The following is a 115343-nucleotide window of genomic DNA, read 5'->3' as shown; positions in this document are numbered from 1 at the left end:
TAGTAGAGAGAACAGCGTCACTAAAACACTAGCTTTAATAGCCGCAGAATCACTGGTGTAGAGGTAACTTAGTGGTGTTCCGAGAGCATAGATACTAAGCGTCAAGGGCAACATGAGAAAGAGGGATAGCCAAAAAGTTTGCCTACTGAGCTTGTCCACCCTTGCCCAATCATTCTCCCCTACTGCTCGTGCCACCTGCATAACTGTTGCCGTAGCGACACCAAAAGCAGGCATGTAGTTAAATTGAGTCAAGACTTCACCAATCGCGTTTCCCGCGACAGCCTCTGTCCCAAAGGAAACAACTAGGGCAATAATAACCACATCTCCAGCTCGCATCATGAGACGCTCTCCCGCTGCAGGTAAAGCTAAGGTCAGCAAGTCTTTGTCCAGTCCAAACCTTGGCCTCGTATATGGAAGTTTTAATTGTGACCATAAAATCACAACCCCAACCAAACGAGATAGGATGGTTCCCCAGGCTACCCCAGCTATTCCCATATCAAAAATAAAAATGGCAACACTTGAGAAAAGGATATTTAAAGCATTGGATAAAAAACTAACATATAGCGGCAGTCGAGGATTGTGGGTAGCGCGAATCAAAGCCCCCAAACTAGTCATCAAGCCCAAGAGAACAATTGAACCACCCACCAATGATAGGTAAAGTCCACCACTCTCAGCTACAGACGCTTCTGTCCCCAAAAGACCGATCATCTCTTGACCTGCAAAGATGGATAAGGCCCCTAAAATTAAACTCAGTAGCAGAGTGATCTTGAGTGCTTCTGTTACGTGGTAGGCTAGCCTAGATTGGTTCTTCTGCCCCAAACTTTTGGAAATGACACTAGAAATTGCTGCTCCCAAGGCAATAAAAATAGCCTGATAAATAGTGATAATATTTCCAGCTATAGACACACCCGAAATAGCGATCAAACCCAAGTGTGCCACCAAGTAGCTATCTACCATCCCCATGAGCATCTGCAAGAAATTTTCACCCATGGCTGGCAGAGCAACGTTGAGAATATCCTTATTTTTCTTAAACAATCCTTCCTCCTGATGAAAAGAAACTCAGTTAGTTTCCCAACCGAGTTTACTTCCTCTCTTTTAAAGTCCTAGATAAGTTTCTACTGCAGTCTGCATCTCTGCCGCCGCAACCGTTGTCTTGTGACGAACGGGAGCTGTTTCGACGCCATCAACTGCAGGTGGCACTGCTACTCCTGAAATTTCATGTAGTTGAGCCAAGGCTTCAAAATCGCTCAAACCTGATTGCCCAGTTACAGCTTCTACTGCAACCACTGGGAACTTGTATGGACTAGCAGTTGATGCAATCACGGTCTTAGTCACATCACCTGTAGCAGCTTGGTGTTTTTTATAAACAGCTGAGGCAACCGCTGTATGTGGATCCTCAATGTAGGCATCTGTTTGATAAACACGCTTGATTTCTGCTGCTGTTTCCGCTTCAGTCGCATACTCTGCTGCAAAGAGATCCAGAATCTCTGCATCAAAATCTGTCAATTCATACTGACCTTGGTTATTCAAAGCATTCATGAGTTCAGCTGTCTTAACCGCATCATTACCTAAAAGGTGGAAAATCAAGCGCTCCAAGTTTGAAGAGACCAAGATATCCATAGATGGGCTAGTGGTTACCTTAAACTCACGCTTCTTGTCATAAACACGAGTTTTGAAGAAGTCTGTCAAAACATTGTTGTCATTTGAAGCACAGATCAATTTACCAACTGGTAGACCGATTTGCTTGGCATAAAAGGCAGCCAAGATATTCCCAAAGTTTCCTGTCGGTACGGTGAAGTTAACCTTGTCACCAGCCTTAATCTCACCAGTTTTAACAAGCTGAGCGTAGGCATACACATAATAGACAATCTGTGGTACCAAACGACCGATATTCATAGAGTTAGCAGATGAGAACTGGAGCTTGTTAGCAGCCAATTTTTCACGAAGTTCTACATCGTTGAACATGTGCTTAACGTTGGTTTGAGCATCGTCAAAGTTTCCATCGATGGCTATAACATGAGTATTGTCCCCTGTTTGAGTGGTCATTTGCAACTCTTGCACCTTGCTGACACCGTCTTTTGGATAAAAGACGATAATTTCAGTACCTGGAACATCTGCAAAACCTGCCATAGCAGCTTTCCCAGTATCTCCAGATGTTGCTGTCAAGATGACAATCTTGTTTTCCAAACCGTGTTTCTTAGCAGCTGTTGTCATAAAGTATGGCAAGATGGACAGGGCCATATCCTTGAAGGCAATGGTTGAACCATGGAAAAGTTCCAAGTTGTATTGGCCATCAAGTTTGACAAGAGGGGCAATTGCTGGTGTATCAAACTTGCTGTCATAGGCGTTGGTGATACAGTAGTCCAACTCTTCTGCTGTAAAGTCATCCAAGAAAGCTGACAAGACAAGCTTAGCTACTTCTTGGTAAGAAGCGTCTTTTAATGTGTCAAAATCCAAGTCCACCTTTGGATAGCTCACTGGAGTAAACAAGCCTCCATCTGTAGCCAAACCTTGCAAAATCGCCTGGCTGGCTGTTACTGTATTTTTCGCATCACGCGTTGATTGATAAACTAATGTCATAAATCTCTATCCTTTATCTATAGTCTCATCCATTATATCATGATTTTTCAGAAAATTCTTCCGTTATGAGAAAATTATACGTCCAATTCTTCTTTCAAAGGCTCTAAATAAGCCATTTCACTCTGACCTCTCACCTCAAGTCCTTGCTCTGCTATCGCTAGTAAGTCTTTAGAGAACTGGACAATACCAGTTTTTTCCTCATTTGTGAGTTTTTTCTTAGAAAACTGTCTTCTCAAAGACTTGTAGTCACGTCCAAATCTCTCAAAGAAAGGTGCTGTTTCTAGGTAAGTTTCAAACTTGTCTAGATTCACCAACAAACCTAGATGAAAGGCTGCTGAAGCAAAGGTGCGGTCCAGCGGTTGCGTACAAACACTACGAAATTCAACCGTCCCTCGTGTTGTTAAGTCCTGAAATTGATAGCTACGGTGCGTTTGAAAATCCTTCTCTTGAGGAACAAGAAGAATTTCTTTGCCATTCAGAGTATAGGCAGGAATGTCATCAGTATCCAAATAATCTCTAGCCCGAATCGGAGAAAAATAGTAAGTTTCCCCATCACGTTCTGCTGTAAAAATTGCAGAGCGGTCTAGATAATCAAAGAAATCATCCTCATTTTGAAATAGTTTTGCATTGACACCAACATTTTCTGGATAAATCCCATGCATAGATTCTTCCCAAAAAATATCTCGTGAAATCTTGGTGTCCCAGTCTGCTCCAGAAAACTCAGAATTGGCAAACAGGTAAGCTTTGGCTGCCTCAATCTGGGTGAAAGCATTGATAACACGCAGGTAGTTAGATGTTGAAACATCCAACTGAACTTGACTCCCACAGATAAAAGCTCCATATTGCGGAAAATCATGCAAATCAGCTCTTTCTTGACGACTTCCCATATGCAGATAATCCATCAGCATCTGGTAGCGTGGATAGGCCACAGGTCGATTGTCATTTTGATCCCAGTTCGGGTGAATCCCCCAACCCTGGATAGCATGGTCCTTTTCTCCTAATTTTTCTTGGATTACCTTCATATAGGCCTCAAAACGTCCTTCAACCTCTTGGATAGTCTGGGCTCTGCCAAAGGCAAATTCCAAGGTTGTATAAGAAACTTCAAACAAAATCCGATCTTGACTCAACGGTTCTACAAGTTGAATCGGATTGCCCTCCTGGTCTACCTTTTCGACTTCCAGACTGAGAGCATCGACCAAAAAATGCATCAAGTCCTTGCTGACTTCAATATCTGTAGGTTGGCCTTTCGTATGGACGATAGGAAACTCCAACTCAATACCGATGTAGAGATCTGGATTATCTTTGATATTTTTTAAATAGCGGTCTTTTAATAACTGAATTGAAGGGGACATACATACCTCTCACTCTAACTTCTTATACTAGAAAATAAATTACTCTCTATTATACCAAAAACTCCTAGAGATGAATCTTAGAAAATCTGTTTGTAAGCTCACTCCCTATATTTGAGACCAAATAAGTTCCTCTTTATATGAAATTTTACATGAATACGTTAGATATTATTGTGCAAATTTCACAGTATCATCAACCAGTTAAGCGATTTCATATATTTTTGCATAAATCTCCTTGCATTATATTAAATATAGTGATATAATTCACATATAAACAAAAAAAGAGGGCAGTTCAAATTTGACTTCACTTGAATCATGATTTAAGGCAAGCCCCTTTTCCTCTGCACCTCAACTACTAATCAAGGAGGATAGCTATGAAAGCTGTTGTTGTAAATCCAGAAAGCACTGGTGTTGCTATTGAAGAAAAAGTGCTCCGTCCGCTCGAAACTGGGGAAGCACTTGTTGAAGTTGAGTACTGTGGTGTTTGCCATACAGACCTCCACGTTGCCCATGGTGACTTTGGAAAAGTTCCAGGACGTATTCTCGGTCACGAAGGGATCGGTATCGTAAAAGAAATCGCTCCTGATGTTAAGAGTCTAAAAGTTGGTGACCGTGTCAGCGTAGCTTGGTTCTTTGAAGGCTGTGGTATGTGTGAATATTGTACAACTGGGCGTGAGACTCTTTGCCGTACAGTTAAAAATGCTGGCTACTCAGTTGATGGTGGTATGGCAGAACAATGTATCGTAACTGCAGATTATGCTGTTAAAGTTCCAGAAGGTCTCGATCCAGCCCAAGCTTCTTCAATCACTTGTGCCGGTGTTACTACCTACAAGGCTATCAAAGAAGCAAAAGTTGAGCCAGGCCAATGGGTTGTACTCTATGGTGCTGGAGGACTTGGTAACTTAGCTGTTCAATACGCTAAAAAAGTATTCAACGCTCACGTTATCGCAGTAGATATTAACAACGATAAACTTGCTCTAGCTAAAGAAGTCGGTGCTGATATCGTGATTAATGGTCTTGAAGTCGAAGATGTTCCAGGCCTTATCAAGGAAAAAACAAACGGTGGTGCTCACTCAGCTGTCGTAACAGCTGTATCAAAAGTTGCCTTCAACCAAGCAGTTGACTCTGTTCGTGCAGGCGGTCGTGTAGTAGCTGTCGGTCTCCCATCTGAAATGATGGACCTTAGCATCGTCAAAACAGTTCTTGACGGTATTCAGGTCATCGGTTCCCTTGTTGGTACACGTAAAGATTTGGAAGAAGCTTTCCAATTTGGTGCTGAAGGTCTCGTTGTTCCAGTTGTTCAAAAACGGCCTGTCGAAGATGCCATTGCTGTCTTTGATGAAATGGCTGCTGGTACCATCCAAGGTCGCATGGTTCTAGACTTTACTCATTAAGATAGATAATAAATTCCAAAACGAGGTAGGGACAAAAGACCCCACCTCGTTTTTTAGCAATAAAATTTTGATATAGCAATTTATTGAACTTAAAGTTCTTTTTTTTTTACGCTCAAGAACACTATTGACAAAACGTCATTTTACTATCCACATTCTTTAAGCATCCAACGGTTGAAGTATAGGGCTAGAAATAAGATACCGATTTGCTTCGTCGATTTCTGTACTATGACTTTTTTATATTAAATTTCCCATACTTACCTTCAAAATCTTATCTAAAGATATTGATATATCAATGTTTGGAATGACAGGTTTGTTACGCTGCTTTTTAGGATTTATTATAAGTAGTTGATTTTTTGCTGAAAACGGTTTATACTTAAAGTTTTCTTAAACTACAAGTCAAACATTTTATAAGGAGGAATGACAATAATGAGTATCGGAATCATTATTGCGAGTCACGGTGAATTTGCCGCGGGTATTCATCAGTCAGGATCTATGATCTTTGGTGAACAAGAAAAGGTTCAAGTTGTAACCTTTATGCCAAACGAAGGTCCAGATGATTTATACGCAAAATTCAACAATGCTGTGGCTGCATTTGACGCAGAAGATGAGGTTCTAGTCTTGGCTGACCTTTGGAGTGGTTCTCCATTTAACCAAGCTAGCCGCATAATGGGAGAAAATCCTGAGCGTAAATTTGCCATCATCACAGGACTTAACTTGCCGATGTTAATCCAAGCCTACACCGAACGCCTGATGGACGCTAATGCCGGAGTGGCTAAAGTTGCTGCAAACATCATTAAAGAATCCAAGGATGGCATCAAGGCTCTTCCAGAAGAGCTAAACCCAGCTGAGGAAGTTGCAACTGCTGCAGCTGCTCCAGTTGCCCAAGCTGCTATTCCAGAAGGAACTGTTATCGGAGACGGTAAATTGAAAATCAACCTTGCACGTCTTGACACACGTCTCCTTCACGGACAAGTCGCAACTGCTTGGACACCAGATTCAAAAGCAGACCGTATCATCGTTGCTTCAGATAACGTTGCAAACGACGAATTGCGTAAAGAGTTGATCAAACAAGCTGCTCCTAACGGAGTAAAAGCTAACGTTGTGCCAATCAAAAAATTGATTGAGGTTGCAAAAGACCCTCGTTTTGGTGAAACACATGCCCTTATCTTGTTTGAAACACCACAAGATGCCCTTCGTGCCATCGAAGGCGGTGTGCCAATCAAGACTCTTAACGTTGGATCTATGGCTCACTCAACTGGTAAAACAATGGTCAACAACGTATTGTCAATGGACAAAGACGACGTTGCTACATTTGAAAAAATGCGTGACCTTGGTGTTGAATTTGACGTACGTAAAGTACCAAACGACACGAAAAAAGATTTGTTTGACTTGATTAACAAAGCTAACGTTCAATAATTTACATTAAATAGAAAAGGAATAAAACCATGTCAGATATTTCAATCATTTCTGCTATCTTGGTTGTAGTTGTTGCCTTCTTCGCAGGTCTTGAAGGTATCCTCGACCAATTCCAATTCCATCAACCAATCGTAGCATGTACCCTTATCGGTCTTGTAACTGGTAACCTCGAAGCAGGGGTTATGCTTGGTGGATCACTTCAAATGATCGCCCTTGGTTGGGCTAACATCGGAGCTGCCGTAGCTCCTGACGCTGCCCTTGCCTCTGTTGCCGCTGCAATCATCATGATTAAAGGTGGTAACTTTACTACTGAAGGTATCGCAGTCGCAACTGCTACTGCAATACCTCTTGCCGTAGCTGGACTTTTCTTGACTATGATTGTTCGTACAATCTCAGTTGGTTTGGTTCACACTGCTGACGCTGCTGCTAAAGAAGGAAACATTACAGCTGTTGAACGCGCTCACTACTTTGCCCTCGCTCTTCAAGGTCTACGTATTGCTATCCCAGCTGCACTCTTGCTTGCAATGCCAACTGAAGCCGTTCAAAGCGTATTGAACCTTATGCCAGAATGGCTTAAAGGTGGTATGGCTGTCGGTGGTGCTATGGTCGTTGCCGTTGGTTACGCATTGGTTATCAACATGATGGCTACTCGTGAAGTATGGCCATTCTTCGCTATCGGTTTTGCTCTTGCAGCAATCTCTCAATTGACTTTGATTGCCCTTGGTGTCATCGGTGTTGCCCTTGCCTTCATCTACCTCAACCTTTCTAAACAAGGTGGAAACGGCGGAGGAGGAGCTGCAACTTCTAACGATCCAATCGGTGATATCCTAGAAGACTACTAGAAAGGGGAACAATCATGGCTGAAAAAATTCAATTATCAAAATCAGATCGCCAAAAAGTTTGGTGGCGTTCACAATTCCTTCAAGGTTCTTGGAACTACGAACGTATGCAAAACTTGGGTTGGGCTTACTCTTTGATCCCAGCTATCAAGAAACTTTACACTAAAAAAGAAGACCAAGCTGCTGCTCTTGAGCGTCACCTCGAGTTCTTCAACACTCACCCATACGTAGCTGCCCCAATCATGGGGGTTACTCTTGCACTTGAAGAAGAACGCGCAAACGGTACTGAAATCGATGACGCTGCTATCCAAGGTGTTAAGATCGGTATGATGGGACCTCTTGCTGGTATCGGTGACCCAGTCTTCTGGTTTACAGTTCGTCCTATCCTTGGTGCCCTTGGTGCATCACTTGCTGCAACTGGTAACATCGTTGGTCCACTTCTCTTCTTCTTTGGATGGAATGCAATCCGTATGTCTTTCCTATGGTATACACAAGAGTTTGGTTACAAGGCTGGATCTGAAATCACTAAAGATATGTCAGGTGGTATCTTGAAAGACATCACTAAAGGAGCTTCTATCCTTGGTATGTTCATCCTTGCCGTTCTTGTACAACGTTGGGTATCAATCAACTTCACTATCAACCTTCCAGGTAAACAATTGTCAGAAGGTGCCTACATCGTCTTCCCAGAAGGTCCTGTTACAGGTGGAGAATTGAAGGGAATCCTCGGCCAAGCACTTAGCGGATTGAGCTTGGATAGCGTTCAACCACAAACCCTTCAAGGACAGTTGAACTCATTGATCCCAGGATTGATGGGACTTCTCCTTACTTTCCTTTGCATGTGGTTGCTTAAGAAAAAAGTATCTCCAATCACAATCATTCTTGCCCTCTTTGTAGTTGGTATCGCAGCTCGTTTCTTCGGTATCATGTAATCTCGGTGAGAATTTACAAACAAAAAAAGAATCAGGTTTATCACCTGATTCTTTTGGCTCTTTGTCAAATAGTGTTGATGAAGAACCTAATGAAAAAAGAATCCAACAAAAATTGGACTACCTGTCTCCGGTTGGATACCGAAGACGGTAGCCCTAGGGTGTTTTTATTAAATTCTCACTTTTTGGGGTCAGTCCCTAAGCCTGATAGTAATTTTTTGTTCGTACTATTCCCCTTTAGTCATTTACTACTTTAAGTTGCATTGCTTTAGCTACTTCTTCTGCCTTTGATCCCTTAGGTGTATGGATTTCTACATCTGGGTTACAGTTATCCACAAAATAGAAGTATTCTGTAATTTCTGTTACACTTGCTGGAATTGTAATAGATTTAATTGATGATGTCCCCCAGAATACTAATGTTCCAATACTCTTTGTTCCTTCTGGGAATACAACTGATTCTAATGAACTGTCAGAGTTGAAAACATCATCTTCTACTGTTTCTATTGACTTACCAAAGTGGACATACTTTAACTTATTGTCAATCGTAAACGCACCTTTTCCAATATATCGTACTGTATCTGGTAAAACGATTGCCTCACAATGTTTCAAGTTCGCAAGACCACGTTCTCCAATTGCGATAACAGGTTTACCTTTAATTTCCTTTGGTACACGAACAACCTTATCGTCAGAAGTACAACTATAGATGACATAACCTTCTTCCCACAAATATACGCATGTTAATATATTGATATCTTTAAGGATTTATAACTATAGTTCCTTAATTTTCCCAGTAAAAAAACGAAAGGCACCACAAGTTATTTATGTGTTTTCTTTAAACGATTCATGTACTTCTGTCGCAACTTCTCACCCGCCTTTAATTGCGGTTGCGATAGATTGAGGACCTAAATATGCATCCCCTGTTATTAGTTCATTTCTATTGTATTCTGATGTTGACCGAAAGTCAAATTTTTACCTTTCATCTAGAACACTAAAGTCTACTTTTGTTCAATTGCTGCAACGACAAGATCACATGGAATAATATGTTCACTACCTGCCACTTCATGCGTTAATCTTCTTCCACTTTCATCTGATTCACCAAGTTCCATTGTAATAACCTTTACACCAGTTACTTTCCCACTCTCATCACGCAATACTTCTTTAATATTCTCTAAGAAATGGAATGTAACACCTTCATTGTGTGCATCTTTGATTTGTAGTATAGCTTCTAGTATATTGTTCATATGGTCATCATCCTTTTGTTTTAGGTTTAGGCGCTTTTAATATAATGGATGTTGGCCTTTTTGTATACACTAAAATAGGGTTGGTGGAAAATTTCCATCAACCCTAAAAATTATAGAACCACACAAAACCCTGACCAGAGATGGTCAGGGTTTTGTATTTCAAAAATTATTCTGTAAATTCTATAGTTACTTTTACTTCAGAATCCATTGAAGAAAATATTGTTTTATAATAATTGATTGCAGATTCTTTAATTTCACTCTTAAATTTATCTAAATACTCTGCTTGTTTATCACTAGAAAGTTGGTTTGTGACCAATTTCCCAGTATCAACATCTTCTGTAGTCCCACTTAATAACTCTCCATGACTATCATATAAATCATAAGGATCATCTTTTGAAAGTTCAACACCAATTACTTCCAATTTTGGAACAATAACCTTATATTCTTTTTCGCTTATTTGTTCAACCTTTACACTACTTTTAATTCCAAATTTAGCGTTATAATTTAAAATTACTAATGCTGCTTTTTTAGAGAACGGCACATCAAACCCAAAAACTTGAGTTGTTTTTGTTTCAGAAATAATTTCATTAATTCCCGCATTCAAAAATACAACTTCATTCACTTTTTCAATACTTTCGATATTAATTGACGATTTGACTTCTGATTTATGTTCCTTAGGTAAGAAAAATAGCACTCCAATAGCTATAATAGCTATTAATACCAGATTCAATAGAACACTAAACTTATTAAATTTCTTCTTTAATATAGACAAGATAAAAAAACCTCACTTTAAATAATCTATCTAAATTTTACACATTCTAAAGAAAACAGTCAATATTTTTTCGTACTATCTTCTAAAATTAATTGTGCCTATTAAAAATGAAATTAGTTTGTTGCATTTGATTATATTTTTTGAACACCAAATCCATTTAAAATTGAGTGCTATTTTGAGCACTAAAAAAGGGCTCTTTGTCAAATAGTGTTGATGAAGAAATTTAGGAAGGGATTAAGCAACTAATTGTTGCTTAATTCCTTTTTGTTTTGGGCCAAACATTTTTGTTATTAAAATAATCCTGTTTCTAAAATGGTAATAGTTTCTAAAGCCGTAGGCATTTCTTTTAAGCACTTTTATTTTATTGTTTATTCCTTCAATAGGGCCATTTGTTCTAGTTGGATACTCACAAGTATTTTGAATATATGGCAAGTAAGTCATAAGAGTCTTTAATACTCTTTTTAAACCAGGAGATAGGTCTAATTGCGTAGCTGCTTCAATCGTTTCCTTGAATTCTATATAATCTCTATCCTGTATACATTCACGAGGTGAATGTACAACCTCATAATCATTTTTTAGAGATGGATTGTTTTCTAAGATATAATCTACGATTCCTTTACTTGTTATGAAGCTTTCAAAAAGCTTATAACGATTATATTTATAGTTCTGAAGTTCATTAGGGTTCTTTAAAATTAACTTCCAATAATGTTTTAACTTTCGATATAATTTAGGATTTTTATAACGATGCTGATTCATGATACGTACCCGAGTTCGATTTAGTTCTCTATTCAAGGCTTGTACAATGTGAAAAGGATCAATGATAATTTTTGCGTTAAGAAACATTTCTTTTATTAATTGAATGTATGGCAAGTACATATCGATGGAGATAGTTTTCACCTTTAATCTAGTCTTAGGCTCAAAACGATAAAAATATTGTTTCAAACTGTAAGATTTTCTATCTCGTACAACATCGACCAACTTGTGTGTAGTGCTATCACAAATAATGAAGCTCATATTACTATCGGAAGATTTAACAGATTTAAATTCATCAAAACACAAATGCTCGGGTAAATCATGTAATGGTTTAATCGTTAATAATCGTGCTGTATCATCTATGATACGTCTAACGGTATGAATTGAAACATTTGTTTCTTTGGCAATATATGTTTCAGATACTGTTTCACTTATTTTTGCCTTAATTTCATTTTTTAATCGTTTCGAGATATGACAGTATTTTTCTACAATTCGACTAGTATCTGCAGTAAATGAAGAACCACATTCTCTACAGAGAAATCTCTGATTTCGTAGATTTAAGTAGGCTGGAAGGCCTGAAACAGAACAGAGAGTGATACGAGAAGTTTTCGTCCCGTTTTTAACTATATTGTTATTTTGGCTAACGCACCCACAAACGGCACAAAATTCTGGTTTATGCGTATATGTAGCTGAATAAAATAAAGATTTTCTATTTTTTAATATCTTCTCTTGAACATTATTATCCCAAATAATGTTTTTATCTTTGATTTGTAGTGTAGCTTCTAGTATATTGTTCATATGGTCATCATTCTTTTGTTTTAGGTTTAGGCGCTTTTAATATAATGGATGTTGGCCTTTTTGTATACACTAAAATAGGGTTGGTGGAAAATTTCCACCAACCCTAAAAATTATAGAAACATTCTTTTTATATCTCATTTATTCTGCCAAGGCACCCATTGGATCCCATGGTGCAAGAACGATTGGTTCTGCTTCATAGGCAGCTTGTTCTTCTGCTGTCAGCAATTCTTTACGGACAACGATTTGATATGTATATTCGTCCATCCAAGCATCTGAAGCAACAAAGTAACCATCGGTACCAACCTTGTCTCCCCATGAGTTTTCAACTTTCCACTTGACTGATTTACCGTTTTCGTCCACATCAACACCTGTCAAGACCATGGCGTGAGTCATCAAGCTTTCGCTGTAATCCAAACGTCCAGCCTTGTCTTGAGTGAGTTTAATGTCCATGCTTGATTCAAAGTCATAAACATCTGTCGCAAGGATTCCTGCTTTACGGTTGCTGAGCTGACCGACATCTGAACCAAACCAAACAGTTTCACCTGTTTGCATTTGAGCAATCGCTAATTCTTTCAAGCGCTCCATCGGTACGTTAATGTAACGAACTGCACGGCTACCAACGACATTTCCCAACATCTCAACTGTGTAGGATTTGCCATATGGTTTATCTGCAGTTGGAGCATTGATCACAGAAACGTAGTCTTCTAGTGGAAGGTCAACATATTTCTTGTAAAACTCTTGTGGAGTGATGCCTTTTTCGCTTTGGTAGTTGTTATCCTTATCGCGATAAGCAAAGTCAAATTGACGTGGTGGGAGACCTAGTGACATGGCAAGGAAATTAAAGATTTCTTGCAAGAGGTCTTCTTTCTTAGCTTGAACAGTCGCTTGGTCTGCGCCAGAAGCCAAGAGGTCACGCAAGATTTGAGCATCTTGACGAAGCAATTTGTTAAGGATTGCATTGAGCTCACGGCTACTGCTAGATGAGATAGATTCAGGATACACTGATTTAGGTACGACACCATATTTCTCAAAAAGAGAAACTACCATATCCCATTGTCCACCATCTTGTTGTGGAGTTTGGAGTAGGAAGCTAACCTTGCGGCTAGTCAATTCTTGGTCAGCAGTCGCAATCACTTGCTCCAAGAACCAGTTAGATTTTTCATACTTGTCCCAGAAGAAGGTGTGGGCTTGTGACAATTCAAAGTTTTCAAGTTTGTATTGAGAGATGAGTTTGTGGCGGAAAGTGTTGAGAGCCGCAAACATCCAGCATCTACCAGAAGCTTTCTGGTTAGTAACCTTATCCTTTGTCAAATCAAGTGAGAAAACTGGTGTGTTGTCGACATGGCTTTGACGACGCTCTAGGGCTGCAAAAATACCGTTATGGCTAGCAGCATTTTCGATAGCTTGGTATTTTACATTTGCTTCATAGTTAGCAAATAATTTATCTGTAAATGATTCTTGAATCGCGTTCATAAAATCCTCCTTTTTACTCTACAGTCTATTATAACGCTTTTCAAAAAGGAAGCAACCAAAAACTGAAAAAGGCAAGGTTATTTTCCTCGCATTTTCCTAATGTTTCATCTTTTAGCTGTCACTAGTTGATGCTCTCAAGCAAGCCTTCTAGTTCTTCCTTGCTTAGGCGACGCCATTCTCCACGTTTCAAATCCTCATCCAAGGTCAAAGTTCCCATGGTTAAACGTTGCAAATCCACCACTTCCTTACCACAGTAGGCCACCATCCGTTTGACCTGGTGGAATTTCCCTTCTGCAATAGTCACTCGGACCAGGCTTTCTTCCTTTTCCGTATCAATCGATACAAGCTCCAGCTTGGCAGACTGACAGGTAAAGTCCTTGAGCGGAATGCCCTTGGCAAATGTCTCAATGTCTTCATCCGTCATGATTCCATTGACTTGCGCCAGATAAGTCTTATCCACATGGCGTTTTGGTGAAAGAAGAGCATGAGCCAGCTTGCCATCATTGGTCAAGAGCAAGAGTCCATGCGTATCGATGTCCAAACGTCCCACTGGGAAAACTTCCTTTGAACGAGCCAAGTCATCCAACAAATCCAAAACAGTCTTGTGTTTAGGATCTTCAGTCGCTGAGATAACTCCTTGAGGTTTGTTCATCATATAGTAGACAAACTCTTCGTACTCTAATTTTTTACCGTCAAAACAGATCTCGTCCGTATCTTCATTGATTTGTAGCTTGGCAGATTTTTCTTTCTTGCCATTGACCGTCACGCGCCCAGCCTTGAGAAGATTTTTGACCTCAGTCCGACTCCCGATAGCACAGGCTACTAAAAATTTATCTAATCTCATAGGGCTATTATATCATAAAAAGAGAGCGGTTTTCGCTCTCTTTTTCTCGAATTATCTTTCTCCAATTTACTTTTTAATCATACTTTTTATCCTATGAATTTATACAATCTCATCCTATACTTTCGCGTCTTCCGCAACCAAATCATATGGAAAATATGAAAGTTCTTCACTAGATATTCGTTAACCAAATTAGTTTTTTAATCACTTTATTCCTCCTATGGACATTATTGACCACACAGATGTAAAGAATGAACAAGAAAACAGAATAAATCAGCAATCCTAAAAACTTTGCATAGACCAGGTAAACTATCAAGGAGCCTATCAAACTGACGCTACTAATACTATTAAATACGAAAGCAAGAGTTCCATTTTTCTTTGCTATTTCTAAGAACTCTGAGTACTCAATATCTGTAAATAATGCAGGATATAAGTCCAAGTCTTTGTTAGAGTAGTCCACTACAAATTTCCCTATGAGCAAGGAAAGACAAGTACATAGAATGAAGCTAGAGTATTTGATAGTAGGGATATCAAAAACGGTTAAACCATTCAGCAATCGAATAATGGGGAGAGATAGCAAAGTGAGTCCAAGAGTGTAGTAATGGTGATTCTTAGATGTTCTTTCGAGAATTGAAAAGTAAAGTCTCTTTTCTTTTAAGTCATAATAGACTATTTTGTTTTTATACAATCCTAGATTAACTAGTTTCCTATTGTTTTTCATTCTTTCAGTCATTGTTCAACATCTCTTTCTCAAACCATGGACTTCCATTTACTCTAATCTCAGAAAATCTCTAGCTCACTTCTTATACTAGAGAAATCTTTCCCCTTTGTCAACATTTCGCCGGTGTTTGTCCTTGATTAGCAACCATTCTCACATCGAGTTCGCAACAAAAAAAGCCGCCTGATTGGGCGACTTAATTTTTTTATAGGGAGATTATTATGAAAAAGTTTTAGGAGTATAAGTTAAGTTCTTCTTAACTTATGAGATAAGTATACAGCTCCTATCTTAAAGTTTCCTTAAGTATTTTTAAATGTGAGATTTTTCCATTTTACTTGCCAGTTTTTCTTAGATAAACGCTGTTGATAAAGCTTCATCCGGTCGTCATTTTCTAAAAAATGGGGAGTTGGAGAAACCTGAAAATTCAAAATATCCTCTAAACCATAAGGAGCAAAGAGCTCTAAAGTTGCGTCAGCATGCAAGCGAAGTCCTACTGCCGTACAACGTTCAGGATATTTACTCATGGCATCGCAGGAATTTCTATACGGAGGCGTATGGGGACTATGCTGATGCATAAAGACTTGATTTTTCAGCTCCCACTGATACTGGGGAAAGTCCTCTCTCAACTTGTTTTCTATAGCCAGCGTTTCTTCGTAACTCACATCTGGGTCAAAGAAAATCACATCCACATCCGTTTCACGGTCAAAGGCTGGCTTATCTGACAAGAGATTCCAGATAAAATTTCGGACCGAGCCAGCCGCCAACCAGGAATCTTTCAACTCTAAGTCACGGATGATGGTCAGAATAGCCATAATATCAGGATTTTCTCTGAAAGAGTCTAAGATTTCAGACTTATTTTTCAATGTATTCATACCCTAAATGTTCATAAGCCTTAGCTGTCGCGACCCGTCCTGAACGAGTTCGCATGATAAAGCCTTTCTGGATCAGGTAAGGTTCGTACATATCCTCTACCGTCTCACGCTCTTCCGCGATATTAACCGAAAGAGTTCCTAGACCGACAGGACCACCACCGTACATCTCAATCATAGTGCGAAGAATTTTCTGGTCTACATAGTCCAAACCTTCATGGTCTACATCCAGCATAGTTAAAGCCTTATCAGTAATCACATCATCAATCAAGCCATCGCCCATAATCTGCGCAAAGTCGCGCACGCGCTTGAGAAGACGATTGGCGATACGAGGAGTCCCACGACTACGTAAAGCTAACTCCGAAGCTGCTTCATGAGTAATTTCCATCTCAAAAATATCTGCCGTCCGCTCGACAATCTCTGTCAAGTCGTCATGGGTATAGTATTCCATGTGACCAGTGATTCCAAAACGGGCACGAAGAGGATTTGAGAGCATCCCTGCTCGTGTCGTCGCACCAATCAAGGTAAAAGGTGGCAAGTCTAGATGGACACTACGGCTAGCTTCCCCTGCACCAATCATGATGTCGATGTAGAAATCTTCCATAGCACTGTAAAGTACCTCTTCTACTGACATGGGCAAGCGATGAATCTCGTCGATAAAGAGCACATCTCCTGGCTCCAAGTCATTCAAAATCGCTACCAGATCACCAGCTTTTTCGATAACAGGACCTGACGTTTGTTTGAGATTGACTCCCAGTTCATTGGCAATGACAAAAGCCATGGTTGTTTTCCCGAGACCTGGAGGGCCAAACAAAAGAACATGGTCCAGCGCCTCATCACGCATTTTTGCTGCTTCGATAAAGATTTGAAGCTGATCCTTGACCTTATCTTGTCCGATATATTCACGTAAATATTGGGGACGGAGGGTACGTTCTACCAACTCCTCATCACCCATGATTTCATTATCTAAAATTCTACTCATGTTCCTATTATAGCAAAAATCCAGCCTACAAACAAAAAAGCCACCGAATTTGGTGGCTTCTTTAGGGAGATTATTATGAAAAAGAAAAGTTTAGGATTTTTATTAAATAAAGTTAGGAGGTCTTTACTTAACGATTATATGATACAAGAGAAGACTTAAAGTTATCTTAAGATAAAAGAATTATTTTATTTTTTTCGATCTACCCAAATCATTCCTGTACAATCATAAGTAGATAAGGTTTCAAACCCCAGAGAACGGTAAAACCCCAATGTTTTTTCTGTCTGTTCAGTCGCTAGTTGTACTTGGTAGGCACCCTTATAGTCAGCTAAGGCTTCTTTCATCATAGAACTTCCAATCCCTTGGCGCTGATAGCTAGGCAAAACAATCAAATCCTGGACAAAAACGGATGAAAATCCGTCTCCAACCAAACGCACTAAACCAACGATTTTCTCACCATCACGAGCAAGATAAATGGCTAGTGAATGAGTCAGAGACTGGGACAACATTTGGGGTTGATTTGTATAGTTTGTCCAACCAACTGCCTGATAGAGATGCAAAACGTCATCGATTGAAACAGATGTTTCTTTTGTAATCTTAATCATAGCAAACCTTTCTAACATTCTCTAAGAGATTTCAACTGATGGCCATTTTTATCAAAATTTTCAGGATGCAACCACGCTTCAAAACGTGCTTTAACCCTTGGCCAGTCCTTATCGATCATGGACAACCAATCCGTATCTCTGGTGCGACCTTTATAGATAACAGCTTGGCGGAAGGTTCCCTCATAGATAAAGCCCAAACGTTCTGCTGCTTTTCTAGATGGAAGATTAAGAGCATCACACTTCCACTCATAACGTCGATAATTGAGCTCTTCAAAAACATAACGGGCTAATAAAAACTGGGCTTCTGTCCCCATTCTTGTGTGCTTGAGGGCCGGAGAAAAGGTCACAGCACCCACTTCAATGACGCGATTGGTTTGGTCAATGCGCATCAGAGAAAAAGTCCCTAAAGCTTTACCAGTTGCTTTATCGATAATCGCGTAGTAAAAGCGATCCTTTCGCTCAAGCATCTGCTTTAAAGCAACTATTAATTCTTCGAAATTTTCTACTGGTGGTTGAAAAAGGTAGGTCCACATCTCACGAGGACTATCTGGGCCATATACAGCTAATAAATCCTCTGCATGCTTTTCCACCGATAGAGCTTCTATAATCGTATATCGCCCTTCTATCCGTACAAGTGAAGGCAAAACTCCAGGTGTATCATCTACAGGTTCACCAATCATCTGACCGTATTCATTTACTGGCATAGTTTTCTCCTTATCTCACTCTTATAAGTTTAAAGATGTGAATAGTATATCACATCTCACAGGTAATCTACAAAAAATCCTCCAGATTATGGAGGATTGATCAAATATGGAAACGAGTGAGTTAATGCCCCTTGTGCTTCTCTCTACGTTTTTGCTGTTTGCGTTCGAATTTCTCTTGTTTGAGCAATTGTTTTTGGACACTAGATTGATGTTTTGAAATCTTTTTCCTTTCCTCATACTGCAACTGCAATAATTCTTTCGACTTGGAAGAAACTTTCTGCTTTACTTGTTTCTTCACAGCTCGCTGTAATCGTTTAGGATTCTTGATTTTTACATGCTGCTTAACTGTAGCTTCTGGACTAAAAGATAATTGAGTAAACTGAGTCTGTAAGATCTCTAGAATTTCATCATCTTTTGGCTCCTGACCAAATGTCACACGACAAACTTGATAAGTTTCTCGATACACTTGTTCGAACAAACCATGCCAAAATCCATCTTCAAAATAAACTGTCAATCCAATTGAAATTGTTTCCACGACAGCACCTCCTTAAATCTATCCCTAAGAATGGACAACCAAGGAGGAAGGTTACTGATAGGCTTGCCTACGTCTGGACTACCAACCAGAACTGTGTTTTTATCTTAGTTGGAAATATTATAGCATATAGCAATACAAAAATCCTCCAGAACTTAGCTCTGAAGGATTCATTTTTATTTCACAACAATGTTGACAAGCTTATTTGGTACTGCGATCACTTTCACGATTTCCTTACCGTCAATTTCTGCTTTGACTTTTTCGTCAGCCAGAGCGATTTCTTGCAATTCTTCGCGTGACAGGTCTTTGGCTACCATGAGTTTCGCACGGACTTTACCTTTGATTTGGACGACGATTTCGATTTCGTTTTCGACCAATTTGCTTTCGTCCCATGTTGGCCAAGTGACGTAAGAGATGGACTCACCAGTTGCTGCAACAGTTTGCCAGAGTTCTTCTGCCAAGTGAGGGGCAAATGGGGCAATCAATTGGATAAAGCCTTTAGCATAGTCCACATAGAGTTTTTCTTCCTTGTTCGCCGCATTGACAAAGACCATGAGTTGGGCAATGGCTGTGTTGAATTTCATAGACTCAATTTGCTCTGTGACAGCTTTAACGGTTTCGTTATAAACCTTATCAAGAGTGCCATTGTTTTCTGCAACGATTTCTTTACTTGTGATCAAACGGTAAACACGATCAAGGAACTTACGACTTCCTTCCAGACCTTCTTCTGACCAAGCGATAGAAGCATCAAGTGGTCCCATGAACATTTCATAGACACGAAGGGTATCGGCACCGTATTGTTCCACCACATCGTCTGGGTTAACCACGTTCTTGAGGGATTTAGACATCTTGGCTGGCGCTTGCTCCAATTCTTCTCCTGTTTCCACATGGAAGAAGGAACCGTCACGTTTTTCAACCTTATCAGTTGCCACAAGAGCCCCACGATGGTCACGGTAACTTGTTCCCAAGATCATTCCTTGGTTAAAGAGTTTTTGGAATGGCTCTTTGGTTGGAACGACACCGAGATCATAGAGGAATTTATGCCAGAAGCGAGCGTAAAGCAAGTGAAGAACGGCGTGTTCTGCACCACCCACGTAGATATCCACTGGCAACCATTGTTTGAGGAGGTCCTCATCGGCCAATTTCTCAGTGTTATGTGGATCAATATAGCGAAGGTAGTACCAGCTTGAACCTGCCCATTGTGGCATCGTGTTGGTCTCGCGACGACCTTTCACGCCATCTTCACGAGTCACTTCAAGCCAGTCAGTCAAGTTAGCTAGTGGACTCTCCCCAGTACCTGAAGGACGGATATCCTTGGTTACAGGCAAGACAAGTGGCAATTCATTTTCAGGAACAACCGTTGAAGTCCCATCTTCCCAATGAATGATTGGGATTGGTTCACCCCAGTAACGTTGACGGCTAAAGAGCCAGTCACGAAGACGGTAGGTAACCTTCTCTTGACCACAGCCTTTTTCTTCCAACCAAGCAACAATTTTAGCAATGGCTTCTTCTTTGTTTAGTCCGTTCAAGAAGTCTGAGTTGATGTGAAGACCATCTTCTGTGTAAGCTTCTTCTTCAACGTTTCCACCTTCCAGTACTTCTACGATTGGAAGGCCAAATTGTTTGGCAAATTCCCAGTCACGTTGGTCGTGGGCAGGCACGGCCATAACAGCACCTGTTCCATAGCTAGACAAAACGTAGTCCGCAATCCAAATTGGGATTTCTTTACCGTTAACAGGGTTGATAGCATAAGCTCCAGTCCAAACCCCAGTTTTTTCCTTGGCAAGGTCGGTACGAGCCAAGTCTGACTTGAGGCTAGCTTGGTGTTTGTAGGCAGCAACAGCCTCAGCTTGTTCAGGACTTGTGATGGCATCTACTAGTTCATGCTCAGGTGCCAAAACAGTGAAGGTCGCACCGAAAAGGGTGTCTGGTCGTGTCGTAAAGACGGTGAATTCCTTGTCTGTTCCTTTCACTTTGAAAGTGACATTGGCACCAGTTGATTTACCAATCCAGTTGCGTTGCATGTCCTTGATAGACTCTGGCCAGTCCAGGTCATCCAAGTCATTGAGCAAGCGCTCTGCATAGGCAGTAATTTTAAGCATCCATTGGCGCATTGGTTTGCGGACAACTGGATAGCCACCACGCTCAGAGGTTCCATCTGGAAGAACTTCTTCGTTGGCAATGGCTGTTCCCAATTCTTCAACCCAGTTTACTGGCACTTCAGCTTCATAAGCCAAGCCTTTTTCGTAAAGCTTGGTGAAGATCCATTGTGTCCACTTGTAATAGTTTGGATCTGTTGTGTTGACTTCACGATCCCAGTCGTAAGAGAATCCAAGCGCATTGATTTGGCGTTTGAAGTTGGCAATGTTTTCTGCTGTGAATTCCGCTGGGTCATTCCCTGTATCCATAGCGTATTGCTCAGCAGGCAAACCAAAAGCATCCCATCCCATTGGGTGAAGGACATTGTAACCTTGGGCACGTTTGAAACGGCTGAGGATATCCGTCGCTGTGTAGCCTTCTGGGTGTCCTACGTGAAGACCCGCTCCAGATGGGTAAGGGAACATGTCAAGCGCATAAAACTTAGGTTTTGAAGCATCTGTTCCTGTCTTAAAAGTGTGATGGTCAGCCCAGTACTTTTGCCACTTAGGCTCGATTTCTTTATGATTGTAAAAACTCATGCTGTCTCTCCAATTTTCGTGATGCTCCTATTATACCATTTTTAGAAAAAATATTGTTTCTCTTTTCGTGTTTTTTATCGTTTCGCCCTTTAAACACTAAACTATTTTACAAATAAATTCTAAAAATTCTCCAATATATATAATTTACCATTCAATTAACTCTTCATAAATAATATAGATGCAAGATAGGGCTTTTTATGGTAGAATATAGGAAAGTGCTTTCTCAGAAGGAGGGAAAAATGAACAAACAAACCATCGCTGTTTTAGGGCCTGGTTCTTGGGGTACTGCTCTGTCACAAGTTTTAAATGACAATGGACATGAAGTACGTATCTGGGGAAATATTCCTGACCAAATTGACGAAATCAATACACAACATACCAACAAACGCTATTTTAAGGATACTGTATTAGACGAAAAGATTGTTGCCTATCATGATTTGGCAGAAGTTTTGAAAGGTGTTGACGCTGTTTTGTTCGTAGTCCCAACTAAGGTGACCAGACTGGTAGCTCAACAAGTGGCTGCTGTTCTTGACCATAAAGTCGTCATCATGCATGCTTCGAAAGGTCTTGAACCAAATAGTCACAAACGTCTTTCAACCATTCTTGAAGAAGAAATTCCTGAAGAGTTACGCAGTGAAATTGTGGTTGTATCTGGTCCTAGTCATGCGGAAGAAACGATCGTCCGCGACATCACCTTGATCACTGCTGCTTCGAAAGATTTACAAACTGCTCAATATGTCCAAAAACTCTTTAGCAACCACTACTTCCGTCTTTATACCAATACAGATGTGATTGGAGTGGAAACTGCTGGTGCTCTTAAAAATATCATTGCTGTTGGTGCAGGTGCCCTTCATGGACTTGGATTTGGAGACAATGCCAAGGCTGCTATTATCACGCGCGGGCTTGCGGAAATCACTCGTCTAGGAGTCAAGCTTGGAGCAAATCCATTAACTTACAGTGGTCTTTCTGGAGTTGGGGATTTAATCGTCACCGGAACTTCTGTCCACTCACGCAACTGGCGAGCAGGTGATGCTCTTGGGCGTGGTGAAGCCTTGGCAGATATCGAAGCCAACATGGGAATGGTCATCGAAGGAATTTCAACAACCAAAGCCGCTTACGAATTGGCGCAAGAGCTTGGAGTTTATATGCCTATTACTCAGGCTATCTACCAAGTTATTTATGAAAATGTTAATATTAAAGATGCTGTTTCTGAACTCATGAGTAACGAGTTCAAGGCAGAGAACGAGTGGTCATAATCACCGTTAGAAAGGAAGCTCATGAAGCAAAAAGTTAGAAAAGCTGTTATCCCTGCCGCGGGGCTTGGAACTCGTTTCCTTCCAGCAACCAAAGCCTTGGCCAAAGAAATGTTGCCAATTGTGGATAAACCAACCATTCAATTCATCGTTGAAGAAGCTCTTAAGTCTGGAATTGAGGATATTCTTGTCGTAACAGGGAAGTCAAAACGTTCGATTGAAGACCACTTTGACTCAAACTTTGAACTAGAATACAACCTCAAGGAAAAAGGGAAAACAGATCTCTTAAGATTAGTGGATGAAACGACTGGCATGCGCCTTCACTTCATCCGTCAAACACACCCACGCGGACTCGGAGATGCTGTTTTACAAGCCAAAGCTTTCGTCGGAAACGAACCATTTGTGGTGATGCTCGGAGATGACCTCATGGATATCACTGATGACAATGCTGTCCCATTGACCAAGCAGCTCATGAATGATTATGAAGAGACTCATGCTTCTACCATCGCTGTAATGCCTGTACCACACGAAGAAGTCTCTGCTTATGGTGTTATTGCTCCTCAAGGAGAAGGAAAAGACGGACTTTACAGTGTTGAAACTTTCGTTGAAAAACCAGCGCCTGAGGATGCTCCAAGTGATCTTGCCATCATCGGTCGTTACCTACTCACACCTGAGATTTTTGGTATTCTTGAAAATCAAAAACCTGGTGCCGGAAATGAAATCCAGCTAACAGATGCTATCGATACACTTAACAAAACTCAACGTGTATTCGCTCGCGAATTTAAAGGTTCACGTTATGACGTTGGAGACAAGTTTGGCTTTATGAAAACTTCCATCGAATACGCCCTTAAACATCCTCAAGTTAAAGACCACTTGAAAGACTACTTGATTGATCTCGGTAAAGAACTTTCAGGAGAAAAATAAACCCTTAAAACCAGGTTGAGTATACCTGGTTTTTTTATTGCCTAAACAGCTCTAAAGCTAGTCCAAGACTAATTTCTTGCAATCATTGCTTTTATGGTATAATAATAAGGAGTGAGGAAAGAAATGAAAAATACATTATTATCTATGAAAGAAAAAGGACTGGCTTTCCTTCAGTCCCTAAAATCAAAACTAAAAAATATACATTTAGGTAAAGGTGGCCCTAAAAAGTCTAAAAAGAAAAAGCAAACCAAAACGAATATTTGGACTATCTTTGCTAATATCTTACTAGGAATCAAGGCAACCTTTAATACCCTATTCATCATCGCCTTCCTTGGTGGACTTTTAGGAACTGGGGTTGTTTTCGGTTATGCTGTATCTCTATTTGACAAAGTGACCGTTCCTCAAACAGAAGATTTGCTCAAACAAGTGAACGATATTTCATCCATCTCTGAGATTCGCTATGCTGACGGAACTATGATTGGTGCTATCGAAAGTGACCTTCTTCGGACATCTGTCGCATCAGATGCTATTTCAGAAAATCTCAAACAAGCTATCGTTGCGACCGAGGATGAACATTTCGCCGAACATAATGGGGTCGTTCCTAAAGCAGTTATTCGTGCCAGTCTAGGAAATTTTATCGGACTTGGTTCTTCTAGTGGTGGATCGACACTAACCCAGCAGCTCATCAAGCAACAAGTGGTTGGGGATGCTCCTACACTAACTCGTAAAGCTACTGAAATCGTAGATGCCTTGGCCTTAGAGAGAGCAATGAGTAAGGACGAAATCTTGACCACCTATCTCAACGTCGCTCCATTTGGTCGTAACAATAAGGGGCAAAATATCGCAGGAGCTCAACAAGCAGCTAAGGGTATTTTCGGTGTTGATGCCAATCAGCTAACGATTCCACAAGCAGCATTCTTAGCAGGCTTGCCACAAAGTCCTATCTCCTACTCACCTTATGAATCTACTGGAGAGATGAAGAGCGAAGAGGATATGGAACTGGGTATCAAGCGTTCCAAAGATGTTCTTTACAATATGTACAGAACAGGAGTCCTCAGCCAAGAAGACTACGAAACCTATAAAGCATACGACATTAAGCAAGATTTCTTGCCAGCAGAAAGTGTAAACCTAACTTCTAAAGGTTATCTCTACTTTACTGCACTTGATGAAGCAACGAATCTCATGTATGATTACTTGGTGAAAAAAGATAATGTTTCCGCTCAAGAACTCAAGAACGAATCTATCCAGAAATCCTATCGTGAATTAGCTGAAAAAGAAATTCAAAATGGTGGTTACCGTATCACAACTACAATCGACAAAGCTATCTATACAGCTATGCAAAATGCTGTAGCAAATTATGGCTACCTTTTAAATGATAGTAGTGGTCAACCTGAAGTCGGGAATGTCTTGATGGATAACCAAACGGGAGCTATCTTAGGATTTGTAGGTGGTCGCGATTACCAAAGCAATCAAAATAACCACGCCTTTGATACAAAACGATCTCCAGCTTCGACTACCAAACCTATCTTAGCCTATGGTATTGCTATTGACCAAGGATTAATGGGAAGTGCTAGCATCCTATCAAACTATCCAACTAACTTTGCCAACGGAACTCCAATCATGCACGTCAACAGTCCAGGGACAGCTATGGTAAACCTTAAGGAAGCTCTAAATTATTCCTGGAATATCCCAGCCTACTGGACTTATCGTATGCTTCGTGAAAAAGGAGTCGATGTCCGCTCCTACATGGAAAAAATGGGTTATGAAATCCCAGAATACGGTATTGAAAGTCTTCCTATGGGAGGAGGAATTGAAGTCACTGTAGCTCAGCATACTAACGGATATCAGACCTTAGCTAATAATGGTGTCTACCATAAAAAATACATGATTTCGAAAATCGAAAAAACCAACGGTGAGGTTATCTACGAGCATAAAGACGAACCTGTGCAGGTCTACTCTAAAGCGACCGCAACCATTATGCAGAGCCTACTGAGAGATGTACTTTCATCCCGAGTCACGACAAGCTTCCAAAGTGATCTTTATGGCATAAATCCCAGTCTAGCAAGTGCTGATTGGATTGGGAAAACTGGTACAACAAATGAAGAAGCCGATATGTGGCTCATGCTTTCAACTCCACGGTTGACCCTTGGTGGCTGGGTTGGTCACGATGATAACAGTTCGTTAGCCAAAGGCGCATACTATCGTAATGCTAAGTATATGGCTCACCTCGTAAACGCTATTCAACAAGCTTCTCCTTCCGCTTGGGGTTCTGAACGCTTTACCCTTGATTCAAGTGTCACTTCTTCTCAAGTCCTTAAGTCGACTGGGCAGAAACCTGGTAAGGTCACTATCAACGGTAAAGAGATTGAAGTAACTGGAGAAACTGTAACCAGTTATTGGGCGAACCAAGCTGGTGCTCCAACTACTACCTACAAATTTGCCATCGGTGGAAGTGACTCTGATTACCAAAAAGCTTGGAATACGATTTTGGGAAGTCTACCAAAATCATCTAATTCCAACAATAATAACTCAAACAACAATAGCAATAATAACAATAATCGAAATAATAACAACAATAATAATAGCAACAACAATAATAATAGCAACAACAGTAATAACGGTAATAATAACAATAATACTACAAGTGATAGCAACGACTCATCTTCAAATAGACTACAACGTTAACCTTTCTATATGAATCAGTATCAAAAGAATATTTTTAAGGGGACCATCTACTCCCTCCTATCTGGACTAATATGGGGCATTTGTGGCATTTTAGGAGAATTCTTCTTTACGCATTATCAAGTATCATCCGGTTGGATTACTTCCATGCGACTAAGCCTTGCAGGTGGTTTCGTGCTCATCTTGTCTAGCTTTAAGTTTCGCTCACAGCTATTCGATATCTGGAGAAAGCGCAAAAACTACCTGCCTTTTCTGGCTTATGCCATCTTAGGAATTTTCTCTGTTCAGTATTTCTTCTATCTCTGTGTAGAATACTCTAATGCGACAACTGCAACCATCCTACAATTTATCAGCCCTGTCTTCATTCTCATATACAACCGCATCATCTACAAGAAAAAAGCTTCTAAAAAAGCAATCTTCTATGTTTTAACTGCTATGCTTGGGGTCTTTTTGATGGCTACCAAAGGCGATCTTTCTAAGTTATCCATCACTCCTATCGCTTTATTAACTGGACTTCTCAGTGCGCTGGGCGTCATGTTTAATGTCGTCTTACCCCAGACATTTGCTCGAAAATATGGTTTTGTTCCTACTGTTGGTTGGGGAATGATGCTGGCTGGACTCTTTAGTAATTTTCTCTATCCTGTTTATAGAATTAGTTTTCAGCTGGATTGGGTGAGCATCTTGATTTGTTTGACCATTGCCTTTTTGGGAACAGCTTTTGCCTTTTTCCTATCTATGAAGGCTGTATCACTCGTATCCCCATTGGTGGTGTCAGTGGTCAGTGCAAGTGAACCGCTATCCTCTGCTATTCTAAGCGTTCTATTTCTAGGTCTTGTCTTGGACGGCTACCTGCTATTAGCTATGATTTTGATTATTATTCCCATGATCTTCTTATCCATCGAAGAATCAAAGGACAAACTAAAAGAATCTTCTTTTAACACTTAAGGCTTCAATTTTAAAGCCTTTTTTGGTAGAATAGTAAGCATTACAAAGAGTGAGGAGACATCTATGACTGCTACAAAAATGAATGCACAAGAAATTATCCAATTTATCGCAAATGCTGAGAAAAAGACAAGTGTAAAAGTGACCTTTGAGGGGCAACTTACTGGATCTATCCCTGCTTCTGTTACCAAGCTTGGAAATGTTCTCTTTGGAGACTGGAAGTATATCGCACCTCTTCTTGAAGGACTAACAGAAAATAAAGATTATGTTGTTGAGCAAGACGCTCGCAACTCAGCTGTACCTCTCCTTGATAAACGCGACATCAATGCTCGTATCGAACCAGGGGCTATCATCCGTGACCAGGTTGAGATTGGCGACAACGCTGTTATCATGATGGGAGCTGTGATCAATATTGGTGCTGAAATCGGTGCTGGCACTATGATTGACATGGGTGCTATTCTAGGCGGACGTGCTATTGTCGGTAAAAATAGTCACGTAGGTGCTGGTGCTGTTCTTGCAGGTGTTATCGAACCAGCTAGTGCAGAGCCTGTCCGTGTCGGTGATAATGTACTTATCGGTGCTAACGCTGTGGTTATCGAAGGTGTTCAAATCGGTAGCGGATCTGTTGTTGCAGCAGGTGCCATCGTCACTCAAGATGTTCCAGAAAATGTTGTGGTGGCAGGTGTTCCAGCTCGTGTTATCAAAGAAATCGATAGCCAAACCCAACAAAAAACAGCGCTAGAAGATGCGCTTCGCACCTTGTAAATAGTAACAGAGGCGGAAACTTTTCCAGCCTCTTTATCGTATCAATAGAAGGAAATTAGATATGTTAGATTTGATTCAAACTCGACGCGATCTTCACCAAATTCCTGAGATCGGTTTAGAAGAAGTCAAGACTCAAGCTTATTTGCTCAATGTCATTGAGAAATTAACAGATGGTAAGGATTTTGTTCAGATTCGTACTTGGCAAACAGGTATTCTAGTGTATTTACAGGGAAGTCAGCCAGAACGTACCATCGGTTGGCGGACAGATATCGATGGACTCCCAATCGTTGAACAAACAGGTCTTGCCTTTGCCTCTCAACACCAAGGAAGAATGCATGCCTGCGGACATGATTTCCACATGACAATTGCTCTCGGAAGCTTGGAGCGTGCCTTAGAAAAACAACCAAAAAATAACCTTCTCTTTCTCTTCCAACCTGCCGAGGAAAACGAAGCAGGTGGCATGCTCATGTATGAAGACGGGGCCTTTGACGACTGGTTGCCTGACCAATTCTATGGGCTTCATGTTCGTCCAGACCTAAAAGTTGGACAGATTGCGACCAATACCCATACACTCTTTGCAGGAACTTGCGAAGTCAAGATTCGCTTCAAGGGTAAAGGTGGTCACGCAGCCTTTCCACATCAAGCAAACGACGCTCTGGTTGCAGCTAGCTATTTTGTCACTCAAGTTCAGTCAGTCGTTAGCCGTAATGTTGATCCTATCGAGGGAGCTGTCGTCACTTTCGGTGTCTTTCAAGCTGGAACAACCAATAATGTCATCGCTGATACAGCTTTCTTGCATGGAACCATTCGAGCTCTCACACATAGCATGAGCCTCTTAGTTCAAAAACGTGTCAAAGCCATCGCTGAAGGTGTCGCAGCTGCTTTTGATATGGATGTGGAAGTTGAACTCAAGCAGGGAGGTTACCTACCTGTCGAAAACAACCCTGAATTAGCTCGAGAATTGATGACCTTCTTTGATGAAAAAGAGGGAATTGAACTAATCGACATCGAACCTGCCATGACAGGAGAAGACTTTGGTTATCTTCTCTCCAAGGTTCCCGGTGTCATGTTCTGGCTTGGAATTGATAGTCCCTATGCTCTTCACCATCCAAAGATGAGTCCTAAGGAAGAAGCTCTGGCAATTGGAGTCGAGGCTGTATCAAGCTTTTTAGCAAAGAAAGCTGCGGAGTAAACAATGAAAAAAGCCCTACGCAAGCAGGTCTTGCAAGAACTCAAATCTCTATCAGCCGAAGAAAAGGAAGTCATGGACGCTTGGTTGAATGAGCAACTACTTCTACATCCCTTCTACAAGGAAGCAAAAACCATCGCCACTTACCTGTCTTTCCCTCATGAATTTCAGACAGCTAGACTCATTGAACAGGCTCAAAAAGATGGGAAGACACTCCTCATTCCCAAAACCTATCCACATGGAAAAATGGACTTTGTTCTATATGAACCAGAGAAACTCGAAAGAAATTCTTTTGGACTTCTTGAACCTCAAGGAGACTTCACAATCCTTGAACCCTCTCAGATTGACCTGATTCATGTTCCTGGTTTGGCTTTCAACACTTCTGGCTATCGGGTTGGCTATGGAGGTGGCTATTACGACCGCTACTTAGAGCGTTTCCCAGGTCATACTATTAGTACGATTTATCCATGTCAGATTCAGAATTTTCAACCTGAGCACTACGATATTCCTGTTGAGGAGGTACTCATCTATGAAAGAAATTTTTGATCGTCGGTATCCTGTCACGAGCTTCTTTCTACTCGTGACAACCCTGGTTTTTGTACTCATGTTTCTAACCAGTGGTTTCAACTATACCAGCGCAGCCACCTTGTATAAATTCGGAGCTGTGTATCCCCCTGCTATCAAGGCCATGCCTGAACAAATCTGGCGCTTATTCTCCGCAACCTTTGTCCACATTGGCTTGCAGCACTTTTTAGTCAATATGCTATCCCTCTACTTTTTGGGACGCCAGATGGAGCAAATCTTTGGCTCCAAACAGTTTTTCTTTATCTACCTTCTATCAGGTATGATGGGAAATCTCTTTGTCCTAGTTTTTAGTCCCAATGCTATTACTGCAGGTGCTTCAACTGCCCTCTACGGTATGTTTGCCTCTATTGTTGTTCTCCGATATGCTTCACGCAATCCCTATCTCCAACAACTTGGTCAATCCTACCTCTCCCTCTTAGTCATCAACCTAGTGGGTAGTATTTTAATGCCTGGTATCAGCCTTGCTGGGCATGTCGGGGGTGCTGTCGGGGGTGCATTACTGGCTATCGTCTTCCCAGTCCGAGGAGAACGAAAAATATACAGCCCAGGCCAACGTGGTCTAGCAACCCTAGCCTTTATTGCTTTATCAGCTCTACTACTTTTTATCGGACTATTCTAAGAACAAGAAAAACCATTGGAAACTCTCTCAGAGAGCTTTATTTCCAATGGTTTTTTGAATCTATATAAAAAGTTGCTTAAAATCCATTATTGTCACTGAGTTCTTTGAACCAGTGGCCTGATTTTTTCAATCGTCGTTCTTGCGTTTCAAGGTCAAGCTCGACTAAACCATAACGGTTTTTATAGCTATTGAGCCATGACCAGCAATCGATGAAGGTCCAGATCAAGTAGCCTTTACAGTTGGCACCGTCTTCGATGGCACGATGAAGCTCACGAAGGTGACCTTTGACAAAGTCAATACGGTAATCATCCTGAATCATTCCATTTTCGCGGAATTTATCTTCACCTTCAACGCCCATCCCATTCTCTGTCAACATCCACTCAATATTGCCATAGTTTTCCTTGATGTTTTGGGCAATGTCATAAATTCCTTGCTCGTAGATTTCCCAACCACGGTGCGGATTGATCTTACGACCGGGCATGACGTAAGGTTCATAGAAATGCTCTGGCAAAAGCGGGCTGTCAGGATGCTTAGCAAAACGCGGCGCCATGACACGCAAAGGCTGGTAGTAGTTGACTCCAAGAAAATCTACTGTGTACTCACGAATAAGTTCCAACTCCTCAGCTGTAGAATCTGGCAGCAAATTATGCTCAGCTAAAATTTCCACTAGTTCTTCTGGATAAGTTCCCAAGACTGATGGATCTAAGAAAGATTGCGCTTGAAAGAGATCTGCTATACGAGCAGCTTTCACATCCGCAGGATGTTGACTACGTGGATAAGCTGGTGTCAAGTTGAGGACAATCCCAATCTTAGAATTTGGCAGAATTTCGTGACAAGTCTTCACTGCAAGAGTGCTGGCCAGTTGAGTGTTATAGGCTACCTGAACCGCTGCTTTGGCATCTACCTTATGAGGATAATGGGCATCATAGAAATAGCCAAACTCTACAGGAACGATAGGCTCATTGAAGGTAATCCATTGGTCTACCAAGCCTCCATAAGTTTCAAAACAGAAACGCGCATAGTCTTCATAAGCCTTGATGGTCGCCTTATTTTCCCAACCATCGCCATCTTCTTGAAGGGCAAAAGGCAGATCAAAGTGATAAAGATTGACTAAGAGACGGATTCCCTTGGCCTTAATAGCTTCAAAGACCTGACGGTAGAAAGCCACACCTTGAGGATTGACTTCACCACGACCCTGTGGGAAAATACGAGACCACTGGATTGAAGTCCGAAAGGCTGTATGACCTGATTCTAACAATAGTTCGATATCTTTTTCCCAATTTTCATAAAAGGTCGATGTTTTGTCTGGTCCAATCCCATTGTAGTAGCGATTTGGTTCTACTTGGTACCAATAATCCCAGAGATTATCTCCCTTTCCGTCACCAGGCACTCGCCCCTCTGTCTGTGGCCCAGAAGTTGAGGAACCCCAGACAAAATCCTTTGGAAATTTTAGCATAGCACTACCTCTTTTTACGATTTTAATGTTTACTTTCTCTCATTATAAAGAAAAAACAAGGCAAAAACTAGTTACATTTTTGTCTTGTTTTTCTTCTGATTATAGATTTTATTTATTTGTTAGGATTTCAAGGGTTTCAAGCAAGTTATCTGTGTGAACTTCGATTGTATCTCCTGTCGCCTTGATCTTGACTTCTACGATGCCATCAGCTGCTTTTTTACCTACAGTGATACGGATTGGAAGACCAATCAAGTCGCTATCGCTAAATTTAACACCGACACGTTCGTTACGGTCATCCGTCAAGACTTCGTAGCCTTTATTTACCAAAGCTTCTTCGATACGATTTGTCAATGCAAGACTTTCTTCATCCTTGACATTAACTGGAATCAAGTGCACATCAAATGGCGCCAATTCTTTAGGGAAGTTGATTCCCCAAGCATAACGGTATTCACCTTTTGGAGTTTTATTGACAAAGAGGCGAGCGTGTTGTTCCATGACTGCTGAAAGGAGACGGCTGACACCGATACCATAACATCCCATGATAATTGGAATCGCACGACCATTTTCATCCAAGACATCTGCTCCCATACTTGCTGAGTAGCGAGTCCCAAGTTTGAAAATGTGACCAATCTCGATACCACGTGCAAAGTTGAGAACGCCTTGTCCGTCAGGAGAAATTTCACCTTCACGAACTTCACGAATATCCACATACTCAGCAGTGAAATCACGGCCTGGGTTGACACCAGTCAAATGGTAACCATCTTCGTTAGCACCTACAACAGCATTGCGACTATCTTGCACCTTGCGGTCTGCGATAATCTTGACATTTTCTGGAAGATTGACTGGGCCAAGTGAACCAAAGTCCGCTCCCAACAATTCTTTCACTTCTGCCTCAGTTGCAGGTTCCAAGAAGTCTGCTCCAAGGTAGTTTTTCAATTTGACTTCATTGAGTTGGTCATTGCCAACGAGTAGGGCAACAACTGGCTCCTCGTCTGCGATATAAACCAAGGTCTTGATTGTTTGCTCTTCAGAGACATTCAAGAAAGCAGCAACTTCATCAATTGATTTGACACCTGGTGTTTCCACGCGAGCTACTTGATCTTCAGTCACAACGCGGTTGCTTGGTTTGTATGCGTTAGTTGCCATTTCCAAGTTAGCTGCATAGCTTGACTCACTTGAGTAGGCGATTGTATCTTCACCAGAAACCATCCATTTCAGCAATTCAGCCTTGATTTCTTCTTGCACTTCAGACGGAATCTCGTCAAATGATGCGACAGATTTATCCAATACCACCCAACGATCAAGGTCTGTACGAGCAGGTGTGATGGCCATAAACTCTTGACTGTCCTTACCACCCATTGCTCCACCGTCACCGATGATGGCTTTAAAGTCCAAGCCACTACGAGTGAAGATACGCTCGTAGGCTGCCTTGTACTCATCATAAGTAACATCCAAGCTATCGTAGTTAGCGTGGAAGCTATAGCCGTCTTTCATGATGAACTCACGGGTCCGAAGAAGTCCATTACGTGGACGTTTTTCATCACGATACTTAGGCTGGATTTGGTAGAGATTCAGTGGTAATTGCTTGTAAGACTTAACAGAATCACGGACAATAGCTGTAAAGGTTTCTTCATGAGTTGGACCCAAGATAAAGTCTGACTTCTCACGATTTTTTAATTTGTACAAGTCTTCACCGTAAGTCTCATAACGACCAGATTCACGCCAAAGGTCCGCACTGAGAAGGGCTGGAGCCAACATCTCAACTGCACCAATCTTGTCAAATTCTTGACGCATGATGTTCTTGGCTTTTTCGATTACACGGTTAGCAAGTGGTAGGTAAGAATAAACACCTGCTGATACTTGGCGAACATAACCAGCACGCAACATAAGGGCGTGGCTGATAACTTGAGCATCGCTTGGCATTTCGCGAAGCGTTGGAATAAGCATTTTACTTTGTTTCATATTTTTCCTCTAATTCTTAAAAGAAGGTACGCATGATGTCGTTCCAAGTCACGGCGATCATCAAGACAACCATAATCACAACTCCAACTAGAGTAACATAGGTTTCAATTTCTTGTTTCAGCGGTTTACGGCGAATGGCTTCGATGATGTTGAGCACGATTTTACCACCGTCTAGTGCCGGGATAGGAATCAAGTTGAAAATACCGATATTGATGGAAATCATAGCCAAGAAGAACAAAACATTCTCAAGACCATTTTTAGCAGCATCACTACTTGCCTTAAAGATAGCAACAGGTCCACCCAATTTATTCAAATCAGGCTGGAAAATCAAGCTCTTCAATGCATTGAGAATGCGCAAGGCTGAGTCAGCCGCACTAGTAAATCCACCTACAAACATAGACCAGATATCTGATTTGAGTCTCGGTTGAACACCTAGAATATAGCGACCTTGGTTTTCCTCAGGGGTCACACTGACTTGCTTCTCAGTTCCATTTTCAGAGACTGTTACATCCAATACAGGTGCTGTTTTGTCCTTGGTCTCTGCTTCAACAGCCTGAATCAAATCTTGCCAGTTACTAATTTCGTGTGAACCGACTTTAGTGATTTGGGCAGTATTTTCAACACCGGCCTTAGCAATCGCGCTATCAGGGATGATACTAAAGTTATTGCTTTGCGTATCACGAACGCCACCCTGCATGAAAATCAAAATCCAAAAGACGATAACTCCTAGAATAAAGTTATTCATAGGACCTGCAAAGTTGGTAATCAACTTGCCCCAGACAGTCGCATTTTGATACTGAACATCTAGCGGAGCGATACGAACTTCCGTTCCGTCAGCTTCCACGATAGTTGCATCATGGTCTACAGAGAAGGTCTTCTCCTCTTCCAAAACCAGACCTGTGATAAAGAGTTTATCCTCAAAGTCATATTGGGTTACCTGCATCGGAAGAGCCGTTTGGTCGACCTTCTTACCAGAAAGATTGATGCGCTTCACCTTGCCATCTTCAGCCAAAGTTAAACTAACAGGAGTTCCTGTCTTAATCTCTGTGGTATCCTCGCCCCAACCTGCCATGCGGACATACCCACCAAGCGGTAGGAGACGAATCGTGTAAGCTGTCCCATCTTTCCCGATATGGGCAAAGATTTTTGGACCCATTCCGATGGCAAATTCACGAACGAAAATGCCAGACTTCTTAGCAAAGTAAAAATGTCCGAACTCGTGAACCACCACGATAATTCCAAAAACAAGGATAAAGGTTAATAATCCTAACATTTAATATCTATTCACCTTTCCTTAAAATAAGCCAAAGAGGTGCATAATAGGGAAAACAGCCAACATAGAATCAAAGCGATCCAGTACTCCACCATGGCCTGGGATAAAGAAGCCTGAATCCTTGACTCCAAAATGGCGTTTCATGGCACTCTCAATCAAGTCACCCAATTGACCTGCAATACTAAAGAAAATGGCAAAGAGCATCATTTTGTAAATGCCATAAGGAAGGGCAACCGTACTATCCACTAACATAAAGATAAGAGTGACAAGCATGGCAGCTAAAATTCCACCAAAGGCTCCCTCGATTGATTTGTTCGGAGAGACTCTCGGAGCCAATCTTCTCTTACCGAAATTCATTCCGACCAAGTAAGCACCACTATCAGTTGCCCATACGATACAGAGGGCCAAGAGAGCTTTATCCAAACCTGCGATTCGAGCATCCACTAAAGCATTGAATCCAAAACCAACATAGAAACTCATAGCAATCGGGTATACAGCATCTTCAATGGTATAATTCTTGCTAAAAACAGTGCAACCTAACATGGTAAAAATCACAACACCATATGCGACAACATTCCCATCTACAGGTAAAAATGTCAAGTAGTTTTCTAGGGGGATTGTCAGTGCGAAAGTCGCTAACAAGGTCAGCAACCCCTCAGGAGTCATGGTGTTTAACCCTTTCATCTGAAGCAACTCGTTCACCCCTAGCATAGCTAGAAGTCCCATAGCAATCTGTAACCAAAGCCCACCAATCACCAAGAGTGGGATAAAGATTGCTAATGCCAGAGCGGCAAATATGGTCCTCTTTAATAAGTCCTTTTTCATAATGTTCCTATACTCCTCCAAATCGACGATTGCGGCGATTATACTCTGCAATAGCTTCTTTCAAAGCTTCCTCATCAAAGTCAGGCCACAAAACATCTGTGAAATAAAGTTCACTATAAGCTGCTTGCCAAGGCAAGAAATTGCTCAAGCGAAGCTCTCCACTCGTTCGAATGATTAAGTCCGGGTCGCGCAAGACCTTAGGCAAATGCCCTGTAAAGAGGTATTCCCCAATCAACTCTTCTGTAATATCGCCTGGATTCACCTTAGCATCCAAAACATCCTGTGCAATCAACTTGACCGCTTGTGTAATCTCAGCTCGTCCACCGTAATTAAGGGCAAAGTTGAGAATCAAACCTGTGTTTAACTTGGTCAACTCTTCCGCTTTTTTCAAAGATTCAAAAGTTTGTTTTGGCAAGCGATCGGTTTCCCCAATCATTTGGATCTTCATGTTCTTTTGGTGCAATTCGGGGACATACTTATCATAAAATTCAACAGGCAAGTTCATGATAAACTTGACTTCCTGGTCTGGACGTGTCCAATTTTCAGTAGAGAAGGCATAAACAGTCATAGCCTTGACACCCATATCACTAGCAGCAATGGCTACCGTTCTCAGAGCATCCATCCCAGCCTTATGCCCAAAGACACGTGGCTGCATCCGTTTTTTAGCCCAACGACCATTCCCATCCATGATAACTCCGATATGTGCTGGCACCACTGCTGGTGTTTCTGTTACTTTATCTTTTTTTAAAAATCCAAACATGATTGTATTCCTATTCAAAAATCTATCGTTTCATTATACCATATTTTTCGCTTTTCTTCTATCATATTCTCTTATTCTAAGTCGGAATTCCCTATAGAACTCCTATCTTTCTAAACTAACAAGCCTTGCATTTCACGGAGAAAGTTGGTACAATAAAACATAAAGATTTATCCTTGTTCAGTCACAGGGGTTTTTTATTGAAAGGATCTTATCATGTCAAAAAAACTACAACGTAAAAAACAATTAAGAAACAGTCTTCGTCGCTCAGGCGCACTTTCAAACGCAGTAAACAAGGTTGTCGAAGAAACAAAAAAAGTTGTGAAGCATGCTGAAAAAGCAGCAAGCGAGGCTGGAAAAGCTGTCTCTAAGCAAGTAGAAAAAGCTGTAGAAGCAACTAAAGAGCAAGCCCAAAAGGTTACAACTTCTGTTGAAGATTTCGCAGCTAACTTAGGCGGACTTCCACTTGACCGTGCTAAAACTTTCTACGATGAAGGAATCAAGTCTGCTGCTGACTTCAAAAACTGGACAGAAAAAGAACTCCTTGCTTTGAAAGGAATCGGTCCAGCTACAATCAAGAAATTAAAAGAAAACGGCATCAAGTTCAAGTAATCTTTCTTGTCCCTTGCATTTCCGTGAAAAACTTGTTAAAATAAAGCCATTAGAGGTGTTTTGAATCCCACATTTTACAGAAAGTGGCGGTGCTGAGAAGTCCACAAATGTGTCAAAACTGGTTGCTAATGGATGAAAATGAAATAAACAAAGTTGCGGGCTCTGCCCGAAATTGGGTGGTACCGCGGATAAACACATTCGTCCCTGTCAAATTAATGACAGGGGCGATTTTTTTGTTGCGGCCTAGCAAAAGGAGGTTGTCATGAAACAATCTTTCAAAACCAGCAAACTCTACTACGGTTTTCCTATCTTCATCTTGGGCTATCAGGACCAGAACTTTGGGCACAATATCACGACCTGCAGTTCCTCTTATAGTCTGGGAGATTGGTTAGTTATTGGAGTTGGTGCTGAGGAAAATGTAGCAGATCAGATTAAGTATTATCAACAATTCACCGTGAACATTCCTGATGAAAACCTCATGATCGAGATGGAGCAGGCTGGTTTTATTAGTCACCGTGAAAAGATTGCCAAACTCGGCTTAGATTTTCAACCTTCTAAACTGACACAAGCACCTATTTTAGAGGCTTGCCCCGTCGTATTGGACTGTCAGGTGGATCGGATCATCGAGGAAGATGGCATCTGCCATATCTTTGCTAAGATCCTTGAACGACTGGTTGATCCGGAACTCTTGGACGATAAAGGCCATTTTAAAAATGACTGCTTTGCACCGACTTACTTTATGGGGGACGGCCATCAGCGTGTTTACCGTTATCTAGATGATAGAGTTGACCCCATGGGAAGCTTTATCAAGAAAGCGAGGAAAAAAGATGACAAGAGCTGAGTTACCTGAACGAATCGAGACGGAGCGTCTGGTCTTACGAGTCCGTACAGTGGCGAATGCGGAGGAAATCTATGCCTACGCTAGTCTCCCAGAAGTCTCTTATCCAGCAGGATTTCCACCCGTCAAGACCTTGGATGATGAGATTTACTATCTAGAGCATATCCTTCCCGAGCGCAATCAAAAGGACAATCTCCCAGCTGGTTACGGCATTGTGGTCAAAGGAACCGATACCATCATCGGCTCTGTTGATTTCAACCACCGCCACGAAGACGATGTGCTGGAGATTGGCTATACCTTGCACCCAGACTATTGGGGTCGTGGTTATGTACCAGAAGCAGCGCGAGCCTTGATTGACCTAGGTTTTAAAGATTTAGGCCTTCACAAGATTGAACTGGTCTGCTTTGGCTACAATGTCCAAAGTCAACGAGTCGCAGAAAAGCTTGGTTTCACTCTTGAAGCTCGCATTCGAGACCGCAAAGATGCCCAAGGCAGTCGTTGTGACAGTCTCATATATGGCTTGCTGAAGAGTGAGTGGGGGGAGTAGGAAAATTTATCATGTCAAAAAAAAATAGTAATAAATCAAAAAAATCATACCTGTGTAACCTTAGAAGGAAACATCGAGAGTTTATTAACGGGATTGATCTAGAAGAATTTTCTTTTCAAAAAGATTTTTGGGATCAGATCGTTAAACCCCAAACGCTATCTTTATTGATCTCTAGAAAAATTTTTGGGGGTGCTACACTATACAACAATTTACAATCTGATTCTGATACAAATAAATTCTGTTTCCCAAAATTTAAGTCAAATAATGAAATCGTTAGATATGTTCAGAGTTGTATGTTTTTAAAAGATTCTAATAAAATAAAACAGTTACAAAGTGAATTGCAATATCTTCTAAAGAAAGAAACTGATGCTAAATTAGAACAATTAACAGAAATAGTAAAAGAAATAATATATTTAGATAAATATGGCTCTTTCTTAAGATCTAATCCAAGATTCATTGTAAAAAAAGATTCCTATGTGTATCGAGCGATAAAGTTATATGATGGTGATAATCTTAAAGAGGATTTTAATCCAATTGAGTGGAGATTTATTAATAAACATCAAGCATTAATGCGATTAAATAAAGGGGGAGGAGAACAACCTGTTCTTTATGTCTCTCCAGATTTTAATTCAGTTTTTTACGAAGTTGATGCGGAAGATACATATGAAAAAATGGCAGTTTTTGTATATAGAGTAAAGGATGATATTCAACTTCTCCCTATAGATGGAAAAATGTTTACCAATCCAGAGTACGATGATAGTTTTAAAAGATATGGTGAATATATTGGACAAATCCTTGAGCCCTTATTTTCAATAAAAATTTCTCCCGAACTGAATGAAAGTCTAGTGTATGAGTTGTCTAATTTTATAAAAGATGAGTTCTATAATATTGAACGTGAAAACAATAATAAAATTGAGCATGAAAACAATAATGAAATTGATAACCAAGTGGTAGGATGGACTTATATTTCAACAAAGACAACAAAATTTATTAGCCAAATCACTAATTCAGATTCATTAAACATAGAACATAGATGCTTTGCATTCCCAGAGAACTATTATGAAAAAGTTCTAGATTTAGATAATGTAAGTTGTTGTATGGTAAATTGTGGTGATTATGAAAAGAAACATCTTAAATTTTGTGACGATTCCTATGTTCAGAACAAAATTGAGTTGAGTTGGGATGGTAAGATAATTAAAAATTATCATTGAATCTTATGATACGTAATATTTTAAAGATATCAAAATACTTATCTTGGAAACAGTAAAGGAGAACACACATGTCTAAAGAACTTTCACCTAAATACAATCCAGCCGAGGTTGAGGCTGGTCGTTACCAAAAATGGCTTGATGAAGATGTTTTCAAGCCTTCAGGAGATAAAAAGGCTAAGCCTTATTCGATCGTCATTCCACCACCAAACGTGACTGGGAAACTCCACCTTGGTCACGCTTGGGATACAACTTTGCAAGATATCATCATCCGTCAAAAACGCATGCAAGGTTTTGATACACTTTGGCTTCCAGGGATGGACCACGCAGGGATTGCGACTCAGGCTAAGGTTGAGGAGCGCTTGCGTGGTGAGGGCATCAGTCGTTATGACCTCGGTCGTGAAAAATTCCTTGAGAAAGTCTGGGAATGGAAAGATGAATATGCGACGACTATCAAAGAACAATGGGGCAAGATGGGGCTCTCTGTAGACTACTCTCGTGAGCGTTTCACCCTTGACGAAGGTTTATCAAAAGCGGTTCGTAAGGTCTTTGTGGACCTTTACAAGAAAGGCTGGATCTACCGTGGTGAGTTTATCATCAACTGGGACCCAGCAGCTCGTACAGCCCTTTCTGATATCGAGGTGATTCATAAGGACGTCGAGGGTGCCTTCTACCACATGAACTACATGTTAGAAGATGGTTCACGTGCCCTTGAAGTGGCGACTACTCGTCCTGAGACCATGTTTGGGGACGTTGCTGTTGCGGTCAATCCAGAAGACCCACGCTACAAGGACTTGATCGGTAAAAACGTCGTTCTTCCTATCGCGAATAAATTGATCCCAATCGTTGCGGACGAACACGCGGATCCTGAGTTTGGTACAGGTGTCGTGAAAATCACACCTGCCCACGATCCAAACGACTTTTTGGTTGGTCAACGCCACAACTTACCACAAGTCAATGTCATGAACGATGACGGAACCATGAATGACTTGGCCTTCGAATTTGCAGGCATGGACCGTTTTGAAGCTCGTAAGGCAGTCGTTGCCAAGTTGGAAGAAATCGGTGCCCTCGTCAAAATCGAAAAACGTGTCCACAGTGTTGGTCACTCAGAACGTACAGGTGTTGTAGTTGAGCCACGCTTGTCTACTCAATGGTTCGTCAAGATGGACCAATTGGCTAAAAATGCTATTGCCAATCAAGATACAGACGATAAGGTAGAATTCTACCCACCTCGTTTCAACGATACCTTCCTCCAATGGATGGAAAATGTCCACGACTGGGTAATCTCACGTCAGCTCTGGTGGGGTCACCAAATCCCTGCTTGGTACAATGCCGAGGGTGAAATGTACGTCGGTGAAGAAGCTCCTGAAGGTGACGGATGGACTCAGGACGAAGATGTCTTAGACACTTGGTTCAGTTCTGCCCTTTGGCCATTCTCAACTATGGGCTGGCCGGATGTCGACTCAGAAGACTTCAAACGTTACTTCCCAACTTCAACCTTGGTTACTGGTTACGACATCATCTTCTTCTGGGTGTCTCGTATGATCTTCCAATCCTTGGAATTCACTGGCCGTCAACCATTCCAAAACGTCCTTATCCACGGTCTCATTCGTGACGAACAAGGACGCAAAATGTCTAAGTCACTCGGTAACGGTATCGACCCAATGGATGTCATTGAGAAATACGGTGCCGATGCCCTTCGTTGGTTCCTTTCAAACGGTTCTGCACCAGGTCAAGACGTGCGCTTCTCTTATGAGAAAATGGATGCTTCATGGAACTTCATTAACAAGATCTGGAACATCTCTCGCTACATCCTCATGAACAATGAAGGCTTGACCCTTGAGCAAGCAACTGCTAATGTGGAAAAAGTTGTTAACAAGGAAGCTGGAAATGTTACTGACCGCTGGATTCTCCACAACCTCAATGAAACCATCGGAAAAGTCACTGAAAACTTTGATAAGTTTGAATTTGGTGTAGCTGGACACATCCTATACAACTTCATCTGGGATGAGTTTGCGGACTGGTACGTTGAGTTGACCAAGGAAGTCCTTTATAGCGATAACGAAGAAGAGAAAGTCATCACACGTTCTGTTCTCCTTTACACTTTGGACAAGATCCTTCGTCTCCTTCACCCAATCATGCCATTCGTGACAGAGGAAATCTTTGGACAAATCTCAGAAGGTTCTATCGTTACAGCAGCATACCCAACTGTCAACCCAGCCTTTGAAGACCTTGCGGCTCACACTGGTGTCGAAAGCCTCAAAGACTTGATCCGCGCTGTTCGTAATGCGCGTGCGGAAGTAAACGTTGCTCCAAGCAAGCCTATCACCATTCTTGTTAAGACAAGCGATAGCGACTTAGAAGCCTTCTTTAACAGCAATGTCAACTACATCAAACGCTTCACAAATCCAGAACACTTGGAAATCGCATCAACTATTCCTGCACCTGAACTCGCTATGTCAAGTGTCATCACAGGAGCAGAAATCTACTTGCCACTCGCTGACCTTCTCAATGTAGAAGAAGAATTGGCTCGCCTCGACAAGGAACTGGCTAAATGGCAAAAAGAACTGGATATGGTCGGTAAGAAGCTCTCTAACGAACGCTTCGTAGCCAATGCCAAACCAGAAGTCGTCCAAAAAGAACGCGACAAACAAGCCGACTACCAAGCGAAATACGATGCGACAGTCGCACGTATTGATGAGATGAAGAAGTTGGTGAAATAAACATTAAAAAATCTCTTAGATTCATTTCTAAGAGTTTTTTTCTTTCTTCCCCCTCACAACCAGCCTTCTTCTTCGGCAGTTTTGGCTGCTTCGGTTCGGTTACTGGCGCCTAGTTTGGAGAGGATATTGGTCATGTAATTACGAACGGTACCGTTTGAGAGGTAGAGCTTGTCCGCAATCTCTTGGTTGGACAGCCCCTGTGCTACTCCATGTAAAACAGCTACTTCCTGCTCGGTCAAGGGATTGGGATGGGTCATCATGACTTCCATCAACTCTGGAGAATATTCCTTGCGCCCCTCTAACACCGTATGTAGGGTTTGCATGAGTTCGGCGATGCTTCGCTCTTTCAAGACATAGGCGTCGACTCCTGCTTTGACCGCTCGTTCAAAATAACCTGGACGTTTAAAGGTCGTAACGATAACCACCTTGGTTTCAGGAACTTCTTCTTTGATCCACTCGAGTGCTTCGAGTCCAGTCTTGACTGGCATTTCGACATCAAGGATGGCAATATCGACTGCTTCTTTCTCCAAAACCTCGATAGCCTCGGCTCCATTTTTCGCCGGCAGAACAGTCTCTACATCTGGTTGAAAGCTTAAGAGCTGACACATGGCATCTCTAAGCATACTTTGATCTTCTGCGACTAATACTTTCATCTACTTTCTCTCCTTATAAGGCAGATGCACGCGCACCTCTGTTGGATGTTTCAAACTGACTAGTTCTACTTGACCTGAGAAGGCTGCAGCACGGTCTCGGACTGTATGGAGTTCATTTCCTTTTACAGTTGCAAAGCCTTTCCCATCATCTCTGACTGTCAGGAGTAATTCCTGATCTGTACGTTCCAGTTTTAGATAGGTTTTATTAGCGCTGGCATGCTTGATAATATTGGTCGCCAGTTCTAACAAAATCATAGCAGCCGTCGACTCCACATCTTGGGTCAGGCTAGCCTTGTCCAATTGATTGTCAACCTGGACTTCAATCCCAGCAATCTCCAGCATCTTTTTGACAGTCTCAAGTTCTGAAGCTAGGGTCCGTGATTTCAGATTTTCCACGATGGTACGCACTTCATTCATGGAATCTTTGCTGATCTGGTGAATTTCTTTTAATTCCTTCTCCACCTGTGGATAGGCCTGCATCTGAAATAACTGCAAGGCTAGATCTGTCTTGACACTCAGCATGGCAAAGGTATGTCCCAGACTATCATGCAAATCCTGACCGATACGACTGCGTTCATTTTCAGCAAGCAATAGATTTATCTGAGCATTTTGCTTAGCCTGAGCTTCTTTCAAATCCTCCACAATGCGAATCCGAACCAAGCCCAATGTCATCAAATCCACAAAAGTAAGAATCCCAAGCTCAAAGGCTACAACCTCAGTTTCGACTGACTGAAACATCATGAGTTGACCAACAACAAGAACTTGAGCAAGGAGAAAAGTCCAGACATGAAGTGAACGTAGGCTACGAACTCTAAAATGATAAATCAAGAGATTGGCAAGGAAAAAGAAGAACCAGACATAGTTGCCATAAATGAAGACGGTATTTCCAGCCACATAAGCTAACATGATGAACCAAAAGAGCCAGGATAAGCGCTGACTCTTGGTGGTTAAAACGCCTAAATAAGCCACCACAAATAGAATATCAACTAGTAAATGCCAGCTAGGAATTTCCCCAACTACTGCAGAGAGGATAGGGAAAACCATAAAAATCAAACTGGCCCAAAACATATAGTGTATGCTTTTCAGTCTTTCAAGCATTAAGCATTCTCCTTATGACCTTGAAGGTAAATGGTCAAACCAAATAAAACTGCTGAAAAAACAAGTAGATAAACTGTGGCTGATAGATTGATGCCACCCTCGTTTAAGAAGGTCTTGAGCAACTCCATCAACTGATAGGTTGGTAGGCACTTCCCGATTGCTTGCATCCAGTCTGGAAATAAAGAGATGGGCATCCAGAGTCCGCCTAAAACAGCCAAGCCTAGATAGAGAAGATTGCCCACGACAGACATCAGCTGACTAGAAGGCAAGAGTGTCAAGGTCAAGCCAAGCGCTACAAAGGCAATACTTCCCGCAATCAGTAAGAACGCAGCCCCAATCCAGTTTCCTAGAGGCATATCCACACCTCTGACCAAGTGCCCAACTGAGAAAACAACCAGGATTGAGACCAAATAATCAACCATCATACTTGTTATCTTTGATAGATAATATTCTACCATATTTACTGGAGTATGGCGCAATGTTTTCTGCCAGTTGTTGATTTTATCGGTATGTAAAACAGCTGGGAATGAAAACATAGCTGTTGACATCATAGAAAAAGCTGTCATAGAGATGAGGTAGTCGCGCATAAAATTTGCTGGCCCATCTGGTGTGTCCTGGTACATGCCTGAAAAGAATAAATAGAAGGCCGTCGGCATCCCTACGGATAATAGATAATAGACTAATTGACGTTTGGTCAATAGAAATTCTATCTTGTTTAGTGCAATCCATCGTTTCATCTTAGTCATCTCCCTTTTGTGTTTCTTCAAAGATTGTATCCAACAAGCTACGATTATTGACTTCAATTTCTTGAATCCTACACCCTGCTTGCACTAACAGTTGCCAAAAAGCATCCGCTTCACGTGTGACTACTTGCAAAGCATCTTGTTTTTGTGACCAGTTTTCAACCAAGTTAGACTGCTCAATGACTTTCTTGTAAGCCAGAGGTAGGATGAAGTGCTTTTCAATCTCCTCACTGCGCATGGCTAGAGGCGTCGTATCACGAATCAACTCTCCCTTATTTAAGACCAAAATCCGGTCAGCTGTATGCTCTACTTCTTCGATATAATGGGATGAATAGAGAATGGTGACTCCCTGCGCTTTTAGCTCCTGGACAATTTCCCAAAAACGTTGACGAGTTGAGGTATCCATGGCCGCAGTTGGCTCATCCAAAAAGACAAGTTTTGGTCGGCCAATCAATGTCAAGACAAATGAAAAGAGACGCTTTTGCCCACCTGACAATTTTTCTGCCAATTGCTCTTTTTGTTGCTGGTCAAACTGCAATAGTTGATCGATCTCCTGATTGTTCAAGGGATTTGGATAAATGCTTTGAAAAAAAGCAATCAACTCTTTGACCTTTAATTTCTGAACGATGACATTTTCTTGAGGGAGGTAACCTCTAATATAGTCTAACTGAGAGCTCGTCACTGGCAAACCTTGGATGGATACTTGACCGCTGGTGACCAGTTTATCTCCAAGCAAACAGTCCAAGAGTGTGGTCTTTCCAGCACCATTGGGCCCAATCAAGGCGACGCATTCACCTTCAGCTACCTCAAAAGAAATATCCTTCAAAATAGCCTTGCCCTTGATGTTTTTATTTAGGCTTTCTACCTTAATCATGTTCATGATATTCTCCTTTCAACAACTCCTTTCCCATCGGAAAGGCGATAAAAATCATAAATCCTAATCCCCAGGCACCACGGATAACTTGATGAAGGAAGGCTTGATCAAACCAACCTGTAAACATTTCTACCAACCATACCACTAGTGATAGTCCAATAAAAAGATAGAGAATCGCTTTTTTCATTTTTCAAACTCCTTTTTCACATCTGAGACCAATTTCAAACCTTCTCGGATCAACCAAGAGATCATGCCAAATCCTGCAAATAGTTCCCAAGGAAAATGATAGAAGCCTTCATCCAATCCTGAGAACATGAGATAAGTCATGACTCCTGCTGCTACTAAACTCATTGCGACAATTACTTTATGTTTCATTTTTTTCTTCCTCCATTTGATACATCTAGTATAATTCTTTGAAGGTAGAATCACTAGAAGCTTCTGTCATGAGGAAATATGACAAATGTCACAAAAAAAGAAAGTTGATTCCTCAACTTTCTTTTTTTCTATTATTTAATCTTTATTCCACACTGAAAAGATATGGATAAACCGGTTGTTGACCTTGGTGAATTTCTACTTCGACATCTTCGAATTCTTCTGCGATTTCTTGAGCAATTTCATTTGCCAATTCTTCGCTTCCGTCTTCTCCAACATAGAAGGTTACGATTTCACTGTCTTCGTCCAACATATGTTTCAAGGTTTCAGTCAGGGTTTGGTGCATATCAGGGTTTGATACGAGAATCTTACCATCCACCATACCAAGATTGTCATTTTCATGAATTTCTAGACCATCGATAGTCGTGTCACGAACAGCTGTTGTTACGCTACCGCTGACAACGTCCCCAAGAGCCGCAGTCATGCGTTCTTGGTTTTCTTCGATAGACTTGCTTGGGTCAAATGCTAGAAGGCTAGTCAATCCTTGAGGAATTGTACGAGCTTCTACTACAACAGCTGGTTGTTCCAATACTTCAGCTGCAGATTGAGCTGCCATGAAGATGTTTTTGTTGTTTGGCAAGAAGATGATGTTACGGGCATTAACTTTCTCAACAGCCTTGACAAAGTCTTCTGTCGAAGGGTTCATGGTTTGTCCGCCCTCGATGACATAGTCCACACCTTGTGCACGGAAGATGTCTGCCAAACCTTGTCCAGCTACTACTGCGATAAGGGCATATTCTTTTTCTTCAACTGGCTTGCTGACTTGAGCTTCTTCTTTTTCTACCTGCGCTTCGTGTTGGTTACGCATGTTGTCGACTTTAACCTTGACCAAGCTACCATATTTGAGACCTTCTTGCATAACAAGTCCTGGATCTTCTGTATGGACGTGAACTTTAACGATTTCGTCGTCATTGACAACAAGTAGAGAATCCCCAAGTTCGTTCAAGTAGTTACGGAATTCTTCGTAGTCAAACTCTTTAGCATAAGTTGGGCCTTGTTTAAGGGCAACCATGATTTCAGTACAGTAACCAAAGGTAATGTCTTCAGTTGCTACATGTCCGGCTACAGATTTGTGGTGTTCTGCATTGATCATCTCACCCATATTGGCTGGAGTAGCAACAAAGTCTTCAGATGCACTGTATTCACCAGTAAGAGCTGAAAGGAATCCTTCATAGATGAAGACCAAACCTTGACCACCTGAGTCCACAACTCCAACTTCCTTCAATACTGGAAGCATTTCTGGAGTTTTAGCAAGGGCTGCTTTAGCTCCTTCCAAGGCTGCACGCATAACTTCAACTGCGTCATCTGTCTGCTCTGCTTTTTTCTTAGCACCGATAGCAGCTCCACGTGATACAGTCAAGATTGTTCCTTCAACAGGCTTCATAACAGCCTTGTAGGCAACCTCAACACCTGATTGGAAAGCAAGAGCTAGATCTTTTCCTGTTAGCTCTTCTTTTGTTTTGATAGCTTGTGAAAATCCACGGAAAAGCTGAGAAGTGATAACTCCTGAGTTCCCACGCGCACCCATCAAAAGACCTTTAGCCAAGATACTTGCAGCCTCACCAACAGTTGAAGCTGGTTTGTCTGCTACTTCTTTAGCACCATTTTCGATCGTCATTCCCATGTTTGTTCCTGTATCTCCGTCTGGAACTGGGAAGACGTTCAATGAATTGACATATTCGGCTTGCTTGTTCAAACGAGTTGAAGCAGCCTGTACCATTTCTTGAAATAAGCTTGTAGTAATATTTGACACGATTATTCTCCTACAACTTTGATATTTTGAATGTAGACATTCACAGTTTGAGCAGTGATTCCAAGTTGGTTCTCTAGGCTAAAGCGAACACGTTCTTGGATGTTTTTTGAAACTTCACTGATTTTTGTACCGTAGCTCAATACAGTATATACATCAACTGCAATACTACCGTCTTCAGCTGCTTTAACGACTACACCTTTTGAATAATTTTCCTTACCAAGAAGGGCTTGGAAATTATCTTTGAGGGCATTTTTACTAGCCATACCGACTACACCAAAAATTTCAGTTGCTGCACCACCTACGACAGTAGCGATTACATCATCTGTCAGTTCGACTTGACCATCTTTTGTATTAATTTTTACAGTCATTTTTTTTACCTCAAATAGTTGATACTCTATTTTATCATATTTCAGCCCAACTGTAAAAGCAGAATGATGTATCATCGGATATTTGCTTGATTTTTCAAATGATTTCAGCTTTCGAGCAAAAGAAAAAGACCACTTAGGTCTTTTCATGTTTATTAAACGCGTTCTACTTTTCCTGATTTCAAAGCACGAGCTGAAGCCCAAACTTTTTTAGGTTTACCATCGATAAGAACAGTAACTTTTTGAAGGTTTGGTTTTACGGCACGTTTAGTTTGGTTCATCGCGTGTGAACGGTTGTTTCCTGATACAGTCTTACGACCTGTAAAGTAACATACTTTAGCCATTGTGTTTTCCTCCTATTAGATCTAATATAGCGGATGTGCTAGCACCACATACCGTACTATGTTATCACACTTTCTTATTTTTGGCAAGGGAATTGGAAGACTTTTTTTATTTAACGTAGATGACACCAAGTTTCCCAAAAGCTACGTCTCCACGGATAATCAAGGTTTTGCTGGTTGGTGCTAGAGGAGCTTCTGCCTTGGCTGCACCACAGAAAGTCTCCACCTTAAGATCCACTCTCCAGTGTTGGGGCACATAGATAACTGCATTCCCAAATCCGACTTCTATCTTCAAGGTTGCGCTATCTCCTAACATCTCTGCATTATCATAATAGATTTTGGCATTCCCAAATCCGACTTCAAACTCGTCTTCTACCAATTCTTGGTCTTGCTTGTAGAAAGTCCCACTTCCAAAAGCAACTTCCTTGTCTGTAAGAATGGTCTTTTCATCATCATGCCACCATTTTTTCCCATTCCAAGTTCTGTTGGTATGAGTCAGCATACTAACCCCAAGCACGATGAGAATACCAGCCCAAAATAAAGACTGATTTGAAATCGGTAGAATAGCATAGACATGATTTGTAATCCATACTGCTAGTAAACCCATCAATACTGCTACTGTATAATGGCGGCGAAGCAAGGCATCAACTGATTGGTAGGCAAAAAATCCAATACCAATCAAGGGCCAAATTTCCCCTGCAAGTGAAGGAATCCCAAAATTCCCCTGCAACAATACTAAGGCTGCCAATACTAGCAACACAATACCAAATACTTTCTTTTTCATCTTCTTACCTCATGTTTCTTAGATTTTCTTTTAGGAGGGATTGGTAGTGCCGTGACACGTGAACCTCCTTGTGGGTCTGATAAAAGGAAATAGTCCCTGTACCTGAGAAGGATTTGTCCACTGAGTAGACCTGCCGAAGATTGGCAATGGTTGACTTGGATACCCGACTGAAATAGCGAGGCAGGATAGCCTCTAACTCATAAAGCTTGAGTCTCACTTCATAGGCTTCTTTCTGGGTATGAGCATAGATTTTGTTGCCTTCCGTCTCAAAAAAGAGAATTTCTGACAAGTCTAAGTAATACTCCCCCGTCCCCTTATAAAAAATCAACCTAGGAGCCTTGGTTTCTTGCAAGAGTCGTTGCAAATCAGCTATTTCATCTGTCAGGGCTGCAGCCTTGATGACAATCTCTGTCTCAGTTAATTCACTATCAATCTCGATTCGTAACTTCATCCTATCTCCTTTCTGCATCTACTATACCAAAGCCCATAAGACTTTACAAGGGCAAAAAAGCAAGTGGTCATTTTTGACCCGTAAGTGGTTACGAGGCCAAACCCACTTGCTTTGATTTTTACAACATAAAGAAAAGAATTCCCCAGAGGAGTCCACAGGCATAACCTACTAGAACATCCTTGGGATAATGAACGCCACCCAAGACTCGGACCAGACCGAGAAGAGCTGACAAGACCAACAAAATCAACCCCGCAGACAAATTTGCGTGCAAGCAAGCCATGGAAATGATGGTCGCTGAAAAGACATGGCGACTGGGCATTGAATTACCAGAACTGTCCTTTTCAAGTAGTGGGACAATTCCCCAAGTTTCATAGGGACGTGGTTGATTGATCCACTTACGAACAAGCGTCAATAGGATAAAGCCAGAAGCTGGCACTAAGATATAAGCATAAAGGTCGTTCCCTATTCCCTTACTTATAAAACTTGTCCCCAACAAGGTCAAGTATGCTAAGGGCATCAGAACTGTCATCATGCGATTAAAGACTCGCATCAGTTTCAAAAGTTGTGGATGTCCAAGGAGGCTTGATTTCCTCTGATTGTACCACTCTTGATAGTTTTTCATATATTTCTCGTTGTTTCTAGATTTTACACAAGAAGCCTGACAGAATAAGCCTGCTAGCCTCTCCTATTCTAGTATAGTGCAGAAAAAGAAGGCCGTCAAGCCTTCTTTTGATTTATTCTTCTGCTTGGTCTTCTGTAAATTGACTATTGTAGAGGTCTGCATAGAAACCACCTTGAGCCATGAGTTCTTCATGATTGCCTTGTTCAATGATATTACCATCTTTCATGACCAGGATCAAGTCAGCATTACGGATCGTTGACAAGCGATGGGCGATGACAAAGGATGTGCGTCCTTCCATCAAACGGTCCATAGCCTTTTGAATCAACTCCTCTGTACGTGTGTCTACTGAGGATGTCGCTTCGTCCAGAATCAAGAGTGGAGCATCCTTGAGCAGGGCACGAGCAATGGTCAAGAGTTGTTTTTGTCCTACTGACAAGGTCACTGTATCATCCAAGACGGTATCGTATCCATCTGGTAAGGTTGTGATAAAGTGGTGGATTCCTACTGCTTTGGCAGCCTCAATCACACGTTCATCACTAATACCAGTTTGATTATAGATGAGATTTTCTCGAATGGTTCCCTCAAAGAGCCAGGTATCCTGCAAGACCATTGAAAAGGCGTCATGAACTTCTGAACGCGTCATATCCTTGGTATCTACACCGTCAATGCGAATACTTCCCTTATCAATCTCATAGAATTTCATCAAGAGGTTAACAATAGTCGTCTTCCCAGCTCCAGTCGGCCCAACAATGGCAACCTTCTGCCCTGCACGAGCCGTCGCCGAAAAGTCGTGGATGATGGTCCGCTCAGGTGTATAGCCAAATGAAACTCGATCAAAGACCACTTGGCCCTTCATGCTGGTCAATTGTCTTCCCTTATGAGATTCGTCTTCCATCTCAGCTTCGCCTAGAAACTCAAAGACACGAGTCATGGCTGCACTAGCCTGTTGTAAGCTCGTAACCCCTTGAGCAATCTGTGACAAGGGTTGTGAGAAGGTACGAACATAAACCATGAAGGCTACAATAATCCCGATACTGATATGGCCTTCAAGAGCTAAGGCGGCACCGACGATAATGACTAGAACATAGCTAAAGTTTCCAACAAAGATCATGGCTGGCATCATGATTCCAGAAATAAACTGAGATTTCCAGATACTATCATGTAGATTCTGATTCAAGCCTGCGAATGTTTCTTTTGTTGGTTCCACAGCATTATAGCTGCTCACCACATTGTGGCCAGTGTACATTTCTTCCACATAGCCATTTACAGCCGCTAGGTTGTTTTGTTGAGCTTTAAAGTAACCTTGAGATTTAGCCATAATCACTGAAACCGCCGCAAATCCAACAAAGGTTGAAACAACGGTTACCATGGCCAAAATCCAGTTCATCCCAAACATGGTAATCAAAACAGCAATCAGTAAAAAGCTAGCTGAAAGAACTGTCCCAAGACTTTGGTTGAGAGATTGAGCTGCTGTATCCACGTCATTAGTCACACGAGAAAGGGTGTCCCCTTGAGAATGACGGTCGAAATAAGCAAGAGGCAAACGATTGATTTTCTCAGCAATAGCTGTCCGCAAACGTTTTGAGAAATGTTGGATACTAGTTGAAAAAATGTAGGCTTGTGTATAGTTAAGGATAATACCAATCACATAGAGGATAACCAAAAAGCTAGCAATACTTGACACAGCCTCTAGGTCAATTCCAGTCATCAACCCATCTGAGATTAAGTTGGTGATTTCTTTGATTTTAGTTGGTCCATACACCGTGATAATACTTGAACATACAGCAGCCACAACTGCGACTAGTAGAGGAAGTTGGAGACCTGCTAGAAAAGGTCTACACTGTTTCCATAAGGACGTTTTCTTATTTTCCATGTTCCAATTCCTCCTTCGATAGTTGTGAATAGGCAATTTCTTGGTAAACTTCATTGCTTGCAAGAAGTTCCTTGTGGGTGCCTTGTCCCACGACTTTACCCTGATCCAAGACTAAGATTAGGTCTGCATCCATGATGGTTGAGATGCGTTGGGCAACGATCAACTTGGTCATGGATTGTGTTTTTTCAGCTAATTCTTGGCGCAAGATACGGTCTGTCTTGTAGTCCAAGGCTGAGAACGAATCATCAAAAATGAGAATCTCTGGCTTACGAGCCAAGGCGCGTGCAATGGCCAAACGTTGTCTTTGACCTCCTGAGAAGTTAGTACCACCTTGAGCCACTTCTGAGTCAAGACCCGCTTCCTTATCCTCGATAAAGTTTTTAGATTGAGCCAACTCTAGAGCTTCCCACATATCTGTCTCGCTTAGAGGACTTTCTTGGCTCTTACCAAAGTCGAGATTGCCCTTAACATCTCCAGAGAAGAGGACTGCTTTTTGAGGAATATAACCGACTTTATTTCGCAAGTCTTCCAAGTCATAATCTTGCACATTGACACCGTCGACTAGGATTTCCCCATCTGAAACATCATAAAAACGAGGCAAGAGGTTCACAAGCGTTGATTTACCAGAACCAGTTGAGCCGATAAAGGCAATGGTTTGCCCCGCTTCTGCCTTGAAGCTGACATGTTCCACAATTGCTTCTGAGTTTTTAGAGTAGCGGAAAGTCACGTCGCGGTATTCCACTTGACCTTTCACAGAAGAATTTGCCGTCTGTGGGTCACTAGGATTCTCAATAGAGGAATGAAGATCCAGTACTTGATTGATACGCCCTGCAGAAACCAAGGTACGAGGAAGGACGATAAAGAGAGCTCCCATGAGCAAGAAGCCCATCACGACCTGCATGGCATATGACATGAAGACCACCATATCACTAAAGAGAGGTAAACGTTCAGTCAGACTAGCATCGTTGATAATATAAGCACCAATCCAGTAAATCGCTAAACTCAAGCCACTCGAAATCGCCATCATAATGGGATTCATAATGGCCATCAAACGGTTGACAAAGAGATTAAGACGAGTTACTTCGTCGTTAGCTGCTTCAAATTTCTTATCTTGGTAATTCTCTGCATTGTAGGCACGAACCACTCGAATCCCTGTCAAACTTTCACGAGTGATGCTATTGAGTTTATCTGTCAATTTTTGAATGACAGATTGTTTTGGAAAGGCTAGAGTCATGAGAACGGTTGTCATTAAAACATTGACAATGACGGCTACTACTACTGCCCAGAGCCAGTATTCTGACTTGCCAAGGATTTTCCCAATAGCCCAGATAGCCATGATAGGCCCACGAGTGACCACCTGAAGTCCCATGGTAAAGAGCATCTGAATCTGCGTGATATCATTAGTCGTCCTAGTCAAAAGACTGGGAATAGAGAAACGTTTAATCTCTGTCTGAGAGTAATCCAAGATACGATTAAAAATATCGCTTCGCAGGTGAGTTGTGTAAGATGCTGCGACTCGAGAAGCGAAGAAGCCAACTATTACGGATGATAGAAAAGCCAAAAGCGACAAACCCATCATCTTAATAGCTGGTGACCAAAGTGCATCCAACTGCGTTCCTGGTGTTCCTATTAATGCAGTAATTTCTGAAATGTAAGTCGGCACTTCTAATTCGAGATAGACCGAGAAACAGGTAAAAAGAATTGTCAAGAGAATCATGCCCCACTCTTTTCCTGTGATACGCTTAGCGAGTTTCTTCATCTGCTCCTCCTATTTTTTCTATATTGGCTTGTAGTTGACCCATGACTTCCTCAAAAATAGCTAGTTTTTCCTCGGATACGCCATCGAGTAAACTCCTATCAATTCGATCAAAGAAAGATTTGATTTGCTGCATTTGAGAACGTGATTTTTCGGTCAAATGAACAAATTTCGCCCGTTTATCACTTGGGCTCGCCTCCAATTCCACCAAACCATTTTGCACCATGCGCTTGACTAAATTACTAGCAACTGACTTGGTAATATTGAGCTCTTGTTCAATATCCTTGATGAGCGTCAGTTCTTGTTCATGTTCACGGTGATCTAAAAAACGAAGGACCTGCCCTTGCGGTCCACCCATAAATTCAATACCACAACGTTTGGCTTCCTTTTGCACCATGAGGTGTATCTGGTGCCCAAAACGTTTAAAGACCAACATCGGTTTATCCATGCTTTCTCCCTTCTAATGTAAAATAGTTCTCTTGGGAACAATTAAGTTTTCATGAGAACTATTTTATCATTTTTAGAAAAGATGTCAAGAAAAAGTTTCCTTGAGAACTATTTAAGTAAAAATTGACATCAGCTCTTATTTTATCTATAATAAACACTATAATAAACACTATCTCACACGTATTATAATACACCCTAATTAGAAATGAGAACATCACAAATGAAACAAAAAGAAGAGAAAATCTTAGGAATCTTGGCTATTATCTTTGGAGCCCTGGCACTTCTTGGTTCTTGGCTACCAATCATTAGCATACTAGCGTTTTTCTTCGCTATTGTTGCTATAGCCTTAGGAGTTTTTGGTATCGGCCTTAATCTCAAAAATCGTAAAATATTGGCTATCATCGGAACGACCCTAGGTGTTTTATCCATCTTTCTTGTTTTAATGACGCAAGTATTACCTTCTGGTGTCTTTACTGATTTAGCTAAAAACTTTCGTCACCCATACAGAAGTCTAGCCTCTATAACAGAAGATGAGGAATTTGGAAATTTGCCAGATTATAGATCAGATGAGGATAATGATCAAGAGGATACGGAAGATACCGATTCCTTCGCTTGGACCCAGGAACAATTTGACGCTTTGATAGAAGGCGACACCACAAATAGAGGAAAAGGTGGCACCAACTACAAAGATATTATCAGCAAGCATGGACTACCGGATTCTGAAATCGAGTCAACCTCAGGTGGCTACGAGATTAAAAAAATCACCTATCTTTCCCTTGGTTCAAACACCAAGACAGTGGTACTCACTTTCGCAAAGCAGGAAAACGGCCAGTTTCTTCTCATCCGTAAATTTGCCCTAGGATTGGATAGTAAAGATCAAACTGACGATGGAGTAAAAGTCTAAAATAACTAAAAAACGAACAGCTATTAAAGCTGTTCGTTTTTTTATTAGAATCCATCAACGTTGGTGTAGATTTTTTGTACGTCTTCGTCGTCTTCAAGAACGCTGTAGAGTTTTTCAAATGTTTCAAGGTCATCACCTGACAACTCAACTTCTGATTGAGGAATCATCTCAAGTTCTGTCACTTGGAATTCTTCGATACCAGACTCACGCAAAGCAACGATAGCCTTGTGAAGGTCAGTTGGAGCTGTGTAGACAGTGATTGTTCCTTCTTCTGCTTCTACATCATCTACATCGACATCTGCTTCAAGCAAGAGTTCAAAGATAGCATCCGCATCGTCACCTGCAAATACGATAACACCCTTGTTGTCAAAGAGGTAAGACACAGAACCTGAAGCTCCCATGTTTCCGCCGTTTTTACCAAAAGCCGCACGGACATTGGCAGCTGTACGGTTAACGTTTGAAGTCAAGGTATCAACAATCAACATAGAACCATTTGGTCCAAATCCTTCGTAACGACCTTCTGTAAAGGTTTCGTCCGTGTTTCCTTTCGCCTTATCAATAGCCTTATCAATCACGTGTTTTGGCACTTGCGCTTGTTTGGCACGATCGATAACAAATTTCAAAGCAGTATTTAGTTCTGGATCTGGTTCACCTTTTTTAGCTGCTACATAGATTTCTACACCAAATTTTGCATATACTTTAGAGTTAGCTCCATCTTTAGCCGTTTTCTTGGCTACGATATTGGCCCATTTACGTCCCATTAGGAATCTCCTTTTTTCACATTTTAATCTTTCTTATTATAACACAAGTCTAGTAGATTTTCACTAGAGGAAATGGATTTTCTTTTGTAAAGCAAGCTAGGATTTCCCGCCGGCTGCTACGATTTTCTTACCTTCTTTTATCCAAGGGTGTTGAGAGAGGGAGAAGTAAAGTTGAACAGTCATCACAAGCCAGAGTAGCGGTTCACATAGGATAACACCTGTATAACCCGCCCAAGGAATAATCCAAGCTACAAAAACAATTTTCCCGATAAACTCGATAAAACTAGATAGGAGGGGCAAGAGTTTTTGACCGAGTCCCTGCAAACTATTTCTATAAATCAATAAAAGACTCAAAAAGGGATAGAAAACAGAACTAATGCGTAGATACAAGGCCCCATTTTCAATCAAGTAACCATCTGATGAACTCGCTAAGAAAGAAACGAGGCTAGGACTTGCAAAAAATAGGAATACACAAGCAAAGGTTGCCCAAGACATGCTCAAGTAGCTCCCTAAGCGAAGACCTTGGACAATGCGTTCGGGACGTTTTGCCCCAAAGTTTTGAGAGATAAAAGTCGTCATCGAAGATGAAATAGCCGTCATTGGCAATAAGGCAAAGGCCATGATTCTACGTGCTGCCGTTTGGGCACTGATAATAACTGCTCCAAAACTGTTAACAGAGGATTGCAAGATCACACTTCCGATAGAAACGATTGAACCCATCAGCCCCATGGCTAGTCCCTGCTCCAAGAGATCAATATAGAGAGCCTTGTTCCATTTGAAGTGCTTCAAGCCTGGAAGGAGCTCTGGAACACTCTTGCGGATATAGAAATAACAGAGAATAGCAGACAAACCTTGCGAGATGATGGTTGCAAGACCTGCAGACTGAACCCCTAACTGCAATTGTGTAATAAAATATAAATCTAGAATGACATTAACAATGGCTGAAAAGATAAGAAAGGCAAGCGCCGCAAGGCTATCACCAATTGATCGTAGTAATCCTGCAAAGAGATTATAGGCAAAGCTAACTCCCACGCAGCTAACAATCATTGAGATGTATTCATAGGATTGGGGGAGGATTTCTGCAGGTGTTTCGAGATATTGTAAGAGCGGATAAAGACCGAAGAAACCCATCAGCATCACAAGACCACTCAGAATTGCACCTAAAATCCAAGTCGCTGCGACAGCTTCCTTAATCTTTGCAAAATTACGAGCACCATAAAGACGAGCAATAACGACTCCCATCCCATTTCCAACACCGAGGGCAAAGCCGATAATCAAATCAAAAATAGCTGTCGTAGCTCCGACTGCCGCCAAGGAATCTTGCCCTAAAAAACGCCCAACAATCAAAATATCAGCTGTATTGTATAGTTGCTGAAAGATGTTGGACAGTAAAATCGGTAATGCAAAACTAATCAGTGAAGGAAGGATAGGACCATGAATCAAGTCCACCGTTGATTTTTTATTCATAAGGCTATTATATCAGCTTTCAAGTTGAGGAACAAGGGAGTTTCCTTAAGAAAGCGTTGCCTATATGTAAACAATCTGGTATAATCGTGACAGAAAAGGAGGGTATGTATGAGCTTAACAAGTCAGTTAATTACAGATGTATTCCCAGACCTTGAGAAAGTGGAACAATTAAACAAGGAGGCCTTCCCTGAAGAAGAACGCGTCTCTTTGGAGGAATTTTTAAGTTACCAGGATAGAGATGACGCCCACTTTTTCGCCTTTTATAATGAAGAAGAGTTTGTCGGCTTCGCTTTTGCCATTTCTAATCAAAAAGCTTTCTACATTAGCTTCTTTGCCATTATGCCCCATCTCCGCAGTCATGGGTACGGGAGAGAAATCATTGAAAAACTCATTGATTTTTACCAGCGTACTATGATTCTTGAAGTGGAGCGATTAGACGAAGACTGTGACAACCTCGAACAAAGAAAATCCCGTATGGACTTTTACTTACAAAATGGCTTTAAAACTGCCAACGCCTTCTTGGAATACGAGGGAATGAGTTTTGAAATTCTTTACCGTGGCGACCATTTTGATGAAGAGGCTTATCGGAACATCTTTCAAAAATTGCAAGAAGAAAATTACTTCGACTTTCGTATCGAATACCGACGCTTTAGTGAACACTAGTCATCATGAAACAAAAAAGTAGCAGTAAAACTGCTACTTTTTTTATTCTTCAATTTCGATTTCAAGAGCGTCGCCCAAATCAAGTGTTACTTCTTGGTTAGAATCTGCATCAGCTGCTACACTTGCTTTAGAACCTTCTTCCTCTTCAATTAAACCATATTGAACACGAACTTGGTGGTCAATTTCATCAAAGATTTCTGGATGGTCTGCCAAGTATTTCTTAGCATTCTCAGAACCTTGTCCGATTTTTTCACCTTTGTATGAGTACCAAGCACCTGCTTTTTGGATAATATCCAAATCACTAGCAATCTTCAAGAGTTCACCAGTTCTAGAAATACCTTCTCCATACATGATTTCAACAAGAGCTTCCTTGAACGGTGGGGCAACCTTGTTTTTCACAACTTTGATCTTCGTTTCTTTACCGACGTTAGTATCTTTTTGGTCACCAGTTCCCTTGATCTGTGTGCTTCCACGAACGTCTAAACGAACTGAAGCATAGAATTTAAGGGCACGTCCACCAGGAGTTGTTTCTGGATTACCAAACATAACTCCTACTTTTTCACGCAATTGGTTGATGAAGATGGCAATTGTCTTAGTCTTGTTGATAGAAGCACCAAGTTTACGCATAGCTTGGCTCATCATACGAGCTTGAAGACCAACGTGGCTATCTCCGATATCTCCATCGATTTCCGCACGAGGTACAAGGGCTGCAACTGAGTCGATAACGACTAGGTCAACTGCACCTGAGTCGATCAATTTCCCTGCAATTTCAAGACCTTGCTCACCTGAGTCTGGTTGTGATAAGAGCAATTCGTCAATATTCACACCAAGAGCTGCTGCATAGGCTGGATCAAGAGCGTGTTCCGCATCGATAAAGGCTGCAATTCCACCTTCTTTTTGTGCTTGTGCTACAGCGTGAAGGGCAACCGTTGTCTTACCTGATGACTCTGGACCGTAGATTTCGATGATACGTCCCTTTGGATAACCACCTGAACCGAGCGCAATATCAAGTGCCAAAGAACCTGAACTCATCACTTGTACTTTTTGCTCGGCACGTTCACCTAAACGCATGATTGAACCCTTACCGAAGTCTTTTTCAATCAATTTAAGGGCATCGTTCAAGGCTTTTTCACGATCAGCTCCAAATTTTTTGCCGATTTCATCTAATTTTTTTGTTGGTTTTTTCGCCATTTTGTTCTCCTATATTTTTATAATTCTTAGAACCTTCTTCTATTATATCAAAAGTCAGTCACTTAATAAAGCTTTGCGAACCAAGTTAAAAGCATGCATAACTGCAATTTTACGAACATCTGCTCGGCTTCTTCCAGCTATATTGACACGAACAACTTCTGTGCCTGATGCTTGAGACAAGCCGATAAAAACTGTACCTGCAGGATGCCCTTCTAGACTATCCGGACCAGCCACACCTGTCAAGGAAACTCCAAAGTCCGACTGGGTTTTAAATCGTGCTTGCTCCGCCATTTTTTCCGCTGTAAATGCTGACACGACTCCATATTCTTCCAACTCTGCTTGTGGAATATCTAACATCTTAGCCTTTTCTTCCATGCTATAAGTGACAAAGCCACCTTTAAAGATAGCTGACACTCCCGAAAAGTCCGCCAAAGTTGATTGGAAAAGCCCTGCTGTCAAGCTTTCTGCAGCTGTGATGGTTTTCTTCTGCTTTTTCAATCCCTCAATAACTACGCTGGCTAGACTTGCTTCCTCGCCATATCCATAGCAGATATCCTTTAAAGCAATCCCTTCAAAAGTCTGACGTGCAAGAATTTGACCCTCAAGACAATCCAAAGCTTTTCTTGCCTCCTCTTGACTAGTAGCCTTGGTAGACAAGCGCAAAGTCACTTCTCCCGTTTTTGCATAAGGGGCCAAGGTTGGATCTGTTTGTTCTTCAATCAAATCCGACAGAATCGTTACCAGCTGGCTCTCGCCAATACCAAAGAAACGTAGCACGCGTGAGTATAACTTAGCTCCAGTTGTCAATCTTGGCAACAATTCATTCAAAACCATGGGTTTTAGTTCGCTTGGTGGCCCTGGTAGGACGACATAGGTCACGCCAGCCACCTCAATCATGCCTCCGACTGCTAGTCCTGTTTCATTAGGTAGCGGGATTGAACCCTCAACGATTTGAGCTTGGCGCTCATTATTTGGAGTTCGGGCATAGTCCGGTCGATGAGCAAAAAAGTCATCTAGTTTAGCCTGCGCATGAGCATCAAAAGTTAAATCACGCCCTAGAAAATGGGCCAAGGTTTGTTTGGTCAAATCATCCTCTGTCGGTCCCAATCCTCCTGTTAGGATAACCAGATTGCTACGATTCTGAGCAATCTCCAACAAGGATAAGAGACGAGCCTCATTATCTCCTACAGCCGTTTGGAAGTAGACATCAACACCGATTTCAGCCAACTTTTCAGACAAAAACTGTGCATTGGTATTGACAATTTGACCTGTTAGAATCTCTGTCCCAACAGCTATTATTTCCGCTTTCATTTTTTCCTCCTACCTATCTATTCGGATTTCTTTGAAAAAATCGCAGGAAAATTCCTACGATTTCAATATTCATTTCTTATTGTTCTTGTTGTCCTTGCTCTATAACAGAACCAGTCGTTTGTGGCAAACGACCATAAATGTTTTCATACAAAACTGCATTTGTCTCCAACTCGGTAACTTCTGGTTTGTCTAATGAACGGCGTAAAAGATTTTGCATCTCTAACATATGCTCAGATGTCACGATTTGGTAAGATATTCCGTCAATCATTGCATCTTCTCCGCGCAATTGCTGAGACTCAATATTCTTAAAGGAATCCTGATAGCCCATCAACTGAGGAATTGTTGTAGTCGTAATCTCGATATTTGTCTGCATATTGTCGCTAAGAGCCTTCAGAATTTCTTGGTAGTGACTGACACTATTCAAACTAAGGATTTTTTCGACAATCTTTTGAATGACTTCGCGCTGACGTTTCTGACGACCGTAGTCTCCCTCTGGATCCTGATAGCGCATGCGTGAATACACCAGAGCCTCTTCACCATTTAATGTTTGCTCTCCAACCCCGATAGAAATCGTGTTAAATGGTTCCTGGTCTTGGATAGAGATTGGGAAACCTAGAGTGTTGTTTACTGTAATACCTCCGACAGCATCAACCATTCTTTGAAGACCGTGCATATTGACCATCACATAGCGGTCGATATGGATATTCATCATTTTTTGAATGGTCGAAATGGCAAGCTCTGCCCCACCATCAGCATAGGCAGCGTTGAGTTTAGCTTCTCTAACACTACCATCTGGTTGTTGGATTTGTGTCAGAATATCACGTTCCAAACTCATCATAACGACTTTCTTGGTTTTAGGATTCACTGTTACCAAGATCATTGAATCACTATTTCCTGCCCATGGGTCTGTACGTTCGACATTCCCCGTATCTACCCCCATCAATAGGATTGTCAATGGTTCAGTTGCCTCGATAACCTTGGTTTCTTCTCCGATTTGTTTATAAGTTTTGGCTAAAGTCTGTGTACTTTGTTGGTAGATAGTATAGGCATAAGCTCCCACACCAAGCACTGTCACAAGAACAAAGCCTAAAAACATTCCGATTATTTTTTTTACCATATATTTATTTGTCTATCAGTCGACCCATCAGGTAAACATCAAGAAACTCTCCTCCTTCTATACAAGCGCCTCGTTCCTGCTGGCCTTCAATGATGAAGCCCAGCTTTTTATATAGATGAACAGCTGCCAGATTTCGTTTTTGAACTGTCAATTGTAAACGTCGAATACTTCCGCTAGATTGGGCCCACTCAATAGCTTCTTCCATCAAGATACTACCGAGACCATTTCCCCAATAGGCTTTTTTGATACCCAAAAAGATATCCCCAATATGCCGAACTCGCGGACGTTGATCAGCCGTTATATTGATCACTCCTGCCAATTCTTCATTCAAATAAGCTAGTAAAGTAATCTGATTATCCGACTGGGCCTGCTTATCAATAAAACGCTGCATTTCGGATTCACTCATTGCAATTCCATTTTCATCCAGACTGGTAAAACTGGACTCTTGACCAATTTGATCTAAGAGAGCAATGACCGCTGAAGCATCCTGGGCTTCCGCTTCACGGATTAAAAGATCATACTCCATCCGTCAATCCTTTCAAAAGTTCTGTCGCTCGTTGACCATGAGCATGAAAGACAACTTCACGGCCCTCACCATCTTTAAGAATTTCTAATTCCAGATAGTCGGCTGGAAGAGCCTCACCTAATAGGTGTCCCCACTCAATAACCGTCACACCTGAACCAAAAAGAAATTCATCAAGGTCGATTGAATCTGCATCTCCTTCGATGCGGTAAACATCCAAGTGATATAAGGGTAGGCGTCCTTCATATTCTCGAACAATGGTATAAGTAGGACTTTTGATCATTTGATGAATCCCTAGTCCTTTAGCTAGACCTTTTGTTAATGTGGTTTTTCCAGCACCTAATTCACCAGTCAAAATCAATACATCATTTTTCTCTAGCAGAGAGCCGAGCTCTTGTCCAAGAGCAATGAGTTCATCTTCATTTTTTGTGTGCATGCTACTATTATACCAAAAAGTTTTCTTTTGTGATATCTCCACTAATAAAAAAAGAGGAGTTCCCTCCATCTTTTTTTAGGTTTAATCATTAGTTAAGAGCCATGCTAATGTAGTTCAAGATGAACAAAGCATCCAAAATCCAAATCATGACATGCACTTCTTTGATTTGACCTTTAACAATCTTTGTCAAAGTATAAGTCAAGAAACCAACGGCAATCCCTTGTGTGATTGAGTAGCTGAATCCCATAAAGATAGAGGTGAAGAAGGCTGGAACTGCTTCTGACATATCGTCCCAAGGGATATTTTTCAAGTTAGAGAGCATCATAATTCCGACAATAATCAAAATTGGTGCTGTCGCAGCTGAAGGAACAATCGCTAGAAGTGGGCTAAAGAAGCTTGATAGGGCAAAACAGATAGCAACAACTAAGGCTGTCAATCCAGTACGTCCACCAGCACCGATCCCTGCTGCTGACTCAATATAAGTTGTAACGTTTGAAGTACCTGCAATGGCACCAACTGATGTCGCCACCAAGTCAGAGTAAAGAGCTTTATCTAATTTAGCTGATTCATTGTTTTCACCACTTGTAGCGATGATACCAACTTTTTCACCTGTACCGATAAGAGTACCAATAGTATCAAAAATATCTGTCAATGAGAAGGCAAGAATGGCCATCAAGGTTTCTGGTAAGCGAGACGTGTTTGAAATCAAAGATCCTAAACCTTCTGATCCAAGAGCAGCACCAAACAAAGTTCCTAGGTCGTTAACTGCTGCTGAAAGATTGTTGCTAGCAAAATCGATTCCTGACAAATTAACAAGACCAACCGCAATAGCAAGGACTGTCGTTGTTAAGATAGAAAGGATGATCCCACCTTTGATACCTTTAACAACAAAGAAGATCGTAATAGCAAGACCTGCAAGAGCTACTAATACAGCTGGAGTATTGAAATCTACCAAACCTGGAACAGCTGCTGAGTTTGCAGTAAGAGCCGCTTGAGCCTTATCTGCTCCTTCACCTGCTACAGTATAAGTACCGGGGTCAATTGAGAATTTCAAAAGGCCAGCATTCTTGATACCAACATAAGCAAGGAAAACACCAATACCAGCTGAAATTGCTGAACGAAGTGTTGTAGGAATAGACTCAATGATCATTTTACGAACATTGGTCAATGTAATAATCAGTGAAATAACTCCACAGATGAAGACCATCCCAAGAGCTTCTTTCCAAGTATAACCCATCCCAAATACGACTGTAAAGGTAAAGAAGGCGTTAAGTCCCATACCTGGGGCTTGAGCATATGGCAAGTTAGCATAGAAGGCCATCATCAAAGTTCCCACAACAGAACCGATGATTGTTGCTAAGAATACACCCTGAACAGGCATTCCTGTTTGTGAAAGCATTTGAGGGTTTACAAAGAGAATATAACTCATTGCAAAGAAAGTTGTTAAACCAGCAAGAACCTCTGTACGGACATCTGTCCCGTGCTCTTTTAGTTTAAATAGTTTGTCCATTTTTAATCTCCTTTGTCATTTTACGAACAATATGACTATTATAACACCAATCATTCATCTTTTCAAGGTATTTTTACCGAATTATAAAAATCTTATCAGATATTATTCTTTTTGTTTTTACTTATAGTCAGCTTTTCTTTCAGCTTTTTGATATAATAGGAAACATCTTATCTGAAACTAGATTCGGGAGGATTTTATGACTAAAAAAATGATTGCCGTTGACTTAGACGGTACTTTACTTAATGGAGAAAGCAAACTCTCTGACTTTACAAAAGAAACCATTAAAAAAATTTCTAAGGAAGGCCACCATGTGGTTATCGCAACCGGTCGCCCATATCGTATGGCCAAAGATTTTTATGACCAACTTGAACTTGAGACTCCTATGATCAACTTCAACGGTTCACTCACTCACCTACCTGGTAAGGCTTGGAAACATGAAAAATGCCTTACTGTGGACAAAAAATACCTCTTGGATATCGTAAAACGAAAAGAGGACATCGAGGCAGACTTTATCGCAGGTGAATACCGTAAAAAGTTTTACATTACAGCCCCGGACAAAGAAATTGCCGATCCTAAATTGTTTGGTGTTGAAAACTTTCGCCCTGAAAATCAATTCAAGTCTGACTTAGTGACTAAGGGGCCAAACTGTATTTTATTACAAACTAGGGCAGACGATAAATATGCACTGGCTGAAGAGATGACCAGCTTTTACAAGCATCAGCTTAATATCAATACTTGGGGTGGCCCTTTGAACATCCTCGAGTGTACACCAAAAGGTGTTCACAAGGCATTTGCTCTTGAATACCTTCTAAATGTCATGAATATAGACAGACAGAACCTGATTGCCTTTGGTGACGAACACAATGACCAAGAAATGCTCTCCTTTGCAGGTAGAGGATATGCCATGAAAAATGCTAATCCCGCTCTACTTTCTTTCGCAGACGAGCAATTACCATTGACTAATGAAGAAGATGGAGTTGCTCACTTTTTACAAGAGCGATTCCTCTAACGTATAACTTATAATTCATCAGTTCTATACTTTGGGTAAAATAATGACCCTTAAAGTATGGAACTTTTTTCATACAAAAAATAATTAAAAAAGATTTGTATCTGTTTTATCCAGATCCAAATCCTTAAAAATATCTATTTTTTTAAAACAATACGATCAGAAACCTCACGGTCCATGTCATCGATGATTATTTGATTCTCCTCAGCTACATAAATCTTGACGTCATCTCCGATGATGACTTTCTGACTGTCTGGTTCAAAAGTTACCTTCTTAATTTCCTGATCACCATCAGGTTCTACTTCCGTCCATGTTCCAGTATTACCAGTAACAACGAGAGTAATGCTATCTCCATCATCTTGTCCTTTATAGGTGCCATCAATGTTGGTTACTGATCTAATAGTCGAACTAGAAACAGTCGTTTCTGCTGACTGAGCAGTCGTTACTTCCGTACTAGTACTTGCTTGAGTTGAAAGAGTTGCTTGATCTTTTGGTGAACATGCAACTAAGAGACTAAGACTTGCCAAAGAAGCAAGAGAAAGTGTGAATTTTTTTAGTGACATAATGCCTCCTTTCTTTTAGTGGCTTAAAATCAGAATAACCCTGCTGAGCCACCACACCTCTACTATAACAATTAAAGATAGGAGAGTCAATCAAATGACTTTGGATTCATAAGATAGGCACGAACCTCAGATATAAAATAGAGAGAACCTGTCACAAATAGCAAGTCTTGCTCTCCTGCAGAAGCTTCAAAGTGATCTATAAAATCTCGATAAGAAGCAATGCTTGTATAACCTCCCAAGTCTTGCTCCTCCAAGGAACCTTGGTAATCAAAAGTCGTAACATAGAGAGTTGCATCAGGCAAATGCTCAGTTAAGGATGTCAACATACCGCCATAATCTTTTCTCTTCAGGGCACCAAAAAGAATTTGAGCTTGATAACCTTGCTGGATTTTTTCTTGAATAAACTCAACCAAACGCTCCAGAGCTGGTAAGTTATGAGCGCCATCCAAATAGATGTGGTCAGTGATTGCTTCAAGACGCCCAGCCCATCTGGTAGTTCGCAAAGCAGTTCGAATCGCTTCTTGGTCAACATTCTCATCTCTTTGTGCCATAAACAATAGAAAAGCCTGCAAGGCAAGAGCTGCATTTTCCTCCTGATAGGCTCCTTCCAATCCCAGTTTTAGTTGGTTCAAGTCCGCTAGAGAGGAAGAGAAACATCCATTCTTGAAAGAAAAATCTTGATCAGCTTGGTAGAGAGTCACTCTCAAATCTTCTGCAACCTTTTGACAAACCATCTGTGCTTCAGGAGCTAGATTTACAATAACAGCCGACTTACCTGACTTAAAAATTCCTGCTTTCTGTTCAGCAATTTCTGCCAAGCTATTACCTAAGGTCTCCTGATGATCGAGGCCGATTGATGTGATGACTGCAATCTCCCCAGTCACCACATTAGTGGTATCAAGAAGTCCACCAATCCCTACTTCAAGTAAGACTAAATCCACCCCTTGCTCTTTAAAATAGAGTAGAGCAATTAAGGTCAGCAACTCAAAAAAAGATAGCTGATCATGGGTTTCTAGAAGTCTCTGCTCCATTGCTTTGACTTGTTCTGCTAAACGAATAAAATCTACGTCCGATATGGGCTCTCCATTGATACAAATACGATCATGGATGCTAACAATGTGTGGCGAAGTAAAGGTCCCAACCTTCTTGCCATGAGAAACAAAGAGTTCCCTCATAAAGGCAATGGTTGACCCCTTCCCATTAGTACCCGTTACATGGATAATCGGATAGGTTTGCTCAGGATTCTCCAGTAAATCTACTGCTCTTTGCATCCGTCCCAAGCCTGATCTAAAATTCAAGCCAATCCGACTATGAAGCCATTTTTCTACTTCAATCATGCTTATCTCCTTAACAAAAAAGCGAAGATTCTCTTCGCTTTTTACTCATTTTGCTAGATACTAGCTAAATTTTATTTTTAGCGTCAGGCTAAAAACGTCCTCCGGATGTTCCAACTCTTTCCAGTTTCTGGGAGTTGGGGTGATACAGTCTCCCAGACTGCCTGCGTTTCTATTTTCTAGCGCAGGGCTAAAAACATCCACCGGATGTTCCAACTCTTTCTAGTTTCTAGGAGTTGGGCTAAAAACGTTCCCCGAACGTTTTTACTCCTCCATAAAGCTGTTGAAGACTTCTTCAATCATGTTCCATTCATCTTCTGAATCTTCAGGAATTGGTTGCAATTCGCCTTCTGTTCCGTCTTCATTTTCAGTGAATGAGTAAGCTTGGATTTCAACTTCTCCGTTTTCATCTTCTTCTGCATTAACTGGTACAAGAAGGACATAGTTTTTACCAAATTCTTCTTTTCCATCAATAGTCAAAAGAATTTCAAATAAAGTTTCGTTTCCTTGCTCGTCTACAAGTGTAATAAGTTCACGTTCTTCGTGATCGTGGTTGTGATCGTGTGACATAGTTTCTCCTCTGTCTTAAAATTTTCTATCTAAATAATTTTGCAAAATCAATTGAGCTGCTAATTTATCAATAACTTTTTTACGCTTATTACGACTAACGTCTGCTTGCTCAATCAACATGCGCTCTGCAGCAACCGTAGTTAGGCGTTCATCCTGGTACTCCACTGGCAAACCAAAGAGTTCTTCCAGTTTTGCCCCATATGCTTGACTCGCTTCAACCCGCGGTCCGCTGGTATTGTTCATATTTTTAGGCAAACCAACAACAAAGCGCTCCACCTTATAGCTATCAACCAATTCCTTGAGTCGTTCAAAACCGAACTCTCCCTGGTCTTCATTGATTTGGATGATTTCGAATCCTTGTGCTGTAAACCCTAACGGATCGCTAATCGCTACTCCTACTGTTTTGGAACCAACGTCCAACCCCATAATTCTCATTGGTTATAGATCGACTCCTTGTCCCTTAAGGTAGTAGCGGACCAATTCTTCAACAATCTCATCGCGTTCGTATTTACGGATTTGATTTCTTGCGTTATTGTAACGAGGAACGTAAGCTGGGTCTCCACTGAGAACATAGCCCACAATTTGATTAATAGGGTTATACCCCTTCTCGTTCAATGAAGCATAGACTTCTGTCAATGTTTCACTGATCTCTTTTTTATTGGAATCGTCCAATTTAAAACGTACGGTTTCTTCAGTAAATCCCATTCTAACACCCTCTTTCCTTAGAATAGTACTATTATAGCACATTCACAACCTTTCTACAAATAACACAGTCTGAATTTGTTGTTTTTCTGTAACGTCCTTACTGGACAGTCGCGCCACTTGCTACTCGATTTGCGATATACTCTTCTGGTTCGTTTTTTATTAGATTTTCCAAGCCAACATTTTTTAAATATTCGCTTTCACTTGCCTTTTTAACATCTAGGACTTGAAAATCATAACTTGTCTTCGTTTCAATCTCTGTCTCACTTAAAAGATTGGTTTCAAGACTAAAACCAGGAATTTTTCGAGCTGCTTGAACTGACTCATCTTTGTCTTCCTCTTCTTTCAAAGCACTCTTTGCCTGCTCTAATCCATGCTCGGCAATGTAGCTCTTAAGTTCATCTGAAACTTGCCGTTTTTGCTGAATCGTTAGAGTCAAGAACTGTTTACCCTTATAGGTAATAATTTGGGTTTGCTGTACACCATTTTCGTCAACAGGTAGAACAAGAGTCTTGGTTACAACTGTATTGTTATTGGCATTTTCTAGAACAGGTAAAGTTGATTGAAGAGCTTCTGTCGTTGTATCTTTAGAAGGTTCCGCAGACTCTTTTTTTTGTCCACAGCCAGCTAGCAAAAATAGAAGCGCAACTGTACCGATAACTATCTTCTTCATATTTATTTTTCCTTATTTATCTATCAAATAAGGCCAGGAGTCACTCCCAGCCTTGATGTTTTATAGTGCTGCACGTAAACGTGCTTCTGCATTTTCTACATTGCGGACAGAGCGTGGCAAGAAGGCACGAATGTCGTCTTCTTTATAGCCAACTTGCAAACGTTTCTCGTCGACAAGAATTGGACTTTTTAGGATGCGTGGTGTTTCCATGATTAAATTAAGCACTTCATTGACACTCAAATCTTCGATATCAACTCCAAGAGCTTTAGCGTAGCGATTCTTTGATGATACAATGCTCGCAATTCCATTGTCTGTTTTCGTTAGAATATCTAATAGTTCTTCTCTAGAAATCCCCTCTTTACCGAGGTTTTGTTCTTTATAACTTAACTGGTGGGCATTGAGCCAGGTCTTAGCTTTTTTACAGCTAGTACAACTTGAGACTGTATAAATTTTGATCATGTACCTACCCCTTTCGCTACATGTTACTATCAGTTTATTCTATTATACCATAAAAAACATCCGACTTGCGACCTATTTTTAAAAAAATTTAACTTTTTCCCCAGTTTTTTCCCTTTTTTCTTGACAAAACACGAACTATAACCATTCTTTGTACTTCTTAATGTATAATTTTTTAATAACAGTGACGCTAAACATGTACAAGAAAATAATACCGACCAAAAACAAGAAGTATGGCAGTCCCAATGGAGCTAAACGAAGGATATTTACTAGTGGTCCATAAGGTAAACTAGTTACAAAGAAAGCTGCAACCAAAGTTGTAAAAATCACAAGCCAAGCTGGTCTGCTTTGTACAAAAGGAACTTTTGCGGTACGAAGCATATGGATAACCATGGTTTGAGACCACATAGATTCGATGAACCAACCTGTTTGGAACAAGATAATAAACTGAAGGGCAGATTCTGATCCATGAACATAATGATGGCCTGTCACCAAAGGAACAATGATAAAGTAGAGGAAGATAAAGGTCAAAATATCAAAGATAGATGAGATTGGCCCCATCCAAACCATAAATCGAGTAATGGATTTTGCTTCCCATGTATGGGGTTGTTTGAGGAAGTCTTGATCCACATTATCAAATGGCAATGCCACACAAGACAAATCATAGACTAGATTTAGGACAATGAGATGAACAGGAGCCATTGGTAAAAATGGCAAGAAGATACTCGCAACAAGGAGTGAGAAGATATTCCCAAAGTTTGAACTGACGGTCATCTTGATGTACTTGGTCATGTTGGCGTAGACCTTACGACCTTCAACGATACCAGTTTCAAGGACCATGAGATCCTTATCTAGCAAAATAACATCCGCAGTTTCTTTGGCGATATCGACTGCTGTATCCACAGAAATACCAACATCCGCCACCTTCATGGATGGAGCATCGTTAATACCATCTCCCATATAACCAACACCGTGACCATTTCTCTTTAACTGTAGAATGATACGCGCTTTTTGGTCAGGTGACAATTTAGCAAAGACTGTCACTTTTTCAACAACTTCTGCCAATTCTTGGTCTGTCATTTGGTCGATATCAGCTCCCAAAAGGATATGTTCAACATCCAAACCAACCTTTTCACAGATAGCTTGGGTTACTTTTTCATTATCCCCAGTTAAAATTTTTGTTTTGACACCATGCTCAAGTAGAGCTTGAATAGCGGGTGCTGCAGATGGTTTTGGTGGATCCAAGAAGGCAAGATAACCAGTAAGAATCATGTCGCTTTCATCAGTCACGGTATAGGCATAGTCTTCACGTAGACCTGACTTGTAACCAACACCTAATACACGCAAACCTTGACGGTTTAATTGCGCTACTTCTGCTAGTACTTCTTGGCGAATGTCTTCGGTTAGGGGAATGATATCTCCGCGGTACTCCACGTGTGTCGAAATGTTCAACATTTCTTCTAAAGCACCCTTGGTAACCATACTAACAACATTGCTATCGTCTTTGACAATGACACTCATGCGTCTGCGCTCAAAGTCAAATGGAAGCTCGTCGATTTTTTGGAAACTAGTATCTAAATTTTGTAGGATAGCGTGTTCTTTAGCTTCTTTTTCAGTTCTACTGATAATGGCACGGTCCATCAAGTTTTTCAAACCAGTTTGAAAATGTGAATTTAGATAAGCTCTTCTTAAGACCGCCATATCCAAATCACCGTGAATATCCAAAGGATATTCTAAAACAATCTCATCCTGCGTTAAAGTTCCAGTTTTGTCCGTACATAGGATATCGATTGCTCCTAAGTCCTGGATAGCATTGAGTTTTTTGATAACCACCTTTTCCTTGGCCATGATAATGGAACCTTTGGCCAAGCTAGCTGTAATAATCATTGGAAGCATTTCTGGTGTGAGTCCGACACCAACACTCAAGGCAAAGACTCCAGCCTCTAGCCAGTCTCCATCGGTCAAACCATTTGCGAAAAACACAATCGGAACCATGACAAGCATCAAACGGATCAAGAGCCAAGAAATGCTGTTCATTTCACGTTCAAAAGAAGTTGGTTCATCGTAGGTGTTGAGAGTTTGCTCGATGGCTCCCATCATGGTGTCATCACCAACAGCTAAAACCATAGCTGTAGCACTTCCTGAGATAACGTTTGTCCCCATGAATGCTAAAGATTCTGCTTCTAAAAGACTCTCTACATTTTGATTCGTAGCTTTATTTAAAGCAAGTTTTTCAACTGCATCACTTTCTCCAGTCAAACCTGACTGTTGAACAAAAAAGTCGCGGGATTCGAATAAGATAACATCTGCTGGAATCATATCTCCCGCACTTAATTTCACGAGATCTCCCACAACCAAGTCATCGATGGGTAACTCTTGTTCAAGACCATCACGAATAACAGTTGCTGTGTTGACAATCATTTTTGAAAGATTGGTTGTTGCCTTGTCGCTCCGCAATTCTTGGACAAAACGGATACCTCCTGAAATCAAAACCAAGACAACGATAATGATAGAAGTCGTTGGATCCTCTTGACCAGGTTTGGCAAGCCAGACGTTTGTAACGAGAGAGATAAAGGCAATCACAAGCAAAATGATTGTGAAAGGATTGATAATGGACTCATAAATCTTTTTAAAGATGGAATCCTCTTGGCCCTTGGTGATGGTGTTTTCACCATATAGGTCACGGTTTTCTTCGACCTGTTCAGAATCTAAGCCCTTTAGACTTGTATGGTAAAAAGCTAGACTCTCTTTAAATGGAGTTTGAATAGCTGCTGCTAGTCTTTCTTTTGTAGTTTTCATTGGTTTCTCCTATCTGTATGAATGGTGATTTCATACACAGAGTCCAATCACTTTATAAGGACAAAACGACACAAATTAGCGATTGGCTGTGTATGTGCGGTTCTGGATGATCGTCAATTTGCATCGTTTTTCTCCTTTCTTTGTTTTAAAATAGCAGAAAGCCCTGCCATAAAATGGCAGGACTAAAAACTTATTATCTGTTTTCGTTCAAGCTTTAACTCCATAGGGCGATGTAATGAGCTTAGTCTTGACCTTCGCGACCAGGACTGTTGACCAACGAGTAGTGTCTCCACTGCTTTGCGGTAGTCATCCGTATCCCTATGGTAGCCTCACCTACCGTTTTCGCCTTTCAGTATAAACCTTTAACTAGTAAAAGTCAACGATTTATCTCATTTTTCTTAGATTACGATTAATTCTTTTGGAGCAAGGGTTAATAACTCACAACCTGTATCTGTAATCAAGATATCATCTTCAATACGAACTCCGTATTTACCTTCAATATAAATACCAGGTTCATCAGTCAAGACCATACCAGTTTTGATAACTTCTTTGGAAGTTTGGCTAAAGTAAGGTTCTTCGTGGATATCAAGTCCGATACCGTGTCCGATACCGTGTGTAAAGTATTGTCCATAGCCTGCTTCCACAATGATATCACGAGGGATTTTGTCAAAGTCACGGAAACCTAAGCCATCCTTAGCTTGGTCAATCAATGCTTGGTTAGCCTTTAAAACAGTGTTGTAGATTTCTGCTTGTTCGTCGCTGATATGGCCTAGGTAGATGGTACGAGTCATATCACTCACATAATGCTCATAAAGGCACCCAAAGTCCATAGTGATAGCTTCGCCTAGTTCTACTGGCTTGTGCATTGGGTGGGCATGGGGTTTAGAAGAGTTGATGCCACTCGCTAAGATTGTGTCAAAAGACAAACCTGCCGCTCCCAGCTCACGCATACGGAAATCAAGGAAGTTGGCAATTTCAATTTCAGTCTTCCCTGGCTTGATAAAGTCAAGGGCATCGTGGAAAGCTTGGTCAGAAATAGAACAAGCCTTGCGAATCGTCGCAATCTCTGTTTCATCCTTAATCATGCGAAGCGCTTCAACAAACTGAGTTTGTGGAACTAGTTCCAAACCTTCAAAAGCGGCTTTCATACGGTGGTAATAAGAAACCGAGATTTCATCTTCAAACCCGATACGAGAAAGACCCATGTCTTTAGTAATTTTTGCGATAGTAGCCAACTCGTCACGTTCTGCAAAAATCTCAAAACCAGTAACTTCCTGCTTAGCAGCGATAATATAGCGGGCATCTGTCACCAAGACCTGACGGTCACGACTGATAAAGACTGTTCCATTTGAACCCCAAAATCCTGTCAAATAGTAGACATTTTTAAGGTTATTGATAATGATTCCATCTAGTTCTTTTTCTTGCATTTTATCGAGAAATGCTTGCACACGTTTATTCATGATGTAACTTTCCTTTCAAATACTGTCCTGTATAGCTAGCTTCATTGGCCGCTACTTCTTCTGGGGTTCCTGTTGCAATGATGGTACCACCACCAACACCACCTTCTGGTCCTAAGTCGATAATATGGTCTGCTGTCTTGATGACATCTAGATTGTGCTCAATCACGAGAACTGTATTGCCATCATCGACAAAGCGAGACAAAACAGTAAGTAGACGAGCGATATCCTCGGTATGGAGACCTGTTGTTGGTTCGTCTAAGATATAGAAAGACTTGCCTGTCGAACGCTTGTGGAGCTCGCTAGCCAGCTTCATACGCTGCGCTTCTCCACCAGAAAGAGTTGTGGCAGGTTGTCCCAAGGTCACATAGCCTAGACCTACATCCTTGATCGTCTGGAGTTTGCGTTGAATTTTCGGAATGTGTTTGAAAAATTCCACCGCATCGTTGACGGTCATATCCAAGACTTGCGAGATATTCTTTTCCTTGTAGTGAACTTCCAGGGTTTCGCTATTGTAACGAGTTCCATGGCAGACTTCACAAGCTACGTATACATCTGGCAAGAAGTGCATTTCAATCTTGATAATACCATCACCCGAGCAGGCCTCACAGCGACCGCCCTTGACATTAAAACTAAAACGACCCTTCTTATAGCCACGAATCTTGGCTTCATTTGTCTGAGCGAAGAGGTCACGAATATCGTCAAATACACCTGTATAGGTAGCAGGGTTAGACCTCGGTGTTCGTCCAATTGGACTCTGGTCAATGTCTATCAGACGATCGATATGCTCAATCCCTGAGATAGTCTTAAACTTTCCAGGTTTATCTGAATTGCGATTAAGCTTTTGAGCAATGGCTTTTTTGAGGATGCTGTTAATAAGTGTCGACTTCCCTGAGCCAGAGACCCCTGTCACCGCAATGAATTTCCCGAGTGGGAAGCGAGCAGTGATATTTTGTAGATTGTTTTCACGCGCTCCAGTCACCTCAATAAAGCGACCATTTCCTACACGGCGTTCTGACGGCACTGGAATGGCACGTTTCCCTGACAGATATTGCCCTGTAATGGATTTGCTGTTGCGAGCCACTTGCTTGGGCGTTCCTGCAGCAACAATTTCTCCACCAAAGACACCCGCTCCAGGACCGACGTCAATCAGATAATCAGCTTCTCGCATGGTATCTTCATCGTGTTCTACCACGATCAAGGTGTTCCCCAAATCACGCATCTTTTTCAGACTGGCAATTAAACGGTCATTGTCCCTCTGGTGAAGACCTATAGACGGCTCATCAAGGATATAGAGAACTCCTGAGAGGTTGGAACCAATCTGGGTCGCCAAGCGAATACGTTGACTCTCCCCACCTGATAATGTTCCTGCAGAACGGGATAACGTTAAATAGTTAAGGCCCACGTTATTGAGGAAAGTCAAGCGATCCTTGATTTCCTTAAGAATCGGACGAGCGATGATGGCTTCATTTTCAGATAGCCTCAACTGATCAATAGCTTCTAAGTGGTCTGCAATGGAGAGGTCTGAAATTTCTCCGATATGAGGACCTTTCTCTCCTCCTACACGAACAGATAAGGCCTGATTATTGAGACGATAACCGTGACAAGTACCACATGTTAGCTCATTCATATAGAGACGCATCTGTGTACGAGTGTAGTCGCTATTTGTTTCATGATAGCGACGCTTGATATTACCAATAACACCTTCAAAAGGAATGTCGATGTCACGAACTCCACCGAATTCATTCTCATAGTGGAAATGGAATTCTTTCCCATCTGAACCATTGAAAATGAGGTGTTTATCTGTCTCAGACAAGTCCTCAAAAGGCGTATCCATATCCACTCCAAAGGCTGTCATGGCTTGTTCCAGCATATTTGGATAATAGTTAGAAGAGATAGGGTTCCAAGGCGCTAAGGCTCCCTCGCGAAGAGTCTTGCTAGCATCTGGCACTACTAAGTCCGTATCAACCTCTAGCTTGATCCCCAAACCATCACACTCACTACATGAACCAAATGGTGCATTGAAGGAGAAGAGACGTGGTTCTAACTCTGGAACCGTAAATCCACATACTGGACAAGCATAGTGTTCTGAAAAGAGCAACTCTGAATCATCCATGGTATCGATAACGACATAGCCTTCAGCGATACGAAGAGCTGCTTCGATGGAGTCAAAGAGACGACTACGGATACCTTCCTTGATGATGATACGGTCTACCACCACGTCAATATTGTGTTGTTTATTCTTTTCGAGTTCAGGAACTTCGGTCACATCGTAAACAACTCCATCGACACGGACACGGACGTAACCATCCTTTTGAATCTTTTCGATCAGCGTCTTATGCTGCCCTTTTTTCTTACGAATAACAGGAGCCAAAATCTGCAGACGCTGGCGTTCAGGTAATTCCAAGACCTTGTCTACAATCTGCTCTACAGACGAAGCCTTGATAGCCCCATGTCCATTGATACAGTAGGGTGTCCCTACACGTGCATAGAGAAGACGTAGATAATCGTTGATTTCCGTCGTTGTCCCAACCGTCGAACGAGGATTTTTACTGGTCGTTTTCTGGTCAATGGAAATGGCAGGGCTGAGACCATCGATAGAGTCCACATCTGGCTTTTCCATATTGCCCAAAAACTGACGAGCGTAGGCTGACAGACTTTCGACGTAGCGACGTTGCCCTTCTGCATAAAGGGTATCAAAGGCTAAACTAGACTTTCCAGATCCAGATAGTCCCGTCACCACAACTAGCTTGTCTCGTGGAATTTCCACATCAATATTTTTTAAATTATGGGCGCGTGCCCCATGGATGACAATCTTATCTTGCATATTACTTCTTTCTAGTCCATTGTTGCTTTCCATTATACCAAAAAAAGTGAAATTCTATTACCAAAAAAGCCGATTTTGTAGTATAATAGTACGGTGCTAAAAATCACTGAAACACGGATTAGATTAGGAAAGGATAGGAGATATGAAGCAAGTCTTTCTCTCAACTACAACTGAATTTAAAGAGATCGATACGCTCCAGCCGGGCACTTGGATCAATCTCGTCAATCCTACTCAAAGCGAATCGATGGAAATCGCCTCTGCCTTTGATATTGATATAGCTGACCTCCGTGCACCACTCGATGCGGAAGAGATGTCTCGTATTACTATCGAAGATGAGTACACCTTGATTATCGTGGACGTCCCAATCACAGAAGAAAGAAATAATCAAACCTACTATGTGACTATTCCCTTGGGGATTATTATCACAGAAGAGGCTATCATCACCACCTGCTTGGAGCCTCTCCCACTTCTTGATGTCTTTATCAATCGTAGACTTCGGAATTTCTATACCTTCATGCGTTCACGCTTTATCTTTCAAATCCTCTACCGCAACGCTGAAATTTATCTGACAGCCCTTCGTTCAATTGAGCGTAAGAGTGAGCAAATCGAAACCCAACTTCACAAATCTACTCGAAATGAAGAATTGATTGAACTCATGGAGTTGGAAAAGACCATCGTCTACTTCAAGGCCTCTCTTAAGACAAACGAGCGCGTGATTAAAAAATTGACCAGCGCAACGAGCAATATTAAGAAATACCTTGAAGACGAGGACTTACTCGAAGACACCTTGATTGAAACGCAACAGGCCATCGAGATGGCGGATATCTATGGAAACGTCCTTCACTCTATGACAGAGACCTTTGCCTCTATCATTTCAAACAACCAGAACAATATCATGAAAACCTTGGCCCTCGTGACCATCGTTATGTCTATCCCGACCATGATTTTCTCAGCCTACGGAATGAACTTTAAGGATAATGAAATTCCTTTAAACGGAGAACCGCATGCTTTCTGGCTCATCGTCTTTATCGCCTTTGCTATGAGTGTTTCTCTCACTCTTTACCTCATCCATAAAAAATGGTTCTAAACAGGAGTTATTATGTCACAGATTGATTTAAAAGAATTAACAAAGAAAAACCAGGAATTTATCCATATTGCAACCCAGCAATTTCTCAAGGACGGAAAAACAGATGCTGAAATCAAGGCTATCCTTGAAGAAGTCATTCCTCATATCCTTGAAGAACAACCAAAGGGAGTGACAGCACGTTCTATCTACGGAGCACCAACTCACTGGGCTCATAGTTTCAGCGAAAAAGAGCAGTACGAAAAAGAACATCCAAAAGAAAACGACGATCCAAAATTGATGATGTTAGATTCAGCTCTTTTCATCACAGGATTATTTGCAGTAGTTAGCGCCTTGATGAGTTTCTTCTCAAACCAACCTGTGGCCTACGGATTGGTAACACTTATCAGTGTAGGGGCCTTTGGTGGAGTTGCCTTTTACCTGCTCTATCACTTCATCTACCGCTACTACGGACCAGATACTGACCGTAGCCAACGCCCACCATTCTGGAAATCACTTTTGGTCATGCTAGCAACCATGTTTGCCTGGGTCTTCATCCTCTTCTTGAGTAACTTCCTTCCACAAGCCATCAATATCAGCTTACCTCCTCTTGTTTTATTGGTTATCGGAGGAGCTCTCCTTGCCCTACGTTTCTACCTCAAAAAACGTTTCAACATCAAGAGCGCAAGTGCTGGACCTGCTAGATATTAAGATAAACAATAAAAGTAGTGTGTTTTACAGACAGACTACTTTTATTATGGCTCCAAAGCTTTTTTTTATTCTCCAAAGAAAAGTAGCTACATTTTCTAAAAACGTTCTAATGTAAAGTCTTTCCTTAGAATCCCGAGGTTTTGTCCTTGAATTCAAGTTGTTTTTCTGTTATACTAATAAAATAATAAGGAGAAATATATATGACTAAACAGAGAATTAATCAAATTGTCGGTTCAATTGGTGCCTTTATCGGGATTATTGTATTTATAGCCTATATCCCCCAAATTTTTGCTAATTTACAAGGAAATAAAGCTCAACCATTTCAACCTTTATCAGCAGCAGTCTCTTGCTTAATCTGGGTTATTTATGGATGGACAAAAGAGCCTAAGAAAGACTGGATTCTAATCATTCCAAACTCGGCTGGGGTTATCCTTGGCGGACTGACCTTCCTTACTGCTCTATAAGAATGCAACTACTATAAAAAGCAACCACATCGAGCGGTTGCTTTTTTACTACTTTCTTGATCTAAAAGTCTTCTTCTGACTCTAATTCTTGTTGTTTTCCCTCATCTTTTGTGATACAATAGCATCAATTTTTTTCTAGGAGGATAGTATATGACTTCTACTATTGGTATTATAAGTTTATCTAGTGGGACTATGGGTGAAGACTTTGTCAAGCACGAAGTGGACTTGGGTATTCAACGTCTCAAGGACCTCGGACTCAATCCTATCTTTTTACCTCATTCGCTAAAAGGCTTAGATTTTATCAAAGAACATCCTGAAGCTCGTGCAGAGGATTTGATTCATGCCTTTTCTGGTGATAGCATCGACATGATCCTATGCGCCATTGGCGGAAACGATACCTATCGCTTGCTACCTTATCTTTTTGAAAATGACCAACTACAAAAGGTTATCAAACCAAAGATTTTTCTCGGTTTCTCGGATACGACCATGAACCATCTCATGTTGCATAAACTAGGCATCAAGACTTTTTACGGCCAATCATTTTTAGCAGACATTTGTGAGTTAGACAAAGAAATGTTGCCATATAGCCTCCACTACTTCAAAGAATTGATTGAGACGGGAAGAATCTCAGAAATTCGACCTAGTGACGTTTGGTATGAGGAACGGACTGATTTTAGTCCCAAAGCCTTGGGAACACCTCGTGTCAGCCATGCAAATACAGGTTTTGACTTGTTACAAGGTAATGCTCAGTTTGAAGGAGAAATCCTCGGTGGTTGTCTTGAGTCTCTCTATGATATTTTTGACAACTCTCTACACGCAGATAGCACAGACCTCTGCCAAAAATACAAACTTTTCCCTGACTTATCCGACTGGGAAGGAAAGATTCTATTGCTAGAAACAAGTCAAGAAAAGCCTGAACCTGATGATTTTAAAAAAATGTTGCAGGCTTTAAAAGAAACTGGGATATTTGAGGTCGTCAGTGGACTCTTGGTCGGGAAACCTATGGATGAAACCTTCTATGACGACTATAAGGAAGCACTACTGGACATCATTGACAGTAATATCCCGATTGTCTATAATCTGAATGTCGGCCATGCGACACCAAGAGCCATTGTGCCCTTTGGCGTTCACGCTTATGTGAATGCACAGGAGCAAGTCATTCGCTTTGACTATAACAAAGAAAGAGAGTGGGACAGAAATTGGTAATTCGTTAGAATTCGATTTCGTCATCCCACCTCCGCACAGTTGAGTAGGGCTGTAAAAGCTGATGAAATCAGCGTAGTAGAGCCCACTCAACCACTGCGTCTTGCTCGACAATCCATAGACAATTGAGAGGCTAGGACTTTTGTCCCAGCCTCTTTTTCTCATTATCGTTACTAGCATTTTCATCATATACTACCGATGGCTAAAATAATAAAGGAGAGGCTATTGCCTAACATGTGAACAAGTAAGGGATAGTAGATATTCTCCTTTTCTTTCACATAAATAATAGAAAAGGCAAGGCCACCACCTAGGTATCCGACTGCACCGACCCACTCTGATAAAGACAAACTGTGCATATGAGTAAGTGAAAAGGCAAGACCGACCAAAAAGACACTCAGCCAAGTTGGTAGACTTTTCCTTAAATATCTCAATAAAATTTGACGGAAAAAGAGCTCTTCCACTAAAGGGCCTATGACACAGGCAAAAACCGCTATCAGTAGTGGTTGTTCTTTAAAGGCAGTTTGTATATTAGCCTCGTTTAGTCCCTGTCCGCTTAATCCCAACATCTGTCTCAACATTTCCGATAGGAGCCCAAAGAGAATGGTTAAAATGAAAAGCAAGGCCCAGCCTTTTAAAACCCCAAAGATAAATTTCCTTTTAGAAGTTCTAACCTCTTCCCACTTTTGGAGCAATAGTGACTTAAATAAGAAGCAACCATACACAAACATGATGGTATAGAGTAAATAAGTCCCTGCAGAAGAAGGCAATGGAGCATCAAATACTCGTATGCCATCAAACACAAAGAGAACTGTATAGAGGAACCCAAAAATCAGAACTCCCTTATATTTGGTAGACATCATTTAAGACCCTTCCATTCACAATCATTCTCATGGTCATCAACCAAACCTGCAGCTTGTAGAAATGACAAAACTGCAACAGGACCCGTAAACTTAAAACCACGTTTTTTGAGATCCTTGGATAATTTCTCAGATAAAGGCGTCTTAGCTGGTGCTTGACGGTAATCTGGAACATCATTGACAATGGTTTTCCCATCTACAAAAGACCAAAGATAGGCATCAAAAGAGCCAAATTCTGCCTGGACTTGTAAAAAGGCTTGAGCATTGGCCCGTGTCGCAAATATCTTGGCACGATTGCGGATGATGGCTGGATTGTCTAACAAAGCTTCCAGCTCCTCATCCGCCATGTCTGCAACATCTTGAAGGTGGTAGCTATGAAAAGCCTCATGGAAAGCCTGCCGTTTATTGAGCACCGTCTCCCAAGAAAGTCCCGCCTGATAGGTTTCCAGACAGAGCAACTCAAAAAGAGCCTGGTCATCATGTAGGGGTTGACCCCATTCCTCATCGTGGTAGGCTATATATAGCGGGTTATTCATTTTAACCCAGCCACAACGTTTTGGCATAGAAATCTCCTATTTCACCAACATCTTAAGGGCAGATTTGATGTAGTTTTCAGCTGTATCAGAAGTTCCTTCAAAGAATTTCTTGATCTTTTTAAGCTCAGTCGCCTTGTAGCCCAAGGCCAACATGGCTTCCATAGCTTCTTCCAATTCTTGGTTATCACTGCTAGATGGAGCGGCAACCTTAGCAGGAAGGTCATCACCGGCCACAACCACCTTACCTTCTAGGTCCAAGACCATCTGTTGGGCTGTTTTCTTCCCGATTTTTGGAAATTTGGTCAAGTAGGTAATGTTCTTGGTCTCGATGGCTTGAACGAGACCTGCATTGTCATCTGCTGCGATAATAGCAAGAGCAGAAACAGGGCCAATGCCTGACACCGAAATCAAGCTGAGAAAGAGTTTTTTCTCGTCTTCTGAACGAAAGCCGTAAAGGAGATGAGCGTCTTCGCGAACAACTTGATGCACATAGATTTGCGCTTCTTGATTGACTTGTCCTGAGTAAGCATAAGGATTGGCTACGTGTAAGATATAGCCGATCCCGTTAGCTTCTAGAACGATGTATTTAGCAGTAATTTTGGTAATGATACCTTTTAGATATTCGTACATAATTTTCCCTTCAATTTATACTCAATGAAAATCAAAGAGTAAACTAGGAAGCTAACCGTAGGCATAACTTAAGTTAGACAAGGTAAGGCTGACGCAGTTTAAAGAGATTTTCGAAGAGTATTAGTATTTTCCTAGCTCTCTGAGGCTAGTATGATTTTCCTGAATGCGACGGAACATCTTTTCCATATCTGACTTGGTAAAGTGGACCAAAACAGGACGTCCGTGGGGACAGTTGTATGGATTGTCACATTGGGAGAGTTGGTAGAGGAGTTGTCTAGCAGAGTGATCATCAATACGATGGTTGGCCTTGATGGACCGCTTGCAGGACATCATAATGGCTAGCTCTGCTCGATATTTCTTTATCGAAACTTCCTTGGTCAAGAGGAGCATGTCGCACATTTCATAGATCCCAGACTCGATTTCCTCCTCTGCCATCCAAATGGGATGTTCGCGCAAGATAAATTGATTCTCCCCGTACTCTGCTAGAAAGACGCCAACTTCCTCTAAGAGAGGCTTTCTTTCCTTGAGACGAAGGGCATCATCCGCAGGAAATTCAAAGATATAGGGCACTAGGAGTTGCTGCTGGCTCTGGTCAACATTGCCAATGCTCTCACGGTACTCCTCATACTTAACCCGTTCCTGAGCCGCGTGCTGATCTATGATGTAGAGCCCATCTCGACCTTGGGCAAAGAGATAGGTTCCATGCATCTGACCGAAAAATTCCAACTCTGGGAAGCTTGAAGATTCTTCCCGCTCCAACTTATCATAAGCCTTATCTAAACTAGCCATATCTAACTCTGGATGATCCAGTTGGTCATAGCTGGCAGGCTTTCTCTCTGCAAAATGCAGTTTGGCTGGCTTAGTCAGCTGATCCAAGGTTTCCTTAGCAAATAAGTTCAAATCCTGTCTGTCTTCTGTCAGGTTTACTTGATGGTCTGCTACCTCAGCTTGAGTCGGTCTTGTCGGTTCATTTTTTTCATAGTAGAGCGTATTTTCTCTCAGCGGCAAAGTCGTTTGCTCTACTTTTTCACGATTGCGAACGGTAGATTTGGCAAGATTTTCCAAGGCGTCTGGAATCAAAGTCTGTTCCTTGAGACTCTTTGCGATAGCTTCTGAAACTAGCGCCATCAGCTCTCTTTCCTTGGAAATTCGTACCTCTTGCTTGGTTGGATGCACATTGACATCTGCTAGATAAGGATCGATATGAATGTGAATAACGGCTAGTGGAAAACGCCCCACCATGAGCTTGCTCCCGTAACCATCTAAAATGGCACGATTGAGCAAGAAGTTTTTGATATAACGACCATTTATAAAAAGACTAATATAGTTACGATTAGCACGTGTCAACTCCGGCAATGAAACAAAACCTGAAATTTCAAAGTCTAGGTCAGAATTCTCAATTTCAACCATCTTTTTGGCACTGGCTAAACCATAAATCCCAGCAATGGCTTGACGCAGTTGACCCGTACCAGCTGTTCGTGTCATCTCCTTGCCATCGCTAATCAGGCTAAAGGAAATCTCAGGATGGGCTAGCCCCAAACGGTTGACAATATCAATGATGTGAGACAACTCCGCCTGCTGGCTCTTCATATACTTGAGACGAGCTGGTGTGTTGAAAAAAAGATCCTCCACACAAACCTTGGTCCCCACAGGACTGGTCGCAGGGATGATTTCTTCAACTTCTCCCCCACGAGCAACTAACTTGGTTCCGTGACTTGCTCCATCCACTGCTGTCAAAAGAGTCAGCACACTAACAGATGCGATAGAAGGCAAAGCTTCACCACGAAAACCGAGGGTCCGAATCCGAAAGAGATCCGCTTGATTTTTAATCTTACTGGTCGCATGACGGCGGAGAGCTAACTCGACTTCATCGTGGGCAATCCCGTGACCATTATCGGTGATTTGGATCTTCTTAAGTCCAGCTTCTTCAATCTCAACGATAATCTGGCTTGAGCCAGCGTCGATAGCATTTTCAACCAACTCTTTAACTACGCTCGCAGGACGTTCAATAACTTCTCCTGCTGCAATCTGGTTGGCCAAGACTTCTGGCAATTCAATAATATGAGACATCTTTCAGCCCCTTTCTTAACGATTTTTATCTATTTCTCTGAAAATAAGCTAGTGCTATTATACCATATTTCATTCGTTTCCAAAAAAGTCCAAGCAGCAACTTTCTTCCCGATTTTACTAGGTTATTTGCCAAGTTTGTGGTAAAATAGGTAGAAACAATATTTTAAAAAGGAGAAAAGACACATGCACATTTTTGATGAGCTAAAAGAGCGTGGTTTGATTTTTCAAACGACTGATGAAGAAGCTTTGCTCAAAGCCCTAGAAGAAGGTCAAGTTTCTTATTATACTGGCTACGATCCAACTGCTGACAGCCTTCACCTAGGTCACCTTGTCGCAATCTTGACAAGTCGTCGTTTGCAGTTAGCAGGTCACAAACCTTATGCGCTCGTTGGCGGTGCTACAGGTCTCATCGGAGATCCGTCCTTCAAAGATGCTGAGCGTAGTCTCCAAACAAAAGACACAGTGGATGGCTGGGTCAAGTCTATCCAAGGACAACTTTCTCGCTTTCTTGACTTTGAAAATGGTGAAAATAAAGCTGTCATGGTCAACAACTACGACTGGTTTGGCAGCATCAGCTTCATTGATTTCCTCCGTGATATCGGAAAATACTTCACTGTCAACTACATGATGAGCAAGGAGTCTGTGAAGAAACGCATTGAAACAGGGATTTCTTACACTGAGTTTGCCTACCAAATCATGCAGGGATATGACTTCTTCGTTCTTAACCAAGAGCACAATGTAACCCTTCAAATCGGTGGTTCTGACCAGTGGGGAAATATGACTGCCGGTACAGAGTTGCTTCGTCGTAAGGCTGATAAGACAGGTCACGTCATCACTGTTCCACTCATCACAGACGCAACTGGTAAGAAATTTGGTAAATCAGAAGGAAATGCAGTTTGGCTCAACCCTGAAAAGACTTCTCCATACGAAATGTACCAATTCTGGATGAATGTCATGGACGCTGACGCTGTTCGCTTCTTGAAAATCTTTACTTTCTTGTCACTTGACGAGATTGAAGACATCCGTAAACAATTTGAAGCGGCGCCACACGAACGCTTGGCTCAAAAAGTCTTGGCTCGTGAAGTCGTTACACTTGTTCACGGAGAAGAAGCCTACAAAGAAGCTCTTAACATCACTGAGCAACTCTTTGCAGGGAATATCAAAAACCTTTCTGTCAAAGAACTCAAACAAGGACTTCGTGGTGTGCCAAACTACCAAGTACAAGCAGACGAAAACCACAACATCGTTGAACTCCTTGTATCTTCTGGTGTGGTTAACTCAAAACGTCAAGCCCGTGAAGATATTCAAAATGGAGCTATCTATATCAACGGCGACCGCATCCAAGACCTTGACTATGTCTTGAGTGATGCTGATAAGTTAGAGAACGAACTGACTGTTATCCGCCGTGGTAAGAAAAAATACTTTGTTTTGACTTATTAAGAAAGTAAAACCACGAAGTTAATACGAAACTTCGTGGTTTTCTTATATACTTTTCCCTAGAATTATGTAAGGTCACTCCCCAGCTAAAAAGTTATTACAGCCATTCTTTTCCCCATTGATTTAAATCCTTTAAAATCGGCATCAGTGATTTACCTTTTTCTGTTAGCTGATATTCTGTATGGAGTGGCATAGTCTCAAAATCAAATTTCTCAACCAATTGGTTCTCTATTAAAACATCTAGTCCACGTGTTAGACTGATAGTTGTAATCCCTTCAACTTCTCTTCTCAATTGATTGAAGCGGACTTTCTTATGCTTGTTTATAACCCATAATATATTCATCCTCCATTTTCCACCAACCACATCTAAGACACGAGACATACTACAGTTCCAATTTTTATTTGTTAACATTTTTTCTCCTTACAAAAATGTGCCTACTACACAACTTATTTATAAAGTATTATAATCTTTTTATCATTTATTTTAAAGGAGTTATTTATGTTTATTATAAACCTTACCTATATTGAGCCACTTGAGGCAGTTGAAAAATATTTACAAGAACACATAAATTTTCTGAACCATTATTATGCAGAAGGTTTGTTTATTGCATCTGGTAGAAAAAATCCAAGAACTGGAGGAATTATTCTTATGCAAGGTAAGAATAAGGAAGTTGTCCAAGAAATCATCATGCAAGACCCATTCTACAAAAATAAGATTGCCCAATATGATATTATTGAATTTGAGGCAAGTAAATATTGTCTTGAATTGAAAACTATACTAACCAATCAATTCTATGGAAGTAAATAAATTTGATAAATTAGTGCAATTAAAGGAATTCAAATTCGCCAGATTGTTTGCTATATAGAAGCTCTTTTGTTACACTACTATTATGAATACAAACCTCAAACCCAAACTCCAGCGCTTTGCTTCTGCTAGTGCCTTTGCCTGCCCTATCTGCCAAGAAAATCTGACCTTGGTAGAGTCTAGTCTCAAGTGTGAACATCGCCATTCTTTTGACCTAGCAAAATTCGGCTATGTCAATTTGGCTCCTCAAATCAAGCAATCTGCCAACTACGACAAGGAAAACTTTCAGAACCGCCAGCAAATCCTAGAAGCTGGATTTTACCAGGCTATCTTAGAAACCATCTCGGACTTACTAGCAACGAAGCTATCCGCAAAAACTGTCTTGGACATCGGTTGTGGCGAAGGTTTCTACTCTCGCAAACTCCAAGAAAGTCACTCTGATAAAACCTTTTATGCCTTTGACATTTCAAAAGACTCGGTCCAAATCGCTGCCAAGAGCGAGCCCAACTGGGCGGTCAACTGGTTCGTTGGTGACCTGGCTCGCCTTCCTATAAAAGACGCTAGCATGGATATCCTACTTGATATCTTCTCGCCTGCCAACTACGGAGAATTCCGACGAGTCTTATCAAAGGACGGCATCTTAATCAAGATCATCCCAACTGAAAATCACCTTAAAGAAATCCGTCAAATGATACAGGACCAGCTGACAAAAAAGGGCTACTCTAACCAAGATATCAAGGAACATTTTCAAGAACACTTCAGCATCCAATCGAGTCAGATAGCTTCCCTGACCAAGCCCATCACCGCAGAGCAACGCCAAGCCCTGCTCAGTATGACTCCCCTACTCTTTCACGTTGACCAGACTAAGATTGACTGGAGTCAACTGACAGAAATTACCATCGAAGCAGAGATTCTTGTTGGGAAGACAATGCAATTAAATCCAATAAAATAAAAACGCATCTATTCAAGATGCGTTTTTTGTTTCATTTTAGTTCAAGTGCCAGATATCTTCGTTGTACTGAGCGATTGTACGGTCAGATGAGAAGAATCCTGCTTTAGCAATGTTGACGATGACTTTATCCAACCATGCGTCACGGTTTTCGTAATCAGCAAGCATTTGCTCTTTCACTTTGATGTAGTCTTCCAAGTCAAGAAGAGTCATGAACCAGTCTTTGTTGATCAATTCGTTGTAAAGACGTTCCAAACGTTCTTTCTTACCAACTGCAAGAACAGCGTCGCTCACGATAAAGTCAACCAATGGTTTGATCGCTTTACGAGCGTAGAATTCGCTTGATTTGTAAGCTTCTTTTGCGTAAAGGTCGATAACAGTTTCTGAATCTTCACCGAAGATGTAGATATTTTCGTCTCCAACCAACTCAGCGATTTCCACGTTTGCTCCGTCCATAGTACCAAGAGTCAAAGCTCCGTTCAACATGAATTTCATGTTACCAGTACCTGATGCTTCTTTAGAAGCAAGTGAGATTTGTTCTGAGATGTCACATGCTGGGATCAAGAAGCTTGCTGCAGTAACGTTGTAGTTTTCAACCATGACAACTTGCAAGTGTGGAGCTACTGCTGGGTCGTTTGCAATCACTTCTGACAAGCAAAGGATCAAGTGGATGATGTCTTGAGCTATTGTGTAGGCAGGAGCTGCTTTACCACCAAAGAATACTGTGATTGGACGAGCAGGGATGTTCCCAGCCTTGATGTCAAGGTATTTATGAATCACATACAATGCGTTCATTTGTTGGCGTTTGTACTCGTGAAGACGTTTGATTTGGATATCAAAGATAGAGTTTGTATTGATTTCCACACCTTGGTGTTCTTTCAAGTGACGAGCCAATTTACGTTTGTTGTGAGCTTTGATGCTTTCCAATTTTTCTTTGACAGCAGCCTTGTCTTCATATGAGAGAAGGTCTTCCAACTTAGAAGCATCGTGGTGCCAATCGCGTCCAAGAATCTCATCCAAGTAGTGAGACAAGCTTGGGTTGGCATGCATGAGCCAACGGCGGAATGTGATACCGTTTGTTTTGTTGTTGAATTTTTCTGGGTAGATGTCGTAGAAAGCTTTCAACTCAGAGTTCTTCAAGATTTCAGTGTGGAGTGCTGCTACCCCGTTAACACTGTATCCGTAGTGGATATCCATGTGAGCCATGTGTACACGGTCGTTTTCATCAATGATTTGAACAGCTGGGTCTTTGTATTCTGCTTTCACACGACGATCCAATTCTTTGATGATTGGTACCAAGTGAGGAACCACTTCTTCCAAGAATTCAAGAGGCCATTTTTCAAGGGCTTCCGCAAGAATTGTGTGGTTGGTATAAGCTGTCATGTTGCGAACGATAGAGATTGCCTCATCAAGTTCGATACCACGTTCAGTCAAAAGACGGATCAACTCAGGAATCACCATTGATGGGTGAGTATCGTTGATTTGTACAACTGCGTAGTCAGCAAGGTCGTGCAAGTTGCTTCCTTTTTCGATTGCTTCGTCGATGATCAATTGAGCACCGTTTGAAACCATGAAGTATTGTTGGAAAATACGGAGCAATTCACCTTGACGGTCACTATCATCTGGGTAAAGGAAAAGAGTCAAGTTGCGAGCGATGTCTGTCTTGTCAAAGTTGATACCATCTTTGATGATTGAAGAATCAACTGAGTCCAAATCAAACAAACGCAAACGGTTTTTAGTAGCTGTTTTGTAACCAGGTACATCGATATCGTAAAGAGTAGATGTCAATGTAAAGTGTGCAAATGGCACTTGGTAGCTACGGCTTGAACGAACCAACCAGTTTTGGTCAGTCAACCAAGCGTTAGGAATGGTTTCTTGTTGGTTGTTTTTAAGAACTTGTTGGAAAAGACCGAAGTGGTAGTTCAAACCAACCCCATCACCGTTCAAACCAAGTGTAGCGATTGAGTCGATAAAGCAGGCTGCCAAACGTCCCAAACCACCATTACCAAGTGATGGCTCCAATTCTACTTCTTCGATTTCGATCAACTCTTTACCTGCGTCAGCAAGTTCTTTCTTAACTTCGTCATAAAGACCAAGGTTAATCAAGTTGTTAGACAGGAGTTTACCGATCAAGAACTCAGCTGAGATATAGTAAACTTTTTTCTTGCCAGTGTTGACTGGTTTTTGGCTACTTGCAAGCTTGCTGTAGTTAAGAAGAGCAAGGTAAAGCTCTTCGTTACTACATTCTGCGATCGATTTATTGTAACGATTTTGTACAAATTCTTTTAATGGTAACATTTTTGTATCTCCTGATAATGTCTTATTTCTTTAATTCTACCAAATTTTTATTAATTCTGCGATAAATTGTAGTCAGATCAAGCAAAGTTTCTTCGACAGCAGGAGTTAGTTGATCTGCTGTCATACGCCATGACCAGTTTCCACCAAGAGTAGATGGGAAGTTCATACGAGCTGAACCATCCAATTCTAGCAAGTCTTGCATAGTTGCAATAGCCATGAAGCTAACGGATGAAAATACTGTGCGAAGCATTGCGTGTGGCACTGTTTCATACTCTTTACGGTTCGTGTAACGAGCCATGTACTCACGAGTTGGATCATCAATCTCATCACGGTACCAACCTAGAACAGTGTTATTATCGTGTGTTCCTGTATACATGACAGAGTTATTTGGCGCCAAGTGAGGGCTGTCAATACTTTCGTGCTCTGGGTTGAAGGCAAATTGAAGGACTTTCATTCCTGGGAAGCCAGTGCGTTCACGTAGTTCAATAACTTCGTCAGTCATGAATCCAAGGTCTTCTGCGATGATGTTCAAATCACCAAGTTCCTCTTTAACCGCTGCAAAGAGTTTGTAATCAGGTCCTTTCACCCATTTACCAGGTGCCGCTGTTTCAGAACCAGCAGGGATTTCCCAGTAAGACTCGAAACCGCGGAAGTGGTCGATACGAACGATATCGTAGATTTTAAAGCTTTCACGCAAGCGTTCAATCCACCATTTGTAACCATCTTTGTCCATTGCTTCCCAGTCATAGATTGGGTTCCCCCAAAGTTGACCATCTGCAGAGAACTCATCTGGAGGGCATCCTGCAATGTGAGTCGCTTTTCCGTTTTCATCTGTTTTAAAGAGATGTGGATTTGCCCACATATCGCTTGAGTCCTCAGCCACGTAGATAGGCATATCTCCGATGATTTCAATGTGGTTTTCGTTAGCATATGCTTTCAATTTCAACCATTGTTGGAAGAAAAGGTATTGCGTTACGCGGTGGTAAACAAGTTTATCTGCTAATTGTTCACGGTAACTTTCAAGAGTTGAGGCTTTGCGAGCACGTGCATCTGCATCTGGCCATTCTGTCCAAGCAAGATTGTCAAAATGCTCTTTGATAGCCATATACTCTGCAAAGAGTTCAAGCCATGATTGGTTTCCCTGAGCAAATTTTTCAAAATCTTTGACATCTCCAACTTCAAGGAAACGTTTGACAGCTTTCTCTAAAAGTGGACGACGTGCATAGTAGATTTTAGCGTAGTCAACTTCAGTTGGATTGCTACCGAAGTCAACTCCCTCAAGATCACTTGCTTCCAAGAGACCTTGCTCAACCAAGATGTCAAGGTCGATAAAATGAGTGTTTCCAGCAAAGGCTGAGAAAGATTGGTAAGGAGAATCTCCATAGCTAGTTGTTCCCAAAGGAAGGATTTGCCAGTAGCGTTGCTTCGTGCGAACCAAGAAGTCAACGAAATCATAGGCGCTTTGACCAAATGATCCGATTCCGTAGGCTCCTGGGAGTGATGAGATGTGCATCAACACACCACTTTGACGTTTTTTCATATTAGCACCTCAAGTGTTTATATTGTTAATTACTTCAATTTTTGCGCAAACGTTTGCGCTACTTTAAGTATAACCCATTTCAAAAAGAAATGCAAGCGTTTTTAAAAAAACTTTTTTTGATTTATTGATATTCTTAAAAATAAAATTTACTATATCCTATTCTCTGACCTTGATAATTTTTTTAAAAAAAGTGCGCAATCGTTTCCATTCTTCTATTTTCCGAACATTTTTCTTGATTTTTTACTTTTTCTTCCTATTATAGAACATTTTATAGCGACATTCCCCCCTTCTGCCGAATTTTAAACTTTTTAAAAATTTTTAAAAAAAGTGCTTGCAACCGTTTTCCGTTTGTGCTATACTATGGTCATAAGGGAAAACGTTTGCGTTTCCTCGAAATTAAAATTTGTTATTCTTTAGGAGGAATACATTATGTCAACTAAATTCATGAAGAGCGCTGCTGTACTTGGTACTGCTACTCTTGCTAGCTTGCTTTTGGTAGCTTGTGGAAGTAAAACTGCTGATAAAGCTGCTGATTCTTCTGCATCAGGAAGTCAAGAAATCACTTTCTACGTTGAAGACCAATATAAAGCATTCGCAGAATCAGCTGCAAAAGCTTACGAAAAAGAATCTGGTGTAAAAGTTACTATTAAAACTGGTGACCAATTAGGTGGACTTGACAACCTTTCACTTGATAACCAATCAGGTAAAGCTGCTGACGTTATGATGGCTCCATACGACCGTGTAGGTAGCCTTGGTACTGACGGACAACTTTCAGAAGTTACTTTGAGCGACGGTGCTAAAACAGACGATACTACTAAATCTCTTGTAACTGTTGGTGGTAAAGTTTACGGTGCTCCTGCTGTTATCGAGTCACTTGTTATGTACTACAATAAAGACTTGATTAAAGAAGCTCCGAAAACATTTGCTGAATTAGAAGAGCTTGCTAAAGATAGCAAATACGCTTTCGCTGGAGAAGACGGAAAAACTACTGCTTTCCTAGCTGACTGGACTAACTTCTACTACGCATACGGACTTCTTGCTGGTAACGGAGCTTACGTATTTGGTGATAACGGTAAAAATCCTAAAGATATCGGTCTTGCTAACGACGGAGCAATCAAAGGTCTCGAATACGCTAAAACTTGGTACGACAAATGGCCTAAAGGTATGCAAGATACTGAAGGTGCTGGAAACTTGATCCAAACTCAATTCCAAGAAGGTAAAACAGCTGCTATCATCGATGGTCCTTGGAAAGCTCAAGCATTCAAAGATGCTAAAGTAAACTACGGTGTTGCAACTATCCCAACTCTTCCAAACGGTAAAAACTACGAAGCCTTTGGTGGAGGTAAAGCTTGGATCATCCCATCAAGCACTAAAAACCTTGAAGGCGCTCAAAAATTTGTAGACTTCCTTGTTTCAACTGAACAACAAAAAGCATTCTACGATGCAACGAACGAAATCCCAGCAAACACTGAAGCTCGTGCTTACGCTGAAGGTAAAAACGATGAGTTGACTACAGCTGTTATCAAACAGTTCAAGAACGCTCAACCAATGCCAAACATCTCACAAATGTCAACAGTTTGGGACCCAGCGAAAACTATGCTCTTTGATACTGTAAGCGGTAAGAAAGATGCGAAAACAGCTGCTAACGATGCTGTAACATTGATTAAGGAAACAATCCAACAAAAATTTGGTAACTAATTGATTTGTTCAAGGGGGGTGGAAGCAAAATCCCCCCTTTGAATTTATAGATATGCTTCTTATCTGATGTACCTATCTTACGAATAAATCCGAGTTTAAACTCGCATCCTATGAAAGGAGTAATCATGGAAAAACAACAGCCTCGCAAAGCAGCCTTGCTGTCAATCATTCCTGGTTTAGGACAAATCTATAACAAGCAAAAAGCTAAAGGTTTTATTTTCCTTGGTGTGACTGTTCTATTTGTTCTGTATTTTCTAACGCTTGCAGCTCCTGAATTGAGTAACTTGATCACACTCGGTACAAAACCGGGCCGTGACAACTCTCTTTTCATGCTGATTCGTGGTGCTTTCCACTCTATTTTTGTAATTGTTTATTTAGCATTTTATATTTTCAACATTAAAGATGCTCACACTATTGCAAAACGTATCAATAACGGTATTCCTGTGGCTCGTACCTTCAAGGATATGATCAAAGGTATTTATGAGAATGGATTCCCATACCTCTTAATCATCCCATCATATGTAGCGATGACATTTGCGATTATCTTCCCTGTTATCGTAACCTTGATGATTGCCTTTACCAACTATGACTTCCAACATTTACCACCAAATAAATTGTTGGACTGGGTTGGATTGACAAACTTCACAAACATCTGGAGCTTGAGTACCTTTCGTTCAGCCTTTGGTTCCGTTCTTTCTTGGACCATTATCTGGGCTTTGTCTGCTTCTACTTTGCAGATTGTTATTGGTATTTTCACTGCTATCATTGCGAACCAACCATTTATCAAGGGTAAACGTATCTTTGGTGTTATCTTCCTTCTTCCTTGGGCAGTACCAGCCTTTATCACTATCTTGACTTTCTCAAATATGTTCAACGATAGTGTTGGTGCTATCAATACTCAAGTAATCCCTCTCTTTGCTAAGGTTCTTCCATTCCTCGATGGAGCACTAATCCCTTGGAAAACAAACCCTACTTGGACTAAGGTTGCCTTGATTATGATGCAAGGATGGCTTGGCTTCCCTTATATTTATGTCTTGACACTCGGTATCCTACAATCTATTCCAAATGACTTGTACGAAGCAGCTTACATTGACGGTGCAAATGCTTGGCAAAAATTCCGCAACATCACTTTCCCAATGATCTTGGCCGTTGCGGCACCTACTTTGATCAGCCAATACACCTTCAACTTTAACAACTTCTCTATTATGTACCTCTTCAATGGCGGAGGTCCTGGTAGTGTAGGTGGTGGAGCTGGTTCAACCGATATCTTGATCTCATGGATTTATCGTTTGACAACTGGTACAGCTCCTCAATACTCTATGGCTGCTGCCGTTACATTGATTATTTCAATCATCGTCATCTCTATTTCTATGATTGCATTCAAGAAACTACACGCATTTGATATGGAGGACGTCTAAGATGAATAACTCAATTAAACTCAAACGTAGACTGACTCAAAGCCTTACTTACCTCTACTTGATTGGTCTTTCAATCGTTATTATCTATCCTCTTTTAATTACGATTATGTCTGCCTTCAAGTCTGGTAACGTCGTAGCCTTTAAACTCGACAGCAATGTCAACTTTAGTTTTGACAACTTCAAAGGACTCTTCACTGAAACCTTGTACGGAACATGGTACCTCAACACTTTGATCATCGCTTTGATCACTATGGTCGTTCAAACAAGTATTATCGTCCTTGCTGGTTATGCCTACAGTCGTTACAATTTCTTTGCTCGTAAACAAAGTTTGGTCTTCTTCTTGATCATCCAAATGGTTCCAACAATGGCCGCTTTGACTGCCTTCTTCGTTATGGCCCTCATGTTGAACGCCCTCAACCATAGCTGGTTCCTCATCTTCCTTTACGTCGGTGGTGGTATCCCGATGAATGCTTGGTTGATGAAAGGTTACTTTGACACCGTGCCAATGTCTCTTGATGAGTCTGCAAAACTTGATGGTGCAGGACACTTCCGCCGCTTCTGGCAAATCGTTCTCCCTCTTGTTCGCCCAATGGTTGCAGTACAAGCACTCTGGGCCTTCATGGGACCTTTCGGAGACTATATCCTCTCTAGTTTCTTGCTTCGTGAAAAAGAATACTTTACAGTTGCCGTTGGTCTACAAACCTTCGTTAACAATGCGAAGAACTTGAAGATCGCCTACTTCTCAGCAGGTGCTATCCTCATCGCTCTTCCAATCTGTACACTTTTCTTCTTCTTGCAAAAGAACTTCGTTTCAGGACTTACAAGCGGTGGCGACAAGGGGTAATATACCCTCGCCACCCTTTTTCATTTTGAACTTGTACATCGATTGTCTGGTGAGAAAGAAGAGCTTGCAGAGATTACCTTGTTAGTTAGTGGACGAATCCTAACAAACATTCACTTTTACCAAGGATTCTACTATCCCCGCTTGAAATAAAAAACATTTCTCTATATAATACTCGATAATACTCGTATAGAAAAATGTCTATAGAAAGAGATTTATGTTACCATATCCATTTTCTTATTTTAATAGTATTTGGGGATTCCGTAAGCCCCTATCTCATCGTTTCGGCCTAAATTGGTTTCAACTGATTTTTACCAGTATTTTCTTGATTAGCTTGTCGATGGTGCCAATTGCTATTCAGAACAGTTCTCAGGAAACCTATCCTTTGGAAACCTTTATTGATGATGTCTACGCACCTTTGACGGATAGTGTGGTTCAAGATTTGGCTACCAATGCCCAGATTGTCAATGGTAAACTAAGTTATACGGGGACAACTCCCCATCAAGCTTCTGTACAAATCGGCGCTACTGCTCCTTCAAGTTTCCCTGAAGAATTACTTCTTAGCTTTGAACCCGAGCAACTCGTCATCAGTAAGCAAGGAAAAGAGTTAACCAGTATCCGCTATCACGCTATTACAACTGAGAGCTTCCAAAACAAGGAAAGCTTGACTCAGGCTATTTCCAAAGACTGGTATCAACAGAATCGTGTCTATATTAGCCTCTTTCTGGTCTTAGGCGCCAGCTTCCTCTTTGGACTTAATTTTTTCATTGTCGCTTTAGGCGCTAGCCTTTTGCTCTACTTTACGAAAAAATCACGTCTCTTCTCATTTAAGACCTACAAAGAGTGTTATCATTTTATTTTGAACTGTTTAGGTTTACCAACTTTCATTACCTTGATTCTAGGTCTCTTGGGTCAAAATATGGCGACTTTGATTACTGTTCAAAACATTTTATTTGTTCTATACCTGGTCACTATCTTTTACAAGACTCATTATCGTGATCCAGACTACCAAAAGTAGGAGATTATTATGCCTGTTACGATTAAAGACGTGGCCAAGGCTGCAGGGGTTTCTCCCTCAACCGTAACCCGTGTTATTCAAAACAAATCTACGATTAGTGACGAGACTAAAAAACGAGTTCGAAAGGCAATGAAAGAACTCAATTATCATCCTAATCTTAATGCTCGAAGTCTCGTTAGCAGTTATACACAAGTTATTGGCTTGGTTCTTCCAGATGATTCAGACGTTTTCTACCAAAACCCTTTCTTCCCTTCTGTTTTTAGGGGGATTGCACAGGTTGCCTCAGAGAATCACTATGCCATTCAGATTGCGACCGGTAAGGACGAAAAAGAGCGTTTAAACGCTATTTCACAAATGGTCTACGGAAAACGTGTGGACGGGCTTATTTTCTTGTATGCTCAAGAAAATGACCCCTTGGTACAACTAGTTGTCGATGAGCAATTTCCCTTCCTCATTCTTGGAAAATCACTTTCCCCTTTTATTCCGCTTGTTGACAATGATAATATTCAAGCTGGATTTGATGCGACCGAATATTTCATCAAAAAAGGATGTAGTCGAATTGCTTTCATTGGTGGTACCAAGAAACTCTTTGTTACTCAAGACCGTCTGACAGGTTACGAGCAAGCTCTTCAAGAACATCATCTAGCTCTTGATAGCCACCGTACCTTCTTTGCCGACGAGTTCCTAGAAGAAAAGGGCTATAACTTTAGTAAACAACTTTTTAAACATGACCCTCAGACCGATGCAATTATCACAACAGATAGTCTCTTAGCTGAAGGTGTCTGTAACTACCTCAACGAACATCAGCTTGATGTTCCAGTCCTCAGCTTTGACTCAGTAAATCCAAGATTGAATCTAGCTGCCTATGTTGATATCAATAGCCTTGCTCTTGGCCGAACTTCATTTGAAACCATTCTTCAAATCATCAATGATGTCAAAGAAAATCGTCAAATCTGCTATAGACAAGTGATTGCGCACAAAATCGTTGAAAAATAAAAAACCAACTCTCTATTTTGAGTTGGTTTTTTTGTATACTATTTACCTGAACAACTAGTTTTCAACTTCGACAAATCGTCCTAGAATATGGACATTCTCTGAGACAGATACAAAGGCTGTCGGATCAACTTGTTTCATGATTAGTTTAAAATCATTAAACTCTGCACGAGTGATAACCGTTATCAAAACTGCCTTACGCTCGTGGTTATAAGTCCCTTCAGCATCATGAATCATAGTCGCACCACGGTGCAATTTGTTATGGATTTTCTCAATGACTGCATCTGGATTACTAGTGACAATCATGGCCTGCATGCGTTTTTGTTTGGTGAAAACTGCATCTGTTACACGACTTGAGACAAAGATAGTAATCATAGAATAGAGAGCATATTTCCAACCAAAGGTCAATCCTGCAATCAGCATAATTGTACCGTTCACTAAGAAGGAGATACTACCGACGTTTCGACCTGTTTTCTTACGAATGGTCAGGCTGACAATATCTGTTCCACCGCTGGAGATATTATGGCGTAGAGCAAAGCCAATTCCCAATCCCATAACGACACCCCCAAACAGGGCATTGATGATAGGATCTTCTGTCAAGACCACCACTGGCACAAACTGGATAAAGAGCGAGCTCATGGATACCGTGATAAAAGTAAAAATCGTAAACTTATGGCCAATCTGTCGCCAAGCTAAAATCATGAGCGGAACATTGATACAATAGAAAGCGACAGAGATTGGGATGTGGAAATGAAACCAGTAGTTACTAAGGCTTGAGATAATCTGTGCTAAACCTGTTGCACCACTTGAATAAACGTGTCCTGGTTGGAAAAAGAAATTGACAGCTACAGCTGATAAAAAACCATATACCAGAGAAGCTGAGATTTTTTCATCGTATTTTTCTTTAGAAATTCCTTGTAAGACACGTAAGATTTTTACGCGATGAGCAAAGCGACGCAAATAATAGTGCCACTTCTTAGTTTGTTTCGTTTGTTTCATCTTGTTCTACTTGTAGATTGAGTTCTTCTAGTTGTTTAAGAGCTACTGTTGATGGCGCCTGCGTCATCGGATCAGTCGCTTTGTTGTTCTTCGGAAAGGCAATGACTTCACGAATATTTTCTTCTCCTGCTAAGAGCATTACAAAACGGTCAAGTCCGATAGCCAAGCCCCCGTGTGGTGGGAATCCATAGTCCATCGCTTCCAAAAGGAAACCAAATTGGTCATTGGCTTCTTCAGCCGAGAAGCCAAGAGCCTTGAACATACGTTCTTGAAGGTCTTTTTGATTGATACGAAGGCTACCACCACCAAGTTCATAACCGTTCAAGACGATGTCATAGGCAATAGCACGAACCTTAGCCAAATTCCCTTCGAGTTCATGAGCAGTCTCTGCCTGAGGAAGCGTAAATGGATGGTGGGCGCTCATATAACGTCCTTCTTCTTCAGACCATTCAAACATTGGCCAGTCAACAACCCAGAGGAAGTTAAATTTATCGTTATCAATCAAGCCAAGTTCTTTGGCAATACGTCCACGAAGGGCACCAAGTGTTGCATTAGCTACCTCAAGCGTATCAGCCACAAAGAGAACCAAGTCTTTATCTTCAAGACCAAGTGCACTTGCCAAATCGCCTTGAATGGCAGTCAAGAACTTAGCAACTGGTCCGTTCAATTCTCCATCAACAACCTTAACCCAAGCAAGACCCTTAGCGCCATACTGCTTGGCTACTTCTGTCATCTTGTCGATGTCTTTACGTGAGTAGTTATCTGCAGCTCCTTTGACGACGATGGCTTTAACAGCAGGAGCTTCTGAAAAGACTTTGAAGTCTACTCCCTTGACAACTTCTGTCAAGTCCTGAAGCAACATCTCAAAACGAGTATCAGGCTTGTCAGAGCCATAAAGAGCCATCGCGTCATCGTACTTCATACGAGGGAATGGCAGTGTTACTTCGATTCCTTTGGTTTCCTTCATCACGCGCGCAATCAATCCTTCTGTGATATCTTGGATTTCTTGCTCAGTCAGGAATGAAGTTTCCAAGTCGACCTGGGTAAATTCAGGCTGGCGGTCACCACGCAAGTCTTCATCACGGAAACATTTGACGATTTGGTAGTAACGGTCAAATCCCGCATTCATCAGCAACTGTTTTGTAATCTGCGGACTTTGAGGAAGTGCGTAAAAATGCCCTTTATTGACACGAGAAGGCACCAAATAGTCACGCGCTCCTTCTGGTGTTGATTTAGAAAGGAATGGCGTTTCCACATCGATAAATTCCAACTCATCCAAGTAGTTGCGGATAGAATGTGTTACTTTGGCACGAAGTTTAAGGTTTTCCAACATCTCTGGACGACGAAGATCAAGGTAACGGTAACGTAGACGCGTATCATCGTTTGCTTCAATGCCATCCTTGATTTCAAATGGTGTTGTCTTAGCTGTATTGAGTACAGCAAGAGCTGTTACATTCAGTTCAACCGCTCCAGTCGCCAACTTGTCATTTGCTTGCTCACGTGCAGCAACTTGACCAGTCACCTCGATGACATATTCACTACGAAGGCTCTCAGCTGTTGCCATCACCTCTGCTGATACTTTTTCAGGGTTGATAACCAACTGCATAATCCCTTCACGGTCACGAAGGTCGATAAAGATCAAGCCACCCAGGTCACGACGACGGGCAACCCAACCCTTCAAGGTAATTTCTTGTCCGATGTGTTCCTCACGAACACGACCAGCATACATACTGCGTTTCATTTCTTCTCTCCTCTTGTATTCTGTTACTATTTTACCATAAAAGCGCAGGCTCTTCATGAAAATCATCAGAAAAGTTGAGAGTTTCCTGCGATAAATGAAAAAATCCAGCAAAGTCTTTCGCTGGATTTGGTATTTCTTTATTTTTTTCGCTTTTCAGCAATCTCCCCTGCCTTTTTAGGGAGAACAATCTCCGTTGCATAGGCTGTCGCAAATCGCATAATACCTGCAATTGGTGCAAAGATAACTGCTAGATGATTATAAAAGAAATCCCCTTTAAAAGCATAGGCAAGCGCTCCAATAATAAGGAAGAGAACAACTGCCTGAATCACTGCTAATAATATCACTCGTTTCATGACTTCCTCCTGAGTCTATTATAGCATGATAATCATTAAAAATCCGATTAAATTATTCAAGGCATGTAGAGCTATACTATAGGCCAGACCACCCTTGCTGATGTAAGCCAGTCCCAAACTAAAGCCGAGTGAAGCATAGACCAGGAACTGTTGAGGAGTCCCAGGGAAATGAACAAGTGCAAAAATGATGGTGCTTACAAGAAGAAAGAGAACTGTCTGCTTGACGTTATCTTGTTGAGGAAAGACATAGCGAGCTAACATTCCTCTAAAGGTCAATTCTTCTGTAAGAGGCGCAAAGACCACTATCATAAAGAAAGAGAAAAGAGGTTGATTATGAGTCATTTGTTCTAACATCTGTTGATTGACTGATGGATCATTTGGTAAGAAATTTTGTGCTGCTATGACAAGAACCAATACCAAGGCAGGCAACCAGATGTATTTGTTAAGGGCTGTTTTTTCAATCGTAACGGTTCCTGTCTTATACCACTTGTAAGTAACGAAGGTGAAAATTCCTGCCAATAAGACATAAATTGGGACAGCAACATATTCAGGCGCACCCATTTTCATAGCCACTAAACCTACGCCCTGAATAAAACTATAGACCATAATAAATGATAAGAAAGTAAGGCTATACCAACCAATATTTTTAAGTGTTTTCATAAGATTCTCCTATTTGAAATAACGTTTTGTTTTACGCAACTGTGCAACATTCGTGTACATATGGATGACAACTGCTACGAGTAGAGCAACTAACTGTACTTGACCTAATACTACAGATAGAACTACTAAGACAACCTAGATCCCAGGAATGAGGAGTTGATTAACCTTGAACAAGATCAAGTAAGCTTCTTCCATTTCAGCCTGTTTTTCTCCCTCATCATAAGTGTCAAGGTAGTCTAAAACTTCCTTAGGAGTCGCCATAATAGAAAGTTTGTAGTTACGAATCTTGCTGGTGATTTTGAGGCAGTAAACACCCGACCAGATACCTAAAACTATCAAAAGTAAGAATGTTGCTGATGGTCCTAAACCTCCCAAATCTAAAAGTAGGCAGGATAGCATACTAATTTGGCAAACATTCCAAGCTACTGTACCATAATCTAAGAAACGATACATGGCAAGATAGTCTTGTTCGTTTTCTTCGTCCTCCTCTTCTCTTTGATAACTCTGATAGGCCTGATGGCTTTTTCTAGTGAAATAAAAAGTTAGAATCACCGTAAGCATCCCTAAACCAAGAAAGAATGATTTCAATGCAACGACTACTTGAGCTTGAGTGATGCCTAAAGGATTAAGATCAAGGAAACCAGCAAATATTCCTAATAAAGCACTTGCAAGAAAAATCTTCAGTGCAAAAATGATATGTTTCTTTTCCATATTTCAACCTCTTTCTAAAACAAGCCAGACAACCATTGACCAAAGGCTTTACCTGATTCAAAAATAGCTGTCAGGCCATCTGCTCCAAGCGTTACCAAAAGCAAACAAACAACAAGTACGAGAACAGCTTGGTTTCTTGCTTTCTTCGCTCCATATCCCAAGGGTTCATTGCCAAGCCAACCTGCTAGATAAGCATAGGCTGTAACTGTTATAATCCCAATCTCCGTCGAAGAGAGAAACAAGAAGACTGTCACCAAACGAACAATGTCGGCTTGAATGTTAAAATAATTTCCTAAACCTGCACAAACACCGGCAAGTTCTTTGTTCTCAGTATCGACTTGAAAACCCGCTAAAAACTCTTTCATAACTTTTCTCCTTTTACGATTTCTTTAAACTTTATCTTTCTCTCTACCCATCTAAAGACTAATAGTAAAACTATGTTAATCCAGAAGAGATATTTACTTTCGACGATAGAAAACCAACCAAATAGGCTTCCAATCATAGCCAAAAGATTTACGATAAACACAACTATAGATAGATAATAAATCACTTTATACTTGTTCATCACTCATCCTCCTCTAAGCGAAAGACTGACTCGACTGGCTCATTGAATATCTGAGCAATCTTCAGGGCAATGACGATGGATGGGGTATACTCATCTCGCTCAAGCAAGCTGATGGTTTGCCTGGACACGCCAGCTAGTTTGGCCAGCTCTGTTTGATTCAGGCCATCGCGAGCCCGAAGCTCTTTTAGACGATTTTTTAGCATGTCTTTTTTCTCCTTTGTTCTTATCTTGATTTCATTGTAACACATCTTTTTATTTTTGACAAGCATATTTGTCAAAAAGTTTAAGATTTTTGTCATTTTGTAAAAGAAAACGGTCAGGAATGGTATCCTGACCGTATTTTTTTATAGTTGATAAAAAATTGCTTACTCAGCTGATGGAGCGTTTTGATTTTCTTTCAGCTGGTTTTTATCATCCTTCTTGTAATCTCTTCTGACGATATAAAGCGTTGTTAGACTGATGAGAGTCAATACAGCACCTGTAAACCTTCCTTTTTGGGAGAAGACAAATTCTACTTTGTGTTGTCCGGAAGTAATCGGGAAGGAAATAAAGCTGTTCCATGCTTTTGTCACAGGGACATCCTTGCCATCTACTTTCACCTTCCAACCCTCACTATAAGGGATAGAGGTCATCATGTATTTACTGTCATCAGTAATATTCACTGAACCGACGATATGAGTATTCGAGAATTTCTCAACTTGTAGACCTTGTTCCTTCCGTTTTTCTAAAGCACTTTGAATTTGACTGATTTCTGCACGATAAACACCTGCATTTGAAAGGTCAACCTTATCTGTTTTAAAGCGGAACTCAAGCACAGATTCTTGATTCTCCGCCTTGTCTGCAATTTGCCAGAGTTGACGTTGCGTATTTCTCTTAGAATGAGTAAACCACTTGCCGTTCAGAAGGACGGAATAATCTTTCTCTGTATTTAGACCTGCAGGTACGAAGAAGTAATAAGTCAAGTCTGTTCGCGGAGTAATTCGGTAGCGAACCACTGCATCCTTAGAAGAGTCCACCCGCTTGTAAATTGCGGTTCCTTTTTCTTTGTCGACATTTTCCTCAGTAAGATTTTCTGTTTCGACATCTCCATAGGCTAGGGGCTTGAAATAATCGAGATAATTTTCTTCGTCTTTTTTCGCACCTTCCATAGAGTTGAGAATGATATTTTGATTTTGAATAGCGTTGTTTTTACCGAAGTTGATATTTCTTACCAAATCATTTGTTCCATAAGCTAATGGGAAAGAATTTGGGTTTTCGTACACAATATAACGCTCATCTTCATATACCTTACGCGTGAAATAACGTTGCATATCAAAACGACTTGCAAAACGAGTGAAATACATTCTCTCAGGATGAGCTTCTTTCTCTGTAGGATCCAGATCCTTGACATCCATATAGTAGCGAACACCGTATAGGGCATCGGTTAACAGGGTCCCATTTTCATACTCTGTCGCCGCATTAATCCCTTGATCACCCATGTAGGCGAATTGATCCATGGTCGTACGCTCTAAGCTAGAACTAAAGGTACTTAAACCTGGGTAGGAAACAAGCGATGGCACTGTTTTTGAATAGGCAAAGGTGGAGGCGATTCGATAGAATGGTTGGTCTGCTTGTTTCTGAACATCATCTGTCACTTGTTTTACAGATACCGTTGCATCTACAAACTTATCTACATCCGCATACCCAAAGGTTGCTTGAGATAGATAAGCGTTGCAACCCAACTCAAAGATTGTTAGGGTAGATAAGGCAAGAATGGCTAATCTTGTCATTCTTGAGCGCAGTAAGAAGATAACCGCCAAGTAAACCAACAAGGTTAATACAACCTGAGATAAGAGATAACCTGTTTGGAGAAGAATGCCTAAAAGAAGGACGACAGCCCCAGCTATCAATAGCACCATTTTTTTCACTTTAGGATCTTTACGAGAACGACTCCAATAGAGATAAGAGCAAGCTGCAGTGATAGCTAATAGTAAAATCCAAAATACAATAACATTCTTTGTTAGAAATTGAGTCAATGCTTCTGGCTGTGTTTTTGGAAGATAGGTGAATTTCTTTGTATAGAGATAAATTGCTGATAAAACTAGTAACACAGCTGAAAGCAACTTCCCTCTGCGAGAAATTTCTACTTGTCCCTTAACTACCTGATAGGCTAAAACGAGCATAAAGAAAGAGAAAAGCCATGAGAAACGGAAGAAGAATCCAGCTGGATTTTGCCCCATATGCCAGATTTTACTTACAAATTCATTGACAAAGGAAATGAAGAAGACAAGGGTGACCGCACCTGCAGCCCAACGTTTTTCCTTGGCTACCTGTTTCGATGTGAAGTAAAGGATAAAACCTAAAAATCCTAAAGCACCGATGTAGATATTTGGAAGATTCGGCCCAGCTGACCAGCCTGAAGCAGTATCAAAGCCACCGATAGCCAACTTCGATAAGATATCTACGGGATTGATCTGAAAGGCGAAGGAGAACTTCATGGCATCTCCAACCTGCCCCTTACTCTCAAGGAGATTATAAAAGACCGGCACAATCAATACCGAAGCCGTAGCGACTCCAATGACAGAAAAGGCAAATGTTTTTACCAGAGGACTCAAGAAGTATTTCAGCTTCTGTTTCAGAGTTCCCTGAATAGAGAGGCGTGGTGAACTATAATAGCAAGAGTATAGGACGATAAAAATCGAAATCATATAGCCCATATAGAACTGTAGAAAGACTGTTAGCCCTAGAATAAAAGCGTAACGATAGGGTCTTCCACCATCCAAGAGCTCTTCCAGATAAACGATGACGAGCGGTAACATAATCATCGCGTCATAGAAAATAACGTTCATCTGATAGGAAACGAGCATCCCCGAAAGAGCATAGGCTGTTGAAAATAAGGGTACTAACCACAAACGTGACTCTGCTCCCTTATAACGCTTGATAAGGAAGTGAGAGAAAGAAAGGCCGATGGCTCCATATCTGAGCCAAATAGTCAGAAATACTGCTAAACCATAGTGTTTGAAAGGGATAAGAATATAAAAAATATTAAAAGGGCTCATCAAGTAATAGCCTAAAACCCCTATCATGTCTCCACCGAGCGATTTGGTAAAGGAATAAGTCAGGCTACTCAAATCACCTGTAAGTACCGCATTTTTAAGCAAGCCAAAAAAGCTGATATACTGCTGACCAAAGTCAACTGCCATCAGACTTTTGTTCCCAAAGGGATAGCTACCCATAAAGAACCAAACAACCAACATGATGGTCATCGGTAGTAAGGCACTCATCGTATAAAGCAAGGCTTTAGGGTGTTTTCCCTTCAACTCTTGCAATTGCATTAACCACTTATTCATGATTGATTTCTCCTATGTCATCTTAACCAATCTTGTCTTTTTCAGCTTGGTCAATATTACTTTTCGCAATAATAAAGTGAGGACGTTGCTTCACCTCGTAGTAAATCTTCCCGATATACTCTCCAAGCACACCGATGAAAATCAGTTGCACACTGCTAAACAAGATAATCGCCGCTATTGTCGTGAAATAACCACTCGTATAGTCGGAAGAGAAGATAAATTTACAAAATTCATAAACAATATAGAGAAGAGACAGAGCCATACTGACAAATCCAAATTGAATACAAATTCTAAGAGGGCGATCATTAAATGAGATAATCCCCTGGAAAGCATAGTTCATAGACTTCTTAAAGCCGAATTTGCTTTTTCCTGCTTTACGAACTTCGTTTTTATAAGGGATAACCTTCTCTTTAAAACCGATCCACTCATAAAGCCCTTTGTTAAATCGGTTGTACTCAGGCAGCGAAACAAACACATCCACAGCTCTCTTGCTGAGGAGTCGTAATTCAGATTTCCCGTCTGTCAATTTGACGTCCATAGAGTGGTTTGAGAATTTATAAAAACTACGAGCAAAGAAGCTTCCTACAAATGACTCCCCTTCTCGAGTTCTCTGACCGCTGACAATGTCATATCCTTCTTTATAAGCTTCTACAAAGAGAGGGATAAGGTAGGGCGGATGTTGCAAATCACCATCCATCACCATAACTGCATCACCAGTCGCATACTTAAAACCAGCAAGAATTCCACTCTCGCGTCCAAAGTTTCTACTAAAGCTGATATACTTGACCCGTGGGTTTTCATTGGCAATAGCATCGATTAATTCTAGTGTGCTATCGCTACTGCCGTCATCCACATAGAGAATTTCGTAGTCAGATAGTTCTTCCGATAAAATCATACTCTCTAACTGCTCAGAGATGGCTTTATGTGTTTGAGCGAGAACTAATTCTTCATTTAAAAGAGTGATAAGAATTGATAGTTTCATCTAAATACTCCATAATATCTACTTTTTTAAAAAAGGGAGAGAGCCATGCTCTCCCCTATCTAAAGAAACTCAACTATTACTTATTAGAATATTTACGTTTCAATACAACTGTGCCTGATAAGATGACGATTCCTGCAAATACCAAGCCAGTTCCTACGGCTTCTCCAGTTTTAGGAAGTTTTGGTTTTTCCTCTGTAGTCGTCGTTCCTGGAACATCTGGTTTTGAGGTTGTAGTTGTCGTTGTCGAAGTTGTGGTTGAAGCGGTCGTTGGCCCTTCTGTTGTTGTAGTCGAAGTAGTCGTTGGTGCTTCTGTCGTTGTAGTTGAAGTAGTCGTTGGCGCTTCGGTTGTTGTTGTAGTCGAAGTAGTCGTTGGTGCTTCTGTCGTTGTAGTTGAAGTAGTCGTTGGCCCTTCTGTTGTTGTAGTGGTCGAAGTGGTCGTTGACTCTTCGGTTGTTGTGGTGGTCGAAGTGGTCGTTGACTCTTCGGTTGTTGTGGTGGTCGAAGTGGTCGTTGACTCTTCGGTTGTTGTGGTGGTCGAAGTGGTCGTTGGCGCTTCTGTCGTCGTTGTTGTAGTCGTCGTTGGCGCTTCGGTTGTTGTGGTGGTGGTTGTAGTTGTGGTGGTTGTCTTATCTCCACTACCCTCACCTGAAGCTGTTTCTAAACGCGTCAATGCACTGACTGAACGAGATTTTTGGAAGTTGCTTGCTGACCATTCCAAAACATTGGCAACTTTAGTACCTTCTGGAAGTGGTGAAGTCAATTCTGTTGTGTACTCAATGTACATTGCCCAGTTCCAGTTATCACCAAAGTTAATGGTGAATCCTGTGATTTTACCATCTGCATTTCGAGTAAATTCAGCTTTTTTGCTAAAGTTATCGATTGGTTCTAGTTTAAGAAGTGCTGCTTCATTTGGAATTTTCTCTGGTTGCGTTGCATAACGAACTGCACGGAAAGAGCTTTCCACCAAGACTTGTCCACTATCGCTAAAGTCATCTTTAATGACCATGTTGTTCAATTTGTCCTGAACAGCATTCAAAACAATACGCCACTTGATTCGGTTAGGATTTTCTGAATCTTGGTAACCATATTTCATTTCATAGTCACCAGCTTCACCGTCTGTTTTATTGTAATTAAGTGTATAGTTTTCTGTACCGAATTGGAATGTATATTTACCTGTTTCTGGTAAGTTCGTTACGTTTGGACGAACAGAATATTTTAAAGACATTACCTTATCTTTGTAATTCTTAGAGAAATAATCTGTAAAAGTAATCGTTACTTTTTGAGTACTTGGATCTGTCACTGCATTTCCAATCACTTCACCACTACTATGTGTAATTGGGAACTCTAGTTTCGTAATCAAACCCAACTCTTTAGGAAGGTCAAGCACCAGTATATCGCCTTCGTTAATTTGTTGAGTGTCAGGGAAAGAAATGGTATTGGTCGCTTCCAAAACTTTACCTGTACTGATTTGAGTTTCATCTGTCAGTGGTTGACCATCAACAGTGATTGTTGTTTTATTTGTATAGTCTGTAACATTAGCCGCAAATACTGTCGTCAGTACTGTCAAAGATAACACAATTACACCTAAAAAGGCAAACATACGTATCGCGTTCTTTTTAAAATGATTCATGGTTAACTCCTTTTTATTAATCAAATATATCATAGCATTTTTTGAATTCGTTTACAAGTGATTTTATAATATTCCACTTGTCCTTCCAAAAACGTTCAGTTTTTCTCATCCTTTTATACAAAAAGAGACCTCAATAGTCGTCTTTTTAATATAAAGTAAAAAAACCAGGAATAAATTCCTGGTTCATTATATAACTATTAAAAGCCTAGTTTTTTAAAGATTTCTGAGTAATTTTGACTGATAGCATCAAGCGAAACTTCTACTTCTTCTCGAGTTTGATTGTTCTTAACTTTCACTTGTCCGCTTTCAACTTCGCTCTCTCCGAGAGTGATAAGAGTTTTAGCCGCAAAGACATCGGCTGACTTAAATTGAGCTTTTAGCTTGCGGTTGAGGTAATCACGTTCTGCTTTGAAACCTTGCTGACGAAGAGCTTGTACCAATTCCAAGGCCTTGAGATTAGCTCCCTCCCCTAGAACCGCAATATAGACATCTAGAGCGTTTTCGATAGGGAGAGCTACACCTTGCTTTTCAAGGATGAGAAGCAGGCGCTCGACACCAAGTCCAAAACCAAATCCAGCAGTTTCAGGACCACCGAAGTAGGCAACTAAGCCATCGTAGCGACCACCTGCACAGACTGTCAAATCATTGCCCTCGATTTCTGTGATAAACTCAAAAATCGTATGGTTGTAATAGTCCAGACCACGTACCATATTGGTATCGATGATGTAGTCTACTCCAAGGCTTTCCAACATCTGACGAACAGCATCAAAGTGAGCTTGGCTTTCTTCATCTAGGTAATCCAAGATAGATGGTGCATTCTCCACTACCACCTTGTCTTCTTTTTCCTTCGAGTCCAAAACACGAAGAGGATTTTCCTCCAAACGACGCTGACTATCCTTAGACAAACTATCTTTGAGTGGTGTTAAGTAATCAATCAAGGCTTGACGATAGGCCGTACGGCTTTCAGGATTTCCAAGAGTGTTGAGGTGTAGTTTGACACCTTGAATCCCGATTGCTTTCAAAAAGTGGGCTGCCATCGCAATTGTTTCTACATCGGTAGCAGGATTACTAGAGCCAAAGCACTCCACACCAATCTGGTGGAATTGGCGCAATCGACCTGCTTGTGGACGCTCATAGCGGAACATTGGGCCCATGTAGTAGAACTTGCTTGGTTTTTGAACTTCTGGTGCGAAGAGTTTATTTTCCACATAAGAACGGACAACTGGCGCAGTCCCTTCTGGACGTAGAGTGATATGACGGTCGCCCTTGTCGTAAAAATCGTACATTTCCTTTGTTACGATATCAGTTGTGTCCCCAACGGAACGACTGATGACTTCGTAATGCTCAAAAATAGGGGTACGTACTTCTGCATAGTTGTAGCGTTTGAAAATTTCACGCGCAAAGCCTTCAACGTACTGCCATTTGGCAGACTCTGCAGGTAAAATGTCCTGCGTTCCTTTTGGTTTTTGTAATTTCATAGAGAATCCTCTTTCTAACTTAATAGTCCTATTTTACCATAAATGAAGGGATTGGGACAGTATGAAGAAAGCATGGATTTAAAGATTATTTTTGAGATTGAGACTTGTCAGAAGAATAGCTAACAAAGAAAGACCTACAAAAAGCATCCAAGTCAACTGCATATTCCATACTGCCACCAGTGAAAAACAGGCCGTCCCCACTGGTATAGATAGAGTAAACAACAAACCTAAAAAATTACTGGTACGAGAGAGAACCTCTGGAGCAAGATTTTTCATAAGCAGAGCACTAATCTTTGGAGAGATTTTACCAGAGACGTACATGGTAAAAAAGACGAAAAACATCCCGAGCAAGACTTGGTTTAACAAATTAGATAGACCAACTAGACTGGCTCCTAATGTAACCCACATCATCAATCTAGGCAGAGATTGCTTCCCAAAATAATCATTGCCCGTAAGACTACTGATGATAACCGCTAATAAGGTAATCAATTGTAAGATAAACAAGGCATCCTTGTAGGAAAAATCCAGTAAGGAATGATTTAAAAGGAAGATGTTATAGATACCACCTAAAGCACCTCCCAAAGCATTGATAAGTAAGATAGCAAAGAGCATAAATCCAAAGTTTTTCTGTCCACTTTGAAGAAAAACGAGACGTAGGTTTCGGTAAATCGTTAAAAACTGATCTTTGATAGAAAGCTTCTCATTTTTCATTGATTTACTATCAGCAAATGGAGTTGATAAGCTTAATTCAGCCCTTCCTAAAAAGAGAATGAGAGCTGACACTAGGAAAAATATGGCATTGATTCCAGCTACGAGCGAAAAGTTCTGTGTCGACACCCCTAATAGCCAAACTCCGAAAGCCTGCCCGCCAATCGCAGAGATGTAGGTAATAAACTGCGAAAAGGAATAGGCCTCCATCAAATCTGACTCTGCTACTTTTTCTTTAACGAGAGGCATTCGCAATCCACCAGCAAAATCACTGGCTACATCACTAATGACATTGATGAGGCAAAGGGTCGAAAAGGCAAAGAAACTAGCTTGCTGAACAACTAGGGCTGCTAGAAAAAATAAAACCGCCTGAAATAAACCGACATAGGTCATCCATTTGACCTTGTCCTTGGTATAATCTGCCCGAATTCCAACAAAAACTGTAAAAAGAGTTGGAAGCATCATCACAACATTAGCCACGGCAACGGCAACAGAAGCCTCTGGTAAAGTCGAGGCATAGACCACAAATACTAAATTAAAAATTGAAGCTCCAAAAGCATTGAAAAATCGTGATAAACTCAAGATTCGATAAGCTTGATTTCTTAGTAATAGTTTCATATAGATTCCTTTCTCACATACTACTTTTATGGTAGTTCTAGTATAGCATCAAGAATCCTTTGGGAAAAATTTTTTGAATATATGCAACAAACTAAACTCATAACGAAAACGATAGAACTTGCTAATACTAATAAGTATCTTCACAGTCCTATCGTTTCAATTTAATTTATCCAGTTGCAAATATTTAACACTCTATGGCGCTTCTATAATAATCTGCAGATTTGCTACAACCAATCATCTCAAAAATACGGACAGCATCCTCCATTTTTCTCTGCCCATCCTCCACTCTTCCTTGCTTACTATCAAGCAAACCTTCTGCCCATAGGTAGACTATTCGAAAATAGGTTTCATTTTCTTCAAAGAAGTTCTTTTCAATTTGTTTTTTGAAATAGAGGGCGTTGGTAAAATCATCAGCTTCAATACAGGTCATAAAGCCATTGAGGAGCAAGGTGTGCATCATGTTTCGATTTTTCCCAACTCCTTGCAAAAAATCTGACTTCCGCAACATTTCCCGAGTATACTTTGTCAAAAGCTGGACTGATAAAAGAGGAGAGCAGGAAGAAAAGAACGAAAGTTCATAGAGTCCCCAAATTTCAACAGAAAATAGATAATCATGTAGAACTCTTTCTTCCTCAGAGGTCAATGTAATCGTCTCATCAATAGCTTTCATATAGGATTTTATCAAAATAGCATTGAGAATATGTTCTTGTTTATCCTTTGAAAAAGGGATTTGTTGGTATTCTCTCTGATAGAGGGTATGCAAAGATGTTAAATCTTTTGGGTTTACGGCTTTAAACAATTGATTTCTGAATTCAGAATTAGCATCCTGGTGAAAACCTCTCGCTAAAAATAAGAGTTCTTCTACGTTAGCATGAATATTCTCTAAAGCAACAAATAACTTTTGAGCAGATATTTCACTCTTCCCATTTTCAAAACGTGATAATAGGGATGCTGAAAAATCATCCCCCGTTGCTTTTCTCAAGGAAATTTTTCTTGATTCCCGCAACTCTTTAAAAACTTTACCTAAATTTTTCATACTCTTGCCACTCGTCTTTTATTTTTTCCTATTTTATCATAATTCCTAGTAAATACTAGTCCCTAGCCAGCATTTACAATCTTCCACAGGCATGATACAATGAATAACATCAGATATACGAAGGAGAACTTATGAAAAAGAATATTTTGACAACCCTTGTAGCCGCCCTGGTCTACTTTCTCTGTATCGGAGTGGGAGTTTTACTAGGAAGCCTTGTCGACCACACTGGAAATATGTTTTACGCCCCTGCTTTTGCTGCCCTAGTGGGTGGTAGCGTCTATATGATCCTTTTAGCAAAAGTACCTCGTTTCGGAGCAATTACAACGATTGGGCTTGTGATTTCTCTCTTTTTCCTCGGGAGCAAGCATGGTGCTGGAGCCTTTCTCCCAGGAATTATCTGTGGTCTTGGAGCAGACGGCATCGCTCACCTAGGTCACTACAAAGACAAGGTCAAGAACCTTCTTTCCTTCCTAGTTTTTGCTTTTGGTACTACTGGTCCCATCCTACTCATGTGGTTGACCCCTCAAGCCTATCTCGCAACTCTAGTCGCTCGTGGAAAATCTCAGGACTATATCGATCGCATCATGGTTGCACCGAATCCTGCTAATATCCTCCTCTTTATCACAAGTGTTCTCATCGGCGCTTTTCTTGGTGCCCTTATTGGACAAGCACTTAGTAAGAAGGTTGTGCAGAAAAGTTAAATAAAAAAAGAGCCTCGGGCTCTTTTTTATTTATGACTTAATTTCTTGATCAAGAAGTCCCCCAAGAATTGGATAGAAAAGATAATTAGGATAATGATGAGTGTCGCAAGGACTGTCACATCATGATTGAAACGGTTAAATCCATAGGCGATGGCTACGTTACCAATACCACCGGCACCTACTGCTCCCGCCATAGCTGTCTCACCAACGAGGGAAATCAAGGTTACAGTCGTCACGCGGATCAAGTCTGGTAGCCCTTCTGATAGGTAAACCCCTACAATATCCCAGAATGTAGCACCACTGGCTTGAGCCGCCTCAATCACACCATTATCAAGCTCTGATAAAACCACTTGAACCTGACGTGCAAAGAAGGCAAAGACTGCAAAAGATAGCGGTACGATAGCCGCATTTGGACCAATGCTTGTCCCGACAATTAGATGAGAGAAGGGCGACAAGACCGCCAAGAGAATGATAAATGGTACCGCACGGAAGATTGAAGTAATCTTATCCAAAACCCAAAAGACAAATTTATCTTCTAAGACACCCCCAGGAGCCGTCAAGACAAGGAACAGTCCTGCAACAAGTCCTAAGAACCCTCCAATGATAAAGGAAAGAACTGTCATATAAAGCGTTAAGTAAATAGCTGTTCCCCAGCCTGCTTGGCCTAACCAGCCCATCTTATAGACGTTTGGTAAATATGTTTGAATTAACTCTGCCATCTTACTGTCCTCCCTTCAATACTTTTAGTTGCACACCAGCCTGACGAATAGCGTCTTGAGCATTCGCCAGCGCTTCTTTTTCTCCAGATAAAACAACTACCAGCTCACCCACCGGAGTACCATCCAAAATTTCAATGTTTCCATAAAGAATATTGGCTGTTACTTGGTAGTGCTTGTACAATTCATTCAAAAGCGGTTCATCTGTAGATGCCCCTGCATACTTGAGTTGTACCAGAATGCTATTGTCAGATAAGTGTTCCACGATTTCTTGCTTCTCAATCTTAACCATAGCTTCATCGATACCTGTCGCAGTTGAGATAAAATCCTGAGTCAATGGTTGCTTAGGATTTGAGAAGATCTCAAGAACGCTACCTTCTTCAATCAAGCGGCCATCCTGCATCACTGCCACACGGTTGGCGATATCTTTGACAATTTGCATCTCATGTGTGATCAAGACAATGGTCAAACCTAGTTTACGGTTTAATTCTTGCAAGAGTGACAAGATTTGTTTGGTTGTCTTCGGATCAAGAGCTGAAGTTGACTCGTCTGAAATCAAAATCTTCGGATCATTGGCCAAGGCACGCGCAATAGCTACACGTTGTTTTTGACCACCAGAAAGTTGTGAAGGGTAGTTTTCGGCACGGTCAGCCAATCCGACTAAGTCTAATAATTCAGCCACTTTAGCCTTCTTATCTTTCTCACTAAGTCCAGAATGTTTGAGGGCAAAGGCTACATTTTCCTCGGCCGTTTTTTGGCTCATAAGGTTAAAGTGTTGGAAAATCATCCCAATATCTTGACGTTTGCGACGTAATTGTCCAGCAGTTAAGGTTTCTTTCCCATCAAAAATCACATCATCATCAACAGTAATTCTACCTGCAGATGGTTTTTGCAAAAGGTTGATCACACGAACCAAGGTTGACTTCCCTGCTCCAGAATATCCAACGATTCCGTAGATATCCCCTTCTTGGATGTGAATGGTCACATCTTTAACCGCTGTGATGGTTCTTTTCTTTTGATGAAAAGTCACATCGATTTGATCTAACTTGATAATATCTCTACTCATAGCTTTTAATCAGCTCCTCTACTAATTCAATATGGGTGTAATAGTCTGCGATTCGTACGTTTTCATCTCCACCGTGGTCTCGGCTGTTGGCATTTCCTAGACCAAAAGCAACCATAGGTACTTCCAAGGCATCGAATACGGTATGCATAGGACCTGTTCCAGCTGTTGTCGGCAAAACAGATACGCCCTGTGGATAGAATTTCTTGGCCAGTTCAATGACATTGAGAATAGCTGGCGCACTCATGTCACTTCGATAGCTCATCTCACCCAAAGTATAGTACAATTCTACCTTATCAAAGCCGTTTTTGTCTAGTTGTTTTCGGATTTTCTCCAAAACATCATAAGGTTCGAGACCAGGAACCAAGCGAACTTCTAGCTTGGCACTAGCTTCTGCTGGCAAGATTGTTTTGACTCCCTGCCCTTGATATCC

At 41.1% G+C, this 115343-nt stretch carries 110 protein-coding genes and 1 riboswitch (2 of these 111 cut by a window edge); of the genes, 33 read left to right on the top strand and 77 right to left on the bottom strand.

Going from position 1 to position 115343, the window contains the following annotated elements:
* The 3 genes from AC3E9F_RS04275 to AC3E9F_RS04265 form a co-directional block, all read right to left on the bottom strand.
* Nucleotides 1–1035: the 5' portion of an MATE family efflux transporter gene (locus AC3E9F_RS04275; RefSeq protein ID WP_490672846.1), read on the bottom strand. 246 nt of this gene lie to the left of the window's left edge; only the first 1035 of its 1281 coding nucleotides appear in the window; it begins with the start codon at nucleotides 1033–1035; the stop codon falls past the left edge of the window.
* 60 nt (nucleotides 1036–1095) lie between these two features.
* Entirely contained in the window at nucleotides 1096–2580 is a 1485-nt protein-coding gene (thrC, locus tag AC3E9F_RS04270) for a threonine synthase (protein WP_490672845.1), read from the bottom strand.
* 74 nt (nucleotides 2581–2654) lie between these two features.
* Nucleotides 2655–3932 carry a glutamate-cysteine ligase family protein gene (locus AC3E9F_RS04265; protein ID WP_490672844.1) on the bottom strand — a complete coding sequence of 426 codons (1278 nt, stop codon included), beginning with the start codon at nucleotides 3930–3932 and terminating at the stop codon, nucleotides 2655–2657.
* A gap of 371 nt (nucleotides 3933–4303) precedes the next feature.
* Between AC3E9F_RS04265 and adhP the strand changes: the two genes are divergently transcribed.
* The 4 genes from adhP (at nucleotide 4304) to AC3E9F_RS04245 (ending at nucleotide 8507) form a co-directional block, all read left to right on the top strand.
* Entirely contained in the window at nucleotides 4304–5323 is a 1020-nt protein-coding gene (gene adhP, locus AC3E9F_RS04260; protein WP_490672843.1) for an alcohol dehydrogenase AdhP, read from the top strand.
* Nucleotides 5324–5749: 426 nt separating this feature from the next.
* Entirely contained in the window at nucleotides 5750–6739 is a 990-nt protein-coding gene (locus tag AC3E9F_RS04255; RefSeq protein ID WP_490672842.1) for a PTS sugar transporter subunit IIB, read from the top strand.
* Between the two features lie 29 nt (nucleotides 6740–6768).
* Nucleotides 6769–7581, top strand: a complete 813-nt coding sequence (locus AC3E9F_RS04250; protein WP_373115108.1) for a PTS mannose/fructose/sorbose transporter subunit IIC — start codon at nucleotides 6769–6771, stop codon at nucleotides 7579–7581.
* Between the two features lie 14 nt (nucleotides 7582–7595).
* On the top strand, nucleotides 7596–8507 hold the full coding sequence (locus AC3E9F_RS04245) for a PTS system mannose/fructose/sorbose family transporter subunit IID (protein ID WP_045763029.1): 912 nt from the start codon (nucleotides 7596–7598) through the stop codon (nucleotides 8505–8507).
* Between the two features lie 234 nt (nucleotides 8508–8741).
* Here AC3E9F_RS04245 and AC3E9F_RS04240 read toward each other — a convergent pair whose 3' ends face one another.
* The 12 genes from AC3E9F_RS04240 to leuS all read right to left on the bottom strand — a co-directional run bounded on the left by AC3E9F_RS04240 (nucleotide 8742) and on the right by leuS (nucleotide 21467).
* Nucleotides 8742–9230 carry a leucine-rich repeat domain-containing protein gene (locus tag AC3E9F_RS04240; protein ID WP_223299868.1) on the bottom strand — a complete coding sequence of 163 codons (489 nt, stop codon included), beginning with the start codon at nucleotides 9228–9230 and terminating at the stop codon, nucleotides 8742–8744.
* A gap of 269 nt (nucleotides 9231–9499) precedes the next feature.
* Complete coding sequence (locus AC3E9F_RS04235) at nucleotides 9500–9745, bottom strand: hypothetical protein (protein WP_004250643.1); 246 nt, start codon at nucleotides 9743–9745, stop codon at nucleotides 9500–9502.
* 166 nt (nucleotides 9746–9911) lie between these two features.
* Nucleotides 9912–10475 (bottom strand): DUF4230 domain-containing protein, encoded by a 564-nt coding sequence (locus AC3E9F_RS04230; protein ID WP_006151309.1) that lies wholly within the window; start codon nucleotides 10473–10475, stop codon nucleotides 9912–9914.
* 276 nt (nucleotides 10476–10751) lie between these two features.
* Nucleotides 10752–12068 (bottom strand): ISL3 family transposase, encoded by a 1317-nt coding sequence (locus AC3E9F_RS04225; protein WP_490672841.1) that lies wholly within the window; start codon nucleotides 12066–12068, stop codon nucleotides 10752–10754.
* Nucleotides 12069–12206: 138 nt separating this feature from the next.
* On the bottom strand, nucleotides 12207–13541 hold the full coding sequence (pepC, locus tag AC3E9F_RS04220; RefSeq protein ID WP_490672840.1) for an aminopeptidase C: 1335 nt from the start codon (nucleotides 13539–13541) through the stop codon (nucleotides 12207–12209).
* 121 nt (nucleotides 13542–13662) lie between these two features.
* Entirely contained in the window at nucleotides 13663–14385 is a 723-nt protein-coding gene (locus AC3E9F_RS04215) for a pseudouridine synthase (RefSeq protein ID WP_263394320.1), read from the bottom strand.
* Between the two features lie 1014 nt (nucleotides 14386–15399).
* Nucleotides 15400–15972 (bottom strand): nucleotidyltransferase family protein, encoded by a 573-nt coding sequence (locus AC3E9F_RS04210; protein ID WP_263394319.1) that lies wholly within the window; start codon nucleotides 15970–15972, stop codon nucleotides 15400–15402.
* Nucleotides 15953–16951, bottom strand: coding sequence for a Holliday junction branch migration DNA helicase RuvB (gene ruvB, locus AC3E9F_RS04205; RefSeq protein ID WP_006151318.1), 999 nt, complete (start codon nucleotides 16949–16951; stop codon nucleotides 15953–15955). Before ruvB ends, AC3E9F_RS04210 begins: the two co-directional genes overlap by 20 nt.
* 185 nt (nucleotides 16952–17136) lie before the next feature.
* A complete protein-coding gene (locus AC3E9F_RS04200) occupies nucleotides 17137–17553 on the bottom strand; it encodes a GNAT family N-acetyltransferase (RefSeq protein ID WP_263394318.1) in 417 nt (138 codons plus the stop codon).
* Between the two features lie 11 nt (nucleotides 17554–17564).
* Entirely contained in the window at nucleotides 17565–18257 is a 693-nt protein-coding gene (locus AC3E9F_RS04195) for a GNAT family N-acetyltransferase (protein WP_263394317.1), read from the bottom strand.
* A 121-nt stretch (nucleotides 18258–18378) separates the two neighbouring features.
* Nucleotides 18379–18792, bottom strand: a complete 414-nt coding sequence (locus AC3E9F_RS04190) for a YjdF family protein (RefSeq protein ID WP_178894499.1) — start codon at nucleotides 18790–18792, stop codon at nucleotides 18379–18381.
* 173 nt (nucleotides 18793–18965) lie between these two features.
* The gene (gene leuS, locus AC3E9F_RS04185) at nucleotides 18966–21467 is read right to left on the bottom strand and encodes a leucine--tRNA ligase (RefSeq protein ID WP_263394316.1); all 2502 of its coding nucleotides are present in this window, start codon (nucleotides 21465–21467) and stop codon (nucleotides 18966–18968) included.
* A 239-nt stretch (nucleotides 21468–21706) separates the two neighbouring features.
* Here leuS and AC3E9F_RS04180 point away from each other — a divergent pair, with 239 nt between their 5' ends.
* The 8 genes from AC3E9F_RS04180 to AC3E9F_RS04145 all read left to right on the top strand — a co-directional run bounded on the left by AC3E9F_RS04180 (nucleotide 21707) and on the right by AC3E9F_RS04145 (nucleotide 30426).
* Complete coding sequence (locus tag AC3E9F_RS04180; protein ID WP_263394315.1) at nucleotides 21707–22723, top strand: NAD(P)H-dependent glycerol-3-phosphate dehydrogenase; 1017 nt, start codon at nucleotides 21707–21709, stop codon at nucleotides 22721–22723.
* Nucleotides 22724–22744: 21 nt separating this feature from the next.
* On the top strand, nucleotides 22745–23644 hold the full coding sequence (gene galU, locus AC3E9F_RS04175; RefSeq protein ID WP_263394314.1) for a UTP--glucose-1-phosphate uridylyltransferase GalU: 900 nt from the start codon (nucleotides 22745–22747) through the stop codon (nucleotides 23642–23644).
* 123 nt (nucleotides 23645–23767) lie between these two features.
* On the top strand, nucleotides 23768–26329 hold the full coding sequence (gene pbp1b, locus AC3E9F_RS04170; protein WP_263394313.1) for a penicillin-binding protein PBP1B: 2562 nt from the start codon (nucleotides 23768–23770) through the stop codon (nucleotides 26327–26329).
* A gap of 9 nt (nucleotides 26330–26338) precedes the next feature.
* Nucleotides 26339–27271, top strand: coding sequence for a DMT family transporter (locus AC3E9F_RS04165; RefSeq protein WP_263394312.1), 933 nt, complete (start codon nucleotides 26339–26341; stop codon nucleotides 27269–27271).
* 63 nt (nucleotides 27272–27334) lie between these two features.
* Nucleotides 27335–28033, top strand: a complete 699-nt coding sequence (gene dapD / locus AC3E9F_RS04160; RefSeq protein ID WP_263394311.1) for a 2,3,4,5-tetrahydropyridine-2,6-dicarboxylate N-acetyltransferase — start codon at nucleotides 27335–27337, stop codon at nucleotides 28031–28033.
* A 61-nt stretch (nucleotides 28034–28094) separates the two neighbouring features.
* Nucleotides 28095–29225 (top strand): N-acetyldiaminopimelate deacetylase, encoded by a 1131-nt coding sequence (locus AC3E9F_RS04155; protein ID WP_490672839.1) that lies wholly within the window; start codon nucleotides 28095–28097, stop codon nucleotides 29223–29225.
* 3 nt (nucleotides 29226–29228) lie between these two features.
* On the top strand, nucleotides 29229–29768 hold the full coding sequence (locus tag AC3E9F_RS04150; RefSeq protein WP_263394309.1) for a 5-formyltetrahydrofolate cyclo-ligase: 540 nt from the start codon (nucleotides 29229–29231) through the stop codon (nucleotides 29766–29768).
* Entirely contained in the window at nucleotides 29752–30426 is a 675-nt protein-coding gene (locus AC3E9F_RS04145) for a rhomboid family intramembrane serine protease (RefSeq protein WP_263394308.1), read from the top strand. The genes AC3E9F_RS04150 and AC3E9F_RS04145 overlap by 17 nt, the downstream gene beginning before the upstream one ends.
* Before the next feature lie 76 nt (nucleotides 30427–30502).
* Here AC3E9F_RS04145 and AC3E9F_RS04140 read toward each other — a convergent pair whose 3' ends face one another.
* The 5 genes from AC3E9F_RS04140 to uppS form a co-directional block, all read right to left on the bottom strand.
* The gene (locus tag AC3E9F_RS04140) at nucleotides 30503–31882 is read right to left on the bottom strand and encodes a glycoside hydrolase family 1 protein (RefSeq protein ID WP_263394307.1); all 1380 of its coding nucleotides are present in this window, start codon (nucleotides 31880–31882) and stop codon (nucleotides 30503–30505) included.
* A gap of 108 nt (nucleotides 31883–31990) precedes the next feature.
* Nucleotides 31991–33844, bottom strand: coding sequence for a proline--tRNA ligase (locus tag AC3E9F_RS04135; RefSeq protein ID WP_263394306.1), 1854 nt, complete (start codon nucleotides 33842–33844; stop codon nucleotides 31991–31993).
* 16 nt (nucleotides 33845–33860) lie between these two features.
* Nucleotides 33861–35117, bottom strand: coding sequence for an RIP metalloprotease RseP (rseP, locus tag AC3E9F_RS04130; protein WP_263394305.1), 1257 nt, complete (start codon nucleotides 35115–35117; stop codon nucleotides 33861–33863).
* Nucleotides 35118–35138: 21 nt separating this feature from the next.
* Nucleotides 35139–35942, bottom strand: coding sequence for a phosphatidate cytidylyltransferase (locus AC3E9F_RS04125; RefSeq protein WP_263394304.1), 804 nt, complete (start codon nucleotides 35940–35942; stop codon nucleotides 35139–35141).
* A gap of 7 nt (nucleotides 35943–35949) precedes the next feature.
* Nucleotides 35950–36702, bottom strand: a complete 753-nt coding sequence (uppS, locus tag AC3E9F_RS04120) for an undecaprenyl pyrophosphate synthase (RefSeq protein ID WP_247913133.1) — start codon at nucleotides 36700–36702, stop codon at nucleotides 35950–35952.
* A 213-nt stretch (nucleotides 36703–36915) separates the two neighbouring features.
* Here uppS and AC3E9F_RS04115 point away from each other — a divergent pair, with 213 nt between their 5' ends.
* The 5 genes from AC3E9F_RS04115 to AC3E9F_RS04095 all read left to right on the top strand — a co-directional run bounded on the left by AC3E9F_RS04115 (nucleotide 36916) and on the right by AC3E9F_RS04095 (nucleotide 42627).
* Complete coding sequence (locus tag AC3E9F_RS04115) at nucleotides 36916–37311, top strand: helix-hairpin-helix domain-containing protein (RefSeq protein WP_006149254.1); 396 nt, start codon at nucleotides 36916–36918, stop codon at nucleotides 37309–37311.
* A 262-nt stretch (nucleotides 37312–37573) separates the two neighbouring features.
* Nucleotides 37574–38152 carry a flavin reductase family protein gene (locus AC3E9F_RS04110; protein ID WP_263394303.1) on the top strand — a complete coding sequence of 193 codons (579 nt, stop codon included), beginning with the start codon at nucleotides 37574–37576 and terminating at the stop codon, nucleotides 38150–38152.
* Entirely contained in the window at nucleotides 38139–38696 is a 558-nt protein-coding gene (locus AC3E9F_RS04105; protein ID WP_490672838.1) for a GNAT family N-acetyltransferase, read from the top strand. The genes AC3E9F_RS04110 and AC3E9F_RS04105 overlap by 14 nt, the downstream gene beginning before the upstream one ends.
* 11 nt (nucleotides 38697–38707) lie before the next feature.
* Entirely contained in the window at nucleotides 38708–39907 is a 1200-nt protein-coding gene (locus tag AC3E9F_RS04100) for a hypothetical protein (protein ID WP_263394301.1), read from the top strand.
* A 68-nt stretch (nucleotides 39908–39975) separates the two neighbouring features.
* Nucleotides 39976–42627 (top strand): valine--tRNA ligase, encoded by a 2652-nt coding sequence (locus AC3E9F_RS04095; RefSeq protein ID WP_263394300.1) that lies wholly within the window; start codon nucleotides 39976–39978, stop codon nucleotides 42625–42627.
* A 53-nt stretch (nucleotides 42628–42680) separates the two neighbouring features.
* Here AC3E9F_RS04095 and AC3E9F_RS04090 read toward each other — a convergent pair whose 3' ends face one another.
* The 15 genes from AC3E9F_RS04090 to AC3E9F_RS04020 all read right to left on the bottom strand — a co-directional run bounded on the left by AC3E9F_RS04090 (nucleotide 42681) and on the right by AC3E9F_RS04020 (nucleotide 54820).
* Nucleotides 42681–43280 (bottom strand): response regulator transcription factor, encoded by a 600-nt coding sequence (locus AC3E9F_RS04090; protein WP_490672837.1) that lies wholly within the window; start codon nucleotides 43278–43280, stop codon nucleotides 42681–42683.
* Nucleotides 43281–44378: a sensor histidine kinase gene (locus tag AC3E9F_RS04085; RefSeq protein WP_490672836.1), complete on the bottom strand. Its 1098-nt coding sequence runs from the start codon at nucleotides 44376–44378 to the stop codon at nucleotides 43281–43283.
* Nucleotides 44378–45115, bottom strand: coding sequence for an ABC transporter permease (locus AC3E9F_RS04080; RefSeq protein WP_263394297.1), 738 nt, complete (start codon nucleotides 45113–45115; stop codon nucleotides 44378–44380). Before AC3E9F_RS04080 ends, AC3E9F_RS04085 begins: the two co-directional genes overlap by 1 nt.
* 1 nt (nucleotide 45116) lies before the next feature.
* Nucleotides 45117–46001, bottom strand: coding sequence for an ABC transporter ATP-binding protein (locus tag AC3E9F_RS04075; protein WP_263394296.1), 885 nt, complete (start codon nucleotides 45999–46001; stop codon nucleotides 45117–45119).
* A complete protein-coding gene (locus tag AC3E9F_RS04070; protein WP_263394295.1) occupies nucleotides 45988–46182 on the bottom strand; it encodes a hypothetical protein in 195 nt (64 codons plus the stop codon). The genes AC3E9F_RS04075 and AC3E9F_RS04070 overlap by 14 nt, the downstream gene beginning before the upstream one ends.
* Nucleotides 46179–46370: a hypothetical protein gene (locus tag AC3E9F_RS04065; RefSeq protein WP_250307727.1), complete on the bottom strand. Its 192-nt coding sequence runs from the start codon at nucleotides 46368–46370 to the stop codon at nucleotides 46179–46181. Before AC3E9F_RS04065 ends, AC3E9F_RS04070 begins: the two co-directional genes overlap by 4 nt.
* A 142-nt stretch (nucleotides 46371–46512) precedes the next feature.
* Nucleotides 46513–48180 (bottom strand): DAK2 domain-containing protein, encoded by a 1668-nt coding sequence (locus AC3E9F_RS04060; protein ID WP_049496888.1) that lies wholly within the window; start codon nucleotides 48178–48180, stop codon nucleotides 46513–46515.
* Nucleotides 48181–48182: 2 nt separating this feature from the next.
* Nucleotides 48183–48548 (bottom strand): Asp23/Gls24 family envelope stress response protein, encoded by a 366-nt coding sequence (locus tag AC3E9F_RS04055; RefSeq protein ID WP_000216443.1) that lies wholly within the window; start codon nucleotides 48546–48548, stop codon nucleotides 48183–48185.
* Nucleotides 48549–48700: 152 nt separating this feature from the next.
* Nucleotides 48701–48889, bottom strand: coding sequence for a 50S ribosomal protein L28 (gene rpmB / locus AC3E9F_RS04050; RefSeq protein ID WP_001140948.1), 189 nt, complete (start codon nucleotides 48887–48889; stop codon nucleotides 48701–48703).
* Between the two features lie 106 nt (nucleotides 48890–48995).
* Nucleotides 48996–49670 carry a LiaF transmembrane domain-containing protein gene (locus AC3E9F_RS04045; RefSeq protein ID WP_263394294.1) on the bottom strand — a complete coding sequence of 225 codons (675 nt, stop codon included), beginning with the start codon at nucleotides 49668–49670 and terminating at the stop codon, nucleotides 48996–48998.
* A 4-nt stretch (nucleotides 49671–49674) separates the two neighbouring features.
* Nucleotides 49675–50121 carry a LytTR family DNA-binding domain-containing protein gene (locus AC3E9F_RS04040; RefSeq protein ID WP_006151361.1) on the bottom strand — a complete coding sequence of 149 codons (447 nt, stop codon included), beginning with the start codon at nucleotides 50119–50121 and terminating at the stop codon, nucleotides 49675–49677.
* A gap of 118 nt (nucleotides 50122–50239) precedes the next feature.
* A complete protein-coding gene (locus AC3E9F_RS04035) occupies nucleotides 50240–50743 on the bottom strand; it encodes a phosphatase PAP2 family protein (protein ID WP_263394293.1) in 504 nt (167 codons plus the stop codon).
* A 112-nt stretch (nucleotides 50744–50855) separates the two neighbouring features.
* Nucleotides 50856–52616 carry an ABC transporter ATP-binding protein gene (locus AC3E9F_RS04030; RefSeq protein ID WP_263394292.1) on the bottom strand — a complete coding sequence of 587 codons (1761 nt, stop codon included), beginning with the start codon at nucleotides 52614–52616 and terminating at the stop codon, nucleotides 50856–50858.
* A complete protein-coding gene (locus AC3E9F_RS04025) occupies nucleotides 52606–54375 on the bottom strand; it encodes an ABC transporter ATP-binding protein (protein WP_263394291.1) in 1770 nt (589 codons plus the stop codon). The genes AC3E9F_RS04030 and AC3E9F_RS04025 overlap by 11 nt, the downstream gene beginning before the upstream one ends.
* The gene (locus tag AC3E9F_RS04020; protein WP_263394290.1) at nucleotides 54359–54820 is read right to left on the bottom strand and encodes a MarR family winged helix-turn-helix transcriptional regulator; all 462 of its coding nucleotides are present in this window, start codon (nucleotides 54818–54820) and stop codon (nucleotides 54359–54361) included. The genes AC3E9F_RS04025 and AC3E9F_RS04020 overlap by 17 nt, the downstream gene beginning before the upstream one ends.
* A 219-nt stretch (nucleotides 54821–55039) precedes the next feature.
* Here AC3E9F_RS04020 and AC3E9F_RS04015 point away from each other — a divergent pair, with 219 nt between their 5' ends.
* Complete coding sequence (locus AC3E9F_RS04015) at nucleotides 55040–55723, top strand: hypothetical protein (protein WP_263394289.1); 684 nt, start codon at nucleotides 55040–55042, stop codon at nucleotides 55721–55723.
* A gap of 44 nt (nucleotides 55724–55767) precedes the next feature.
* Here AC3E9F_RS04015 and AC3E9F_RS04010 read toward each other — a convergent pair whose 3' ends face one another.
* Both AC3E9F_RS04010 and AC3E9F_RS04005 read right to left on the bottom strand, forming a co-directional pair.
* Complete coding sequence (locus AC3E9F_RS04010) at nucleotides 55768–56484, bottom strand: YebC/PmpR family DNA-binding transcriptional regulator (protein ID WP_251937488.1); 717 nt, start codon at nucleotides 56482–56484, stop codon at nucleotides 55768–55770.
* Between the two features lie 96 nt (nucleotides 56485–56580).
* Entirely contained in the window at nucleotides 56581–57951 is a 1371-nt protein-coding gene (locus AC3E9F_RS04005) for an MATE family efflux transporter (RefSeq protein ID WP_263394288.1), read from the bottom strand.
* A 108-nt stretch (nucleotides 57952–58059) separates the two neighbouring features.
* Between AC3E9F_RS04005 and AC3E9F_RS04000 the strand changes: the two genes are divergently transcribed.
* Nucleotides 58060–58614, top strand: coding sequence for a GNAT family N-acetyltransferase (locus AC3E9F_RS04000; RefSeq protein WP_490672835.1), 555 nt, complete (start codon nucleotides 58060–58062; stop codon nucleotides 58612–58614).
* Between the two features lie 42 nt (nucleotides 58615–58656).
* On the opposite strand, the gene recA is transcribed toward AC3E9F_RS04000, so the two are convergent.
* From recA to AC3E9F_RS03970, 6 genes are all read right to left on the bottom strand, one after another.
* Nucleotides 58657–59805, bottom strand: a complete 1149-nt coding sequence (gene recA, locus AC3E9F_RS03995) for a recombinase RecA (protein WP_214262624.1) — start codon at nucleotides 59803–59805, stop codon at nucleotides 58657–58659.
* A gap of 54 nt (nucleotides 59806–59859) precedes the next feature.
* The gene (locus tag AC3E9F_RS03990) at nucleotides 59860–61116 is read right to left on the bottom strand and encodes a competence/damage-inducible protein A (protein ID WP_263394287.1); all 1257 of its coding nucleotides are present in this window, start codon (nucleotides 61114–61116) and stop codon (nucleotides 59860–59862) included.
* 76 nt (nucleotides 61117–61192) lie between these two features.
* On the bottom strand, nucleotides 61193–62233 hold the full coding sequence (gene lytR, locus AC3E9F_RS03985; RefSeq protein ID WP_263394286.1) for a glycopolymer--peptidoglycan transferase LytR: 1041 nt from the start codon (nucleotides 62231–62233) through the stop codon (nucleotides 61193–61195).
* A gap of 4 nt (nucleotides 62234–62237) precedes the next feature.
* Complete coding sequence (locus AC3E9F_RS03980; RefSeq protein WP_263394285.1) at nucleotides 62238–62759, bottom strand: GNAT family N-acetyltransferase; 522 nt, start codon at nucleotides 62757–62759, stop codon at nucleotides 62238–62240.
* Nucleotides 62749–63192, bottom strand: a complete 444-nt coding sequence (gene tsaE / locus AC3E9F_RS03975; RefSeq protein ID WP_263394284.1) for a tRNA (adenosine(37)-N6)-threonylcarbamoyltransferase complex ATPase subunit type 1 TsaE — start codon at nucleotides 63190–63192, stop codon at nucleotides 62749–62751. Before tsaE ends, AC3E9F_RS03980 begins: the two co-directional genes overlap by 11 nt.
* An 88-nt stretch (nucleotides 63193–63280) precedes the next feature.
* Nucleotides 63281–64702, bottom strand: coding sequence for an NCS2 family permease (locus AC3E9F_RS03970; protein ID WP_195183424.1), 1422 nt, complete (start codon nucleotides 64700–64702; stop codon nucleotides 63281–63283).
* 196 nt (nucleotides 64703–64898) lie between these two features.
* On the opposite strand from AC3E9F_RS03970, the gene AC3E9F_RS03965 reads away from it, so the two are divergent.
* Nucleotides 64899–65711 carry a Cof-type HAD-IIB family hydrolase gene (locus AC3E9F_RS03965; RefSeq protein ID WP_263394283.1) on the top strand — a complete coding sequence of 271 codons (813 nt, stop codon included), beginning with the start codon at nucleotides 64899–64901 and terminating at the stop codon, nucleotides 65709–65711.
* Nucleotides 65712–65845: 134 nt separating this feature from the next.
* Here AC3E9F_RS03965 and AC3E9F_RS03960 read toward each other — a convergent pair whose 3' ends face one another.
* From AC3E9F_RS03960 to uvrA, 10 genes are all read right to left on the bottom strand, one after another.
* Nucleotides 65846–66271, bottom strand: coding sequence for an SP_0198 family lipoprotein (locus tag AC3E9F_RS03960; protein WP_263394282.1), 426 nt, complete (start codon nucleotides 66269–66271; stop codon nucleotides 65846–65848).
* A gap of 86 nt (nucleotides 66272–66357) precedes the next feature.
* Nucleotides 66358–67608, bottom strand: a complete 1251-nt coding sequence (locus tag AC3E9F_RS03955) for a bifunctional folylpolyglutamate synthase/dihydrofolate synthase (protein ID WP_263394281.1) — start codon at nucleotides 67606–67608, stop codon at nucleotides 66358–66360.
* 261 nt (nucleotides 67609–67869) lie between these two features.
* On the bottom strand, nucleotides 67870–68175 hold the full coding sequence (locus AC3E9F_RS03950; RefSeq protein ID WP_007520816.1) for a DUF1292 domain-containing protein: 306 nt from the start codon (nucleotides 68173–68175) through the stop codon (nucleotides 67870–67872).
* Nucleotides 68176–68190: 15 nt separating this feature from the next.
* Nucleotides 68191–68610 carry a Holliday junction resolvase RuvX gene (gene ruvX / locus AC3E9F_RS03945; RefSeq protein WP_490672834.1) on the bottom strand — a complete coding sequence of 140 codons (420 nt, stop codon included), beginning with the start codon at nucleotides 68608–68610 and terminating at the stop codon, nucleotides 68191–68193.
* A 3-nt stretch (nucleotides 68611–68613) separates the two neighbouring features.
* Nucleotides 68614–68880: an IreB family regulatory phosphoprotein gene (locus tag AC3E9F_RS03940; protein WP_004250500.1), complete on the bottom strand. Its 267-nt coding sequence runs from the start codon at nucleotides 68878–68880 to the stop codon at nucleotides 68614–68616.
* Between the two features lie 97 nt (nucleotides 68881–68977).
* Entirely contained in the window at nucleotides 68978–69550 is a 573-nt protein-coding gene (locus AC3E9F_RS03935) for an SP0191 family lipoprotein (RefSeq protein WP_490672833.1), read from the bottom strand.
* Nucleotides 69551–69610: 60 nt separating this feature from the next.
* Nucleotides 69611–70009, bottom strand: a complete 399-nt coding sequence (gene spx, locus AC3E9F_RS03930) for a transcriptional regulator Spx (protein WP_000591164.1) — start codon at nucleotides 70007–70009, stop codon at nucleotides 69611–69613.
* A gap of 135 nt (nucleotides 70010–70144) precedes the next feature.
* Complete coding sequence (mgtA, locus tag AC3E9F_RS03925) at nucleotides 70145–72805, bottom strand: magnesium-translocating P-type ATPase (RefSeq protein WP_490672832.1); 2661 nt, start codon at nucleotides 72803–72805, stop codon at nucleotides 70145–70147.
* Nucleotides 72806–72996: 191 nt separating this feature from the next.
* A riboswitch (M-box (ykoK) riboswitch) is annotated at nucleotides 72997–73150 on the bottom strand.
* Between the two features lie 53 nt (nucleotides 73151–73203).
* The gene (locus AC3E9F_RS03920) at nucleotides 73204–74265 is read right to left on the bottom strand and encodes a M24 family metallopeptidase (RefSeq protein ID WP_490672831.1); all 1062 of its coding nucleotides are present in this window, start codon (nucleotides 74263–74265) and stop codon (nucleotides 73204–73206) included.
* Nucleotides 74258–77089 carry an excinuclease ABC subunit UvrA gene (gene uvrA / locus AC3E9F_RS03915; protein ID WP_490672830.1) on the bottom strand — a complete coding sequence of 944 codons (2832 nt, stop codon included), beginning with the start codon at nucleotides 77087–77089 and terminating at the stop codon, nucleotides 74258–74260. The genes AC3E9F_RS03920 and uvrA overlap by 8 nt, the downstream gene beginning before the upstream one ends.
* 142 nt (nucleotides 77090–77231) lie before the next feature.
* Between uvrA and AC3E9F_RS03910 the strand changes: the two genes are divergently transcribed.
* From AC3E9F_RS03910 to AC3E9F_RS03895, 4 genes are all read left to right on the top strand, one after another.
* A complete protein-coding gene (locus AC3E9F_RS03910) occupies nucleotides 77232–78176 on the top strand; it encodes a magnesium transporter CorA family protein (protein ID WP_049508953.1) in 945 nt (314 codons plus the stop codon).
* A 12-nt stretch (nucleotides 78177–78188) separates the two neighbouring features.
* On the top strand, nucleotides 78189–78863 hold the full coding sequence (locus tag AC3E9F_RS03905; RefSeq protein WP_006146142.1) for a DUF1129 domain-containing protein: 675 nt from the start codon (nucleotides 78189–78191) through the stop codon (nucleotides 78861–78863).
* 200 nt (nucleotides 78864–79063) lie between these two features.
* Complete coding sequence (locus tag AC3E9F_RS03900; protein WP_004250486.1) at nucleotides 79064–79327, top strand: SemiSWEET family transporter; 264 nt, start codon at nucleotides 79064–79066, stop codon at nucleotides 79325–79327.
* Between the two features lie 150 nt (nucleotides 79328–79477).
* Complete coding sequence (locus tag AC3E9F_RS03895) at nucleotides 79478–80533, top strand: S66 family peptidase (RefSeq protein WP_490672829.1); 1056 nt, start codon at nucleotides 79478–79480, stop codon at nucleotides 80531–80533.
* Between the two features lie 182 nt (nucleotides 80534–80715).
* Here AC3E9F_RS03895 and AC3E9F_RS03890 read toward each other — a convergent pair whose 3' ends face one another.
* The 4 genes from AC3E9F_RS03890 to mutL form a co-directional block, all read right to left on the bottom strand.
* Nucleotides 80716–81390 (bottom strand): CPBP family intramembrane glutamic endopeptidase, encoded by a 675-nt coding sequence (locus AC3E9F_RS03890; RefSeq protein WP_490672828.1) that lies wholly within the window; start codon nucleotides 81388–81390, stop codon nucleotides 80716–80718.
* Nucleotides 81387–81950 (bottom strand): DNA-3-methyladenine glycosylase I, encoded by a 564-nt coding sequence (locus tag AC3E9F_RS03885; RefSeq protein WP_490672827.1) that lies wholly within the window; start codon nucleotides 81948–81950, stop codon nucleotides 81387–81389. Before AC3E9F_RS03885 ends, AC3E9F_RS03890 begins: the two co-directional genes overlap by 4 nt.
* A gap of 9 nt (nucleotides 81951–81959) precedes the next feature.
* Nucleotides 81960–82553, bottom strand: coding sequence for a Holliday junction branch migration protein RuvA (gene ruvA / locus AC3E9F_RS03880; protein WP_490672826.1), 594 nt, complete (start codon nucleotides 82551–82553; stop codon nucleotides 81960–81962).
* 120 nt (nucleotides 82554–82673) lie between these two features.
* Nucleotides 82674–84623, bottom strand: coding sequence for a DNA mismatch repair endonuclease MutL (gene mutL / locus AC3E9F_RS03875; RefSeq protein WP_490672825.1), 1950 nt, complete (start codon nucleotides 84621–84623; stop codon nucleotides 82674–82676).
* A gap of 183 nt (nucleotides 84624–84806) precedes the next feature.
* Between mutL and tyrS the strand changes: the two genes are divergently transcribed.
* Nucleotides 84807–86063, top strand: a complete 1257-nt coding sequence (gene tyrS / locus AC3E9F_RS03870) for a tyrosine--tRNA ligase (protein WP_490672824.1) — start codon at nucleotides 84807–84809, stop codon at nucleotides 86061–86063.
* Between the two features lie 94 nt (nucleotides 86064–86157).
* On the opposite strand, the gene AC3E9F_RS03865 is transcribed toward tyrS, so the two are convergent.
* Nucleotides 86158–86472, bottom strand: coding sequence for a winged helix-turn-helix transcriptional regulator (locus AC3E9F_RS03865; protein WP_263394272.1), 315 nt, complete (start codon nucleotides 86470–86472; stop codon nucleotides 86158–86160).
* A gap of 87 nt (nucleotides 86473–86559) precedes the next feature.
* Here AC3E9F_RS03865 and AC3E9F_RS03860 point away from each other — a divergent pair, with 87 nt between their 5' ends.
* The gene (locus AC3E9F_RS03860) at nucleotides 86560–86868 is read left to right on the top strand and encodes a YciI family protein (RefSeq protein ID WP_263394271.1); all 309 of its coding nucleotides are present in this window, start codon (nucleotides 86560–86562) and stop codon (nucleotides 86866–86868) included.
* A gap of 82 nt (nucleotides 86869–86950) precedes the next feature.
* A complete protein-coding gene (locus tag AC3E9F_RS03855; protein ID WP_490672823.1) occupies nucleotides 86951–87817 on the top strand; it encodes a putative RNA methyltransferase in 867 nt (288 codons plus the stop codon).
* A 36-nt stretch (nucleotides 87818–87853) separates the two neighbouring features.
* On the opposite strand, the gene glgP is transcribed toward AC3E9F_RS03855, so the two are convergent.
* Both glgP and malQ read right to left on the bottom strand, forming a co-directional pair.
* The gene (gene glgP / locus AC3E9F_RS03850; RefSeq protein ID WP_490672822.1) at nucleotides 87854–90112 is read right to left on the bottom strand and encodes a glycogen/starch/alpha-glucan family phosphorylase; all 2259 of its coding nucleotides are present in this window, start codon (nucleotides 90110–90112) and stop codon (nucleotides 87854–87856) included.
* 22 nt (nucleotides 90113–90134) lie between these two features.
* A complete protein-coding gene (gene malQ, locus AC3E9F_RS03845; protein WP_490672821.1) occupies nucleotides 90135–91652 on the bottom strand; it encodes a 4-alpha-glucanotransferase in 1518 nt (505 codons plus the stop codon).
* Between the two features lie 429 nt (nucleotides 91653–92081).
* On the opposite strand from malQ, the gene AC3E9F_RS03840 reads away from it, so the two are divergent.
* The 5 genes from AC3E9F_RS03840 (at nucleotide 92082) to AC3E9F_RS03820 (ending at nucleotide 97623) form a co-directional block, all read left to right on the top strand.
* Nucleotides 92082–93350, top strand: coding sequence for an extracellular solute-binding protein (locus AC3E9F_RS03840; protein WP_214262600.1), 1269 nt, complete (start codon nucleotides 92082–92084; stop codon nucleotides 93348–93350).
* Nucleotides 93351–93475: 125 nt separating this feature from the next.
* Nucleotides 93476–94768 (top strand): sugar ABC transporter permease, encoded by a 1293-nt coding sequence (locus AC3E9F_RS03835; RefSeq protein WP_214262599.1) that lies wholly within the window; start codon nucleotides 93476–93478, stop codon nucleotides 94766–94768.
* A gap of 1 nt (nucleotide 94769) precedes the next feature.
* Entirely contained in the window at nucleotides 94770–95612 is an 843-nt protein-coding gene (locus AC3E9F_RS03830) for a sugar ABC transporter permease (protein ID WP_214262598.1), read from the top strand.
* Nucleotides 95613–95826: 214 nt separating this feature from the next.
* On the top strand, nucleotides 95827–96627 hold the full coding sequence (locus AC3E9F_RS03825) for a DUF1189 domain-containing protein (protein WP_214262597.1): 801 nt from the start codon (nucleotides 95827–95829) through the stop codon (nucleotides 96625–96627).
* A 9-nt stretch (nucleotides 96628–96636) separates the two neighbouring features.
* The gene (locus AC3E9F_RS03820) at nucleotides 96637–97623 is read left to right on the top strand and encodes a LacI family DNA-binding transcriptional regulator (protein ID WP_214262596.1); all 987 of its coding nucleotides are present in this window, start codon (nucleotides 96637–96639) and stop codon (nucleotides 97621–97623) included.
* Between the two features lie 54 nt (nucleotides 97624–97677).
* Here AC3E9F_RS03820 and AC3E9F_RS03815 read toward each other — a convergent pair whose 3' ends face one another.
* The 14 genes from AC3E9F_RS03815 to AC3E9F_RS03750 form a co-directional block, all read right to left on the bottom strand.
* On the bottom strand, nucleotides 97678–98619 hold the full coding sequence (locus AC3E9F_RS03815; protein ID WP_263394266.1) for a YitT family protein: 942 nt from the start codon (nucleotides 98617–98619) through the stop codon (nucleotides 97678–97680).
* Nucleotides 98597–100360: an aspartate--tRNA ligase gene (aspS, locus tag AC3E9F_RS03810; RefSeq protein WP_263394265.1), complete on the bottom strand. Its 1764-nt coding sequence runs from the start codon at nucleotides 100358–100360 to the stop codon at nucleotides 98597–98599. Before aspS ends, AC3E9F_RS03815 begins: the two co-directional genes overlap by 23 nt.
* 137 nt (nucleotides 100361–100497) lie before the next feature.
* Nucleotides 100498–100713 carry a hypothetical protein gene (locus AC3E9F_RS03805; protein ID WP_263394264.1) on the bottom strand — a complete coding sequence of 72 codons (216 nt, stop codon included), beginning with the start codon at nucleotides 100711–100713 and terminating at the stop codon, nucleotides 100498–100500.
* Between the two features lie 18 nt (nucleotides 100714–100731).
* Nucleotides 100732–101373, bottom strand: a complete 642-nt coding sequence (locus AC3E9F_RS03800) for a CPBP family intramembrane glutamic endopeptidase (protein ID WP_263394263.1) — start codon at nucleotides 101371–101373, stop codon at nucleotides 100732–100734.
* Between the two features lie 135 nt (nucleotides 101374–101508).
* Nucleotides 101509–102084: a DUF3169 family protein gene (locus AC3E9F_RS03795; protein WP_490672820.1), complete on the bottom strand. Its 576-nt coding sequence runs from the start codon at nucleotides 102082–102084 to the stop codon at nucleotides 101509–101511.
* A gap of 14 nt (nucleotides 102085–102098) precedes the next feature.
* The gene (locus AC3E9F_RS03790) at nucleotides 102099–102449 is read right to left on the bottom strand and encodes a PspC domain-containing protein (protein ID WP_263394261.1); all 351 of its coding nucleotides are present in this window, start codon (nucleotides 102447–102449) and stop codon (nucleotides 102099–102101) included.
* On the bottom strand, nucleotides 102446–102649 hold the full coding sequence (locus tag AC3E9F_RS03785; protein WP_263394260.1) for a hypothetical protein: 204 nt from the start codon (nucleotides 102647–102649) through the stop codon (nucleotides 102446–102448). Before AC3E9F_RS03785 ends, AC3E9F_RS03790 begins: the two co-directional genes overlap by 4 nt.
* Entirely contained in the window at nucleotides 102649–102852 is a 204-nt protein-coding gene (locus AC3E9F_RS03780) for a helix-turn-helix transcriptional regulator (RefSeq protein WP_000916945.1), read from the bottom strand. The genes AC3E9F_RS03785 and AC3E9F_RS03780 overlap by 1 nt, the downstream gene beginning before the upstream one ends.
* Nucleotides 102853–103014: 162 nt before the next feature.
* Nucleotides 103015–105978, bottom strand: coding sequence for a glycosyltransferase PgfM1 (pgfM1, locus tag AC3E9F_RS03775; protein WP_263394259.1), 2964 nt, complete (start codon nucleotides 105976–105978; stop codon nucleotides 103015–103017).
* A 22-nt stretch (nucleotides 105979–106000) separates the two neighbouring features.
* Nucleotides 106001–106960: a glycosyltransferase PgfS gene (gene pgfS, locus AC3E9F_RS03770; protein WP_263394258.1), complete on the bottom strand. Its 960-nt coding sequence runs from the start codon at nucleotides 106958–106960 to the stop codon at nucleotides 106001–106003.
* A gap of 76 nt (nucleotides 106961–107036) precedes the next feature.
* Nucleotides 107037–108590 (bottom strand): LPXTG cell wall anchor domain-containing protein, encoded by a 1554-nt coding sequence (locus AC3E9F_RS03765; RefSeq protein WP_263394257.1) that lies wholly within the window; start codon nucleotides 108588–108590, stop codon nucleotides 107037–107039.
* A gap of 197 nt (nucleotides 108591–108787) precedes the next feature.
* Nucleotides 108788–110068, bottom strand: coding sequence for a histidine--tRNA ligase (gene hisS / locus AC3E9F_RS03760; protein WP_263394256.1), 1281 nt, complete (start codon nucleotides 110066–110068; stop codon nucleotides 108788–108790).
* A 78-nt stretch (nucleotides 110069–110146) separates the two neighbouring features.
* A complete protein-coding gene (locus tag AC3E9F_RS03755) occupies nucleotides 110147–111394 on the bottom strand; it encodes an MFS transporter (RefSeq protein ID WP_263394255.1) in 1248 nt (415 codons plus the stop codon).
* A gap of 184 nt (nucleotides 111395–111578) precedes the next feature.
* Nucleotides 111579–112430 carry an Rgg/GadR/MutR family transcriptional regulator gene (locus AC3E9F_RS03750; protein WP_263394254.1) on the bottom strand — a complete coding sequence of 284 codons (852 nt, stop codon included), beginning with the start codon at nucleotides 112428–112430 and terminating at the stop codon, nucleotides 111579–111581.
* Nucleotides 112431–112561: 131 nt separating this feature from the next.
* On the opposite strand from AC3E9F_RS03750, the gene AC3E9F_RS03745 reads away from it, so the two are divergent.
* Complete coding sequence (locus AC3E9F_RS03745; protein ID WP_263394253.1) at nucleotides 112562–113131, top strand: MptD family putative ECF transporter S component; 570 nt, start codon at nucleotides 112562–112564, stop codon at nucleotides 113129–113131.
* Between the two features lie 26 nt (nucleotides 113132–113157).
* Here AC3E9F_RS03745 and AC3E9F_RS03740 read toward each other — a convergent pair whose 3' ends face one another.
* The 3 genes in view from AC3E9F_RS03740 to AC3E9F_RS03730 are tightly spaced (at most 1 nt apart) and all read right to left on the bottom strand, a layout consistent with a single transcriptional unit that may run on beyond the window.
* Nucleotides 113158–113850: a methionine ABC transporter permease gene (locus tag AC3E9F_RS03740; RefSeq protein WP_263394252.1), complete on the bottom strand. Its 693-nt coding sequence runs from the start codon at nucleotides 113848–113850 to the stop codon at nucleotides 113158–113160.
* Between the two features lies 1 nt (nucleotide 113851).
* On the bottom strand, nucleotides 113852–114913 hold the full coding sequence (locus tag AC3E9F_RS03735; protein ID WP_263394251.1) for a methionine ABC transporter ATP-binding protein: 1062 nt from the start codon (nucleotides 114911–114913) through the stop codon (nucleotides 113852–113854).
* Nucleotides 114906–115343: the 3' end of a M20 family metallopeptidase gene (locus AC3E9F_RS03730; protein ID WP_263394250.1), read on the bottom strand. 936 nt of this gene lie beyond the right edge of the window; only the last 438 of its 1374 coding nucleotides appear in the window; the start codon falls outside the window, past its right edge; it ends in the stop codon at nucleotides 114906–114908. The genes AC3E9F_RS03735 and AC3E9F_RS03730 overlap by 8 nt, the downstream gene beginning before the upstream one ends.

The sequence above is a fragment of the Streptococcus sp. SCPM-O-B-15277 (M60) genome, from assembly GCF_058200335.1.
The sequence above is the reverse complement of the archived record's forward strand: the minus strand, read 5'-3'. Positions and strand labels throughout refer to the sequence as shown.

Bases quoted from the DNA above. Each gene is read 5' to 3' on its own strand.
- AC3E9F_RS04040 (WP_006151361.1), bottom strand. From the start codon at position 50,121: ATGAAGTTACGAATCGAGATTGATAGTGAATTAACTGAGACAGAGATT.
- pgfM1 (WP_263394259.1), bottom strand. From the start codon at position 105,978: ATGAATAAGTGGTTAATGCAATTGCAAGAGTTGAAGGGAAAACACCCT.
- hisS (WP_263394256.1), bottom strand. From the start codon at position 110,068: ATGAAATTACAAAAACCAAAAGGAACGCAGGACATTTTACCTGCAGAG.
- AC3E9F_RS04025 (WP_263394291.1), bottom strand. From the start codon at position 54,375: ATGAAGAAACTCGCTAAGCGTATCACAGGAAAAGAGTGGGGCATGATT.
- AC3E9F_RS03790 (WP_263394261.1), bottom strand. From the start codon at position 102,449: ATGAAAGAGTTTTTAGCGGGTTTTCAAGTCGATACTGAGAACAAAGAA.
- AC3E9F_RS03825 (WP_214262597.1), top strand. From the start codon at position 95,827: ATGTTACCATATCCATTTTCTTATTTTAATAGTATTTGGGGATTCCGT.
- ruvA (WP_490672826.1), bottom strand. From the start codon at position 82,553: ATGTACGAATATCTAAAAGGTATCATTACCAAAATTACTGCTAAATAC.
- AC3E9F_RS03815 (WP_263394266.1), bottom strand. From the start codon at position 98,619: ATGAAACAAACGAAACAAACTAAGAAGTGGCACTATTATTTGCGTCGC.
- AC3E9F_RS04035 (WP_263394293.1), bottom strand. From the start codon at position 50,743: ATGAAAAACTATCAAGAGTGGTACAATCAGAGGAAATCAAGCCTCCTT.
- AC3E9F_RS04135 (WP_263394306.1), bottom strand. From the start codon at position 33,844: ATGAAACAAAGTAAAATGCTTATTCCAACGCTTCGCGAAATGCCAAGC.
- AC3E9F_RS03765 (WP_263394257.1), bottom strand. From the start codon at position 108,590: ATGAATCATTTTAAAAAGAACGCGATACGTATGTTTGCCTTTTTAGGT.
- AC3E9F_RS03955 (WP_263394281.1), bottom strand. From the start codon at position 67,608: ATGATTGAAGTAGAAAAATGGCTTCATAGTCGGATTGGCTTGAATTTT.
- malQ (WP_490672821.1), bottom strand. From the start codon at position 91,652: ATGAAAAAACGTCAAAGTGGTGTGTTGATGCACATCTCATCACTCCCA.
- AC3E9F_RS04075 (WP_263394296.1), bottom strand. From the start codon at position 46,001: ATGAACATGATTAAGGTAGAAAGCCTAAATAAAAACATCAAGGGCAAG.
- AC3E9F_RS04095 (WP_263394300.1), top strand. From the start codon at position 39,976: ATGTCTAAAGAACTTTCACCTAAATACAATCCAGCCGAGGTTGAGGCT.
- aspS (WP_263394265.1), bottom strand. From the start codon at position 100,360: ATGAAACGCAGTATGTATGCTGGTCGTGTTCGTGAGGAACACATCGGA.
- AC3E9F_RS03795 (WP_490672820.1), bottom strand. From the start codon at position 102,084: ATGGAAAAGAAACATATCATTTTTGCACTGAAGATTTTTCTTGCAAGT.
- AC3E9F_RS04085 (WP_490672836.1), bottom strand. From the start codon at position 44,378: ATGCTTGAAAGACTGAAAAGCATACACTATATGTTTTGGGCCAGTTTG.
- ruvX (WP_490672834.1), bottom strand. From the start codon at position 68,610: ATGAGAATTATGGGGTTGGACGTTGGTTCCAAAACAGTAGGAGTAGCG.
- AC3E9F_RS03780 (WP_000916945.1), bottom strand. From the start codon at position 102,852: ATGCTAAAAAATCGTCTAAAAGAGCTTCGGGCTCGCGATGGCCTGAAT.
- AC3E9F_RS04020 (WP_263394290.1), bottom strand. From the start codon at position 54,820: ATGGATAAACCGATGTTGGTCTTTAAACGTTTTGGGCACCAGATACAC.
- AC3E9F_RS04200 (WP_263394318.1), bottom strand. From the start codon at position 17,553: ATGATTAAGATTACAAAAGAAACATCTGTTTCAATCGATGACGTTTTG.
- AC3E9F_RS03890 (WP_490672828.1), bottom strand. From the start codon at position 81,390: ATGATGTCTACCAAATATAAGGGAGTTCTGATTTTTGGGTTCCTCTAT.
- AC3E9F_RS04235 (WP_004250643.1), bottom strand. From the start codon at position 9,745: ATGAACAATATACTAGAAGCTATACTACAAATCAAAGATGCACACAAT.
- AC3E9F_RS03745 (WP_263394253.1), top strand. From the start codon at position 112,562: ATGAAAAAGAATATTTTGACAACCCTTGTAGCCGCCCTGGTCTACTTT.
- AC3E9F_RS04055 (WP_000216443.1), bottom strand. From the start codon at position 48,548: ATGACTGTAAAAATTAATACAAAAGATGGTCAAGTCGAACTGACAGAT.
- ruvB (WP_006151318.1), bottom strand. From the start codon at position 16,951: ATGAGTAGAATTTTAGATAATGAAATCATGGGTGATGAGGAGTTGGTA.
- pepC (WP_490672840.1), bottom strand. From the start codon at position 13,541: ATGAACGCGATTCAAGAATCATTTACAGATAAATTATTTGCTAACTAT.
- galU (WP_263394314.1), top strand. From the start codon at position 22,745: ATGAAGCAAAAAGTTAGAAAAGCTGTTATCCCTGCCGCGGGGCTTGGA.
- AC3E9F_RS03735 (WP_263394251.1), bottom strand. From the start codon at position 114,913: ATGAGTAGAGATATTATCAAGTTAGATCAAATCGATGTGACTTTTCAT.
- AC3E9F_RS04150 (WP_263394309.1), top strand. From the start codon at position 29,229: ATGAAAAAAGCCCTACGCAAGCAGGTCTTGCAAGAACTCAAATCTCTA.
- pgfS (WP_263394258.1), bottom strand. From the start codon at position 106,960: ATGAAACTATCAATTCTTATCACTCTTTTAAATGAAGAATTAGTTCTC.
- glgP (WP_490672822.1), bottom strand. From the start codon at position 90,112: ATGTTACCATTAAAAGAATTTGTACAAAATCGTTACAATAAATCGATC.
- AC3E9F_RS04110 (WP_263394303.1), top strand. From the start codon at position 37,574: ATGAAACAATCTTTCAAAACCAGCAAACTCTACTACGGTTTTCCTATC.
- uppS (WP_247913133.1), bottom strand. From the start codon at position 36,702: ATGTTTGGATTTTTAAAAAAAGATAAAGTAACAGAAACACCAGCAGTG.
- AC3E9F_RS03820 (WP_214262596.1), top strand. From the start codon at position 96,637: ATGCCTGTTACGATTAAAGACGTGGCCAAGGCTGCAGGGGTTTCTCCC.
- mgtA (WP_490672832.1), bottom strand. From the start codon at position 72,805: ATGAAAACTACAAAAGAAAGACTAGCAGCAGCTATTCAAACTCCATTT.
- AC3E9F_RS03895 (WP_490672829.1), top strand. From the start codon at position 79,478: ATGACTTCTACTATTGGTATTATAAGTTTATCTAGTGGGACTATGGGT.
- AC3E9F_RS03855 (WP_490672823.1), top strand. From the start codon at position 86,951: ATGAATACAAACCTCAAACCCAAACTCCAGCGCTTTGCTTCTGCTAGT.
- AC3E9F_RS04080 (WP_263394297.1), bottom strand. From the start codon at position 45,115: ATGAAACGATGGATTGCACTAAACAAGATAGAATTTCTATTGACCAAA.
- leuS (WP_263394316.1), bottom strand. From the start codon at position 21,467: ATGAGTTTTTACAATCATAAAGAAATCGAGCCTAAGTGGCAAAAGTAC.
- AC3E9F_RS03950 (WP_007520816.1), bottom strand. From the start codon at position 68,175: ATGTCACACGATCACAACCACGATCACGAAGAACGTGAACTTATTACA.
- spx (WP_000591164.1), bottom strand. From the start codon at position 70,009: ATGATCAAAATTTATACAGTCTCAAGTTGTACTAGCTGTAAAAAAGCT.
- AC3E9F_RS03965 (WP_263394283.1), top strand. From the start codon at position 64,899: ATGACTAAAAAAATGATTGCCGTTGACTTAGACGGTACTTTACTTAAT.
- AC3E9F_RS03885 (WP_490672827.1), bottom strand. From the start codon at position 81,950: ATGCCAAAACGTTGTGGCTGGGTTAAAATGAATAACCCGCTATATATA.
- AC3E9F_RS03750 (WP_263394254.1), bottom strand. From the start codon at position 112,430: ATGAAAAATTTAGGTAAAGTTTTTAAAGAGTTGCGGGAATCAAGAAAA.
- AC3E9F_RS04140 (WP_263394307.1), bottom strand. From the start codon at position 31,882: ATGCTAAAATTTCCAAAGGATTTTGTCTGGGGTTCCTCAACTTCTGGG.
- AC3E9F_RS03860 (WP_263394271.1), top strand. From the start codon at position 86,560: ATGTTTATTATAAACCTTACCTATATTGAGCCACTTGAGGCAGTTGAA.
- AC3E9F_RS03830 (WP_214262598.1), top strand. From the start codon at position 94,770: ATGAATAACTCAATTAAACTCAAACGTAGACTGACTCAAAGCCTTACT.
- AC3E9F_RS04045 (WP_263394294.1), bottom strand. From the start codon at position 49,670: ATGAAAAAGAAAGTATTTGGTATTGTGTTGCTAGTATTGGCAGCCTTA.
- AC3E9F_RS04115 (WP_006149254.1), top strand. From the start codon at position 36,916: ATGTCAAAAAAACTACAACGTAAAAAACAATTAAGAAACAGTCTTCGT.
- AC3E9F_RS03905 (WP_006146142.1), top strand. From the start codon at position 78,189: ATGTCACAGATTGATTTAAAAGAATTAACAAAGAAAAACCAGGAATTT.
- AC3E9F_RS03910 (WP_049508953.1), top strand. From the start codon at position 77,232: ATGAAGCAAGTCTTTCTCTCAACTACAACTGAATTTAAAGAGATCGAT.
- dapD (WP_263394311.1), top strand. From the start codon at position 27,335: ATGACTGCTACAAAAATGAATGCACAAGAAATTATCCAATTTATCGCA.
- AC3E9F_RS03960 (WP_263394282.1), bottom strand. From the start codon at position 66,271: ATGTCACTAAAAAAATTCACACTTTCTCTTGCTTCTTTGGCAAGTCTT.
- AC3E9F_RS04180 (WP_263394315.1), top strand. From the start codon at position 21,707: ATGAACAAACAAACCATCGCTGTTTTAGGGCCTGGTTCTTGGGGTACT.
- AC3E9F_RS03920 (WP_490672831.1), bottom strand. From the start codon at position 74,265: ATGAATAAACGTGTGCAAGCATTTCTCGATAAAATGCAAGAAAAAGAA.
- lytR (WP_263394286.1), bottom strand. From the start codon at position 62,233: ATGGTAAAAAAAATAATCGGAATGTTTTTAGGCTTTGTTCTTGTGACA.
- AC3E9F_RS04165 (WP_263394312.1), top strand. From the start codon at position 26,339: ATGAATCAGTATCAAAAGAATATTTTTAAGGGGACCATCTACTCCCTC.
- tyrS (WP_490672824.1), top strand. From the start codon at position 84,807: ATGCACATTTTTGATGAGCTAAAAGAGCGTGGTTTGATTTTTCAAACG.
- AC3E9F_RS03990 (WP_263394287.1), bottom strand. From the start codon at position 61,116: ATGAAAGCGGAAATAATAGCTGTTGGGACAGAGATTCTAACAGGTCAA.
- AC3E9F_RS04155 (WP_490672839.1), top strand. From the start codon at position 28,095: ATGTTAGATTTGATTCAAACTCGACGCGATCTTCACCAAATTCCTGAG.
- AC3E9F_RS03835 (WP_214262599.1), top strand. From the start codon at position 93,476: ATGGAAAAACAACAGCCTCGCAAAGCAGCCTTGCTGTCAATCATTCCT.
- AC3E9F_RS03805 (WP_263394264.1), bottom strand. From the start codon at position 100,713: ATGAAACGAGTGATATTATTAGCAGTGATTCAGGCAGTTGTTCTCTTC.
- AC3E9F_RS04225 (WP_490672841.1), bottom strand. From the start codon at position 12,068: ATGAACAATATACTAGAAGCTACACTACAAATCAAAGATAAAAACATT.
- AC3E9F_RS04255 (WP_490672842.1), top strand. From the start codon at position 5,750: ATGAGTATCGGAATCATTATTGCGAGTCACGGTGAATTTGCCGCGGGT.
- AC3E9F_RS04265 (WP_490672844.1), bottom strand. From the start codon at position 3,932: ATGTCCCCTTCAATTCAGTTATTAAAAGACCGCTATTTAAAAAATATC.
- AC3E9F_RS03900 (WP_004250486.1), top strand. From the start codon at position 79,064: ATGACTAAACAGAGAATTAATCAAATTGTCGGTTCAATTGGTGCCTTT.
- AC3E9F_RS04125 (WP_263394304.1), bottom strand. From the start codon at position 35,942: ATGAAAAAGGACTTATTAAAGAGGACCATATTTGCCGCTCTGGCATTA.
- AC3E9F_RS03935 (WP_490672833.1), bottom strand. From the start codon at position 69,550: ATGAAGAAGATAGTTATCGGTACAGTTGCGCTTCTATTTTTGCTAGCT.
- rseP (WP_263394305.1), bottom strand. From the start codon at position 35,117: ATGTTAGGATTATTAACCTTTATCCTTGTTTTTGGAATTATCGTGGTG.
- recA (WP_214262624.1), bottom strand. From the start codon at position 59,805: ATGGCGAAAAAACCAACAAAAAAATTAGATGAAATCGGCAAAAAATTT.
- AC3E9F_RS03740 (WP_263394252.1), bottom strand. From the start codon at position 113,850: ATGGCAGAGTTAATTCAAACATATTTACCAAACGTCTATAAGATGGGC.
- AC3E9F_RS04100 (WP_263394301.1), top strand. From the start codon at position 38,708: ATGTCAAAAAAAAATAGTAATAAATCAAAAAAATCATACCTGTGTAAC.
- AC3E9F_RS03840 (WP_214262600.1), top strand. From the start codon at position 92,082: ATGTCAACTAAATTCATGAAGAGCGCTGCTGTACTTGGTACTGCTACT.
- mutL (WP_490672825.1), bottom strand. From the start codon at position 84,623: ATGTCTCATATTATTGAATTGCCAGAAGTCTTGGCCAACCAGATTGCA.
- AC3E9F_RS04030 (WP_263394292.1), bottom strand. From the start codon at position 52,616: ATGGAAAATAAGAAAACGTCCTTATGGAAACAGTGTAGACCTTTTCTA.
- uvrA (WP_490672830.1), bottom strand. From the start codon at position 77,089: ATGCAAGATAAGATTGTCATCCATGGGGCACGCGCCCATAATTTAAAA.
- AC3E9F_RS04000 (WP_490672835.1), top strand. From the start codon at position 58,060: ATGAGCTTAACAAGTCAGTTAATTACAGATGTATTCCCAGACCTTGAG.
- AC3E9F_RS03980 (WP_263394285.1), bottom strand. From the start codon at position 62,759: ATGGAGTATGATCTTTTAATCCGTGAAGCGGAAGCCCAGGATGCTTCA.
- adhP (WP_490672843.1), top strand. From the start codon at position 4,304: ATGAAAGCTGTTGTTGTAAATCCAGAAAGCACTGGTGTTGCTATTGAA.
- AC3E9F_RS04105 (WP_490672838.1), top strand. From the start codon at position 38,139: ATGACAAGAGCTGAGTTACCTGAACGAATCGAGACGGAGCGTCTGGTC.
- rpmB (WP_001140948.1), bottom strand. From the start codon at position 48,889: ATGGCTAAAGTATGTTACTTTACAGGTCGTAAGACTGTATCAGGAAAC.
- thrC (WP_490672845.1), bottom strand. From the start codon at position 2,580: ATGACATTAGTTTATCAATCAACGCGTGATGCGAAAAATACAGTAACA.
- AC3E9F_RS04145 (WP_263394308.1), top strand. From the start codon at position 29,752: ATGAAAGAAATTTTTGATCGTCGGTATCCTGTCACGAGCTTCTTTCTA.
- AC3E9F_RS03970 (WP_195183424.1), bottom strand. From the start codon at position 64,702: ATGGACAAACTATTTAAACTAAAAGAGCACGGGACAGATGTCCGTACA.
- AC3E9F_RS03940 (WP_004250500.1), bottom strand. From the start codon at position 68,880: ATGGGATTTACTGAAGAAACCGTACGTTTTAAATTGGACGATTCCAAT.
- AC3E9F_RS03800 (WP_263394263.1), bottom strand. From the start codon at position 101,373: ATGAAAACACTTAAAAATATTGGTTGGTATAGCCTTACTTTCTTATCA.
- AC3E9F_RS03865 (WP_263394272.1), bottom strand. From the start codon at position 86,472: ATGTTAACAAATAAAAATTGGAACTGTAGTATGTCTCGTGTCTTAGAT.
- AC3E9F_RS04070 (WP_263394295.1), bottom strand. From the start codon at position 46,182: ATGAAAAAAGCGATTCTCTATCTTTTTATTGGACTATCACTAGTGGTA.
- pbp1b (WP_263394313.1), top strand. From the start codon at position 23,768: ATGAAAAATACATTATTATCTATGAAAGAAAAAGGACTGGCTTTCCTT.
- AC3E9F_RS04010 (WP_251937488.1), bottom strand. From the start codon at position 56,484: ATGGGACGTAAATGGGCCAATATCGTAGCCAAGAAAACGGCTAAAGAT.
- AC3E9F_RS04250 (WP_373115108.1), top strand. From the start codon at position 6,769: ATGTCAGATATTTCAATCATTTCTGCTATCTTGGTTGTAGTTGTTGCC.
- AC3E9F_RS04015 (WP_263394289.1), top strand. From the start codon at position 55,040: ATGAAACAAAAAGAAGAGAAAATCTTAGGAATCTTGGCTATTATCTTT.
- AC3E9F_RS04215 (WP_263394320.1), bottom strand. From the start codon at position 14,385: ATGAGATTAGATAAATTTTTAGTAGCCTGTGCTATCGGGAGTCGGACT.
- AC3E9F_RS03755 (WP_263394255.1), bottom strand. From the start codon at position 111,394: ATGAAACTATTACTAAGAAATCAAGCTTATCGAATCTTGAGTTTATCA.
- AC3E9F_RS04065 (WP_250307727.1), bottom strand. From the start codon at position 46,370: ATGAAACATAAAGTAATTGTCGCAATGAGTTTAGTAGCAGCAGGAGTC.
- AC3E9F_RS03785 (WP_263394260.1), bottom strand. From the start codon at position 102,649: ATGAACAAGTATAAAGTGATTTATTATCTATCTATAGTTGTGTTTATC.
- AC3E9F_RS04005 (WP_263394288.1), bottom strand. From the start codon at position 57,951: ATGAATAAAAAATCAACGGTGGACTTGATTCATGGTCCTATCCTTCCT.
- tsaE (WP_263394284.1), bottom strand. From the start codon at position 63,192: ATGCACACAAAAAATGAAGATGAACTCATTGCTCTTGGACAAGAGCTC.
- AC3E9F_RS04245 (WP_045763029.1), top strand. From the start codon at position 7,596: ATGGCTGAAAAAATTCAATTATCAAAATCAGATCGCCAAAAAGTTTGG.
- AC3E9F_RS04195 (WP_263394317.1), bottom strand. From the start codon at position 18,257: ATGCCAGTAAATGAATACGGTCAGATGATTGGTGAACCTGTAGATGAT.
- AC3E9F_RS04210 (WP_263394319.1), bottom strand. From the start codon at position 15,972: ATGAATACATTGAAAAATAAGTCTGAAATCTTAGACTCTTTCAGAGAA.
- AC3E9F_RS04090 (WP_490672837.1), bottom strand. From the start codon at position 43,280: ATGAAAGTATTAGTCGCAGAAGATCAAAGTATGCTTAGAGATGCCATG.